The sequence below is a fragment of the Natronoarchaeum mannanilyticum genome, assembly GCF_039522665.1.
In the GTDB taxonomy this organism is placed as follows: domain Archaea; phylum Halobacteriota; class Halobacteria; order Halobacteriales; family Natronoarchaeaceae; genus Natronoarchaeum; species Natronoarchaeum mannanilyticum.
The window spans coordinates 490,479-600,518 of record NZ_BAAADV010000001.1; the positions used below are offsets into that span (position 1 = coordinate 490,479).

The 110,040-nt window shown below is 68.6% G+C and carries 110 protein-coding genes and 1 tRNA gene (2 of these 111 running past the window's edge); 65 read left to right on the forward strand and 46 right to left on the reverse strand.

Annotation, left to right across the window (positions count from 1 at the left end; genetic code table 11):
- The 7 genes in view from ABDZ81_RS02630 to ABDZ81_RS02660 are tightly spaced (at most 46 nt apart) and all read left to right on the forward strand, a layout consistent with a single transcriptional unit that may run on beyond the window.
- On the forward strand, positions 1-156 hold the 3' end of the coding sequence (locus ABDZ81_RS02630) for a precorrin-3B C(17)-methyltransferase (protein ID WP_377074985.1). It extends 678 nt beyond the left edge of the window; 156 of the gene's 834 nt are visible here — the last part of the coding sequence; the start codon falls outside the window, past its left edge; its stop codon occupies positions 154-156.
- A gap of 3 nt (positions 157-159) precedes the next feature.
- Positions 160-1,152, forward strand: coding sequence for a precorrin-3B C(17)-methyltransferase (gene cobJ / locus ABDZ81_RS02635; protein ID WP_343772288.1), 993 nt, complete (start codon positions 160-162; stop codon positions 1,150-1,152).
- Positions 1,142-1,399 carry a ferredoxin gene (locus tag ABDZ81_RS02640; protein ID WP_343772289.1) on the forward strand — a complete coding sequence of 86 codons (258 nt, stop codon included), beginning with the start codon at positions 1,142-1,144 and terminating at the stop codon, positions 1,397-1,399. Before cobJ ends, ABDZ81_RS02640 begins: the two co-directional genes overlap by 11 nt.
- The gene (locus ABDZ81_RS02645; RefSeq protein WP_425541895.1) at positions 1,396-2,124 is read left to right on the forward strand and encodes a cobalamin biosynthesis protein; all 729 of its coding nucleotides are present in this window, start codon (positions 1,396-1,398) and stop codon (positions 2,122-2,124) included. The genes ABDZ81_RS02640 and ABDZ81_RS02645 overlap by 4 nt, the downstream gene beginning before the upstream one ends.
- A gap of 46 nt (positions 2,125-2,170) precedes the next feature.
- Positions 2,171-3,397, forward strand: a complete 1,227-nt coding sequence (locus ABDZ81_RS02650) for a CbiX/SirB N-terminal domain-containing protein (RefSeq protein ID WP_343772290.1) — start codon at positions 2,171-2,173, stop codon at positions 3,395-3,397.
- Between the two features lie 39 nt (positions 3,398-3,436).
- Positions 3,437-3,808 carry a DUF3209 family protein gene (locus ABDZ81_RS02655; protein ID WP_343772291.1) on the forward strand — a complete coding sequence of 124 codons (372 nt, stop codon included), beginning with the start codon at positions 3,437-3,439 and terminating at the stop codon, positions 3,806-3,808.
- Positions 3,801-5,084 (forward strand): outer membrane protein assembly factor BamB family protein, encoded by a 1,284-nt coding sequence (locus ABDZ81_RS02660; RefSeq protein ID WP_343772293.1) that lies wholly within the window; start codon positions 3,801-3,803, stop codon positions 5,082-5,084. Before ABDZ81_RS02655 ends, ABDZ81_RS02660 begins: the two co-directional genes overlap by 8 nt.
- A 33-nt stretch (positions 5,085-5,117) precedes the next feature.
- Here the strand turns inward: ABDZ81_RS02660 and ABDZ81_RS02665 are convergent, their stop codons facing one another.
- The 4 genes from ABDZ81_RS02665 to ABDZ81_RS02680 all read right to left on the reverse strand — a co-directional run bounded on the left by ABDZ81_RS02665 (position 5,118) and on the right by ABDZ81_RS02680 (position 8,718).
- Positions 5,118-5,432: a (2Fe-2S) ferredoxin domain-containing protein gene (locus ABDZ81_RS02665; RefSeq protein ID WP_343772294.1), complete on the reverse strand. Its 315-nt coding sequence runs from the start codon at positions 5,430-5,432 to the stop codon at positions 5,118-5,120.
- A 3-nt stretch (positions 5,433-5,435) separates the two neighbouring features.
- Entirely contained in the window at positions 5,436-6,167 is a 732-nt protein-coding gene (locus ABDZ81_RS02670; protein WP_343772295.1) for a CbtA family protein, read from the reverse strand.
- Entirely contained in the window at positions 6,167-6,352 is a 186-nt protein-coding gene (locus tag ABDZ81_RS02675; RefSeq protein WP_343772297.1) for a CbtB domain-containing protein, read from the reverse strand. Before ABDZ81_RS02675 ends, ABDZ81_RS02670 begins: the two co-directional genes overlap by 1 nt.
- Before the next feature lie 98 nt (positions 6,353-6,450).
- Entirely contained in the window at positions 6,451-8,718 is a 2,268-nt protein-coding gene (locus ABDZ81_RS02680; protein ID WP_343772298.1) for an ATP-binding protein, read from the reverse strand.
- Positions 8,719-8,753: 35 nt separating this feature from the next.
- Between ABDZ81_RS02680 and ABDZ81_RS02685 the strand changes: the two genes are divergently transcribed.
- The 5 genes from ABDZ81_RS02685 (at position 8,754) to ABDZ81_RS02705 (ending at position 16,533) form a co-directional block, all read left to right on the forward strand.
- Positions 8,754-12,743, forward strand: coding sequence for a cobaltochelatase subunit CobN (locus ABDZ81_RS02685; RefSeq protein WP_343772299.1), 3,990 nt, complete (start codon positions 8,754-8,756; stop codon positions 12,741-12,743).
- A complete protein-coding gene (locus ABDZ81_RS02690) occupies positions 12,733-13,461 on the forward strand; it encodes a precorrin-8X methylmutase (RefSeq protein WP_343772300.1) in 729 nt (242 codons plus the stop codon). Before ABDZ81_RS02685 ends, ABDZ81_RS02690 begins: the two co-directional genes overlap by 11 nt.
- Complete coding sequence (locus ABDZ81_RS02695) at positions 13,461-14,234, forward strand: cobalt-precorrin-7 (C(5))-methyltransferase (protein ID WP_343772301.1); 774 nt, start codon at positions 13,461-13,463, stop codon at positions 14,232-14,234. Before ABDZ81_RS02690 ends, ABDZ81_RS02695 begins: the two co-directional genes overlap by 1 nt.
- 111 nt (positions 14,235-14,345) lie before the next feature.
- Entirely contained in the window at positions 14,346-15,131 is a 786-nt protein-coding gene (locus tag ABDZ81_RS02700) for a CbiX/SirB N-terminal domain-containing protein (protein WP_343772302.1), read from the forward strand.
- 79 nt (positions 15,132-15,210) lie between these two features.
- A complete protein-coding gene (locus ABDZ81_RS02705; protein ID WP_343772303.1) occupies positions 15,211-16,533 on the forward strand; it encodes a cobyrinic acid a,c-diamide synthase in 1,323 nt (440 codons plus the stop codon).
- Positions 16,534-16,721: 188 nt separating this feature from the next.
- On the opposite strand, the gene ABDZ81_RS02710 is transcribed toward ABDZ81_RS02705, so the two are convergent.
- Complete coding sequence (locus ABDZ81_RS02710) at positions 16,722-18,062, reverse strand: sulfatase family protein (RefSeq protein WP_343772304.1); 1,341 nt, start codon at positions 18,060-18,062, stop codon at positions 16,722-16,724.
- A 92-nt stretch (positions 18,063-18,154) separates the two neighbouring features.
- Between ABDZ81_RS02710 and ABDZ81_RS02715 the strand changes: the two genes are divergently transcribed.
- Together ABDZ81_RS02715 and ABDZ81_RS02720 are read left to right on the forward strand one after the other, a co-directional pair.
- Positions 18,155-19,066, forward strand: coding sequence for a serine/threonine-protein kinase RIO2 (locus ABDZ81_RS02715; RefSeq protein ID WP_343772306.1), 912 nt, complete (start codon positions 18,155-18,157; stop codon positions 19,064-19,066).
- A gap of 343 nt (positions 19,067-19,409) precedes the next feature.
- Positions 19,410-19,763 carry a DUF7344 domain-containing protein gene (locus ABDZ81_RS02720; protein ID WP_343772307.1) on the forward strand — a complete coding sequence of 118 codons (354 nt, stop codon included), beginning with the start codon at positions 19,410-19,412 and terminating at the stop codon, positions 19,761-19,763.
- 13 nt (positions 19,764-19,776) lie between these two features.
- On the opposite strand, the gene ABDZ81_RS02725 is transcribed toward ABDZ81_RS02720, so the two are convergent.
- The 6 genes from ABDZ81_RS02725 to ABDZ81_RS02750 all read right to left on the reverse strand — a co-directional run bounded on the left by ABDZ81_RS02725 (position 19,777) and on the right by ABDZ81_RS02750 (position 24,824).
- Positions 19,777-20,565: a class I fructose-bisphosphate aldolase gene (locus tag ABDZ81_RS02725; protein WP_343772308.1), complete on the reverse strand. Its 789-nt coding sequence runs from the start codon at positions 20,563-20,565 to the stop codon at positions 19,777-19,779.
- Between the two features lie 131 nt (positions 20,566-20,696).
- The gene (locus ABDZ81_RS02730) at positions 20,697-21,206 is read right to left on the reverse strand and encodes a PTS fructose transporter subunit IIB (protein ID WP_343772309.1); all 510 of its coding nucleotides are present in this window, start codon (positions 21,204-21,206) and stop codon (positions 20,697-20,699) included.
- On the reverse strand, positions 21,203-22,891 hold the full coding sequence (ptsP, locus tag ABDZ81_RS02735; protein ID WP_343772310.1) for a phosphoenolpyruvate--protein phosphotransferase: 1,689 nt from the start codon (positions 22,889-22,891) through the stop codon (positions 21,203-21,205). Before ptsP ends, ABDZ81_RS02730 begins: the two co-directional genes overlap by 4 nt.
- Entirely contained in the window at positions 22,884-23,153 is a 270-nt protein-coding gene (gene ptsH1, locus ABDZ81_RS02740; RefSeq protein WP_343773359.1) for a phosphocarrier protein HPr, read from the reverse strand. The genes ptsP and ptsH1 overlap by 8 nt, the downstream gene beginning before the upstream one ends.
- On the reverse strand, positions 23,153-23,620 hold the full coding sequence (locus ABDZ81_RS02745) for a PTS sugar transporter subunit IIA (protein ID WP_343772311.1): 468 nt from the start codon (positions 23,618-23,620) through the stop codon (positions 23,153-23,155). The genes ptsH1 and ABDZ81_RS02745 overlap by 1 nt, the downstream gene beginning before the upstream one ends.
- A 55-nt stretch (positions 23,621-23,675) precedes the next feature.
- Complete coding sequence (locus ABDZ81_RS02750; RefSeq protein ID WP_343772313.1) at positions 23,676-24,824, reverse strand: PTS fructose transporter subunit IIC; 1,149 nt, start codon at positions 24,822-24,824, stop codon at positions 23,676-23,678.
- A 364-nt stretch (positions 24,825-25,188) separates the two neighbouring features.
- On the opposite strand from ABDZ81_RS02750, the gene glpR reads away from it, so the two are divergent.
- Positions 25,189-25,950 carry an HTH-type transcriptional regulator GlpR gene (gene glpR / locus ABDZ81_RS02755; RefSeq protein WP_343772314.1) on the forward strand — a complete coding sequence of 254 codons (762 nt, stop codon included), beginning with the start codon at positions 25,189-25,191 and terminating at the stop codon, positions 25,948-25,950.
- The gene (gene pfkB, locus ABDZ81_RS02760; RefSeq protein WP_343772315.1) at positions 25,947-26,870 is read left to right on the forward strand and encodes a 1-phosphofructokinase; all 924 of its coding nucleotides are present in this window, start codon (positions 25,947-25,949) and stop codon (positions 26,868-26,870) included. Before glpR ends, pfkB begins: the two co-directional genes overlap by 4 nt.
- A 103-nt stretch (positions 26,871-26,973) precedes the next feature.
- Here the strand turns inward: pfkB and ABDZ81_RS02765 are convergent, their stop codons facing one another.
- Positions 26,974-27,816: a class 1 fructose-bisphosphatase gene (locus tag ABDZ81_RS02765; RefSeq protein ID WP_343772316.1), complete on the reverse strand. Its 843-nt coding sequence runs from the start codon at positions 27,814-27,816 to the stop codon at positions 26,974-26,976.
- A gap of 176 nt (positions 27,817-27,992) precedes the next feature.
- Complete coding sequence (locus ABDZ81_RS02770; protein ID WP_343772317.1) at positions 27,993-28,190, reverse strand: DUF1328 family protein; 198 nt, start codon at positions 28,188-28,190, stop codon at positions 27,993-27,995.
- 362 nt (positions 28,191-28,552) lie between these two features.
- Between ABDZ81_RS02770 and ABDZ81_RS02775 the strand changes: the two genes are divergently transcribed.
- The 3 genes from ABDZ81_RS02775 (at position 28,553) to ABDZ81_RS02785 (ending at position 30,941) form a co-directional block, all read left to right on the forward strand.
- Positions 28,553-29,143 carry a 50S ribosomal protein L15e gene (locus ABDZ81_RS02775; RefSeq protein ID WP_343772318.1) on the forward strand — a complete coding sequence of 197 codons (591 nt, stop codon included), beginning with the start codon at positions 28,553-28,555 and terminating at the stop codon, positions 29,141-29,143.
- Positions 29,144-29,322: 179 nt separating this feature from the next.
- Complete coding sequence (locus tag ABDZ81_RS02780) at positions 29,323-30,162, forward strand: VOC family protein (RefSeq protein WP_343772319.1); 840 nt, start codon at positions 29,323-29,325, stop codon at positions 30,160-30,162.
- Positions 30,163-30,308: 146 nt separating this feature from the next.
- Positions 30,309-30,941 carry a DsbA family oxidoreductase gene (locus ABDZ81_RS02785; RefSeq protein ID WP_343772321.1) on the forward strand — a complete coding sequence of 211 codons (633 nt, stop codon included), beginning with the start codon at positions 30,309-30,311 and terminating at the stop codon, positions 30,939-30,941.
- A 27-nt stretch (positions 30,942-30,968) separates the two neighbouring features.
- On the opposite strand, the gene ABDZ81_RS02790 is transcribed toward ABDZ81_RS02785, so the two are convergent.
- A complete protein-coding gene (locus ABDZ81_RS02790) occupies positions 30,969-32,003 on the reverse strand; it encodes a TSUP family transporter (RefSeq protein WP_343773360.1) in 1,035 nt (344 codons plus the stop codon).
- Positions 32,004-32,173: 170 nt separating this feature from the next.
- Complete coding sequence (locus ABDZ81_RS02795; protein ID WP_343772322.1) at positions 32,174-33,337, reverse strand: site-2 protease family protein; 1,164 nt, start codon at positions 33,335-33,337, stop codon at positions 32,174-32,176.
- A gap of 183 nt (positions 33,338-33,520) precedes the next feature.
- On the opposite strand from ABDZ81_RS02795, the gene ABDZ81_RS02800 reads away from it, so the two are divergent.
- Positions 33,521-34,549: an AIR synthase family protein gene (locus tag ABDZ81_RS02800; RefSeq protein WP_343772323.1), complete on the forward strand. Its 1,029-nt coding sequence runs from the start codon at positions 33,521-33,523 to the stop codon at positions 34,547-34,549.
- A gap of 59 nt (positions 34,550-34,608) precedes the next feature.
- Positions 34,609-35,964 (forward strand): bifunctional hydroxymethylpyrimidine kinase/phosphomethylpyrimidine kinase, encoded by a 1,356-nt coding sequence (gene thiD / locus ABDZ81_RS02805; protein WP_343772324.1) that lies wholly within the window; start codon positions 34,609-34,611, stop codon positions 35,962-35,964.
- A 53-nt stretch (positions 35,965-36,017) separates the two neighbouring features.
- Here the strand turns inward: thiD and ABDZ81_RS02810 are convergent, their stop codons facing one another.
- Entirely contained in the window at positions 36,018-39,416 is a 3,399-nt protein-coding gene (locus ABDZ81_RS02810) for a methyl-accepting chemotaxis protein (protein WP_343772325.1), read from the reverse strand.
- 344 nt (positions 39,417-39,760) lie between these two features.
- On the opposite strand from ABDZ81_RS02810, the gene mutS reads away from it, so the two are divergent.
- Both mutS and ABDZ81_RS02820 read left to right on the forward strand, forming a co-directional pair.
- Positions 39,761-42,508, forward strand: a complete 2,748-nt coding sequence (mutS, locus tag ABDZ81_RS02815) for a DNA mismatch repair protein MutS (protein ID WP_343772326.1) — start codon at positions 39,761-39,763, stop codon at positions 42,506-42,508.
- Positions 42,509-42,631: 123 nt separating this feature from the next.
- Positions 42,632-43,456, forward strand: coding sequence for a hypothetical protein (locus tag ABDZ81_RS02820; RefSeq protein WP_343772327.1), 825 nt, complete (start codon positions 42,632-42,634; stop codon positions 43,454-43,456).
- Positions 43,457-43,477: 21 nt separating this feature from the next.
- Here ABDZ81_RS02820 and ABDZ81_RS02825 read toward each other — a convergent pair whose 3' ends face one another.
- Complete coding sequence (locus tag ABDZ81_RS02825) at positions 43,478-44,098, reverse strand: hypothetical protein (RefSeq protein ID WP_343772328.1); 621 nt, start codon at positions 44,096-44,098, stop codon at positions 43,478-43,480.
- Positions 44,091-44,546: a winged helix-turn-helix domain-containing protein gene (locus ABDZ81_RS02830; protein WP_343772329.1), complete on the reverse strand. Its 456-nt coding sequence runs from the start codon at positions 44,544-44,546 to the stop codon at positions 44,091-44,093. The genes ABDZ81_RS02825 and ABDZ81_RS02830 overlap by 8 nt, the downstream gene beginning before the upstream one ends.
- A gap of 104 nt (positions 44,547-44,650) precedes the next feature.
- On the opposite strand from ABDZ81_RS02830, the gene ABDZ81_RS02835 reads away from it, so the two are divergent.
- Complete coding sequence (locus ABDZ81_RS02835) at positions 44,651-44,959, forward strand: glycoside hydrolase family protein (RefSeq protein WP_343772330.1); 309 nt, start codon at positions 44,651-44,653, stop codon at positions 44,957-44,959.
- 76 nt (positions 44,960-45,035) lie between these two features.
- Here ABDZ81_RS02835 and ABDZ81_RS02840 read toward each other — a convergent pair whose 3' ends face one another.
- Entirely contained in the window at positions 45,036-45,704 is a 669-nt protein-coding gene (locus tag ABDZ81_RS02840; protein WP_343772332.1) for a nitroreductase family protein, read from the reverse strand.
- Between the two features lie 283 nt (positions 45,705-45,987).
- On the opposite strand from ABDZ81_RS02840, the gene mutL reads away from it, so the two are divergent.
- The 5 genes from mutL to ABDZ81_RS02865 all read left to right on the forward strand — a co-directional run bounded on the left by mutL (position 45,988) and on the right by ABDZ81_RS02865 (position 51,701).
- Positions 45,988-48,216, forward strand: coding sequence for a DNA mismatch repair endonuclease MutL (gene mutL, locus ABDZ81_RS02845; protein ID WP_343773361.1), 2,229 nt, complete (start codon positions 45,988-45,990; stop codon positions 48,214-48,216).
- A gap of 154 nt (positions 48,217-48,370) precedes the next feature.
- Entirely contained in the window at positions 48,371-49,327 is a 957-nt protein-coding gene (kdgK1, locus tag ABDZ81_RS02850) for a bifunctional 2-dehydro-3-deoxygluconokinase/2-dehydro-3-deoxygalactonokinase (RefSeq protein WP_343772334.1), read from the forward strand.
- Positions 49,328-49,552: 225 nt separating this feature from the next.
- A complete protein-coding gene (locus tag ABDZ81_RS02855) occupies positions 49,553-50,692 on the forward strand; it encodes a PGF-CTERM sorting domain-containing protein (RefSeq protein ID WP_343772335.1) in 1,140 nt (379 codons plus the stop codon).
- Between the two features lie 87 nt (positions 50,693-50,779).
- Entirely contained in the window at positions 50,780-51,307 is a 528-nt protein-coding gene (locus ABDZ81_RS02860) for a hypothetical protein (protein ID WP_343772336.1), read from the forward strand.
- Between the two features lie 133 nt (positions 51,308-51,440).
- On the forward strand, positions 51,441-51,701 hold the full coding sequence (locus ABDZ81_RS02865; RefSeq protein ID WP_343772337.1) for a helix-turn-helix transcriptional regulator: 261 nt from the start codon (positions 51,441-51,443) through the stop codon (positions 51,699-51,701).
- A gap of 49 nt (positions 51,702-51,750) precedes the next feature.
- Here ABDZ81_RS02865 and ABDZ81_RS18130 read toward each other — a convergent pair whose 3' ends face one another.
- A complete protein-coding gene (locus ABDZ81_RS18130; RefSeq protein WP_425541896.1) occupies positions 51,751-51,858 on the reverse strand; it encodes a C2H2-type zinc finger protein in 108 nt (35 codons plus the stop codon).
- Between the two features lie 84 nt (positions 51,859-51,942).
- On the opposite strand from ABDZ81_RS18130, the gene ABDZ81_RS02870 reads away from it, so the two are divergent.
- On the forward strand, positions 51,943-52,866 hold the full coding sequence (locus ABDZ81_RS02870; protein ID WP_343772338.1) for a transporter substrate-binding domain-containing protein: 924 nt from the start codon (positions 51,943-51,945) through the stop codon (positions 52,864-52,866).
- A gap of 132 nt (positions 52,867-52,998) precedes the next feature.
- Here the strand turns inward: ABDZ81_RS02870 and ABDZ81_RS02875 are convergent, their stop codons facing one another.
- Together ABDZ81_RS02875 and ABDZ81_RS02880 are read right to left on the reverse strand one after the other, a co-directional pair.
- Complete coding sequence (locus ABDZ81_RS02875) at positions 52,999-53,193, reverse strand: cold-shock protein (protein WP_097008697.1); 195 nt, start codon at positions 53,191-53,193, stop codon at positions 52,999-53,001.
- Positions 53,194-53,295: 102 nt separating this feature from the next.
- Positions 53,296-55,113, reverse strand: coding sequence for a MutS-related protein (locus ABDZ81_RS02880; protein WP_343772339.1), 1,818 nt, complete (start codon positions 55,111-55,113; stop codon positions 53,296-53,298).
- A gap of 137 nt (positions 55,114-55,250) precedes the next feature.
- Here ABDZ81_RS02880 and ABDZ81_RS02885 point away from each other — a divergent pair, with 137 nt between their 5' ends.
- Positions 55,251-56,390 (forward strand): DUF7972 family membrane protein, encoded by a 1,140-nt coding sequence (locus ABDZ81_RS02885; protein ID WP_343772340.1) that lies wholly within the window; start codon positions 55,251-55,253, stop codon positions 56,388-56,390.
- A gap of 28 nt (positions 56,391-56,418) precedes the next feature.
- Here ABDZ81_RS02885 and ABDZ81_RS02890 read toward each other — a convergent pair whose 3' ends face one another.
- Positions 56,419-56,667 carry a glutaredoxin family protein gene (locus ABDZ81_RS02890; RefSeq protein WP_343772341.1) on the reverse strand — a complete coding sequence of 83 codons (249 nt, stop codon included), beginning with the start codon at positions 56,665-56,667 and terminating at the stop codon, positions 56,419-56,421.
- Positions 56,668-56,775: 108 nt separating this feature from the next.
- Positions 56,776-58,425, reverse strand: a complete 1,650-nt coding sequence (locus ABDZ81_RS02895; protein ID WP_343772343.1) for a hypothetical protein — start codon at positions 58,423-58,425, stop codon at positions 56,776-56,778.
- Between the two features lie 200 nt (positions 58,426-58,625).
- Between ABDZ81_RS02895 and ABDZ81_RS02900 the strand changes: the two genes are divergently transcribed.
- The 4 genes from ABDZ81_RS02900 to ABDZ81_RS02915 all read left to right on the forward strand — a co-directional run bounded on the left by ABDZ81_RS02900 (position 58,626) and on the right by ABDZ81_RS02915 (position 62,013).
- The gene (locus ABDZ81_RS02900) at positions 58,626-59,711 is read left to right on the forward strand and encodes a hypothetical protein (protein WP_343772344.1); all 1,086 of its coding nucleotides are present in this window, start codon (positions 58,626-58,628) and stop codon (positions 59,709-59,711) included.
- A gap of 49 nt (positions 59,712-59,760) precedes the next feature.
- Positions 59,761-60,219 (forward strand): CopD family protein, encoded by a 459-nt coding sequence (locus tag ABDZ81_RS02905; protein WP_343772346.1) that lies wholly within the window; start codon positions 59,761-59,763, stop codon positions 60,217-60,219.
- A gap of 73 nt (positions 60,220-60,292) precedes the next feature.
- Positions 60,293-60,532 (forward strand): DUF6684 family protein, encoded by a 240-nt coding sequence (locus tag ABDZ81_RS02910; RefSeq protein ID WP_343772347.1) that lies wholly within the window; start codon positions 60,293-60,295, stop codon positions 60,530-60,532.
- 131 nt (positions 60,533-60,663) lie between these two features.
- Positions 60,664-62,013, forward strand: a complete 1,350-nt coding sequence (locus ABDZ81_RS02915; RefSeq protein WP_343772348.1) for a glycoside hydrolase family 68 protein — start codon at positions 60,664-60,666, stop codon at positions 62,011-62,013.
- 90 nt (positions 62,014-62,103) lie between these two features.
- Here the strand turns inward: ABDZ81_RS02915 and ABDZ81_RS02920 are convergent, their stop codons facing one another.
- Positions 62,104-64,281 carry a GH32 C-terminal domain-containing protein gene (locus ABDZ81_RS02920; RefSeq protein WP_343772349.1) on the reverse strand — a complete coding sequence of 726 codons (2,178 nt, stop codon included), beginning with the start codon at positions 64,279-64,281 and terminating at the stop codon, positions 62,104-62,106.
- A gap of 235 nt (positions 64,282-64,516) precedes the next feature.
- Between ABDZ81_RS02920 and ABDZ81_RS02925 the strand changes: the two genes are divergently transcribed.
- From ABDZ81_RS02925 to ABDZ81_RS02935, 3 genes are all read left to right on the forward strand, one after another.
- Positions 64,517-65,086 carry a YIP1 family protein gene (locus ABDZ81_RS02925; RefSeq protein ID WP_343772350.1) on the forward strand — a complete coding sequence of 190 codons (570 nt, stop codon included), beginning with the start codon at positions 64,517-64,519 and terminating at the stop codon, positions 65,084-65,086.
- A 55-nt stretch (positions 65,087-65,141) separates the two neighbouring features.
- On the forward strand, positions 65,142-65,423 hold the full coding sequence (locus ABDZ81_RS02930) for a hypothetical protein (protein ID WP_343772351.1): 282 nt from the start codon (positions 65,142-65,144) through the stop codon (positions 65,421-65,423).
- 93 nt (positions 65,424-65,516) lie between these two features.
- Positions 65,517-66,083, forward strand: a complete 567-nt coding sequence (locus tag ABDZ81_RS02935; protein ID WP_343772353.1) for an HVO_2922 family protein — start codon at positions 65,517-65,519, stop codon at positions 66,081-66,083.
- A 20-nt stretch (positions 66,084-66,103) separates the two neighbouring features.
- Here the strand turns inward: ABDZ81_RS02935 and arcS are convergent, their stop codons facing one another.
- The 3 genes from arcS to ABDZ81_RS02950 all read right to left on the reverse strand — a co-directional run bounded on the left by arcS (position 66,104) and on the right by ABDZ81_RS02950 (position 70,213).
- A complete protein-coding gene (gene arcS, locus ABDZ81_RS02940) occupies positions 66,104-67,855 on the reverse strand; it encodes an archaeosine synthase subunit alpha (protein ID WP_343772354.1) in 1,752 nt (583 codons plus the stop codon).
- A 288-nt stretch (positions 67,856-68,143) separates the two neighbouring features.
- A complete protein-coding gene (gene tgtA, locus ABDZ81_RS02945) occupies positions 68,144-69,619 on the reverse strand; it encodes a tRNA guanosine(15) transglycosylase TgtA (protein ID WP_343772356.1) in 1,476 nt (491 codons plus the stop codon).
- A gap of 45 nt (positions 69,620-69,664) precedes the next feature.
- Positions 69,665-70,213 carry an NUDIX hydrolase gene (locus ABDZ81_RS02950; protein ID WP_343772357.1) on the reverse strand — a complete coding sequence of 183 codons (549 nt, stop codon included), beginning with the start codon at positions 70,211-70,213 and terminating at the stop codon, positions 69,665-69,667.
- A gap of 204 nt (positions 70,214-70,417) precedes the next feature.
- On the opposite strand from ABDZ81_RS02950, the gene ABDZ81_RS02955 reads away from it, so the two are divergent.
- The 4 genes from ABDZ81_RS02955 to ABDZ81_RS02970 all read left to right on the forward strand — a co-directional run bounded on the left by ABDZ81_RS02955 (position 70,418) and on the right by ABDZ81_RS02970 (position 74,039).
- Positions 70,418-70,762, forward strand: coding sequence for a HalOD1 output domain-containing protein (locus ABDZ81_RS02955; protein ID WP_343772358.1), 345 nt, complete (start codon positions 70,418-70,420; stop codon positions 70,760-70,762).
- Between the two features lie 262 nt (positions 70,763-71,024).
- Positions 71,025-72,134, forward strand: coding sequence for a hypothetical protein (locus ABDZ81_RS02960; protein ID WP_343772359.1), 1,110 nt, complete (start codon positions 71,025-71,027; stop codon positions 72,132-72,134).
- Position 72,135: 1 nt separating this feature from the next.
- Positions 72,136-72,366: a PRC-barrel domain containing protein gene (locus ABDZ81_RS02965; RefSeq protein WP_343772360.1), complete on the forward strand. Its 231-nt coding sequence runs from the start codon at positions 72,136-72,138 to the stop codon at positions 72,364-72,366.
- Positions 72,367-72,632: 266 nt separating this feature from the next.
- Positions 72,633-74,039 (forward strand): hypothetical protein, encoded by a 1,407-nt coding sequence (locus ABDZ81_RS02970; protein WP_343772361.1) that lies wholly within the window; start codon positions 72,633-72,635, stop codon positions 74,037-74,039.
- 228 nt (positions 74,040-74,267) lie between these two features.
- Here ABDZ81_RS02970 and ABDZ81_RS02975 read toward each other — a convergent pair.
- Positions 74,268-74,340: transfer RNA gene (locus tag ABDZ81_RS02975), tRNA-Pro, on the reverse strand.
- A gap of 51 nt (positions 74,341-74,391) precedes the next feature.
- Positions 74,392-74,982, reverse strand: a complete 591-nt coding sequence (trmY, locus tag ABDZ81_RS02980; protein ID WP_343772362.1) for a tRNA (pseudouridine(54)-N(1))-methyltransferase TrmY — start codon at positions 74,980-74,982, stop codon at positions 74,392-74,394.
- Between the two features lie 355 nt (positions 74,983-75,337).
- Here trmY and ABDZ81_RS02985 point away from each other — a divergent pair, with 355 nt between their 5' ends.
- Positions 75,338-76,648: a tRNA pseudouridine(54/55) synthase Pus10 gene (locus ABDZ81_RS02985; RefSeq protein WP_343772364.1), complete on the forward strand. Its 1,311-nt coding sequence runs from the start codon at positions 75,338-75,340 to the stop codon at positions 76,646-76,648.
- 81 nt (positions 76,649-76,729) lie between these two features.
- On the opposite strand, the gene ABDZ81_RS02990 is transcribed toward ABDZ81_RS02985, so the two are convergent.
- Positions 76,730-78,046, reverse strand: coding sequence for an RNB domain-containing ribonuclease (locus ABDZ81_RS02990; RefSeq protein ID WP_343772365.1), 1,317 nt, complete (start codon positions 78,044-78,046; stop codon positions 76,730-76,732).
- A gap of 153 nt (positions 78,047-78,199) precedes the next feature.
- Positions 78,200-78,490 (reverse strand): DUF7562 family protein, encoded by a 291-nt coding sequence (locus tag ABDZ81_RS02995; RefSeq protein ID WP_343772366.1) that lies wholly within the window; start codon positions 78,488-78,490, stop codon positions 78,200-78,202.
- A gap of 156 nt (positions 78,491-78,646) precedes the next feature.
- Here ABDZ81_RS02995 and ABDZ81_RS03000 point away from each other — a divergent pair, with 156 nt between their 5' ends.
- Together ABDZ81_RS03000 and ABDZ81_RS03005 are read left to right on the forward strand one after the other, a co-directional pair.
- On the forward strand, positions 78,647-79,444 hold the full coding sequence (locus ABDZ81_RS03000) for a DUF7537 family lipoprotein (RefSeq protein ID WP_343772368.1): 798 nt from the start codon (positions 78,647-78,649) through the stop codon (positions 79,442-79,444).
- Between the two features lie 51 nt (positions 79,445-79,495).
- Entirely contained in the window at positions 79,496-79,975 is a 480-nt protein-coding gene (locus tag ABDZ81_RS03005; RefSeq protein ID WP_343772369.1) for an RNA-binding protein, read from the forward strand.
- 9 nt (positions 79,976-79,984) lie between these two features.
- Here the strand turns inward: ABDZ81_RS03005 and ABDZ81_RS03010 are convergent, their stop codons facing one another.
- Positions 79,985-80,707 (reverse strand): DUF1028 domain-containing protein, encoded by a 723-nt coding sequence (locus tag ABDZ81_RS03010; protein ID WP_343772370.1) that lies wholly within the window; start codon positions 80,705-80,707, stop codon positions 79,985-79,987.
- 186 nt (positions 80,708-80,893) lie between these two features.
- Between ABDZ81_RS03010 and ABDZ81_RS03015 the strand changes: the two genes are divergently transcribed.
- Both ABDZ81_RS03015 and ABDZ81_RS03020 read left to right on the forward strand, forming a co-directional pair.
- Positions 80,894-82,003 (forward strand): PGF-CTERM sorting domain-containing protein, encoded by a 1,110-nt coding sequence (locus ABDZ81_RS03015; RefSeq protein ID WP_343772372.1) that lies wholly within the window; start codon positions 80,894-80,896, stop codon positions 82,001-82,003.
- 149 nt (positions 82,004-82,152) lie between these two features.
- Entirely contained in the window at positions 82,153-82,515 is a 363-nt protein-coding gene (locus ABDZ81_RS03020; RefSeq protein WP_256393604.1) for a cell division protein SepF, read from the forward strand.
- 27 nt (positions 82,516-82,542) lie between these two features.
- On the opposite strand, the gene ABDZ81_RS03025 is transcribed toward ABDZ81_RS03020, so the two are convergent.
- The 4 genes from ABDZ81_RS03025 to ABDZ81_RS03040 all read right to left on the reverse strand — a co-directional run bounded on the left by ABDZ81_RS03025 (position 82,543) and on the right by ABDZ81_RS03040 (position 86,302).
- Entirely contained in the window at positions 82,543-82,917 is a 375-nt protein-coding gene (locus ABDZ81_RS03025; RefSeq protein ID WP_256393603.1) for a NifU family protein, read from the reverse strand.
- A 104-nt stretch (positions 82,918-83,021) separates the two neighbouring features.
- A complete protein-coding gene (locus ABDZ81_RS03030) occupies positions 83,022-84,437 on the reverse strand; it encodes an LVIVD repeat-containing protein (RefSeq protein ID WP_343772374.1) in 1,416 nt (471 codons plus the stop codon).
- Positions 84,438-84,709: 272 nt separating this feature from the next.
- Entirely contained in the window at positions 84,710-85,681 is a 972-nt protein-coding gene (locus ABDZ81_RS03035) for an ROK family protein (RefSeq protein WP_343772375.1), read from the reverse strand.
- Positions 85,682-85,849: 168 nt separating this feature from the next.
- Positions 85,850-86,302, reverse strand: a complete 453-nt coding sequence (locus ABDZ81_RS03040; RefSeq protein ID WP_343772376.1) for a universal stress protein — start codon at positions 86,300-86,302, stop codon at positions 85,850-85,852.
- A 109-nt stretch (positions 86,303-86,411) separates the two neighbouring features.
- On the opposite strand from ABDZ81_RS03040, the gene ABDZ81_RS03045 reads away from it, so the two are divergent.
- The 3 genes from ABDZ81_RS03045 to ABDZ81_RS03055 all read left to right on the forward strand — a co-directional run bounded on the left by ABDZ81_RS03045 (position 86,412) and on the right by ABDZ81_RS03055 (position 89,360).
- Entirely contained in the window at positions 86,412-87,152 is a 741-nt protein-coding gene (locus ABDZ81_RS03045; protein WP_343772377.1) for an SDR family NAD(P)-dependent oxidoreductase, read from the forward strand.
- 82 nt (positions 87,153-87,234) lie between these two features.
- Positions 87,235-87,891 carry a TetR/AcrR family transcriptional regulator gene (locus ABDZ81_RS03050; RefSeq protein WP_343772378.1) on the forward strand — a complete coding sequence of 219 codons (657 nt, stop codon included), beginning with the start codon at positions 87,235-87,237 and terminating at the stop codon, positions 87,889-87,891.
- Complete coding sequence (locus ABDZ81_RS03055; protein ID WP_343772379.1) at positions 87,888-89,360, forward strand: MATE family efflux transporter; 1,473 nt, start codon at positions 87,888-87,890, stop codon at positions 89,358-89,360. Before ABDZ81_RS03050 ends, ABDZ81_RS03055 begins: the two co-directional genes overlap by 4 nt.
- Before the next feature lie 38 nt (positions 89,361-89,398).
- Here ABDZ81_RS03055 and ABDZ81_RS03060 read toward each other — a convergent pair whose 3' ends face one another.
- On the reverse strand, positions 89,399-89,827 hold the full coding sequence (locus tag ABDZ81_RS03060) for a dCTP deaminase/dUTPase family protein (RefSeq protein WP_343772380.1): 429 nt from the start codon (positions 89,825-89,827) through the stop codon (positions 89,399-89,401).
- A 75-nt stretch (positions 89,828-89,902) separates the two neighbouring features.
- On the opposite strand from ABDZ81_RS03060, the gene ABDZ81_RS03065 reads away from it, so the two are divergent.
- The 3 genes from ABDZ81_RS03065 (at position 89,903) to ABDZ81_RS03075 (ending at position 92,127) form a co-directional block, all read left to right on the forward strand.
- Positions 89,903-90,811, forward strand: a complete 909-nt coding sequence (locus ABDZ81_RS03065) for a nucleoside hydrolase (RefSeq protein ID WP_343772381.1) — start codon at positions 89,903-89,905, stop codon at positions 90,809-90,811.
- 70 nt (positions 90,812-90,881) lie between these two features.
- Positions 90,882-91,823, forward strand: coding sequence for a D-2-hydroxyacid dehydrogenase (ddh, locus tag ABDZ81_RS03070; RefSeq protein ID WP_343772382.1), 942 nt, complete (start codon positions 90,882-90,884; stop codon positions 91,821-91,823).
- A 79-nt stretch (positions 91,824-91,902) separates the two neighbouring features.
- The gene (locus ABDZ81_RS03075) at positions 91,903-92,127 is read left to right on the forward strand and encodes a hypothetical protein (protein WP_343772383.1); all 225 of its coding nucleotides are present in this window, start codon (positions 91,903-91,905) and stop codon (positions 92,125-92,127) included.
- A gap of 191 nt (positions 92,128-92,318) precedes the next feature.
- Here ABDZ81_RS03075 and ABDZ81_RS03080 read toward each other — a convergent pair whose 3' ends face one another.
- A complete protein-coding gene (locus tag ABDZ81_RS03080; protein ID WP_343772384.1) occupies positions 92,319-93,686 on the reverse strand; it encodes an eIF2B alpha/beta/delta subunit family protein in 1,368 nt (455 codons plus the stop codon).
- 60 nt (positions 93,687-93,746) lie between these two features.
- Between ABDZ81_RS03080 and ABDZ81_RS03085 the strand changes: the two genes are divergently transcribed.
- The 4 genes from ABDZ81_RS03085 (at position 93,747) to ABDZ81_RS03100 (ending at position 96,720) form a co-directional block, all read left to right on the forward strand.
- Positions 93,747-94,250 carry a metallophosphoesterase family protein gene (locus ABDZ81_RS03085; protein ID WP_343772385.1) on the forward strand — a complete coding sequence of 168 codons (504 nt, stop codon included), beginning with the start codon at positions 93,747-93,749 and terminating at the stop codon, positions 94,248-94,250.
- A 75-nt stretch (positions 94,251-94,325) separates the two neighbouring features.
- On the forward strand, positions 94,326-94,853 hold the full coding sequence (locus tag ABDZ81_RS03090) for a GNAT family N-acetyltransferase (protein WP_343772386.1): 528 nt from the start codon (positions 94,326-94,328) through the stop codon (positions 94,851-94,853).
- Positions 94,854-94,940: 87 nt separating this feature from the next.
- Complete coding sequence (locus tag ABDZ81_RS03095) at positions 94,941-95,699, forward strand: coenzyme F420-0:L-glutamate ligase (RefSeq protein WP_343772387.1); 759 nt, start codon at positions 94,941-94,943, stop codon at positions 95,697-95,699.
- A 37-nt stretch (positions 95,700-95,736) separates the two neighbouring features.
- On the forward strand, positions 95,737-96,720 hold the full coding sequence (locus ABDZ81_RS03100) for a 5,10-methylenetetrahydromethanopterin reductase (protein WP_343772388.1): 984 nt from the start codon (positions 95,737-95,739) through the stop codon (positions 96,718-96,720).
- On the opposite strand, the gene ABDZ81_RS03105 is transcribed toward ABDZ81_RS03100, so the two are convergent.
- From ABDZ81_RS03105 to ABDZ81_RS03120, 4 genes are all read right to left on the reverse strand, one after another.
- Positions 96,677-96,910, reverse strand: a complete 234-nt coding sequence (locus ABDZ81_RS03105; protein ID WP_343772389.1) for a DUF8024 family protein — start codon at positions 96,908-96,910, stop codon at positions 96,677-96,679. The two genes, ABDZ81_RS03100 and ABDZ81_RS03105, sit on opposite strands and share 44 nt — an antisense overlap.
- Positions 96,911-96,994: 84 nt before the next feature.
- Positions 96,995-97,531 carry a GNAT family N-acetyltransferase gene (locus ABDZ81_RS03110; protein ID WP_343772390.1) on the reverse strand — a complete coding sequence of 179 codons (537 nt, stop codon included), beginning with the start codon at positions 97,529-97,531 and terminating at the stop codon, positions 96,995-96,997.
- Positions 97,532-98,233: 702 nt separating this feature from the next.
- Positions 98,234-100,210: an aconitate hydratase gene (locus ABDZ81_RS03115; RefSeq protein WP_343772391.1), complete on the reverse strand. Its 1,977-nt coding sequence runs from the start codon at positions 100,208-100,210 to the stop codon at positions 98,234-98,236.
- A 134-nt stretch (positions 100,211-100,344) separates the two neighbouring features.
- Positions 100,345-102,075, reverse strand: coding sequence for a histidine kinase N-terminal 7TM domain-containing protein (locus tag ABDZ81_RS03120; protein ID WP_343772392.1), 1,731 nt, complete (start codon positions 102,073-102,075; stop codon positions 100,345-100,347).
- Positions 102,076-102,260: 185 nt separating this feature from the next.
- On the opposite strand from ABDZ81_RS03120, the gene ABDZ81_RS03125 reads away from it, so the two are divergent.
- Positions 102,261-102,758, forward strand: coding sequence for a deoxyuridine 5'-triphosphate nucleotidohydrolase (locus ABDZ81_RS03125; protein WP_343772393.1), 498 nt, complete (start codon positions 102,261-102,263; stop codon positions 102,756-102,758).
- A gap of 217 nt (positions 102,759-102,975) precedes the next feature.
- Positions 102,976-103,251, forward strand: a complete 276-nt coding sequence (locus ABDZ81_RS03130) for a hypothetical protein (protein WP_343772394.1) — start codon at positions 102,976-102,978, stop codon at positions 103,249-103,251.
- 137 nt (positions 103,252-103,388) lie between these two features.
- Here ABDZ81_RS03130 and ABDZ81_RS03135 read toward each other — a convergent pair whose 3' ends face one another.
- A complete protein-coding gene (locus ABDZ81_RS03135) occupies positions 103,389-104,135 on the reverse strand; it encodes a queuosine precursor transporter (protein WP_343772395.1) in 747 nt (248 codons plus the stop codon).
- A gap of 149 nt (positions 104,136-104,284) precedes the next feature.
- Here ABDZ81_RS03135 and ABDZ81_RS03140 point away from each other — a divergent pair, with 149 nt between their 5' ends.
- The 4 genes from ABDZ81_RS03140 (at position 104,285) to ABDZ81_RS03155 (ending at position 107,390) form a co-directional block, all read left to right on the forward strand.
- Positions 104,285-104,788, forward strand: a complete 504-nt coding sequence (locus ABDZ81_RS03140; protein WP_343772396.1) for a metallophosphoesterase — start codon at positions 104,285-104,287, stop codon at positions 104,786-104,788.
- Positions 104,789-104,848: 60 nt separating this feature from the next.
- Positions 104,849-105,553, forward strand: coding sequence for a 5-formyltetrahydrofolate cyclo-ligase (locus tag ABDZ81_RS03145; protein WP_343772397.1), 705 nt, complete (start codon positions 104,849-104,851; stop codon positions 105,551-105,553).
- 102 nt (positions 105,554-105,655) lie between these two features.
- On the forward strand, positions 105,656-106,300 hold the full coding sequence (thiE, locus tag ABDZ81_RS03150) for a thiamine phosphate synthase (RefSeq protein WP_343772398.1): 645 nt from the start codon (positions 105,656-105,658) through the stop codon (positions 106,298-106,300).
- 172 nt (positions 106,301-106,472) lie between these two features.
- The gene (locus ABDZ81_RS03155) at positions 106,473-107,390 is read left to right on the forward strand and encodes an NAD+ synthase (RefSeq protein WP_343772399.1); all 918 of its coding nucleotides are present in this window, start codon (positions 106,473-106,475) and stop codon (positions 107,388-107,390) included.
- A 23-nt stretch (positions 107,391-107,413) separates the two neighbouring features.
- Here the strand turns inward: ABDZ81_RS03155 and ABDZ81_RS03160 are convergent, their stop codons facing one another.
- Entirely contained in the window at positions 107,414-108,106 is a 693-nt protein-coding gene (locus ABDZ81_RS03160) for an SOS response-associated peptidase (protein ID WP_343772400.1), read from the reverse strand.
- A 164-nt stretch (positions 108,107-108,270) separates the two neighbouring features.
- Between ABDZ81_RS03160 and ABDZ81_RS03165 the strand changes: the two genes are divergently transcribed.
- Positions 108,271-108,720, forward strand: coding sequence for a hypothetical protein (locus ABDZ81_RS03165; protein ID WP_343772401.1), 450 nt, complete (start codon positions 108,271-108,273; stop codon positions 108,718-108,720).
- Here ABDZ81_RS03165 and ABDZ81_RS03170 read toward each other — a convergent pair.
- On the reverse strand, positions 108,717-109,502 hold the full coding sequence (locus tag ABDZ81_RS03170; RefSeq protein ID WP_343772403.1) for a phytanoyl-CoA dioxygenase family protein: 786 nt from the start codon (positions 109,500-109,502) through the stop codon (positions 108,717-108,719). The two genes, ABDZ81_RS03165 and ABDZ81_RS03170, sit on opposite strands and share 4 nt — an antisense overlap.
- Positions 109,503-109,610: 108 nt before the next feature.
- Here ABDZ81_RS03170 and ABDZ81_RS03175 point away from each other — a divergent pair, with 108 nt between their 5' ends.
- Positions 109,611-110,040, forward strand: the beginning of a protein-coding gene (locus tag ABDZ81_RS03175) for an NRAMP family divalent metal transporter (protein ID WP_343772404.1). Its footprint extends 938 nt past the window's final position; only the first 430 of its 1,368 coding nucleotides appear in the window; it begins with the start codon at positions 109,611-109,613; its stop codon lies off the right edge, out of view.

The window sequence follows — 110,040 nt, forward strand, 5'->3', positions numbered from 1 at the left end:
ATCACGACGCTGGGCGCGGCGACCGAGCACGACGAGAAGGTCGGCGGGATGGGCACCTCCATCCTCGTCGGCACGGCCGAGACCCACGTCTGGGAGAACGACCACGGAAAACACCTCGTCACCCCGCGCGGCGGGCGTGACGTCGACGACTTCTAACCTATGAGCACGGACGACACCACCGACGAGAGCACAGCGAACGAGAACGCAGAAGGCGAGAGTAAGTGCGGCGCCGCGGACGCCGAGGCGACCGCTGGGACCGAGAGCAAGTGCGGCGGGGCGTCTTCGGCGTCGACCGACGAGTCCAGTTCGTCCTGTGGCGCCACCACGGACGATTCGACCGACGAGAAGGTCGGTTCGACGGTCGAGGACTTCGACGCGGATCCCGGCAGCCTCACCGCCGTCGGACTCGGTCCCGGCCAGCCCGAGGGGATGACCGCCCGCGCCCGCGAGGCGCTGCTCGACGCCGAGCACGTCGTCGGCTACACGACCTACACCGAGCTGCTGCCCGACGAGATCACCGAGTCGGCCGACGAGGTGTACGACACGCCGATGTGCGGCGAAGTCTCGCGCACCGAGGAAGCCATCGACCGCGCGCTGGCGGGCAACGACGTCGCGATCATCGGCAGCGGCGACCCGAACGTCTACGCGCTGGCGGGGCTCGCCCTCGAGATCGCCGAGTCGAAGGGGGCGACGGCATCGATGCTCGACTTCGACGTCGTTCCGGGCGTCCCAGCCGCCCAGTCGTGCGCCGCGCGACTCGGCGCGCCACTCGTGAACGACACCGTCTCGATCTCGCTGTCGGACCACCTCACCGACATGCCGACGATCGAGTCGCGGCTCCACGCCGCCGCCAAGGAGGGCTTCACGATCGCGATCTACAACCCCTGGTCGCGCAAGCGCCGCGACAACTACGAGAAGTGCTGCGAGATCCTCCTCGAACATCGGGCGCCGGAGACGCCGGTCGGCGTCGTCCGCGGCGCCGGCCGCGAGGACGAGCGCGTCGAGATCGTCGAGCTCCGGGAGCTGCCCGAGCTCGGCGAGACCGAGCTGGTCGACATGACGACGACGCTGCTCGTCGGCAACGAGGACACGTACGTCTGGGACGACCGGATGGTGACGCCGCGGGGCTACGAGTCCAAGTATGACTACTGAGTACCGCGTCAGCCTCGACCGGGACGCCTGCGAGGGAATCTTCGCCTGTCTCGTCCGCGACGCGCGGTTCGTCGAAGCCGCGGACGGGCTGGCGTCGATCGAGGGCGGCGACGCGGAGGCCGGAGGGGACGCCGCTGACGCCGCCGACCAGCCCCTCGTCGCATCCTTCGACGACGATCGAATCGACGACGCGCGCCGGGCGGCGGCCGCCTGTCCGGTCGACGCCATCGAGGTGACCGAGCTGTGAGCGACGCGGACGAGAACGCGGCGGCTCGCGAGGACGCCGACCCGACGCCGGACGCACCGGCGGATCTGCTCGACGCGACGCGCGAGACGGCGTACTTCTGGGGGCGCGTCGCCGGCGACGGCGATCTGGAGAGCGACTGCGTGACGGTCCGGGTCGGCGACGAGACCGCCGCCGACGCCCTGGCGGCGATCGCCGGCGTCGACGAGCGCGACCGCAACGTCGAAGCCCGCGAGTCGGCCCACGACGCGTCGATCGTCCGCTTCGAGGAGGAGTACGAGCTGCAGGTGTTCGGCGCGCCGGCCGATCGGGCCGGCGCCGCACTCGGACTACCCCTGGACGGCCAGCCCGGCGGCTACCGCTTCGACGCGCTGGCCGGTCACCGAGCCGACCTCCTCCGGGGACTGCTGGAGGCCTGCGGAACGATCTGCTTCCGGGAGTCCTCGAACTCGGTGGGGATCTCGTTCGTCCACGACGACGAGCGCCTGCTGGAGACGATCCGCTCCCTGCTCGCCGACGCCGACCCCGACGTTCGAGGCGACGAACTCTCGGAGACCTCCTCGGGCGGCTACTGGTTCGGTCTGTCCGACGACTCCGACGCCGAGGCGTTCGCCCGGTGGCTCTACGCCGGGACGGACGAGACCGGGCTGTATTCGGCCGAGCGACGGACGAAGCTCCGCCGCAGCGTCGAGCGAGCGACCGGCGGTGACGTGGGGGAGCTGTCGTGACGATGGTGGAGCGAGCCGGCCCGACGCGGAGCGGAGGTGACCCGTCGTGACGGCCGACGCCGCGAGCGCGCCGGCCGCGCTCGACGACGAGGCGGTGCTGCTGGTCGGGCACGGCTCCCGGCGCGAGAAGTCCAACGAGCAGGTCCGCGACCTGGCGGCCGACCTCGAAAACCGGCTCGGCGTCCCGGTCGACGCCGGTTTCCTCGAACTGGCCGAGCCCTCGATCGCCGACGCTGTCGACGCGCTCGCGCCGACGGTCGGTCGGATCACGGTCGTCCAGCTGTCGCTGTTCGCCGCGAGTCACGTGAAGAACGACGTGCCGCTCGCCGTCCAGCAAGCCCGGTCGACTCACGAGGACGTCACGATCCACAGCGGCGCCCACCTCGGCGTCCATCCCGCGATCGTCGATCTTCTGGACGACCGCGCCGCGGCGGTCGAGGCCGAAATGGGCGTCGACCGCGAGGTCGACGACGTCGCAGTCGTGCTCTGCGCACGCGGCTCAAGCGACCCAGACGCCAACGCCGACGCGCACAAGCTCGCCCGGCTGCTGTACGAGGGCCGCGCGTTCTCGGGGGTCGACACCGCGTTCATCGGCGTCACGGAGCCCCGCCTCTCGGACGCGCTCCACGGCGTCGCGAAGCGCCGCCCCGACGCCGTCGTCGTCCTGCCCTACATGCTCGGCGACGGCGTCCTCACCCAGCGCGTCCGGGATCGAACCGCCGAGTTCGACGACGAGTACCCCTACGTCGACGCGCTGGCGGGCGACCCGCTGGGCACCGACCCGCGCCTGCTCGACGTGCTCGGCGACCGCTGGCAGGCGGCCCGCACCGACAGCGTCGAGATGTCCTGCGACACCTGCAAGTACAAGGTCGAACTCGACGGGTACGAGGAGGATGTCGGCGGCGCGCGGGCGATGCTGCGCGCGCTGAACCACCAGGCCGCCCACGAGGACCGCGAAGACGTCGACGACGACCCACACGTCCACGACGCGCCCGAGAAGCGCGTCTCGGTCTGCACGAACCAGACCTGCGCGGCAGACGGCGCGCCGGCCGTCCTCGAACGCCTGCGCCAGGCGGCCCGCGACTCCGACCAGTGCGACGTGCGCATCACGCGCTCGTCGTGTCTCGGGCGCTGCGGCGAAGGGCCGATGGTGACGGTGTCGCCCGACGGCGTCTGGTACGGCGACGTCGACGCCGACGACGCCGAGCGCATCGTCTCGGACCACCTGGACCGGGATCGGATCGTCTCCGAACTGGTCGATCAGACGCTCTGAATCGCAACCTCAAACACGCTCGAAATCCCTACTGATACCATGACCTGTCACGAACTCGAAGCGCTGCGACTCGGACTGATGAACGTCCTCGGCACCGAGGACCGAAGCGCCCGCGACCACGCGGAGCAAGAACTGGAGGGCGAGCTCTCGGGCCCGATCGAGGGACTGGCGAACGCAGAGACGCTCTCAGCCGTCCAGAGCCATCTCGACGCCGCGCTCGTCGACCTCGAAGAGGAGGTCGCGAACGCGGACGAGGACTCGGCGGAGTACGACTACCTGCGCGGCCGCCTCGTCGCGGTGCGGGACGCCGAGCGCGCGGTCCGCAGACTGACCGAGCAGGGCGAGGACGTCCTCGCGGGGCTGGGCGAGGCCCACGACGTCCTCCACGAGACGTTCCCCGCAGATGAGTAGCGACGGCCGAGTCGGCGGAAGACGGGACGGTGGCGAGGAACTGACCGTCCAGCTGGGCGATATCTCCCCGGCGGGAACCCGCCACATGTGGCAGCGCTCCGCCGTCGCGCTCGCGGACGAGCTGGCGGTCGTCGGCGCGGCCGGACGCCTGCGCGGAGTCGACGTAAACAGCGGCGCCGAGCGCTGGTCGACCGACCTCGACACCGAGTACGTCGTCTCGCTGGCGACCGATCCTGCCGGTGAAGCGATCTTCGCGGGCTGTCGCGGAGAGAACGGCGCCGTCGCCGCGGTCGACGCGGCGTCGGGCGACGTGCTATGGACCTACCGCACCGCCGCCGACCTCGGATCGCCTCAGAAGGAGAGCCTGTTTTTCCTGCCGTACGTCGTCGACGTCGCGGGGGACGGCGAGCGGTTCTACGCGGCCGCACGGCGGTACGAGCGCGGCGGGGCGGACGCCGCGGCGTCCGGCGACGACGGCGTTCGCACGTTCCGCAGCGCGGTGTACGCGTTCGATCCCGACGGCTCGGTCGCGTGGACGTACCGCGCGGACGCCTCCACGATCGCGCTCGACCTGCGCGAAGGCCGGGTCGCCGCGGCGTACAACCGCTGTCCGGGCGATCACCAGTGCGGGATGGTCGTGCTCGACGCGGCGACGGGCGACGCGCGGCTCACCTGGGACCCCGGAACCGAGGGCCAGCGCCGGGTCGGCGACGCCGCGCTGCTCGACGACGGCGGCGTCGCGGTCGCCAGCCACGGCGACTACCGGGGCTACCGCCTCGACGAGCGCGGCGGCATCGAGTGGTCGGTCGACCTCGCGAGACCGACCCGTATCGGCGGGGAGACGCTGTACGCGTATCCGAACCACGTCCGCGCGACCGACGATACGATCGCGTTCGTCACCGGAAATACGTACCCCGAAGAAGGTCGCGAGGCCGAGGGGCGCCACCCGGACGAGCACTCGATCGCGGTGTTCGACGCCGACGGCATCCCGCGCTGGCGCGCGTCGGTCGGCGGCTGGGTGTCGGAGCTCGCCGCGGCGGGCGATCGGATCGCGACGCCGTGCGCCCAGCACTTCCGCGACCGCGATCCCGGCGCGCACGGGCTCCAGCTGTTCGGCCTGCGCGAGGGATCGGTCGACGAGGTCGGCCTCGACGGCGTCGGAACGGCCTGCGCGCTCGACGAGGAGCGCGTCGCGGTGATCGAAGAGCCGGTCGAGTACCACGACGGCGACGCCGTGCGCGGCTCACACCGGGTGCGCGTTCTGCCGCGGCAGTAAGCGGTCGGAAGGAAATCGTCGACGGGAATTCGGTCAGTCGGCGTCGGACGCCAGTTCTTCTGCGAGCAGAGTCGGAACGTCGGCCGGGCGCACGTTCTCGTACCACTCGTCGCGCGGCTGGAACCCCACGGCGGCGCCGTCTTCGCTACAGAGCCCGAGGCAGGACGTCTCGACGACCGCCGCCTCGGTCCAGAACAGCCCCTCGTCGCGAAGCCAGTCTGTCGCCGCCTCGACGACCGCCTCGCCGCCGACCTCGGCGCAGGAGGCGTACTCGCCGTCGCGGGCGTTCGTGCAGACCAGGATCCACGTCAGCTCCCGGTCGCGCTGGGCGTCCGTACAGCGCCGCACCGCTCAGGCCCCCGCGGTCGATCGATTGTCCTCGAACTCGTCGAGCGTCGCGCCCGCATCCGGATCGGCACGACGCCGGAGAGCGGTGAACGTTCCCGCGAGCAGCGCCCAGAGGCCGACCTGTCCGAACACAACCAGCCAGCGGAACGCCGTCGCGAGCGCCGCGGGCGGGCCGGCGGTGCCGGTGGGGACCGCGAGCGACGCCAGCGCGATCGGCGCGAACGGCGCGGCGGCGGCGGTTGCGGCGACGATCCTGCTCCGATCCGCCCGGGCGCGTCGGTACGCGAGAAGCGAGAGTGCGCACGCGGTGGCGCCGATCGCCATCGCACCCGCGTAGACGGCCAGCCGCGTTCCGGCGTCGAGCGCGTGCTCCGCGCCCGGCGCGACCGGCGGGAGCGCGAGCCACGGGATCCCGGAAATCGTCAGGAACCCCGCCGCGGCGAGCACGGACGCCGTCGCGGCGTCTCCGCCGGGGAGCGCCGGCTCCAGCAGGTAGTAGGCGACGCCGAACCCGGCGCCCAGCAGCAGCCCCCAGAGGACGCCGCCGCCGACGCTCGCGACTGCTGTCGTCGCGGCCGAGACGGCCGGTTCTGCGGCGTGAGCGTGACCGTGGTCGTGTCCGGCGTGCTCAGCGTGGCGCACGAGCGGATTGAGCGCGAGCGCGAGCAGCGCGCCGTAGGCGACTCCGGCGACCGCGCCCGCGCCGACGCCGCGGCGCAGCGAGTCCAGCAGCATCAGTGGCAGGTGATGCCCGCGGCGTGGCGGAAGTTGTGCAGCGAGTCGTGCGCGAGCGGTTCCTGCAGGAACAGGAGGGTGAACCCGAGCGCGAGCGTCAGTCCGAGCGCCAGCGCGGCGGCCGTCGGCGTCACGTCGGTCCGGGCGCGTGCGATCCGGGAGCGAACGGTGTCGGTCTGCGTCATTGAAACTCTGTTTGCAATAACAAAAAGTAAGATTGTAAAGCTTGCGTCGTCGAGCCGCGGGCGGTCGCGGCACCGCCGCGCGTCCGCCGCCCCGACGCTCAATCCCGGTCGTGCGCCCGCGCGACGGCATCCTCGACGCGCTCGGGCGTCAGGTCGTCCAGCGGGACGCGGTCGCCGCCGCAGATCCGGGCGACGTCGGCGGTCAGCGCCGACCGATCGGTGGAATCTCCGGCGTCGACGACGACGGCGCTGTCGCCGCGGTCGGCAAGGCGTCGCGCGGCCTCGCGGGTCGCCGCGGTCGGGCTCTCGCCGCCGGCGTTCGCGCGTCCGTCCGTGACCAGCACGACGACACCGACCGCGGGGTCGGCCCGGTCCAGTACCTCCGCGGCGGCGGCGAGCCCGGCCGGCAGCGGCGTCCGATCGGCGGTCGGCAGCTCCTTGAGGTGCCGGGCGGCCGCGCTCACGCTGTCGGTCGGCGGCAGCAACACGTCGGCGTCCTCGCCGGCGAACGCCACGACTGCGACCTCGTCGCGCTGCTCGTAGGCGTCCCGCAGCAATTCCATCACGACGCCCTTGGCCGCCCGCATCGGCCCGCGCATCGACGCGCTGGCGTCCAGCGCGAACACGACCAGCGCCGACTCGTTCGCGCTTCGCACCGATCGGCGCAGGTCCCGCGAGTCGACGGCGTCCGCGCCGCGGGCCGCCGCCGCGCGCACCGACGCCGCGGCGTCGACGGCGTCCTCGACCGCCGCGCGTTCGGTTCTGATCCGGGCGCCCTCGCCGTTCGTCGACGGGACGCCGCGGCGCGATCCGGCGCCAGCGCTTGCGCCCGATCGTTCGTCTGCAACCTCGCTTTCGGCGTCGACCGACGGCGCTCGCGCGTCGCCGATCCCGGCGCGGTCCTGTCCGGGAAGTAGCGGGGTGGCGGTCTCGTCGGCGTCGTCAGCGTCGTCGTCAGGCTCGTCGCCGTCGCTCTCGCCCGAACCGCCGTCATTGCGGTCACCGCCGCCGCTCGATTCGTTTCGGTCGCTGTCACCGCCACTGCTCGACGAAGCGCCGGTCTCGCTGCCGCCGCGATCGCGGTTATCGGAACCTGCGCCGTCCGGGCCGGACTCGACGTCACCGTTTCCGCCGGAATCCGTCGAATCGACGCCCCCGTCCGGCGATCCGTCCGCGCTCCCGGAATCGGCCGTCTCGTCGTCCGCACCATCGCCTCGATCGGACTCGTCGCGTCCCTCATCGCTGGCTTCGGCGTCTTCGCCCTCTGCGTCCCCGCCGTCTCCCTCGTCCTCGAAGTGGTCGTCCAGCACGTCCTCGGGGTCCGGCGCGTCCTCGAACGGCCGGGACTGGAGGCGGTGGGGCAGGGAGAGTTCGGCGGCGCGGCGCACGTCGGACTCCAGGACGCGCGGCCGGTCGTCGAGCGCCGCCAGCGCGCGGGCCGCTCGCGCGGTCGCGACGTCGGCGCGGTGGCCCTCGACGCCGGCGTCTCGGCAGAGTTCGGCGATTCGGCGCTTGAACTCCGCGGGCAGCGCGACGTCGGGAAGCCGGTCGCGGGCGTCGAGCAAGCGGTTGCGGTGGCGCGCTGTCGCGTCTCGGGAGCGATCGGCTTTTGCTTTGGGTTTCGAAGTCACTTCGAAATCCGAACTATCGGCGTCGTCGCCCAGCGCCCGGTCGATGATCGCGACACGCTCGTCTAAGTCCTCGCTGCCGGTGACGGTCGCCTGCAGCGCGAACCGGTCGCGCAGCTGCGGCCGCAGATCGCCCTCCTCGGGGTTCATCGTGCCGATCAGCGTGAACGCGGCGGGGTGAGTGAGACTAACGCCGTCGCGCTCGACGCGGTTGACGCCGCTCGCGGCGGCGTCGAGCAGCACGTCGACGAGGTGGTCGTCGAGCAGGTTCACCTCGTCGACGTAGAGGATCCCGCGGTGGGCCCGCGCTATCAGGCCGGGGTCGAACTCGGGGTCGCCCTCCAGCGCGTCGGCGACCGAGAGCGTCCCGACGACGCGCTCGCGGGTCGCGCCCAGCGGGAGCGTCACCAGCGGCACGGGACGAGTTTCGACGGGCGGGTCGTCGCGCTCCCGGCAATCTGCGCACTGCGCGCCGGGCGCCGCCGGATCGTCGTCCGGCGGACAGCCGAAGGGGCAGTCCGCGACGGCGCGCTGGTCGGGCAGCAGGTCGACCAGCCCCCGGACCGCGGTGGACTTGGCGGTCCCCTTCTCGCCGCGGATCAAGAGTCCGTCGAGCCCGTCGGCCGCCGCGACCGCCAGCAGCGCCTCCTTGAGCCCGTCCTGTCCGACGATCTCGCCGAACCGGAGCCGGTCGGGGCCGCCCGGCGACAGCTTTTTGCCGCGCGGTAAATCAACCATAGTTGTACTAACCACAACGGAGGTTTAACAACGTTATGCCACAGGTAGCCGTCTACACCGCGACCGAGAACGAACTGGGGGCCATCCAGCGCGCCGCGGGCGAGGTCGAGGCGGACCTCGCGGTGCGCTCGGAGGGCGACCTCGACGATCTCGCTGACGTCGACGCGTTCGCCGACGAGATCGTCGGGCGGGGAGAACAGGGCGACGGGAGCGGAGCGGACGGCGAGCGGGCCGACGCCGCCGTGTTCTGGCTCCACGGCGCCGAGGACAGCATGCCGGGGTACGAGCACGCCGTCGAGCGCGTGCGCGAGGCGGGCGTCCCGCTGGTCGTCAAGGCGACCGGCGACGCGTTCGCCGTCGAGGACACCAGCGTCGACGCCGACGCCCGGGGGACCGCCTGCGAGTATCTGGAGCGGGGCGGCGCGGCCAACGTGGCGAACCTCGTTCGCTATCTCGTCGACGAGTTCGGCGACGAAGAGCGGGCGTACGACGAGCCCGTCGCGCTGCCGACCGAGGGCGTCTACCATCCCGACCATCCGGGCGCCAGCTACGAGGAGTTGCGGGCGACGATCGACGACGATAGCCCGACTGTCGGCGTCTGGTTCTACGAGTCCCACTGGACCCACGAGAACGTCCGGTACGTCGACGCGCTTGTACGGGCGATCGAGGCCCAGGGCGCCGACGCCCTGCCGATCTTCTGTAACCCGGCCACGGATACGGACGAGCAGGAGGACGCCGAGTGGGTCACCGACGAGTGGTTGCTCGACGGCGAGAGCGAGGACGCGGAGCCGGTCGTCGACGCCGTGCTCTCCTCGTTCATGTTCTCGCTGTCGATGGACGAGCGCGGCAGGAGCGCGAGCGACGAAGGGGATTCGGCCGAGGACGTGTTCCTCGACCGGCTGGGCGTCCCGGTGCTCCAGACGATCACGACGATGCGCTCGCGGTCGCGCTACGAGACCTCGGATACCGGCGTGATGGGCTTCGAGCTCGCGCTCTCGGTCGCGCTGCCGGAGTTCGACGGCAACGTGATCACCCACCCGATCTCGGGCAAGGAGCGCATGGACGACCGGGGGGAGATCGGCACCGTTCCGAAGCAGCACTTCCCGATCGACGACCGCATCGACCACGCCGTCCGGCTCGCGGTGAACTGGGCGGAGCTGCGCCACACGCCCAACGAGGACAAGCGGGTCGCCGTCGTCCTGCACAACTACCCGCCGAGCGACGACGGCATCGGGACGGCGTTCGGGCTCGACAGTCCGGAAAGCACCGTCAACCTGCTGGACGAGCTAGCGAATCGCGGTTACGATCTGAACGGTAAAACTCCTGAGAGCGGCCAACAGCTCGTCGAGACGCTCACCGCGCAGCTCACGCTGGACGACCGGTGGGTCGCGCCCGAGGACGTCCGCGACCGGTCGGTCGACGTCGTCTCGCCCGATCAGTACGCGGAATGGTTCCAGGATGCCGACGACCGCTTTTGCGAGAACGTCGTCGAGGAGTGGGGTGAGGCGCCCGACCGCCCGTTCGCCATCCCGGGCGTCGAGTTCGGCAACGTGCTCGTGACGGTCCAGCCCCCGCGCGGGTTCGGGATGGACCCCTCGAAGGTGTACCACGACTCGGACCTCCAGCCGCCCCACGACTACGTCGCGTTCTACGCGTGGCTGCGCAACGAGTTCGGCGCGGACGGCGTCGTCCACCTGGGCACGCACGGTTCGCTGGAGTGGCTGCCGGGCAAGACGGTCGGCCTGAACGGCGAGAGCGCCCCCGATCAGCTGATCGACGACCTGCCGAACGTCTACCCCTACATCGTCAACAACCCCGGCGAGGGGACCCAGGCCAAGCGCCGGTCGTACGCCGCGGTCGTCGACTACCTGACGCCCGTGATGTCCAACGCCGGGACGTACGAGGAGATCGCCGAGCTGGAAGAACTCGCGAGCCAGTATCGCGAGGCCGGAATGGAAGACGCCCGCGCGGACGACGGCGAGCACCTCGAAGCGCTCATTCGAACGAAGGTCGACGAGCTGGACCTCGCCGTCGAGCTCGGCATCGAGGGCGAGATTTCGGAGAAGGCGGACGTACGCGGGCCCGACGAAGCCGGCTCGACGCTCGCCGAGGGCGAGGTCGAGGGTGACGCCGTCGGCGACGATATCGCTATCGAGGAACTCGTCGAGCGCATCCACGAGTACGTCACCGACGTGAAGACGACCCAGATCAGGCTTGGGCTCCACACGATGAGCGAGCCGCCCGAGAGCGACAGGCTCGTCGAGTATCTCGTCGCGCTGACGCGGCTGGAGAATCCGGGCGCGCCGAGCCTCCGCGAGAGCGTCGCGGGCGTGCTCGGCGTCGATTACGAGCGGATGCTCGATTCGCCCGGCGAGTACGACGATGCTCTCGGGATGACCTACGCCGAGGCCGCCGACGAGGTCCACGAGACGAGCAAAGCGCTCGTCGAGACGCTCGCGGAGTACGACTTCGACCTCCCGGCGTCGGAAGCCGAGGCCGGCCCCGACGACGAGGTCAACATGAACCTGCTCGTCGTCGACGTCGACACGGTCGGCGACGGTCGCGCCAAGTCGGGTGCCCACGACGACCTGCGCGACGTCCTCGCATTCATCTGCGAGGAGGCCGCGCCGCGCGTGCGGGGCGCCGAAGACGAGATTCCGAGAACGGCGGACGCGCTGGCCGGCGAGTACGTCCCGCCGGGCGGGTCGGGCGCGCCGACGCGGGGCGGCGTCGACCTGCTTCCCACCGGCCGCAACTTCTACACGCTCGACCCCCGGAAGGTGCCCGCGAAAAACGCCTGGACGGTGGGGCAAGAGGTCGCCGAGGGCGTCGCGGAGCGCCACCGGGACGCCGAGGGCGAGTACCCCGAGGAGATCGGCGTCGTCGCCTGGGGGACCCCCACCGTTCGGACGCGCGGCGAGACGATCGCGCAGGTGCTCGCCCTGATGGGCGTCGAACCGCAGTGGACCGACGCCGGGCGGGTCGACGGCGTCGAGCCGATCCCCCTCGACGAACTCGGCAGACCCCGGATCGACGTCACGACGCGCGTCTCCGGGCTATTCAGAGACGCGTTCCCCGCCGCGGCGGGCGTGATCCACGACGCCGTCGACGCCGTGGCGGATCTCGACGAACCCCACGAGATGAACTACGTGAAAAAGCACGTCGAGGAGGACGCCGAGCAGCTGCTCGCGGACGCCGATGGCGAGGCGGACGACACCGGCGACGCCGACGAGACGCTCGACGCCGAAGCTGCGCGGAGCGCGGCGAAGCGGCGCGTGTTCACGACCCGGCCGGGCGGCTACGGCGCCGGGACGAACAAAGCGGTGGACGAGGGCAACTGGGACGACCGCTCGGACCTCGCGGAGGTGTACGTCCAGTGGGGCGGCTACGCGATGGGCTCGCGCGGGAAAGTTTCAGAAGCGCACGACGCCTTCGAGCGCCGCCTCGGCAACGTCGACGCCACCGTGAAGATCGAAGACACGATGGAGCAAGACGAGTTCGACTCCTCGGACTGGTACGCGTTCCACGGCGGCTTTATCACCGCGGTCTCGGAGGTCTCGGGCGAGGAGCCGGCGTCGTACGTCGGCGACTCCTCGGACCCGGACAACGTCGACGTGTACACCAACGAGGAGAAAGTTCGCAAGGCGATGCGCGCCCGCGTGCTGAACCCCGAGTGGCTCGACTCGATGGAGGAACACGGCTACAAAGGCGCCGGCGACCTGTCTCAAACTGTGGACGTCGCGCTCGGCTGGGACGCCACGACGGGTGTCGTCTCCGATCGGCTGTGGGAGGAGGTCGCCGAGAAGTTCGCGTTCGACGACGATAGACAGGAGTGGATGCGCGAGGTCAACCCCTGGGCGCTGGACTCGATCACCGACACGCTGCTGGAGGCGATCGATCGCGGCCTCTGGGACGCCGACGCCGAAACCAGGGATCGGCTGCGCGACCTGAACCTGGATGTGGACGGCGATCTGGAGGCGCGCGCGTCCGCCGACGCTCCGGAGGTGACGAGCGATGACGACTGACGCCGACGCGGAGGCGTCGGCCGAAGACGGTCAGGACCAGTACGCCGACCTGGGCGCCACGACGCGGGACGCCATGGAGATCGCCGAGACGAGCATGGAGATCGTGCGCCAGTTCGTCCCCGACGAGACGCTCGCCGACCGAGTTCGCCAGAAGTCGGTCCACTCGATGGGCGATATCGAGTTCCAGCACCTGCTCCGGTTCACAGGTGAAAACGAGGACGAACCGGTCCGGGCGGGTGCCCGCGCGGTGCTCGACGAGGCGACGATCGTCACCGACATCACGATGGCGAAGGCGGGCGTCACGTCGCGCGGGCACGACTGCGACCGGCGCAAGGCGATCGGATCGGGCGCCGAACTGGCCGCAGAGACCGGGATGACCCGCACCGCGGCGGCGATGCTCGAACTCGACCGAGAGGGCGCGTTCGAGGACGCGATCGTCACGATCGGAAATGCCCCGACCGCGGCGCTGGCGCTGGCCGACTGCATCGAGCAGGGCACCAGGCCCGCCGTCGTCGTCGCGACGCCGGTCGGCTTCGTCAAGGCCGAGGAGAGCCGCAAGCGCATCCGCGAGGTCTGCGCCGAGCGCGGCGTCCCCGCGATCACCAACGTCGGGAAGCGCGGCGGCAGCGGCCTCGCCGCGGCGCTGACCAACGAGTTGATCCACGTCGCGAGCGACGCCAGGGAGGGCGAGCTCTCGATCGAAGCCGGGGCGGACTGATGGGCGAGGACTACGACCTCGACGCGGGACCCGATCCCGCCGGGTTCGCCGCGGCGGCGCCCGAGCGAGACGCCGCCGGGCAGGCTGCCGATCCGGTCTACGCCGTCGGCATCGGTCCCGGCAACCCGGAGTACCTCACGCCGCGGGGCGAGCGAGCGATCCGCGAGGCCGACGTCGTCGTCGGCTTCGAGACGGTCGTCGAGTTCGTGGCCGACCGGACGGACGCCGACCTGCTGACGTGTGGCTACCGCGACGAAGCCGAGACCCTGGAGCGGTTCGCCGAGCGCGTCGCGGCCGGCGAGGCGGGGACGGCCGCGCTGATGGGCGATCCGAACCACTCGGGCTACCAGTTCGTCGGCAAGGTCGAGCAGGCGGTCGGCGCGGAGCGGCCAGTCAGGGTCCTTCCCGGCATCTCGTCGCTGCAGGTCGCCGCCAGCAGGGCGCGAACGCCGATGGAACGGACGACGTTCGTCACGCTGCATCGGAGCGGCGATCTGTCGGACGATCTCGAACGGCTCCGCCGCGACGCCGGCGACCGCCACCTGCTCGTGCTCCCGCGCCCCTACGACTGGATGCCCGGCGATATCGCCGCCCACCTCCTCGACGCGGGCGCCTCGGCGTCGCTCGACGTGCTCGTGCTCGAACGGCTGACCCACGACGACGAGGCGGTCACTCGGACCACGCTGGGCGAGCTATCGGCCCACGCGAACGGTTCAGGACCCGGGGAGACGCCGTTCTCCGATCTTAGTGTGCTGGTCGTCCGGGCGGACTGAGGGCGGGCGACCCCCACCGACCAAAACATATTTTGTGACCGGCGCCGAGTCGTTTAGCAAAGGAACTTGGGTTAGTTAAACTGAACTTGACTAACCTGCCGGATACCACTCATGACATCGGAAACACTGCTGCTCGTCGGCCGCGATACGGGATACAGCCGCGACGTCTTCGAGACGCACGCCGAACGACTCGCCGGGCGTATAGCAGTCGACGAGGTCGAGGTGGCGACCTACGAGAGCGAACCGGTCCGCGAGCTCCGTGATCGGCTGCGGACGGTGCCGGGCGACCGGGTGTACGCCGTCCCGCTCTGTGCCGCCCACTCCCACGAGACCCTCGACGGCGTCCCGGCCGCGCTGTCGTACGTCCCGGGCGAGGTTCGCTACTGCGAACCGCTCGGTCGGAGCCCCGCGGTCACTGACGTTCTCCGGGATCGGGGCAACGACCTCGTGACCGCCGACGAGGACGCCACGCTCGTCCTGGTGGGCTTCGGCAGCAGCTCGAAGCCGTACCACCGCCAGACCGCCGAGTACCACGCCAGCCGCCTCCGCGAGCGGTCGGCGTACGGCGAGGTGCTGACCTGCTATCTGCTGCAGAATCCTGCCGTCGAGTGCGTCCGGTACAACGTCTCGAACCCCCGGGCCGTCGCGGTGCCGCTGTTCGCCGCGCGCAGCGAGGCGACCGAGCGCCGCGTCCCCGAGGAGCTCGAGCTCGACCGCGGCGGCATCGAGTACGCCGAGCCGCTCGGCGAGCACCCACGGATCACCGACGCGCTCCACGCCGAGATCGCGAAGCAGCGCGCGCTGGCGACCGACGTCGACGCGGCGGAGCAGTCCTTCGAATCGGAGCTGCTGCAGACGCGGCGTCCGGTCGCGACCGACGGGGAAGGGCCGACGTGAGCCGACCGATGCGTTCCGCCCGGAGCGATACGGACGCGGATCGCGACAGATTCGTGCCCCCGCGGCGCCGAGGTGACGCATGAACGGCTTCGTTCTCGGCGGCACGCGATCGGGCGTCGGCAAGACCGTCGCGACGCTCGCGGTCCTCCGCGCGCTCGAAGCGTCGGAAAGAACTGTCCAGCCGGCGAAGGTCGGCCCGGACTTCATCGACCCGAGCCACCACGAGGCGGTCGCCGGCCGCCCGTCCCGGACGCTCGACCTGTGGCTGCAGGGCGAAGACGGGCTCCGACGCAACTACCGCCGCGGCGAGGGCGACGTCTGCGTCGTCGAGGGCGTGATGGGGCTGTACGACGGCGACGCCTCCAGCACGGCGATGGTCGCCGCGGCGCTCGACCTGCCGGTCGTCCTCGTCGTCGACGCGAAGGCCGGCATGGAGAGCGTCGCCGCGACGGCGCTGGGGTTCCGGCAGTACGCCGAGCGGGCCGGCCGCGACGTCGACGTCGCGGGCGTGATCGCCCAGCGCGCCCACGGCGGTCGCCACGAGGCGGGGATCCGCGACGCCCTGCCCGAGGAGCTGACGTACCTCGGCCGGATCCCGCCGACCGACGAACTGGAGATCCCCGATCGCCACCTCGGGCTCCACATGGGCGAGGAGTCCCCGATCGACGCCGACGCGCTGGACGCCGCCGCCGAACACCTCCGGGTCGAGCGACTACTCGAACTCGCGCGGGCGCCGACGGCGCCCGACGCCGGGGGCGCATCCGCCGCTTCGTCGGGAACGGGACGCGAGCGGACCGAAAAGCGCGTCGCGGTCGCTCGCGACGAGGCCTTCTGCTTCTACTACCCGGCGACGATCGAACGGCTCCGCGAGCGCGCCGAGATCGTCACGTTCGCGCCGACCGACGGCGACGACCTCCCCGACTGCGACGGCGTCTACCTCCCCGGCGGCTATCCGGAACTGCACGCGCCGACGCTGGCCGAGAGTCCGGCGCTCGATCGGCTCGCCGAGCGCAGCGCCGACGGGCTGCCGATCCTCGGCGAGTGCGGCGGCCTGATAGCGCTCTCGGAGTCGCTGACGACGACCGACGGCGAGCGCCACGCGATGGCCGGCGCGCTGCCGGCCGACGTGCAGATGCACGACCGGTACCGGGCGCTGGACCACGTCGAGCTGGAGGCCAAATCGAATACGCTCACCGCCGTGAGCGGGGCGACGCTCCGGGGCCACGAGTTCCACTACTCCAGCGCCGACGTCGACGCCGACGCCCGGTTCGCCTTCGACGTCGTCCGCGGCGACGGCATCGACGAGGGCCGGGACGGGCTCACCGAGCACCGGACGCTGGGGACGTACTGTCACGTCCACCCCGAGAGCGGCGCGTTCGACGCGTTCGTCGACTCGCTCTGAGCGACGCCGATCGCCGGTCCGGTTTTCACGGATACACCCCTCGAACCGCCCACGGAGCGGTCGTTGCCGTCCGATCCTAATCGTCGGTACGTTCGGGGACTCGACGCAATTCTATATCGCGGTATGTGATTTATACCGGTCCGACCCCGGTCTCCAAAATCTGCGTAAAGATAGTAAGATCCCTGTCGTCAGGCCCACTCCAGCCCGGCGGGACCGATCCGCGCCGTCTCCTTCAGGGCGTCTTCCTCGCGGCCGACGTGTTCCTCGGCCCAGACCGCCATCGTCTCGGCGAGTTCGTCGACCACGTCGGGATGCTCGTCGGAGATGTCGTCTTGCTCCCACGGATCGTCGATCACGTCGTAGAGCGCGACCTCCGGGAGCCGATCGGCCCACTGGCCGGGGTGATACGTCCGGACGAGCTTCCAGCGCTCGGTCCGCACCGCGCGCTGGGCGGTGTACAGCCCGTGGTCGACGACGACGAACTCCCGGCTCTCCGCTCCCGCGTCTGCGACCGCCGGCCGCAGCGACCGACCCTGCCACCGCGCCGGGCGTTCGACGCCGAGGTAGTCGGCGACGGTCGGCGCGAGATCGACGTTCGTCACCAGGTGATCGCGGGCGCCCGGCGAGACGTCGGCGTCGGCGGGCGGTTTGACGAGCAGAGGGATCCGCTGGGTGCCGTCGTGCGTGCTCCAGTGCTCGCGGTAGAGCCCGTGCTCGCCGAACTCCTCGCCGTGATCGGCGGTGACGATCACGAGCGAGTCCTCGTAGAGCCCCCGATCCTTCAGGAACGCGGCCAACCGACCGATCTGTCGGTCGACGTGGCGGATCTCCGCGTCGTACTCGGCGAGCAGCGCCGCGAGGTCGTCGCGGTCCGATATCCCCTGCTCGGACGCCGACCGCCACCGGTCCCACTCGCGGTGTTCGGCAATCTGCGCCTCCGTCGGGTGGGGCGGCATCGGCGGATCGGCGAACGCGGCGACCTCCTCGTCGGTCCTGTTGTACGGCGCGTGAGGGTCCCAGTACTGGACGTACAGGTAGAACTCCTCGCCGGCGTGATCGTCGAGAAAGTCGAGGGCGAGATCGGTGACGTCCGCGCCGCGGGGCGTCTGGAAGTACTCGCCGTCGCCCGGCGGCTCCTGGGGCTGGTAGAACTCGTGCCAGAGCTGGTAGAACCACGGCGCCGGATGGCGGGGGAACGAGGAGACCGCGCCCGTCGCGATCCGCTCGTGGAACAGCGACTCTGGCAGCGTCCGCCAGTCGGGGTGGTACGCGCCGTCCGACCGGTGGTGCGGGGAGTTGATCGCCCGGGCCTGCGGACCGTGCGAGGCGACCCCGTTGTGGATGCCGTAGCGACCGGTGAGCGTTCCCGCCCTGGAGGGCATACACGGGGAGTTCGCGGCGTAGGCGTTCTCGAATTGAACGGCGTCCGCGGCGATTTCGTCGACGTTCGGCGTCGTGTCGCCCTCGTACCCGTACGCTCCGACGTGGTCCGGCCGGAGCGAGTCGACGTCGATGTGGATGACCGGCATCGTCCGTGCGTCGACGGATCGGCAAAAAAGGATTACGACGGACGCGACCGCACGCGCGGGGCTTTTACCGCCGCGCGCGCTACGGTGACGATATGGTGCAGAACGTCGCCGGGGTGTTGCCCGAGCTCGAGCCCGAGGACTTCCACCTCCTGTCGGGGATCGAGCAGGGGATGCGCTTCTCGGAGTGGGTCGCCAAGGAGAAGATCCCGAAGTTCTCCCGGCTGACGGCCGAGGAGGTCGACTACCGGATCGACCGGTGTCTCGACCGGGACCTGATCGAGCGCAAGACCATCCAGTACGAGGGCTACACCCTCAAGTTCGAGGGGTACGACGCGCTGGCGCTGCACAGCTTCGCCGAGCGCGACACGATTTCGGGCTTCGGCGCGTCGCTCGGCGTCGGCAAGGAAAGCGACGTCTACGAGGTCCAGTCCTACGAACCGATGGCGCTGAAGTACCACCGCGAGGGGTACACCAACTTCCGCGAGGTGATGAAAGAGCGCGATTACACGTCCGACCGCGACCACGTTTCGTGGCTCTACACCGCGCGGAAGGCCGCCGAGCGCGAGTTCGAGTCGCTGGAGGCGCTGTACCCCCAGGTCTCGGTGCCCCGTCCGATCGGCCAGAACCGTCACGCCATCGTGATGGAGAAGATCGACGGCGTCGAGCTCTCGCGGACCAAACTCGAAGACGACCAAGTCCGGCCGGTGCTGGGGCTGATCCTCCGGGAGATGCGCGACGCGTACGACGAGGGGCGGGTTCACGCCGACATGAGCGAGTACAACGTGTTCGTCTCCGAGGACGGGATCACGATCTTCGACTGGCCCCAGGCGATCCCGACCGACCACGAAAATGCGGAAGAGTTCCTGGAGCGAGACGTCGAGAACATCGTGGGCTACTTCCGTCGGAAGTATCCCCAGCTCGTCGGCGACGCGGACGTCGAGGCGCTGGGGGCGGCGCTGGCCGACGGGTCGTACGACTCCGTCGGGGAGTTCGTCGACGAGTAGCCTATTTTTTGCGATAGCAGCCATCTCCGGGGCGAATCTGTGGACCTGCCGAGAGACGCCCGTTCAGGGAATAAACCATATATCGCGATAGCAAATCGTCGGGGCGGTGCCGATCCGCGGGGGGAACTGGAGGGCTGGTCTGTACGAGGAATCGGTTGTGAGCGGCTATAGACGGCCGAAACAGCGGGATCCGCCGAGGTCGTCAACTTATCGTCCGGAAGACATATACCAGACGCGCCGGAGCATCTCGATATGTTCCTCCCCGCATACCGAGCGAACGACGGTGCACTAACCGCCAGCTCCACGACGAATCCCACCGCGAGCTACGGGGGTGCGTGATTCGATGCGTTCGAACGCCGGTTCCGAGTCCGAAGCCGTCTTCGAGTGCCTCGCCGAGAAACGGCGACGTGACGTCGTCGCGGCGCTTCGAGGCCGCGGTGCGGCGTCGCTGCGCGAACTCGCGGATTCGATCGCCGACCCGAACGACAGAACGGAGCGCGTCGAACTCGAACTCCACCACCGCCACTTGCCGAAGCTGGCCGACGCGGGGCTCGCGGAGTACGATCCGGACGATCGTACGATCGAACCGTCCGAGGGGACCGCTGCGGCGGACGTCGTCGCACGGACCGTAGAACAGTGCGGGGCGCTGTGTCCGGACGCCGAGCCGACGCGGAGCGACCGCGCGCGACTCGAGTGAAGAGAGTCGCTCGTTACTCTTCGAGAGCGTCCTCGGCGGACTGACCCTCGTAGACGACCTTCTCGAGGGCGTCGAGGATCGCGGTGGGGTCGTCGCGCTGCCAGACGTTGCGGCCGACCGCGAGGCCGCTCGCGCCGGCGTCCATCGCCGTCTCCACGGTCGAAAGGAACTCGTAGTCGCTGGTCTTCGAGCCGCCGCTGAGGACGACGTTGGTGTTACCCGCCGCGTCGACGGCCCACTCCATGGCCTCGCCGCTGCGAGGGTACTTCACCTTGACCAGGTCGGCGCCGAGTTCGAGGCCGATCCGCGTCGCGTACGCGATCGTCTCGGGCTTGCGGTGCTCCTTGATCGCCTGCCCGCGGGGGTACGACCACATCGCGACCGGAAGCCCCTCCTCGCGGGCCTCTTCCTGGACTTCCTGGAAGTCCTCGAACATCTGGGGCTCGGTGTTCGTGCCGGGGTACACCGTGTAGCCGATGGCGTCGGCGCCCATCTCCGCGGCGTACTCGACGGACCACGTCTGGGGCGAGTAGGGTTCGCCCATCCAGAGGCTGCTGGAGCCGTTACATTTCGCGAGGAGGTTCACCTGGTCGTCGTAGGAGGGGTAGTACTGCTCGGCCAACCCCTTCTGGACCGCGAACGCCGTCACGGCGTCGTGGGTCGCCATGTCGAACACCGTCGACGGATCGAGACGGTCCTCGACGCCGGCGAACGCGCCGGGGCCGTGTTCCAGGCCGTGGTCGTGTGCGAGGATGATCGATTTGCCGTCGCGGGCGATCGGGGAGTCTGCGGGCACAGTCATGTACAATCATAACTAACGATTCTCGATCACTAAATACTACTGAACGTGATTGTTTCGTACAGTTATCGAGAGGGAATATCGGAGTTCGTTCGAAATCGTGCGGGCGCCGGCCGGATCGGCGCTGCCGGCGGTCAGGAGAACAGCTTCTTCAGCCGGGCGACCAGGCCGCCGTCCGACGAGCGGTCGGCGGATCGGGAGCCGGCGTCCGCGGTCGGCTCGTCGGCGCTCGACGCCGCTGCGGCGTCGTCCGACGTAGCCGACCCGTCCGCGGCGTCGTCCGCGTCGGCCTCGTCGCCGGCCGCTCCGGCGTCCTCGGCGGACGCCGCGTCGGCGTCGCCCTCGACGCGCTCGATCGCCTCGTCGATCAGGCCGCCGGCGTCGTTGACGCCGTCCTTGACCGAGCCCTTCACGACGACCTTGCCGTCGAAGCGGTCGGTCTGGACCGACGTGTCGGCCGCGATGAGCACGGCGTCGGCCTCGGCGATCGCGTCGGACGGGATCTCGTTTTCGGTTCCCATGGCGCCCTGGACCTCGACGTGGATCTCGTGGCCGCGTTCCTCGGCGGTGGTCTCTAAGTTCTCGGCGGCCATCTGGCTGTGCGCGATGCCGGTCGGACACGCTGTGACGGCTACGAATTTCATGATTCTTGATCTAGGATACGGCGTACGTCCCCTTTAGTGCTTGCCGCGAGCGCCCGGTCCGCGACGTCGCGGGCGTCGGCAGTGTCTATTTCCTCTACCTGCGCCTTCACGTCCGGGATCGTCACGGCGCTCATGCTCAGCTCGTCGAGACCGAGCCCGACGAGCAACTCCGTCAGCTCCGGGTCGCCGGCCATCTCGCCGCACATCCCGATCCAAGCGTCGTTGTCGTGAGCGGCCTCGACGGCCCGGTCGATCGCCCGCAGCACCGGCGGGTGGCGCGGGTCGTGGAGGTGCGCGACGGCGTCGTTCTCGCGCGCGGCGGCCATCACGTACTGGGCGAGGTCGTTCGTCCCGATGCTGAGGAAATCCACGCGCGCGGCGAACTCGTCGGCCATCAGCGCGGCCGCGGGCGTCTCGACCATGACGCCGAGCTCGGGCACCGCGTAGTCGACGCCCGCCTCGTCGAGATCGCTCGCGATCTCGTCGACCCGTTCGAGCGCGGCGTCGAGCTCCTCGACGGTCGCCACGAGCGGGAACATCACCGACAGCGTCCCCGCGCCCTCGGCGGCGGCCCGAAGCAGCGCGCGCAGTTGCGTCTCGAACAGGTCGCCGTCGTCGCCCAGCGACCGCCGGATGCCGCGGTTGCCCAGGAACGGGTTCTCCTCTTCGGGCAGATCGAGGTACGGGACGGGCTTGTCGCCGCCCACGTCCAGCGTGCGGACGACGACCCGCCCCTCGGGGAACGCGTCGAGCGCCTCGGCGTACGTCTCGACCTGCTCGTCCTCGTCCGGCGGCGACTCGCGATCGAGGAAGAGGAACTCGGTGCGGTAGAGGCCGACGCCGTCGGCGCCCTGCGCGTCGGCGCCCTCGAGTTCGGCGGAGGTGCCGAGGTTCGCGGCGACCTCGACTTCGCGGCCGTCGGCGGTCTCGACGCGCTCGGCCCTGACGTCGACCTCGCGCTCGGTCGCGACGCGCTCGCGGGTCTCCTCGTCGGGATCGACGATCACGGCGTCGTTCTCGGCGTCGACGGCGACGTCGGCGCCCTCCTCGATCTCCGCGAGGGCGTCGCCGACGCCGACGACCGCCGGGATGCCCAGCGACCGCGCGAAGATGGCGGCGTGGGAGGTGCGCCCGCCGGTCATCGTCGCGAAGCCGGCGACCCGTTCGGGGTCGAGCTGTGCCGTGTCGCTGGGCGTGAGCCGCTCGGCCAGCAACACGGTGCCCTCGGGGAGCTCGGCGAGGTCGATGCGCTCGCCGCCCGAGAGGATCCGGAGGAGCCGGTCGCGGATGTCGCGCATGTCGTCGGCGCGCTCGGCCATCATCCCCTCCATCCCCTCGAACTGCTCGATGGCGGCGTCGAACGAGCGGGCGACGCCGGCCTCCGCGGCGGCGCCGTCGTCGATCGCGTCCTCGACGCCGTCGGTGATCTGGGGGTCGTCGAGGAACTGCAGGTGCGCGTCGAACACGGCGGCCTCCTCCTCGCCGACGCGCTCGGCGGTGCGCTCGCGCTCGGTCTCGAGTTCCTCGCGGGCGGTCGCGCGCGCCTCGTCGAACCGCTCGCGCTCGGTCTCCGGGTCGGCGGCAGTCACGTCCTCCGGGTCCGGGTGCTCGCCGGGGCGGTACCAGCGCGCGTTCCCGAGCCCCGACAGCGGCGTCACGCCGACGCCGTCGAGCGTCTCACTCATACTCGTCTTCCGGCGTCGTGAGGACGTCTTCGAGCGCGTCGATCGCCGCCTCCTCGTCGGGACCGTCGGCCGCGAGCACGACGTCCTCGCCGGACTTGACGCCCAGTCCCGTGACAGCGAGCATGCTCGCGGCGTTGACCGGCTCGTCGCCGTTGGCGGCGACGGTGATCTCGCTGTCGTACTCGTTTGCCGTCTCGACGAACTTCGAGGCCGGGCGGGCGTGCAGACCGTCCTCCGGGACGACCGTGACGGTGCGCTCGATCATTGTTCGACCGCCTCCAGCACGATCTCCTGGACGCGCTCTTTCGATTCGGCCTCGTGGAGATCGTCGCGCGTCTCCTCGTGCATCAGCGAGCGAGAGAGCGAGCTGAGCATCTGGAGGTGCTCCTCGCCGCCCTCCTCGGGGACCAGCAGCATGAAGATCAGCGTCGCCGGCTCGTCGTCCATGGCGTCGAAGTCGATCCCGTCGGGGACGCGCGTGAACGCGATCGTCGGCGAGCGGACAGCCGCGCTTTTCGCGTGGGGGATGCCGATCCCCATGCCGACGCCGGTCGTCGCTTCCTCCTCACGTTCGAGGAGATCTTCGAGAGCCTGCTCGCGGTCGGAGACGCGGTCGGCGTCGACCGCGAGGTCGAGCAGGAACTCGATGACGCCGCGCTTGTCGGCGGGCGCGCCTTCGAGAGCGATCAGATCTGTCGTCAGCGGGGTGTGTTCCGAGTCGGAGTTCATACGTGTATAGTGGGTTTGATGTTGTAAATAGGACCGTGGTAAGCGGTCGAGTCGATCAGGCCGCGGCGCCGGCCTCCGGTTCGTCGGCGGTCGCTTCTTCGTGGTCGGGCTTGAGCATCGCGACCAGGCCGGCGGTCACGAGCGTACCCAGCGCGATGCACGCGAGGAAGCCGATGATGTTCTCGGCGACGAAGATCACGAAGATGCCGCCGTGGGGCGCGGGCATCCCGACGCCGAGGCCCATCGCGGAACCGGCGGCGACCGCGCTCCCGACCATGATGCTCGGGATGACACGGAGCGGGTCAGCGGCGGCGTAGGGGATCGCGCCCTCGGTGATGAAGGAAAGTCCCATCGGCACGGCCGCGATGGCGTTTTCCTTCATCTCGGGAGCGAACTTGTGGGGCGCGACGAAGTTCGCCAGCGCGAGGCCCAGCGGCGGCGTCATGCCGGCGATCATCACGGCGGCCATCGGCCCGTAGATGCCGTCGGCGACCAGCACGGTGCCGAAGACGTACGCGACCTTGTTGACGGGGCCGCCCATGTCGAAGGCCATCATCGCGCCGAGGATCAGGCCGAGGATGACGGCGTTCGAGCCCTGCATGCCTTCGAGCGTGTTGGTCAGCGCGGTGTCGGCCAGCGCGATCGGGACGCCGAGCACGAGGATGACCAGCGGCGCGAGCAGCGCTGTCGTGAACACCGGGATCACGAGGATCGGCATCATCGGCTGGACCGACGACGGCACGTTCCATCCCTTCATCCACTTGGCGACGTAGCCCGCGAGGAGACCGGCCACGATCGCGCCGAGGAAGCCGGCGCTGGCCCCCTCCGAGGAGATGCCGACCAGCTCGCCCGCCTGGACGATGATCGTCGTCTGTTGGATCGCGTACGCGAGGATGAACCCCGGTGCGAGCCCGGGTTTGTCCGCGATTGCGTACGCGATGTATCCCCCGAGGACCGGAATCATGATCGTCAGCCCGAGACCGCCGACCTGACCCAGGAACCATCCGAGCGATCCGGGGTGCTGGAAGACCGTTTCCGTGTCGCCGACCGTCCACGGTAGTTCCGCCACGAGGAACGCCAGCGCGGTGAAGATCCCGCCGATCGTGACGAACGGAATCATGAAGGAGACCCCCGTCATGAGGTCTTCTTTCACCGAAGTGACGTGCGAGCGCAGCCTGTTTTCTGCCTGGTCTTTGGTTGCCATTGTCGCTCTGGAAGCTAGTACTTCCACATATGCAAAAGTATTTTCGGACGTGATTGTTTACTACTGTTCTGTCCCCGGCAGGGGTCGATATCGTTCACGATAGGGGAGACGCCATCGCAGAATCGCCGCCTAAGTCGCTCTCTCGGCATCGAGTAGCAATATTTGCGAGACTGCGTATCGTCATCACGTACCAATACCTGCAGAATCAATCACCCGAACGCCACACACCGGCAGTTTACTTCCGATACGTCCCGATTCGAGCGCCGATATGCCGCATATCGATATATTCCGATCACGTACGATCGAAAGAGGTGATAAACAGTTATAGCGGTGGGTCCCAACGTGTCGAACGAACGGACGACTCATGCTACCGGAAGCACGCCAGCGAAAGATCGTCGAACTCGTCTCCGAGCGGGACGGCTGTTCGGTCGAGGAACTCTCCGAGAAGATGGACTGCTCGAAGGCGACGATCCGCCGGGATCTGAACGAGCTCGCGGATCGCCAGCTGATCGAGCGCTCACACGGCGGCGCCGTCCCCGCGACGTCGGTCGGCCAGGAGCAGACGTACCGCCAGAAGGAGGTTCAAAATCTCGACGGCAAGGTCGCGATCGCCGAGCGGGCGGTCGAGGAGGTCCACGACAACCAGGTCGTGTTCTTCGACGCCGGCTCGACGACGATGCAGGTCGCAAAGCAACTGCCCGCCAACGACACCGTGCTGGCGGTCACGAACTCCCCGCTGCAGGCGATGGAACTCGACGACGACGGCACCGAGGTCAAACTCACCGGCGGGTCGCTGCGCCGCCCGACCCGGGCGCTCGTGGGGCCGAGCGCCGAGCGGTTCATGGAGCGGATGACGTTCGACGTGCTATTTCTGGGAACGAACGCCATCGCCGCCGACGGCGGGCTGATGACGCCCAACGAGGACGAGGCGCGGATCAAGGAGCTGATGATCGAGAAGTCCCACCGGGTCGTGCTGGTCGCCGACGGGTCGAAGATCGGCGAGCAGAGCTTCATCAGCTTCGCCGACATCGCCGACATCGACGTGTTCGTCACCGACGCCGACGTGCCGAGTGACCTCGCCGAACAGTTCGAGACCGACGACGTCACGCTCGCGGAGGTACGATGATCGTCACCGTGACGTTCAACCCGGCGGTCGACCACACCATCCAGGTCGACGCCATGCCGGCGCCGGGCGCCGTCGCGCGCACCGACCGGGCGCAGTTCGACGCCGGCGGCAAGGGGATCAACGTCTCGCAGTACCTGACCGGGCTGGGCGCCGACACCGTCGCGACGGGGCTGGTCGGGGACTTCCTCGGCGAGTACATCCGGAGCGAGCTCGACGACGCGGAAATCCCGGCCGATCTCGTCGAGATCGACGGCAAAACCAGACTTAACACGACGATCCTCTCCGACGACGGCGAGTTCAAGATCAACCACGACGGGCCGACCGTCGGCGCCGCGGTCGTCGACGACGCGATCGACGCGATCGAGCGCCACGACCCCGAAATGTGTCTGGTCGCCGGGAGCCTCCCGCCGGGGCTCGGACCCGGAGCCATCGATCGGATCGCCCGCGCGGGCGAGTGGGACGCCGTCGTCGACGTCGGCGGCGCGACGCTCCAGGAACTCGACGCCGACTACGCGCTGTGCAAGCCCAACTGGGAGGAACTCGCCGCCGCCGTCGACCGGCCGGTCGAGACAGTCGAGGACTGTCTCCTCGCCGCGGACGCGCTCCGCGAACGGGGATTCGAGCGCGTCGTCGCCTCGCTGGGCGCCGACGGCGCCCTGCTGGCGAGCCCCGACGCACTTGTTCACGCCGCCGCGTTAGACGTCGAGGTCGCCGACACGGTCGGCGCCGGCGACGCGATGCTGGCGGGCGTGCTCTCGGAACTCGTCGACGAGGGAGACGAGCGGGCGGCGCTGCGCCGCGGCGTCGCCGTCGCCTCGCGAGTCGTCGCGAACACCGGGACGACGGTCCCCTCGTTCGCGGAGCTGGACGCCGCGGCCGACCGCGTCGAACTCACCGACTACTCCTCGCTGCGCGAGTGAGCGGCACGTCCGTTCTCATCGAGTCGTCCACTACGTCGCCGCGCCGTCCACGACGCCGCCGCGCCGTCCGAGTCGTCTACCGCACTGTCAGTTCTACGGCCGCTCACCCGCCGAGCCGCTCCTCCAGCTCATCGATCATCTCGGGCGACCCGAAGAAGGTCGGGAGCCGCTGGTGGAGCCCCTCGGGTTCGACGTCGAGGATACGCTCGTGGCCGGTCGAGGCCGCCCCGCCGGCCGATTCGACGACGTAGGCCACCGGGTTCGACTCGTACTGCAGCCGGAGCACGCCGTCGGGCCGCGAGCGCTGGGCCGGATAGCCGACGATGCCGCCCTTCGCGAGCAGGTGCTGGACGTCGGCGACCATCGCGCCGGTGTACCGGAGCTTCGTGCGGTGGTACAGATCGTCGGCGAACTCGGCGACGGGGTCGAACCACGTGTCGGGCCCGCCCGCGAACCCCCAGATGGCGTTTTCCTCGGCCAGCGAGACCGGCGTCGAGTCGACGATCTCGCCGTCCGAAAGGACGTACTCGGTCGCCTCGCCGTCGACCGCGACGGTCAGCGTCGTCGTCGGGCCGAACACCAGTACCATCCCCGCGATCAGGTCGTCGCCCGTCGCGGGGAGCTCGCCGTCGTACACCGCCAGGATCGTTCCGACGGTCGTGTTCGACGCCAGGTTCGAGGAGCCGTCGAGCGGGTCGGTCGCGACGGCGAGCCCGCCGCCGACGTCCGCGATTTCCTCGCGCTCCTCGCTGGCGAACGCGCCGACGCCGTCGATCGGCGCCAGCACCTCGTAGAGCAGTTCGTCGAGTTTGCGGTCGGCGAGCGACTGCTCGTCGCCGCTGGGGTTCGTCCCGCTTTTCGCCCCTCGGTGGTCGCCCAGGGCCGCCCGCAGTTCGGGCGCGACCTCGACCACCGCGTCGACGACCTCGTCGACGACGCCGCTCATCGCGCCTCCGTGCCGGCTCGTCCGTCCGCGGATCGCTGTTCGGTCATGCGAGAGTCCACTCCGTGCGCCCACTAACCGTTTGCGGACGCGCTCGTTTTCGTTCGGTCGACGCGGGAACGCCGGACGATCGGTCAGATCGGACGGTGCAGCTCCGGGCACCTGTCGCGTCGGCCGTACTACAACAGCAGCGAGATGATCGCCAACACGAGGAAGATCAGCACGAACACGCGGGCGATGTCCATCGAGACGCCGGCGACGCCCCGGGCGCCGACGGCCGCCGCGATGATCGCCAGCACGAAAAACAGGATCGCCCACTGCAGGAACTCTCCCGTGAGCTGAACCGGGAGCGCCTGCGCGGCGACGGAGAGGCTCACGCGCGATCACCTCGATGCACGGGACGCTGTGGTGTCCGCGAGTCGAACCCCCGCCGTGACGGACTGCGTGCCATCGACATACTGGCAGGTTCGCCGAGATCGGACTTTGTAACGGCCCGGTTATCGCCGGAAATCCGCGATTACTCGGCGTGACGCCCCCGCGGAGCGGGCGGGACGACCGGTGCCGTGAGAGAACACGCGGCCCCCGACGGGGCGGGTTTCGAAGCCCTTATGCGCCGAACCGGACAAGAATCTCCCACTCGCTGGACGACACGGGCACCAGCGGGCACCTGCCGCACGCGCGACAGGACGGGATGTGGCCGGACTGCCGGCTGAACCACGCAACGCCCGTGGTGATAACCATGGCACGAAGCTTCTACTCGCACATCAAGGACGCCTGGAAGGATCCGGGCGACGGACAGCTCGCGGAACTGCAGTGGCAGCGCAAGCAGGAGTGGCGCGATCAGGGCGCAATCGAGCGCGTCGAGCGCCCCACCCGCCTTGACAAGGCCCGTGAACTGGGCTACAAGGCGAAGCAGGGCGTCGTCGTCGCGCGCGTCAGCGTCCGCAAGGGCTCTGCGCGCAAGGTCCGACACAAGGCCGGCCGCCGAACGAAGCGCCAGGGGGTCAACCGCATCACGCGGCGCAAGAACCTCCAGCGCATCGCCGAGGAGCGCGCCAGCCGCAAGTTCCGCAACCTGCGCGTCCTGAATAGCTACTGGGTCGGCGAGGACGGCAGCCAGAAGTGGCACGAAGTCATCCTCATCGATCCGAACCACCCCGCGATCGAGAACGACGACGAGCTCAACTGGATCTGCGACGACACCCACCAGGGTCGCGCGTTCCGCGGCAAGACCAGCGCCGGCCAGCGCGGCCGGGGTCAGCAGAACCGCGGCAAGGGTACCGAGCACACCAAGCCCTCGATCAGCGGCGACCGCAACCGCGGCAAGTAGACGCCGCCTTCGATTTTCCGTATTTTTCGGCCCCGTAGCCGCGGCGCCGCGCACCGCGCTGATAACGGGGTCTCACCGTCGCGCCCGCTACGCGGCCGCCCGCAGCGCTCGCTACGGCACCGCCGCCAGACCGTTCGATCGGCAAACAAGTTCAAGCGTGATGACGACAAACGCTCGCCATGGGCACGGACGAACTACCGTCGGGGACGCGGATGGGACGGGTGCGGCTCCGGGTGAACGACGTCGACGAGCAAGTCGAGTTCTACCGCCGGGTCGTCGGCGTCCCGACGGTCGACCGCGGGGACGGTCGAGCGACGCTACGAGCGGGCGAGGAGACGCTACTGGAACTGATCGAGGACCCCGAGGCGCCCGACCGACCGCGATCCGCCGCGGGGCTGTTCCACGTCGCGATCAGGGTGCCGGACCGGGACGCGCTCGCGGACGCGCTGGCACGGGTTCGCGCGGAGTGGACGCTGAGCGGCGCCGCGGACCACGACGCCAGCGAGGCGCTCTACCTGACCGACCCCGAGGGCAACGGGATCGAACTGTACTGCGACCGACCGCGCGAGGAGTGGCCCCGCGTCGAGGACGGCCGGGTCGACATCGGCACCGCACCGCTGGATATGGACTCGCTGGCGGGCGGCGACGCCGACGCCGCGCTCCCGCGGGGGACCGACGTGGGGCACGTCCACCTGGAGGTGTCGACGCTCGCGCCCTCGCGGTCGTTCTACGTCGACGCGCTGGGCTTTGACGTCTCGGGGACGTTCGACGACGGCGCCGCCTTCCTCGCGGCCGGCGACTACCACCACCACCTGGCGCTCAACACCTGGAACGGCCGGACCGAGCCCGTCAGCGAGCACCGGGGGCTGGTCGGGTTCGACGTCGTCGTTCCGGACGCCGAGGCGATGGCGGCGACGCGGCGGCGCCTGGAGGGTCACAGCGTCGCCGTCGAACGTCGGGGCGATCACCTCCGCATCGAGGACCCCGACGGGATCGGCGTTCGGGTGACCACGGGGTAGCGTTCGCGGCGAGACGCCGCTGTCCATCGAGCGCGGCGAGATGCCACGCGGGTGCGGCGTCCGGACGCCGCGCTCGCACGAGCGCCTGGGCGTAACGCGCTCACGAGCGCGTCCCCCTTTTCCGACTGGCGCCGCAACGTGGTGGTATGAGTCAACAGGCCGCCGAGCGGATCACGGTGTACGCCGACTACGTTTGCCCGTTCTGCTATCTGGGACGGCAGTCGCTCGATCAGTACCAGGACGAGCGCGACGAGGAACTGGAGATCGACTGGCACCCCTTCGACCTGCGGTCGGGCAAGCGCGGGCCCGACGGCGAGATCGACCACTCCGTCGACGACGGGAAGGACGAGGAGTACTTCGAGCAGGCCAAGGAGAACGTCCGGCGGCTCCAGGAGAAGTACGACGCCGAGATGGAACTGGAGCTCTCCCGCGACATCGACTCGCTGAACGCGCAGGTGGCATCCTACCACGTCAAAGGGAACTACGACTACGATCAGTGGCTCGAGTTCGACGAGGCCATCTACGCCGCGCTGTGGCAGGACGGCCGCGACATCGGCGAGCCGGACGTGCTGGCCGACATCGCGGAGGACGTCGGCCTCGACTCCGAGGAGATCAGGGACGCGATCGACGACGACGGGCTGCGCGATGAGCTCACCCAGCAGTTCTCCGTCGCCCAGCAGCAGGGCGTCACGGGCGTCCCGACGTTCGCCTACGAGGGGTACGCCGCGCGCGGCGCCGTCCCGCCCGAGCAGCTCCGGCGGCTGGTCGAAGGCGAGTAGCGGCGTCGAAACGAGGGCGCCGCCGAGTCAGAGGAACGCCTGCCCGCCGAGAACGAACAGCGCGGTCGAGATCAGCGCGAACAGTCCGGCGACGAACAGCTTGAGCGTGGTCGTGTCGAGCGCGTCGGCGACGTACGGGGCGATCTGGCCGCCGGTAGCGGCCGCCGGAGCGGTGAACACGACCATGTTCCACGGCGTCGTCGCCAGATTGATCCCGCCGTGACCGACGAGTCCGCCGCCGAACACGTGCGTGAGCGACGCGATGATCGCGGTGGTGGCGACGACGATGTGGTTCGTCCCGATGGCGACCCGCACCGGGATCGACGAGGTGAGCATCGAGACGATGCCGATCTCGCCGATGCCGAAGCCGGCGACGCCCTGGAACACGCCGCCGAAGCCGTAGGTCCCGAATCGCCGCAGATACCCCGACCGATCGTAGCGGTACTCGTTGCCGTTCTTATCGACGCGCGTCACGTTCCCGTCGTCAACCGCGACGCCCGCGACGCCGAGCTTGTCGGCGTCGTCGGGGAGCACGCCCTCGGTTCCGCCGTCGGCAGCGGTCGCGGGGGCGTCGCCGCCGTCCGGTTCTGGATTCTCGTGATCGAGATCGAGCCGGAACAGCAGGACGGCCGAGAGCACGAGTACGCCGCCGAGCAGCAGCTGAAACACCGGTTCAGGCAGGAAAAACGACATGAGCGCGCCGCCGATCACCAGCGGCAGCGCGCCGGCGACGATCGCCACCGACAGCCTGCGATCGACCAGCCCGTAGGAGATGAAGGCGATCGAGGAACTCGAGAGCCCGAACGATTCGCTGATCAGGCCGATCTTTACGATCGTCTGGGAGGAAAGCGGCTCGGCGAACAGCGGGAACACGAAGATCAGGAACGGGACGAACAGCGCCGCGCCGCTGATCCCGACCGTGTTCACGATTGTCGCGCCCAGCAGGAAAAACGGGAACAGCCACCAGTACTCGAGCCAGTAGTCGACGCCGGCGTTCGCCGGCGTGGGGGCCGCGAAGTACACGAGTCCGATGAACACCACGGGCGCAGCGAACACCAGCATGTGCTGATACCGCAGGAACGCGGCGACGATTCGATCGAACGACGGCGACGATGGGAGTGTCACGGACAGTAGCCGACCTTGAGCGGATCGACCCGAAAAAAGGCGGCGCTCTTCCCCGATTGTAATCATTTTCGAGGCGATAATGGCCCAACCGGGCGAAACGCTCAGTGTCAGGCGTAGCCGTCCGGCGCGAGCTCCGGCTTCGAGATGTCGCCCAGCCCCTGGACGACCTCCATCGCGGTGACCAGGTCGGCCTGCGAGATCGTCCCGACGATATTCTCGCCGTCAACCACGACGACCCGATCGGTGCGCGACTCGGCGAACAGCTGTAAGGCGTCGAACGCGTCGGCGTCGATGCCGACCGTCGGCGGGTCGGCGCGCATCACGTCGGCGACGCGGCTGGCGTCGCGCTCGGCCGGCGGGACCGACCGAACGTCGTCGAACGTCACCAGCCCGACCAGGCGCCCGCCGTCGACGACGGGGTAGCCCGTCGAGCGCTCGGCGACGAGCCGTTCGAGCAGCGCCTGGACCGACTCGTCGGCGTCGACCGCCTCGCCGCGGTCCGAGAGCAGGTCGCAGACGGTGATCCCGCGGAACAGGTCACGGAGCGCCGTGGTGCGGGACTCGGCCGTCGCGGCGACGTAGACGAACATCGCGATCAGCACGAGCATCGGCGCGAAGCTGAGGATGCCGAGGATCGCCATCACGACGGCGAAGCCCCGGCCGACCGCCGCGGCGGTCTGAGTCGCCGAGACGTACGGCCGCGAGCGGGCGAGCAGCGCGCGGAGGATCCGGCCGCCGTCCATCGGGAATGCGGGCACCATGTTGAAGATCGCCAGCGAGAGGTTGGCGACCGCGAGCCAGCCGACGACGAAGATCGCCAGCGGCGCCGACGCGGGGACGATCTGGAGAACGGCGCCGAAGCCGACGGCCAGGAGCAAACTGGTGATCGGTCCGGCGACGGCGATCCAGAACTCCACGTTCCAGTCCTCGGGGAGCTCGTCCATGTGGGCCATCCCGCCGAAGATCCACAGCGTGATCGACGCGATGCCGACCTCGAAGCGGCGAGCGGTCCACGAGTGGCCGAGCTCGTGGAGCAGGACGCTGGCGAACAGTCCGACGGCGCCCGCGCTTCCCAGGAGCAGCGGCGTCTGCCCGGCTTCGATCGCGGCCTCGTCGATGCCGTGTGGCGACAGCGACTCGATCACGCCGGCGTAGACGCCAATCTGGTCGGGACGGCTGAGCAGCCACGCCAGCGCCGGCAGAAAGACCAGCAGGGTGACGTTGATCCGGATCGGGATCCCCGTCACCGATCCGATCGTGTAGTTGCGCATGCTGCCGTGGTTGGCGCGGCCGGCGGTTATAGCTGGTCATCGCGCCGGAATCTCGCCGGCCGATCGGCCGCCACGATCGTCGGCGGGCTGCCGACACGCGACCGTCCAGATCACGCTCAATCGCGGCTGACATGTGCGATTTGCGTCACCACGACTAAATACCGAGCGAGAATACCCTACTACATGAGTGATCTCGGCAAGATCGATCGCGAGTTCTTCGACGAGTACGTGTACCCGAACCTCGGCGCCGAGCGCGACGACGTGACGCTCGGCCCGCAACACGGCGTCGACTTCGGGGTGGTCGACGTGGGCGAGAAAGTCGCCGCGATGGCGACCGATCCGGTGTTCGTGATGCCGTCGCTCGGCTTCGAGCGGGCGGCGTGGTTCGCCGTTCACATCCTGCTTTCCGACGTCGCCGTCTCCGGACTCGCCCCGACGCACCTCAGCGTCGACCTGAACATGCCCGCCGAGATCACCGACGAGCAGTTCGCGACGCTCTGGGAGACGTTCGACCGCGAGGCCACGGAGTTCGGCGTCAGCATCGTCACGGGCCACACCGGCCGGTACGCCGGCTGCAACTATCCGATGATCGGCGGCGGGACGGCGATATCGGTCGGCGATCCCGACGACCTGGTACGCCCCGACGGGGCGCGGCCGGGCGACAAAATCGTCGTCACGAAGGGGCCCGCCATCGAGGCGACCGGCCTGATGTCGATCCAGTTCGAGTCGCTGATGCGGGGCGACCTCGACGACGGGACGATCGCGGACGCGAAGGACCGCTTCTACGACATGAGCCCGATCAGGGACGCGCTGACCGCCGCGGCGGCCGGCCCGGTCAGCGCGATGCACGACGCGACCGAGGGCGGCGTCCACGGCGGCCTCTACGAGATGGCCCGCGCCGCGGGCGTCGGCATCGAGATCGAGCGCGACCGCATCCCGATCCAGCCCGGCGTGCTGGACGCCTGCGAGTACTTCGGCATCGATCCGTGGGTCTCGATCAGCGAGGGGACGCTGCTGGCTGCGGTCGCCCCCGCCGGCGTCGACGACGTGCTCGACGCGCTGGAGTCCGAAGGGATCCCCGCCGCCGAGGTCGGCGAGGTCGCCGACGGATCGGGTCTCACGGTCGACGGCGAGCGCGTCGACCACCCCGGTCAGGATCCGTTCTGGGGCGCCTTCGAGGAACACATGGAGAAGCTACAGGCCGAGGAGTGACCGAACGTCCGGATCGAGATTCCATCACCGATTTGTATTCTCCGATAATACTAACGAGTATGAGACGACCTGCACCCGACGATCGGCCCGTCGCGCTGACGATCGCGGGCAGCGATTCGGGCGGCGGCGCGGGGATCCAGGCCGACCTGAAGACGATGGAGGCCCACGGCGTCTTCGGCACGAGCGCGATCACCGCCGCGACCGCACAGAACACGACCGGCGTGTACGGCTCGCACGTCTTGCCCGTCGAGGAGATCGAGGGCCAGATCGACGCCGTCGTCGAGGACTTCGACGTCGGCGGAATCAAGACCGGGATGCTGGCGACGGCGCCGGTCATCGAACTGGTCGCGGAGAAAGTCGCCGCGAGCGACGCCCCCGCGGCGGTCGATCCGGTGATGGTCGCGACCTCCGGCGATCGGCTGCTCGATCCCGACGCCGAGGACGCCTACGAGGACCTGATCGCCGAGAGCGCCGTCGTGACGCCCAACGCCGACGAGGCCGAGGTGCTGACCGGCGAAGAACTCGAAACGACCGCGGACGCCCGGGCGGCCGGCGAGACGCTCGTGAAACTGGGCGCCGACGCCGCGCTCGTCAAGGGCGGTCACCTCGACGCCGAGGGGGAGGCTCGTGACGCCGTCGTCGACGTGCTGGTCACCGACGACGGCGCCGAGCGCTTCGAGCACCCGCGGATCGACACCGACGCCACGCACGGCTCGGGCTGTACGCTCTCCAGCGCGATCGCCGCCCGGCTCGCCCGCGGTGAGCCGCTCCGCGACGCCGTCGCCGGCGGCGTTCGGTTCATGGAACGAGCGGTCCGCTACCACTACGACGTCGGCGAGGGACCGGGCGCGGTCAACCACGGCGCCGTCCGAACCGAACTCGCCGAGCGCGCCGGGACCGTCGAGGCGGTCGAAGCCGTCCTCGACCGGATCGCGGACGCCGACGCTCGAATGCTGGCGGGCGACGGCGGGCTCCAGCTCGTCGGCGCGACGCCGTACGCCGAACGCCCCGCGGAGGTCGCAGCGGTGGAAGGCGGCGTCGGCGCGACGCGGACGGGACTGCGGGCGAACCGCGGCGTCCGCTTCGGCGTCGCGCCGCGGGCGGCCGAGGTGGTGCTCGGCGCCCGCGAGGTCGATCCCGCCGTCCAGTTCGGGGCGACGATCCGGGCGACGGATGCGGTCGACGCGGTCGAATCCCTCGGCTGGCGGTCGGTCGTGTACGGGCCCCCGGCGGCGAGGGCGACGGGCGAGAACCAACTGCGCGACGCGGTCGAGGACGTGATCGCCGGAGTTGACGAGACGCCGCGCGTGCTCGTCGGCGAGCGCGAGCACTCGGTCGCCGTGCTGGCGACGGAGCACGATCGACTGGCAGAACGCCTCCTCGCGCTGGCCGACGCGATCGAGAGCGGCGACTGACGGCGGTCGGCAGTCAAACGTCTCCTACCCGGGTCGAAAAAAGCGCCGCGCCGTCAGTTCTCGTCGTCGCGATTCTCGGGGTCCGACTGGACGAACGAGAACATGTCGTCCGAATCGTCCTCGTCGGCGTCGTCTTCGTCAGCGTCGGCTCCCTCGTCCGCCTCGGCGTCGTCCGCGTCTGCGTCGTCGCCGGCGTCGTCGGGCGCGCCGAGCGTTATCGAGTCCGACTGGTCGTCGCCGGAGCCCTGATCGGCAAGCGGGTCGGTCGTTCCGTCGTCGCCGTCCTCGGCGGTGACGTCACCGGAGAGCGGATCCGGCGTCGAATCGCCCGCATCGTCAGCGAGCGGGTCCGCCGTCTCGTCCTCTCCGCCCCCGACGGTTCCGTCGTCGGCGAGCGGATCGGACGCACCGTCGTCGGCGAACGCGTCCTCGGCCTGTTCGTCCGAAGTCGCACCGTCGTCCGCGGAGCTGCCGAGCGGCCCCTCGTCGTCGAACATGTCGTCGGGATCGACTCTGTCGGCGGCCGCGGCCGAGTCGGTCGCGGCGTCGTCAGCGTCCGCAGCCGGATCGGAGTCGTTCGACGACTCGGCGTCGCTCGCGGCGGATCCGCCGAGCGGAGTGGCGTCGGGCTGCTCCTCCTCGGAGGCATCCGCCGCCGTCTGTTCGACCTGCTCGTCGGCAGTCTCGGTGCGCTCGCCGAAGCCGCCGGTCGCCGACTCGGTTCCGGCGTCCGTCGACTGCTCGGTGCGGTTGAGCGTCGCCGGGTCGGAGTCGCCGGCGTCGACCGGGGTGGCGTCCGGCACGTCACCGGCGTCCGCATCGTCGGCGTCTGTCCGGAGCGCGTCGGCGCCGAGCGTGTCCGAATCGGCGGACTCGGCGTCCCCGAGCGGTTCCGGCTCCTCGGTCGGTGCGCCCCCGGCTGCGTCGTGCCGCGGCGACGCCGCGTCGGGAGCGCTCGAGGTGTCGTCGTCCGCATCCTCAGCGAGCGGGTCGTCGAAGCCGTTCCCGTGGTCAGCCGGCTCGTCGGCGGCGTCGTTCGTCACGCCATCGTCTGCCGCCGGTGCGGCGGTCTCGTCGGTCTGCTCGCGCACGTCCGCGGCGAGTTCCTCGGCGGAGGGCAGCGCACTGTCCTCGCCGTCGGGGAGCTCGGAGGGACCGGGGTCGCGGTCGGCGTCGGTGTCGAAGCGGTCGAGCGCCTCGGAGAGCTGGGACGCCTGGTTGGCCAGGTCGGAGGCCGACCGGGAGACCTCGGTGAGCGCCGTGGTCTGTTCCTCGGCGGCGGCGGCGACGTTCTCGGCCTCGGCGGTCGTCTCCTCGCTGATCGTCGCGGCCTCGTCGACCATCGCGACGACCTGCTGGGTCGAGGCGGCCTGCTCTTCGGTCGCTGCAGAGATTTCCTGAACGCCAGTGTTGGTCTCCTGAGCGTAGCCGGCGATCTCCTCGAGCGCGTCCGCGGCCTGGCGCACGGAGTCGGTGTGCTGGGAGACCTCGTTGGAGGTCTTGCGGACCTCCTCGGCGGTGGTGTCGGTCTGGGCCTTGATCTGCTCGAGCCGATCCTCGATGTCCTCGGCGGCGTCTTTGGTGTCGGCGGCGAGTTCCTTGACCTCCTCGGCGACGACGGCGAACCCTTCGCCGGATTCGCCGGAGCGGGAGGCCTCGATGTTGGCGTTGAGCGCGAGCATGTTGGTCTGCTCGGCGACCTCGGTGATGAACTCCAGGAGCTCGTCGATCTGGGCGACCTCCTCCTGCAGTTGCTCGATCTCCGCGACCGCTTCCTCGCTCTCGGCTTCGATCGAGTTCATCCCCTCGATCGCCTGCTGGGCCGCCTCGCGGCCCTCGCGGCCGGTGTTCGCGGTCTGCTCGGCGATGTCCGCGACCTCGTTCGACGAGGAGGCGATCTCCTCGATCGTAGTCGAGAGGCCTGACATCTCCTGGCTGACCGACTGGAGCGAGTCGTTCTGGCGCTCGGCGCCGTCCGAAATCTCCTGGATCGACTCGGTCACCTGCTCGCTGGCCGAGCGCACCTCCTCGCTGGAGGCGGTCACCTGTTCGCTGGCGGTCGCGACCTCGGCGGCGAAGTTCTTGAGCTGCTCGGTGGTGGCCTCGATCTCGCCGAGCATGTCGTTGAACGTGCGGCCGATCTGGGCCATCGACTCGTTGTCGCTCTCGGGGTCCATCCGAGCGGTCAGGTCGCCCTCGGCGGCCGACTCCATGACCGTCTGGTAGTCGTCGGCCTTGGTCTCGAGATGCTCGTTCATCTGTTCGGTCTCGGCCCGGGCCTGTTCGGCCTCCTCGCGGGCCTGCTGGGCCTCGCGGATCTGCTCGCGCAGCGCGTCGCGCATGTTCGCGAACCCGTCGTACAGCCGACCGATGTTGTCGATGCGCTGGGTCTCGAAGTCGACGTCGAGGTTCCCGGACTCCATCTCCTCGGTCTTGGAGGTGAGCCGGTCGATCGCGACCGACGTGTTCCGACCGAGCAGGGCGCCGAGTAGCCCGATCAGGAGCACGCCGCCGATCGTCGCGCCGACCCCGTACTGTCGCACCGACGAGACGAAGCCGAACGCCTCGCTGGTCGGCGTGTGGACCATCACGTACCAGTCCTCTTCGGAGGTTCGGGTGTCACTCGATGTCGGGGAAATACCGACGATGTGGTCCTCCTCGAGGAGGTCGGTCGACTGCGACTGGATGGAGATCGGATTGCCGTACTGGGCATCCTGCGCGGTCCGGAACGCGTCGGAGTCCGTCGGGTACGACTCGCCGATCAGCTCACCGCTGTCGTGCATGATGATGTTTCCGTCACCGTCGACGACCGTAGTGAAACTCCTATCGTAGGACGTGCCCGAGAGAATCGTCTCGCCGACGTTCTGGGTGTTGTACGTCATCACGACGGCAAGATCTTCCTGATCCTGAACCGGTTTGACGAACGCGATGAGCTTATAATCGGCGCTCCCGCGCTCTGTTTCGTACGGGTCGGTGATGTGAGTATCGCCGGTGCTCAACTCGGTGTCCTCGATCCACGGGTGGTTATCGGTGGAGAGCGTCTGCCCCCGGAACACCGGATTCGAGGAGTTGCGGACGTACCCCGTGTCCTGTTCGACGAGGTGTATCGAAGAGATATACGACGTCTGGTCGTTCCGCTGTCCGGTGTACCCGCTCAGATAGTCGTTGACGTTACTGCCGCTGGTGCTTTCGGTGAGAATATCCTGCCGTGAGAGGACGCTCAAACTGTTGACCTTGTCAGATTGCCACTTATACGCGCTCTCTGCGTCGCCGAGCGCCGTCGCTTCGTGGTCGCTGTTGACGTTCTGTTCGATATCGTCGGTAATGAGGGCGGTCGCCGCCCCGCCGATGAGACCGATCGAGAGTCCGATTATGATCACGACGATGGCGAATTTCGCCGCGTAACTCCGGCGGATCCTGTTAGGGACCAGCCGTTTTAGAGGATCGAGCATACAGCAACAGCAATCCCTGAAGTAATATAAATTCATCCATTGGTAACTAATCGGACAGTATCTATAACAGAAAGTATGTAATTTATATTATATAAGACAACCCTCCGATAGCCGAAATAATGAGGAGTGGGCCTGATATCGCGACTCCATCCCGCAATCCGCCGATCGGTTCGGTCGACGTCGAGATGAATCGGACGCGTCGGCGCCACGGTTCACGACCCGAGCATGCGAACCCGGAATCGGGTGCCGACGGTGGCTGAGGAGTCATCCCTCGGCGGCTGGCGGCGAGCCGCGCGGCGCCGGCGATCAGCAGGATTTTATTCGGACGGCGACGTGGACCGACCATGACCGAGGCCGAGGGGATCGTCGGCGAGTTCAAGTCGCTCAAGCGATCGAGCGACGCGGACCTACTGGCGATGCAGGTCGGGGACTTCTACGAATTTTTCGACGAGGACGCCGAGATCGTCGGCGAGGAGCTGGATCTGAAGACCTCCAAGAAGTCCTCCGGCGGAACGAAGTATCCGATGGCGGGCGTGCCGGTCGCCGAGCTGACGCCGTATCTCAAGGCGCTGGTCGAGCGGGGCTACCGCGTCGCCGTGGCGAACCAGCGCGAGACCGAGTCGGGCCACGTCCGCGAGATCGAGCGGGTCGCCACGCCCGGCACGCTCTTAGAAACGAGCGACGCCGACGCGCGGTACGTCGCCGCCATCGTCGACGACGGGGGAGCGGCGTCACGCGGCGACGACACCTACGGCCTGGCGTTCGCCGACGTGACGACCGGGCGGTTCTACGTCACCGGCGTCGACGGCGACGACCCGCGCGAGTCCGCGCTGACCGAACTGTACCGGTTCGACCCCGTCGAGGTGCTTCCCGGACCGTCCGTTCGGGAGGACGACGAGCTGGTGGGGACGATCCGCGACCGGACCGGCGCGACGCCGACGCTGTTCGACGCCGAGGCGTTCGCGCCGGGCGCCGCCGAGCGGGCGCTCACGGAGCAGTTCGGCGCCGAGACCGTCGACAGCGTCGGCGTCGAGACCGACGCCGCGATCCGGGCGGCCGGCGCCGTCGTCGCGTACGTCGAGGAAACCGGAACCGGCGTGCTGGCGTCGATGACGCGGCTCCAGCGCTACCGCGACGCCGACCACGCCGAGCTCGACGCGACGACCCAGCGCAACCTCGAGCTGACAGAGACGATGCAGGGCGACCGGTCGGGATCGCTGTACGACACGATCGACCACACCGTCACGAGCCCGGGCGGGCGCCTGCTCAAGGAGTGGCTCCAGCGCCCCCGACGTTCACGGGACATGCTGGAGCGTCGGCAGTCGAGCGTCGAGGCGCTGGCGGCCGCGGCGCTCGCCCGGGAGGAGCTCCGCGAGACGCTGGGCGAGGCCTACGACCTCGAACGGCTGGCGAGCAAGGCGACCCACGGCAGCGCCGACGCCCGGGACCTGCTCGCGGTGCGTGACACGCTCGGCCTGCTGCCCGAACTGGAGGCCGTGATCGACGCCGCGCCCCAACTGGACGACTCGCCGCTGGCCGAGATCGTCGACGCGCCCGACCGGGACGCCGCCGCGGAGCTGCGGGAGACGCTGGACGCGGCGCTCGCCGAGGACCCGCCCTCGACCGTCCGCGAGGGCGGGATGCTCACTCGCGGGTTCGACGAGGAGCTCGACGAGATCATCGAGCGCCACGAGGAGTTAGAGGAGTGGTTCGACACGCTGGCCGAGCGCGAGCGCCGCCAGCACGGGCTCGCCCACGTCAGCGTCGGCCGGAACAAGACCGACGGCTACTACATCCAGGTCGGCAAGTCCGCCGCCGACGACGCGCCCGACCACTACGAGAACGTCAAGACGCTCAAGAACTCCGAGCGGTTCGTCACCGACGAGCTGGAAGAGAAGGAACGGGAGATAATGCGCCTGGAGGAACGGCGCGGCGACCTGGAGTACGAGCTGTTCTGCGAACTGCGCGAGGCCGTCGCCGACGCCGCCGAGACGCTCCAGGACGTCGGGCGCGCGATAGCCGAACTCGACGCGCTGGCGAGCCTGGCGGTCCACGCCGTCGGCAACGACTGGACTCGCCCGGAGCTCGCCGAGCCGGGCGCCGACGTCGAGATCGAGCAGGGGCGGCACCCCGTCGTCGAGCAGACGACCGACTTCGTACCCAACGACGCGAGCCTGACCGACGACCGCCGGTTCCTGATCGTCACCGGCCCGAACATGGCGGGGAAGTCGACGTACATGCGCCAGACCGCGCTGATCGTGCTACTCGCTCAGATCGGCAGCTTCGTGCCCGCCCGAAAGGCCACGATCGGGCTGGTCGACGGCATTTACACGCGCGTGGGCGCGCTTGACGAACTCGCGCAGGGCCGCTCGACGTTCATGGTCGAGATGCAGGAGCTCTCGAAGATCCTCCACTCGGCGACCGACGAGTCGCTGGTGATCTTAGACGAGGTGGGCCGCGGGACGGCGACGTACGACGGCATCTCGATCGCCTGGGCAGCCACCGAGTACCTCGTCAACGAGATCGGCGCCCGAACCCTCTTTGCGACCCACTACCACGAGCTCACCGCGCTGGGTGATCACTTCGACAGCGTCGCAAACGTCCACGTCGCGGCCGACGAGACAGACGGCAACGTCACCTTCCTCAGAACCGTGCGCGAGGGACCGACCGATCGGTCCTACGGCATCCACGTCGCCGACCTCGCCGGCGTTCCCGACCCGGTCGTCGACCGATCGCAGGACGTGCTCGGCCGGCTTCGGGACGACAAGGCGATCGACATCCGAGGGAGCGGCGGGAGCGGCGGGAGCGGCGGTGAGACGAAGCAGGTCGTCTTCGACGTCCAGAGCGGGCAGATGAAGACGGCGAGCGCTGACGGCGGGGAGGCGTCGCAGCGAGACGAACGCTCCCCCGGTCGAACGGACGCCGAAAACGAAGGACGTGCGACCGATGCATCCGATTCATCCGCCGCGCTGCCAGTTGACGAAGACGCCGAAGCCGTCTTGGATCACCTGCAGGACCTGGACGTCAACGAGACTCCGCCGGTTGAACTGATGGCGAAGGTTCAGGAGTGGCAAAATAAGTTAAATGATTAACAGATATGTACTCATCTGGAATTCATACCCAATATAAGTTTCATATAAATTAATGAGGAATTCTTGCTGGTTCCTGATCAGGGATTTCATAATGACTGAAATACTATTCTATGATAGCCAGATATGAATAATGATAGCCATTGGATCTGGTCTCTTTCAATAATTGATATTATATATAAATTACTAATACCCATACTCATATTATCAATATCAATATCATATTCATTTATGTTTTTTCATTATTACTTCCAGTATATACTGGCCGCCTCTATCCCGGAAGAAAATGCTGTGGAGCTTGCTTTAACTGGGGTTAGCATCCTTACAAGTAGTCTTTTATCTTTAGCACTTGTTGGGCTCTATAATTCCCAGCGAAATATACTTTCATCTCAGAAGGACCTAGCAAAAGCCGAACATACACCAATTCTACGGGTTGATTCCATCAATGCTGCCGAGTTTAAGCCGACAGGCGCGCAAGACCAAGGAGATTGGTTGGAGATCACCCTCTCTAATGTTGGTAATGAGGTGGCAACTGAGATTGAGGTGGAGTTTCTTATCTCATACGAAGACAAGGAAAATTCTGGATATGAGGTGAACTCAAGCCGTTATCCACTTAACAGGATAGATCAACCGCAGCAATTCAATGCACGAACTGGAGAAGCCCTTCCCGCAGGAGAACAAGACGTTGACTATTATTCTATAGTCCAATTTGAGGTGAGTGGCTGGGGAGAAAACCCAGAAGACGAACAGAATCGTGCTTTTATTAATGCATTAGATGGCCTCGAGGAAGTGGACACCGTCAATTTCGGGGTCAAACTTCATTATCAGAGCCCTGCTGGCGAAGATTATGATATAGTTCTCGATCCAGCTTATGAAATCTCTTGGACTGATACACCACCGTCGTTTAAAAATGCATTAGAGTCAGCTGACAAGCAAGAGATGACATTCTGAGAGGGGAAACCAATAATAGGGTCACCTACCCGGATAATTTGGTTCACTAGGGATTTCATCAGTAGGTTCAATATCTTGTTCAATTCCTAAATTAAAGGAGTAGTTGAGGAAAGTCTCAGTTAAAGATCCAGCATTAAGCACAGTCATCACATCTCTATTGAATGTAGTAAGGGTGAAATCAGGTTCATAGGGGAAGAGATTCGCGTACACTAAGAACGCCTTAAATACGTCTTCCTCAGTATCTGCAGTCTGTATCCCAACAGGATGCTGCTGAACCAACTCTGATATTTGATAGAGGATATCCCTCTCATGTTCTCTCTCAATTGAGTTCACCAAATCAAGTGCCTCTTCAATAGATTCTTGGAATGAATCGTCATCTTCTTGCTCCTTATCGGGGTTGTGTATCTTATTAGCGATACTCGTCACTAAATCGTAGTGGTAGCAAATTGAGAAGCTCTGTTCGTCAGGATGGCATGAAATATAGAAATCACCATTCCATCCGCTAAGAGGTACATCAAGAACTATACGCTCATTAGATTCCTCCCCAAGATTATCTATTCTATCTGGTTCATGACCAAGAATTTCCTCTACATAGGAAGAGATAGTACGAATGACCTCCTCAAAATTATTCTTATCAGACATTGGCATCCTCAATTGCAGCACCAACATCTGAATTTCGAACACGGTCGGCTATATCCTTGCTTGAAGCCTCAGGTGGCTGATATTCACCAACTGTGTTTAGGCCAGAATCATCGCTAGTCCTATGTGCGCTATTGAAAAGCGCATCTTGAGCTTGAGCGAGGGCTTGGACCGCCTGATTATCAAGGTTGATTTGATATCGCTGGCCTTTTTGTCCAGTTCTAGTTTTTTGAACAAGACCATAATCAAGCAGAGTCTCCATATTTCGACTTACTGTACTCTGATCAATTCCAGTTAATTTCTCTAATTCCCTCGAACGGAGATCATGATGGGATTCACGAAGGAACGCATCCAGCATCTTGACCCGGCTCCGCGTCTTGAGTAGCCGTACAAAGGGCGATGCATCGGAATATTCGGCAGCACCCACTAATTGCTCATGCTCCGATGGCATGCCTTGACCATATATGCATAGATGCATAAATCCACCGTCCGTTTCCTGCTCTAACCTCTACGGTATGCAAAAGCTAATCACTGCGGATACCAAGTAGCCTACCAATGGGAGGCGGAGAGGATGAGTATGTGCTCAGAGGCCAGAAGATCTCAATCCTTCAAATGCTTCAAGGCCGGAGTGTGTATGAATCTGAGGACGCAGACCCTTGTCCTGTAGAAAGCATCATACAATGTTATAGTTGGAAGGACGAATATAATGAAGAAAACATGCGTGAAATGATTGAATCACTACACCAGGACCCATCTTCTCCTTTGAACTATTGTAATGAGGAAGAAACCCATATTATTTTAAACAATCCAAGAGTGACCAAGACGTTTATAAATACACTAAAAGAGAAGCAAAGAACTAGATAATATAGAACATCATTATCATTGAGGATATCATCGGTACATTATTCCGAACGTCTCCACTGAAGTCACGAGAAATTCTCTACCGCGATTCGCGGTGGAGCACTTCGTCCACCGAACGGCGCGGGAGCCGGTCGGGCTCCTCGCCGGCGCTCGGGCCGATCGAGATCAGCATGACCGGGATCTCGTCGTCGGGCAGTTCGAGAAACTCCGAGATCCCTTCCTGGTCGAAGCCGATCATCGGCGTCGCCTTCAGCCCGCGAGCGTGGGCCGACAGCAGGAGGTTCTGCGCCGCGAGGCTGGCGTTTCGGACGGCGTAATCCCGGCCCATCCGCTCGTCCTCGTACATCTCGACCGACTGGGCCTTCGTCTGCTCGGCGGAGGCCTCGTCCATCCGACCGGCTTCCTCCCACTCGTTGAACACTCGATCGGCCGTCTTGGCGTCGGTGTGGCCGACGACGAGAATCGCGGTTCCGGCCTCTCGGATGTGCTCCTGTCCGTAGGCCAGCTCGACGACCTCGTCGAGCCGGTCCGCGTCCTGCACGGCGACGAACTCCCACGGCTGGAGGTTGTACGACGACGGCGCCAGCGTGGCGTCGCGGATCACCGCCTCCAGCGTCTCGTCGTCGAGTTTCGCGTCGGGATCGAAGTTGTGTCCCGACCGGCGGGTTCGGATCGCCTCGATGGCTTCGCCGAACGATTCGTCGTGCGCTACGGCTCGCTCTTCGGGGGCGGCTGATTCGGAGGACATCGACGGGACCTAGTCGGTTGCGGGGGATACGCTCGGGCCCAAACCATCGAGGTGACACCGGCGTAACTGGGTCGCTCGGCTGCCGGGCGGCGGGCGGACCGCGAACGACCACATCCGCTCCGAACCGCGCGTTTTAGTGGGACGCCCGCCCACCGTGGACTATGAATCGATCGACGCCGCAGCGACCGACTCCGGAGGTGACCGCGCCGTGACCGACGCGCCCGAGTCCGGCGGAACGGACGCCGAGAACGACGCCGAGGCGGTCGAGGGAGACGCGACGGAGATCCGAAAACTCGACGACCGAACGGTCCAGCGCATCGCCGCCGGCGAGGTCGTCGAACGGCCCGCATCCGCGGTGAAGGAACTGGTCGAGAACAGCCTTGACGCCGACGCCTCGCGGATCGAGGTGGCCGTCGAGCGCGGCGGCGTCGAGTCGATCCGCGTGCGCGACGACGGCGTCGGGATGAGCGAGGCCGACGTCCGCGCGGCGGTACAGGAGCACACTACCAGCAAGATCGAAGACGTCGACGACCTCGAATCCGGCGTCGCGACGCTGGGGTTCCGGGGCGAGGCGCTGCACACCATCGGCGCCGTGTCGCGGACGGAGATCACGACGAAGCCCAGGAGCGCCGACGACGCCGGCACGAAGCTGACGTACGTCGGCGGCGAGGTCGAGTCCGTCGAACCGGCCGGCTGTCCCGAAGGCACCACGGTCGAGGTCACTGAACTGTTCTTCAACACGCCCGCGCGCAAGAAGTACCTCAAGACCGAAGCCACCGAGTTCGCCCACGTCAACCGGGTGGTGACCCAGTACGCGCTGGCCAACCCCGACGTCGCCGTCTCGCTGGAACACGACGGCCGCGAGGTGTTCGCCACCACCGGGCAGGGCGACCTGCAGTCGACGCTGCTCGCGGTCTATGGGAAAGACGTCGCCGCGTCGATGATCGGCGTCGACGCCGCGCCCGAGGTCGGGAGCGAGTTCCCCGAAGGCCCCCTGGAGGGGATCTCGGGCTACGTCAGCCACCCCGAGACGACCCGGTCGAGCCGCGAGTACGTCTCGACGTTCGTCAACGGCCGGTACGTCCGCTCGCCCGCGGTTCGAGAGGCGATCCTCGAAGCCTACGGCGGCCAACTCGCCAGCGACCGGTATCCCTTCGTCGTCCTCTTTCTGGAGGTGCCCGCGGAGACGGTCGACGTCAACGTCCATCCCCGCAAAATGGAGATACGGTGGGGGGACGAGGCGGGCGTGCGCCGACAAGTCAGGGCGGCCGTCGAGGACGCGCTGCTCGACCACGGGCTGGTGCGCTCGTCGGCGCCCCGCGGTAAGTCCGCGCCCGAGGAGGCGTCGATCGCGCCGGAGGCCGAGGACGAATCGGTCGACGATGACGACGAGCCGACCGGGGGTGACGAGTTCGACAACCCCGATAGCGAGGGGAGCGCCGCGACCGAAGCGCGCGCGAAGCCAGAGACGAGCGACTCGCTGACGGGAGGCGGAGACCCCGCTTCGGCGTCCGATGCGGGTGCGGAGTCGGTCGACGCCGATACGGGGCCCGCGAGCGCTGCCGGAGAGACCACCGATTCGGGGAGCGCCGGATCGGCGTCCAGCACGGCGGACGAGTCGGCGTCTAGGCCCGACGGCGTCGCGGCCAACGACGCCGACGCGGCGTCCACCGAGCACGGCGGGACGCCCGAATCCACCACCGAAACGCCGGACGCCGACGGTGCCGCGGCGTTCGACGGCGACGCCGCTACATCCGGAGGCCTGGACGCCGCGTCCGACGCGTCCGAGTCCGTCGATGGCGATGCCAAGTGGACCGTAGACGACGAGAAGTTCACCGGCCCCCACGACCAGCGGACGCTGGGCGGCGACGTCGTCGACGACGAGCGCCGGTTCGACAGCCTGCCGCGGCTGCGCGTGCTCGGCCAGCTCCAGGACACCTACGTCGTCGCCGAGACCGGCGAGGGACTGGCGCTGATCGACCAGCACGCCGCCGACGAGCGGGTCAACTACGAGCGCCTGAAAGCCGAGTTCGAGGGCGACACGACCGCCCAGGCGCTGGCCAATCCCGTGGAGCTGGAGCTCACCGCGGGGGAAGCGGCGCTGTTCGACGAGTACCGCGAGGCGCTGGCGAAGCTCGGCTTCTACGCCGAGCGCGACGGTCGGCGGGCCTCGGTCTCGACGGTGCCCGCGGTGCTCGACGAGACGCTGGCGCCCGAGCGCCTGCGGGACGTGCTGACCTCCTTCATCGAGGGCGAGGCCGACGACGGCGGGGAAGCCGCCGTCGAGTCGCTGGCCGACGAGTTCATCGCCGACCTGGCGTGTTACCCGTCGATCACGGGCAACACGTCGCTGCGCGAGGGCTCCGTGGTGGAGCTGCTGGACGAACTCGACGACTGCGAGAACCCGTGGGCCTGCCCGCACGGCCGCCCGGTCGTCATCGAGATCGACGGCGAGGAGCTGGACGACCGGTTCGAGCGCGACTACCCCGGCCACGGCGGGCGGCGGGACTGAGCGGCTGTCCGCCGCTTCGTTCCGATGTCGAACCGCTCGTCGGAGACCCCGAAACGATGGAACTTATATCGGGCCCGTCCGATTGCCGAACCATGATTCCGAGTAGCTCGCGAGCGGGCGCCGCGACGGCGTCCGGCGGCCGGGAGGGGAACCGATGAGCGACGACCTCGTCACCTTCGGCGAGACGATGCTGCGCCTGTCGCCGCCGAAGGGCGAGCGGCTCGAAACCGCCACCGACCTGGAGTTCCGGGCGGCCGGCGCCGAGAGCAACGTCGCGACCGCCGCCCAGCGGCTGGGCGCGAGTTCGACGTGGCTCTCGAAGCTCCCGAAATCGGAGCTCGGGCGAAAGGTCGTCTCGGACCTCCGCAAGCACGGCATCGGCGTCGACGTCGCCTGGTCGGACGAGGGGCGACAGGGCACCTACTACCTGGAGTACGGCGACAAGCCCCGCGGGACGAACGTGATCTACGACCGCGACGACGCCGCCGTCCAGTCGGCCCGCGCCGAGGAGCTGAACCTCCAGCGCATCCGGGACGCCGGCGCGTTCCACACGACGGGGATCACGCCGGCGCTGTCGAACCAGCTCGCCGAGACGACGGCGAAGCTGTTGAAGGTCGCCAAGGACGCCGGGACGACGACGTCGTTCGACGTCAACTACCGCTCGAAGCTGTGGTCGCCCGAGGAAGCCAAGCAGACCCTCTGGCGACTGTTCCCGGCGGTCGACGTGCTGGTGTTCGCCTACAAGGACGCCGAGCGGATCCTCGACTGGGACGGGGAGGCCCGTCAGCTGGCCCACCACCTCGGCTCCGAGTTCGACCTGCAGACCGCCATCGTCACGCACGGCGAGCGCGGCTCGCTGGCCTGGCACGACAACACGGTCCACGAGCAGGGCATCTACGAGGCCGACACGTTCGACGCCATCGGCACCGGCGACGCCTTCGTCGGCGCGTTCCTCGCCCGCCGGCTCGCCGGCGACGGCGTCCCCCGGGCGATGGACTACGCGGCGGCCACGGCGTCGCTCAAGCGCACGATCGCCGGCGACGTCGCCACGGTCACGCGCCGGGAGGTCGAGTCGGTGATGGACGAGGAGTTCGACGACGTTTCGCGGTAGGATCGGATCGCCGCCAGGGGATTTCTCACTTTCTTTCAGGTCACTTGTCGCGCGACCGATCGCCCCGCCGAATCACCCCCAGAATGGCGGGGGTGGGATCACCTGGCACTGATCAAATCCGGTCGTCGGTGCCCAGTTTTGTACGCCATTTTCGCCGGAACGTCTAGAGCGCCGTATACGAAGCCAGAAAATATATCCGGTACTCCCGGCCACCGAACGGACGGCATGAAACGCATAGTCGCAGCTACGATGGCGGTGTTGTTGATGAGCGCGGCGGTGGCGCCCGCCGCGACGGGGTCGACCGGGGCGACCTCGGCCGACGCGTCGACACAGAGCGCCGAGGCGTTCGCCGGCGCGCACGTGTCGTTCCAGACTGAAGGGAACGGCGTGACGAACTACACGGTCGACGGACAGATGATCGCCGAGAACGTCTCCGTCGAGTCCGCGAGCGCCTACGAGGGCCGCCTCGGGCTCGGCGCCGACGTACAGCTCTCGGCCGTGACGAACCTGGCCGGCGCCTCCACGTCGCTGGCCGCCCAGACGAAGACGAGCGCCACCGTCGAGACCGGCGGCTCGGCCGAGCTCCGCGCCCACGACAGCGACCACGGGCAGCTCGTCGTCGACGCCGGCGGCGAGAGCCAGTACGTCCGGGCGAACCTCTCCGAGGACGCCGAGACCGAACAGAACGGCGAGTCGCGCCTGACGGTCGAGACCGCCGACGGCGGCGAGGCGACGTACCTCGTCGTCGGCGACGGCGAAGTGACGACCAACGAGGAGGGCGACGTCGCCGCGTCGCTCTCGAGTGACGCCCAGCTCGTCGTGCGAACGTACGACGAGTCCAAGAGCGAGAGCGACGAGCGGATCGAGCAGTACGTCGCCAACGGCACCGCGACCGCCGAGGCGTACGTGACCGAGCGGAGCGGCGAGATCGTCAACTCGACGGTCGCGTACGGCCAGGAGACGACGGTCGAGGCGAGCCAGACCGCCGAGAGCGAGGTCACCGTGACCGTCGACCGCGCCGAGAGCGAGGGCAAGATCCTCGTGACGAGCGTGAGCGAAGCGGCCGTCGGGAGCGTCGACGACCTGAACGTCACGGTCGACGGCGAGGCCGCCGCCGAGGTCGAGAGCTACTCCGAGCTGGAGGGCGCGATCGGCAACGAGCCGCGCTACATGGTCGTCAGCGAGGGGAGCGCCGACGCCGACGCGACGGTGCTCGTCGGGATCGACCACTTCTCGGAGCGCCAGGTGACGATGAGCGGCGACGAATCGGGCGACGGTAGTTCGGACGACGGGCTGCCCGGCTTCGGCGTCCTCGCGGGGCTGACCGCGCTGCTGAGCGCGGCCGGTCTCGCGCGGCGCCGATAACCCGAGCGACGACCGCGACGGATCGACGACGCGGTTTCTTTTCGCGGCGGGCGACGAACGTAACCGACCGCGCGGCGTACGCCCGACGTGGTCAACGCGTTCTGGCTCGACCGGGACACAGAGCGGGCGGTCCGGTGGCTCGTCGATCGGCACGTCACGAGCAGCGTGTTCGAGTGCGCGATGGTGCTGACGACGGCCGTCCAACTGAACGGCTATCCGGAAGACGACGAGCTGTATTTCACCCACCCGGACCACCCGCTCACGCGCTGGGCCGCGGCGTCGCGATCGAACTGGGAGCGGCTCCGCGAATACACCCGGCTGGCCCACGAGGAGTGGCGCTACCGCTGGGACCACGGCCCGGAGCGCGTGCACAAGTCCTGGGAGACGGTGCTGTCGCTGGACGGCGATGCCGTCGACGCGCTGGCGTGGCCCGAGGAGGGCCGCAGCGACCCGCCGCAGGTCACCGGCGAGTGGCGAGCGGAGGACTACGTCGACGCCTACCGGCTGTACTACGCCAACGAGAAGCGATCGCTGTTCGAGTGGTCCGGCCGGGAGCGGCCGCCGTGGCTCGATGAGTACGCGTTCCCCGAAGGACCGGAGAGTCACCCCTTCTGAGGTCCGCCCGGCGCCGCGGCGGCGGCCCGTCGCGACGCCGAGCGGCCCCTTCGATCAGTAACCGTCGCGCTAGTGCGCCCCCGGGGCACGACCGCGGGGGCCTTTTGATGTAGCCGCCCATATAAAGGAGCGCATGACTGATCGAGAGGTTCTGTCGGAGTGTCCGCCGAGCGCCAAGCTGGTGTACAAGGTGCTGGAACACGACGGGGAGCTGACCCAGCAGGAACTCGCCGAGGCGACGATGCTCTCGCCCCGAACCGTCCGGCACGCACTGTCGGACCTCGACGAGGAGGGGCTGATCGACCAGCGCGTCTACCTCGCCGACGCCCGCCAGAAGATCTACTCGCTGCAGGACGCCGAGGCCGAGGCCGACGTCGACGCCGCCGCGGTGTGACGCGAAGCGTTTCTACGCTTCGAGTCCCGACGCGCCAGTCGCCCCGACGCTACCCGCCGAGCTGTTCTCCCGTGTGCTCCTCTTGAGCGTGCTCTCTGAGCGTATCCTTCGTGTCGAACGTGTCGCCACAGAGGTCGCACTCGTACTCGTCGGACATGCGGGTCCGACTACCACGAGCGAGAACAAAAACGGCGGGCGGCGGCGCACCAAAGCCTAAGCGCCCGCTCGCGGACAGCTACGTATGGGAAGCGGGGACCGGAGCGCCGTGGGACGCCGCGACGCCCTGCGACTGGCGGCGACGAGCGGCGCCGTGCCGCTGCTCGCGGGCTGTTTCGGCGAGAACGGCGGGAGCGGCGGGGACGGCGGGGACGGGGGAGGCGGCGGAACAAGCGGCGCGGGCGATCCCGCCGATCCCGACGGCCCCCGGGAACTCGTCGTCGGCACCGCCGCCGAGTTCCCGCCGTTCGAGTCGACCGAGGCGTCCTCGCCGGTCGGCTTCGACGTCGACCTCGCGACGGCCGCGATCGAGGCCGTCGAAGGCTACGAGCTCGCCGAGTGGCGCTACGACCGGCTGTTCTCGTCGCTGCCCGGCGCGCTCGCGGACGGCGACGTCGACGTGCTGGCGGCGGCGCTGTCGATCACCGAGCCGCGACAGGGGGATTTCGCGTTCACCGAGCCGTACTTCGACACGCGCCAGGCCGCGCTCGTCGCGGACGACGACTGGACGCCCGCGTCGCTCGACGAGCTGGCCGGCCGGACGCTCGGCGCCCAGACCGCCACCACCGGGGAAGCGCTGATCCAGACGGAGCTGATCGAGCCGGAGCTGGTCGAGCCCAACGAGTACGCCTCGTGGGACACCTACCCCGCGGCCGTCGCGGCGCTGGAGCAGGGGACGGTCGACGCGGTCGTCGTCGACGCGCCCGCCGCCTGGTCGTTCGCGGCGGACGGACCGGCGTCGATCGCTTTTCTCGTCGGCGACCGCGTCGAGCGCTACGGCTTCGGCGTCCGCGGCGACGAGGCCGAGCTCCGCGACGCGCTGGACGAGGGGCTACTCGCCGTCCGCGAGAGCGGCCGGTACGACGAGATCGCCGCCGAGTGGCTGTCGGCTGACGAGGACGTCGTCGAGGAAGGCGGTGCGAGCGGCGCGAACGAGTCCGGCGACTGAGAATCCGGTTCGCGCCGCTCGACGCCGACGCGGAGACGGCTCTCGGCGGCGTCGATCGGATCGCGAGAGCGGCGCCGCTCGGTAGTTGCGCTAAAATGCTGAAAGTAGGAAGCGAACCCGCGTCAGACCGCCTTAGAGGCGCTCGACGTTGGTCGCCCGGGGGCCCTTGGGGGCCTGTTCGATGTCGAACTCGATCTCGGTGCCTTCCTCGAGGTCCGGGCCGCCAACGTCTTCCATGTGGAAGAACACGTCGTCGTCCGCGTCGTCCGTCGAGATGAAACCGTAACCGCCAGTGTCGTTGAAGAAGTCAACTTCGCCTTTCGCCATTGCAACCTATCGGAGGCACACCACAGGGATAAGGCCTTCGTAACAGTTTTTGCCGGGAGACGCGCTGGCACGGGACTCGAAGTGACGGGCAGAGCGACTCGCTCAGTCCGTGGGACTCCATCGCGCGTCCGCGAGCGTGCGCTGGACGACGTCCTGCCCGACGGCCTCCGCGAGCGTCTCGAAGGCCGCCTGCTCCGAGCGGTCGTCGGCGCCGGCGACCAGCCGCGAGACGATGAACTCCGGCGTCGACCGGCCGACCGTGCCGAAGCGCGGCTGGTAGTCCACCAGCAGATCGAGCTCCGGCGAGAGCCCCTCGGCGAAGATGCCGTCGACGCGCGCGGTCTCTGGCAGCGGTTCGAGGTCGTCGGCGAGGTGCGTGACAAAGGCGCCCAGCGCGGCGCGCTCGACGGTCAGCGTGACGAGCCCGTGGAGCAGATCGGCGGCGCTGCCGGGCTCGGTGATCGCCTCGAACTCGTCGACGAGCATCAGGGTGCGCTCGCCCGCCGAAACCGGCGGAACGATCGAGCGCAGCGTCGATTCGAGGACGCCGGCGTTGAAGCTGGCGTGCCGGCGGTGGAACACGACGGCGTCGAAAACGGAGACTTCGGCGCGCTCGGCCGGCACGGGCAGGCCCATCTGGGCCAGCAGCACGATCTGGCAGAGCGTCTCCAGCAGCGTCGTCTTCCCGCCGCTGTTCGCGCCGGTGACGACCGCGACCCGGTCGTCGTCGGGCGGCGTCGGGTTCTCGCGCGCGCCCGGCCCGGCGGTCGGGTCGACCTCGCCGAGGTCGTGCGAGCCGACGGCGTACGTGACGGGCTGGACGCGTTCGTCGTCCGCGGCGAGCAGGGAGAGATTACGAGCCGCGACCGCCGCGACAACGTCCCGCTCGCCCTCGACGTACGTCGGCCGAACGAGGTCGTAGGCGTCGGCGAAGCGAGCCAACGAGAGGTAGAAGGCGACGTCGTCGACCGCGGCGACGGCGGCGTCGACGTCCTCGCGAGCCTCGGCGACCGTCCCGCGGAGGTCGCTGGCGACCAGCTCTTCTCGGGTGGAGACGGCCTCGCGCAGGTCGTTCGAGAGCTCGCGCAGCGTCGTCCCGGCGAAGTCGGTCGCGTCGACGGCGTCGCCCGGCATGGCGTCCCGGACGCGGTCGACGGTGACGCCGGCCTCCGAGCGGACGTGTTCGAGGAAGGCGTCGCGGAACCCGTCGCCGTCGCGGACGCCGTCCTCGCGCAGCTGCTCGATGACGTCCAGCGCGTTGGCTTCCAGCCGGTCGGCCGCCGCCAGCGATTCGCGCAGGTCGTCGAGCTCCTCGTCGACGCCCTCGGCGACGCGGCCGTCCTCCAGTCCGCCGAGCGCCTCGGCCGCCTCGGCGATGGCGTCCCGATCGAGTTCGGCGAGCGGGGCGAAGGGCGAATCGGCACCGCTATCTGCGGACTCCACGACGCCGGCGTCCAGCAGCGCGAGCGCGGCCTCGACGGCCGGGCGCTCGCCGGCGCCGGCCTCGTCGTAGCGCTCGAAGGCGTCGAGCACGCGCTCGCGCTCGGCATCGTCGAGCGCCGTCCAGACCGCGCGGACCGCCTCGACGTCGTCGAGGCGCTCGTTCATCGGGTCGGTGTCGAGCAGCGGCGTCAGCACGCGGATCCGGTCGGCGGCCTGCCGGGTGACCGCGTACGCCTGGATCAGGTCCAGCAGCTCGCGGTAGACGTCGCGAGCGTCGCCGGTCGCGAGCACGTCCATCCCCTCGCCGCCGTTGGCTCGCCGCAGGATCCGAGTCGCGCGGCCACGCGAGAGCCCGGCCTCGGTCAGCGCGCGGACGTCGCCGCTCTCGATCGCCGCCACGGCGTCCTCGACGCCGATCGACGCCGTCAGCCGCTCGCGGGTCTTCGGGCCGACGCCCCAGTACTCCTCCAGTCGCATACCGTGTGAGTCCCACCCGCGGGCTATCAGTGCTGTGGTCCGGTCGCGGTCGCGTCGACGTCCTGCCGAGCCGCGATCGGAATCCCGGAGCGCGCCGGGCCCCGCGTTTACGGAGTCCGCTGTGGTACTCGGGCGCGATGGCGGAGGGGACCGAGGCCGGAACGGACGTCACCGACTGGCTCACGCTGTACGGCAGCCGGTACGCCGTCGCGGCGCTGGTGCTGGTCGTCGTCGCGGCCGTCGTCGCGACGCTCGTCGTCGCGGGCGTCGTTCCGCCGACGAACGCCGACGCGATGCTCTACCTGTTCAGCGCGTTCGTCGGCGGCAACTTCACGCTGATCACGGTCGTGCTCTCGATCAACCAGCTGGTGCTGTCCCAGCAGCTGCAGGCGCCCGACGAGATCCGCTCGGAGATCGAGGCGACGATCGAGTACCGGCGGGACGTCGAGGACGTGACCGGGGTCGACGTCCTGCCGGTCGTTCCCAGAGCCTTTCTCCGCCAGCTCCTCGAGAGCACGCGCCAGCACGCCCAGGCGCTGGGCGGACTGGTCGCGAGGACCGGGCGGCCGGACCTCGAACGCGACGTCGACGACGTGGTCGAGGCGGTCACCGCGAGCGCGGACCGTGCGGACGAACTGCTTCGGGGAGAATCGGGAGACAAGGAGATCGAGAGCGGCCGGCGCGGCGCCGACGATCCATCGGGAATGGGCATCTTCGCGGTGCTTGCGGTGCTTCTGAGCACGAACTACGCGGGCCAGCTTCGGGACGCCGCGCGCATCCGCGCCGAGCACGGCGAGGCGCTGCGGGAGCCGGAGTCGGTCGCGATCGACGAGCTGACCGACGCGCTCCGCGGGCTCGACGTCGCGCGCCAGTACTTCCGGACGATCTACGTTCAGGAGGAGCTCGCCCGACTTTCGAGGATACTGCTGTACGTCGGCATCCCCGCGATCGTCGCCGCCGGGCTGTTGCTTCCCGTCTACCGGCCACCCGGGGGTCCGACCGTCCCGCGCTGGGCGATCGGTCCGCTGTTCACGCTCGGCGTCGTCGTCTCGCTCGCGCCGATCGCGATGCTGTTCGCCTTCGTCCTCCGGCTCACGGTGGTCTCCCAGCGGACCGTCGCCGTGACGCCGTTCACGACGCCGCGCCAGGAACATCCCGGCGAGGCCGCTCAGGGCGAGTCCGACGCCGACGAGCAGGACGCGAGCGGCGAGAGCGAGGACGGAACCGAGAGCTCGTCCGACTCCCGGGACCGATCCGAAGTGCCGGGCGAGGAGTGACCGCCGCGGCGGCGCGACGTCGCTCGGCCTACGCCTCGGCGGCGTACGTCCGGTCGACGAACTCGACGATGTTGTCGGACTCGGACATCGTGACGCCACGGTCCTCGTCGACCAGCACCGGGACGCCCCGCTGGCCCGACACGCGCTTTACCTCGTTGCGGTCGGAGTGCATCGCGTCGACCCAGATCGTCTCGTAGTCGACGCCGACCTCGTCGAGGCGGTCGGCGACTTTCTCGCAGAACGGACAGCCGTCGAGCTGGTACAGCGTGACGCTCATGCCCACGAGTTGGGGCCACCGTCACTAATCGTTCACGGACGGGCAGCGGCGTCGGGACGCCGATGCGAAGGCGGCGTCGGGACGCCGACGCGAAAGCGGCGCCGCCGATCAGTCGAGCGTGAAGTTCCCGACTCGATCCAGCGCGTACCGGAACGACCACGCCGCGACGCCGAGCCAGCCCAGCAGGGCGACCCCGGCACCGGCGCGGACCGCAACGCCCGAGACGCCGACCGCGCCGGCGACCCACCCGGATCCGCCCGCGGAGATCAGCAGCCAGGCCAGCAGCGAGAACGGGAGCACCAGCAGCGAGTAGACGGCGAAGGCGGACTTGCTGGGGGCGGTCGCCTCGCGGTTGTTCATCACCTGCACCGTGCCGAAGCGCGGGAACGCGACGCCGATCCCCGTCGCGAGCAGGGTCGCACCGAGGACGCCGAGCGCGGTGACGACCGCGAGTCCCGCCGCCTCGACGATCCCGAGCGGGCCGAGAACGCCGACGAGCGCCGCCAGCACCGCGCCGGGAACCAGCGCGCAGAGCGCGCCCGCGGCGGCGTGACCGACGACGACGTGGCGGCCGCCGCGCGGGGCGCTCAGCGCGACCGGCATCGTCGCGCCCTGGTCGCCCAGCACGTTGAGGGTGAACGCCGAGCCGGCCGCCCAGACGACGAAGCCGGCGACGAGCCAGGGGACGTGGGCCGGGATCGCCCCCGAAACGTAGATCTCCTGGGCGAGCGGGAACGCGCCGAACAGCGGATAGGCGACGTACGCGAGCTGGATCGGCGCGCGGCGCGCCCGGAGCACGACGGTCCGCACGACCGAGCGGGTCGGCCGGCCGACGCCCGAGGGCAGCAGGTCGGCGACGCGATCGCTTGTCGAGGCGCCGGCGTCGGCGTCCGCGCTCGATTCGTCGTCGCCCTCGATCACGCCGTCGGCCAGCCAGTGGGCCTCGGCGACGCGTGCGCTCACGACGACCAGCGCGGGGACGACGCCGACGGTGAGCGCCGCGGCCGCCAGGATCCGCAGCGGCGCGACGCCGAGCGTCGGCACGTCGACGAGCAGGAGATCCGCGAACCAGCCGACCGGCACCGCGGCCATCAGCGGGAACGCGGCGGCCATGACGGCGCCGAGCGCGTCCGACATCAGCAGCCCGAAGTACGCGATCGCGGCGACGATCGTGATCGCGGTCTTGTTTCGGGCGATCGGCTCGACGGTCAGCAGCGCGTGGCGGAGCACGATCCCGACCAGAAAGCCCAGCGGGACCGCCCACGCGAGCACGGCCGCGACGACGACCGGGAGCGCGAGGACGGGCGCGACGGCGTGAGCGCCGACCGCGAACGCGCCCGCGAACAGAGCCAGCGGGATGCCGATCCACGTCCCGACCACGGCGGCCTCGGCGAGCAAAATCCCGACGACGGCGTCGAAGATCGGAACGGTGGTGAACAGTCCCGCGGGAGCGTCCGGATCGCCCCGGTAGTTGATCGTCCGGATCGCGACGAACGACGCCGCGCCGAGCCAGCCCATCGCGACGAGGCTGCGGACCCGCTCGGTCGCGACGAACTCGGCGACGTCGCCGCCCGTCCGGAGGTCGGCGCCCAGCCCGTGCAACAGCCCCACGAACAGCAGTATCGGGAACGCCATCATCAGCCCGACGAACCCCAGCACCGCGAGCTGGGTCCTCCGTTCGCTCATCTTGCGCCAGCCCCGTCGGAGCTCGGTCCGGGCGATCAGCCGGTGACGTCGGAACGCGGCCCCGTCGATCACGAAGGATCACCGTCCGCGCGTCGAACGTGTAATATCACGAACGTCTCTCGGGCGTGTGTTCGACGAGTCGGCCCTTGAAGTATGTGGTTTCGCCGCGGAACGCCGCGCCCGGTGGGGGATTCTATGCGACACCTGCGGTTAGGAAAGTAAATTCACGCGTACGGGAATTTATTTGTACGTGGGGTGCAGTACGGTACGATATGGAGCGGGACGAGCCATCGGGTGCCGACGAGTACGTCGAGGCCGAGATCCCGGGGGCGCTGTACGAGCGACTCGAGGCGCTGTTCCGGGAGTATCGGGGGTACGATCCGTCGTCGGTCCAGGAGTGTCTGAGCGTCGTCGCCGATCTCGCCGAGCGGCCCGACCGAGAGGCGACTCCGGCGGCTGCCGGCGAACGGCGGACGGGCTCGGACGCGACGCGGAACGCCGGCAGGACGCCGAACGCCGAGTCCGCGAAGCCCAACGAGCACGCCGAAAGTTCGACATCCTCGAAGTCCGCGACGACAAGCGAGCAGCCGAGCGACGAGCCGCCCGCGGAGATCGTCGACGCGATCGACGCCGTGTTCCCGACGAAATGGTCGGCCACCGACGACGCCGAGCGGTTGCTCCCGCTGGTCGTGCGGCGGTACGTCGCCGCGTCCGACGCCGATACGCGCGTCGAGCGCGAGAACGCCGCCCTGTCGGCGGTCGCGGCCCGCGAGGGCACGACGGCCGAGGACCTCAGGGAGACGCTCGTCGACGACGTCTACGGCGGGCCCGCGCTACCGGGCGACCTCGCGTCGGAGTTCCTCAGCGAGGGGCTCGAAAAAGTCGAGCGCCGCCTCGACGACGCCGAGCGCGAGACGCTCTCGCCGGTCGACCTCGTGGAGGGTGACGCCGAATCGGGAACCGCAGCCGACGAGGTCGGTCGGGACGACACCAGCACCGAACGTGCGACCGACCCCGACACCAGCATCGAACCCGCCGTCGACGCCGACGCGGCGTCGAACGACGGGGACGACGTCTCGATTGGACTCGACCTCGGACCCGGGAGCGGGGATCTCCCGCAGGAGCTGGCCGACGAGATGGCCAGCGACGGCGGGTCGGTCCAGGGCGTCGACGAGCGCGTCGACAACCTGTTCACGGGGCCGAACGGACTGACCGAGATCGGACTGGACTCGATGATCTCGGGCGCGCGGGCGGACTGCGAGATCTGCGGCGCCACCCGATCGGTCCAGTCGCTGGAGACGACGACCGACGCGAGCGACGACCGGCGGGTCGATCTCGTCTGCCCGGACTGCCTGTAGCGGTTTGCAAAAGCAAACCTCAAATCCCCCCGGCACACACATCTCCCGCATGGCTATCGTCGAAGCGGCGGCTGTCGTGATCCACACGATATTCGCCGCCGTCTGGGTGGGTAGCGTCGTTTTCATGACTGTCTCCGTGCTCCCGATGGCGAAAGACGGGCTGCTCGACCCCGAAGCCGTCGAGCGCGCCTCGGGCACGCTGACGAGGATCACGCGCTGGAGCGCGCTGTTGCTGCTGGCGACGGGAAGCTACATGGCATCGGAGTTCTACACGGCTGAAGGGCTGTTCGGCTCCGGCAGCGGCCACCTCGTGCTGACGATGGTCGCGCTCTGGCTGGTGCTGACCGGGCTGCTCGAGATGACGACGCGCCGCCTCGAAGACGGTCTGCAGGCCAAGCGCGTCCGCGCGCCGGCCGCCGAAACCGAGACGTGGTTCCGCGCGGCGTCGGTCGTCGGCCTCGCGCTGCTGACCGTCGCCGGGCTGCTGTCCTCGCCCGGCCTCATCTGAGCGGACATCCTTCCTCGCGATCCCAAAGCATCTTCCCCCCGCGTCTTTTGCCTGAAGCGTCGTACCCGCCCGTATGGCCGAGCAACCATTCGATCGAGAGACGCTGCTCGATATCACGGTCAACGCCGTCCCGTTCGCGATACTGGTGATCTTCATTCTCCTGTTCACGTTCGTCACGCCGTGGGGACCGCGCTTCGGCGGCCAGAACACGCTACCGTCGCTGGTCATGTACGGGCACATGCTCTTTACGACGTTCATGCTCGTCGTCGTGACCTACGTCAGCGCGAAGTACATCTCGCGCGACGAACCCTGAACGGGCGCCTGCGAGCGTTCGGCGTCCGGACGGGCGTCGGGAGCGACGAGCCAGGAGGCGGACGCCGATTCGGGTACAACAGGTGATGTAAATCCGCAACGGTTTTTCCGACGACGCGCGCACGGGGAGGCATGGCAGATTACGGACCCGAGTCGGACGACGACGGGACGCCGCGGTGGACCCGCGCGCAGGCGTCGGGGATCGAGCGCAGTCCCGACGCCGTCGCGCCGATCGTCTACCCGCCCGACGAGCAGGACGCCCCGGAGATCCACGTCTGGGACACCTGGTTCCTGCGGAACCGCGACGGGTCGATCGCGGAGATCGACGGCTACCGCGTGACGTTCTCGCTGACGGCGCCGGCCGACCTGCTGCCGGGCAAGCGCCACGACGTCGCGACGATTCGGTACTTCTACTCCCGCGACGGACGAACCTGGCACTGCGGCGGCCCGGTGTTCGAGGACACCGACGAGCAAAGCTCGGCGAGCCCTCGCTCGACTTCGTCTCGCGAGGACGGAGCCGCGCTGGGCTCGCGCCAGTGGGCCGGATCGGCGCTGTACGACGAGGACGGCGCCGTCTACGTCTACTACACCGCCGCCGGCGAGCGCGGCGAGGACGAGCTGACGTACACCCAGCGGATCGCCGTCGGCGCCGGGGGACGCGTCGAGACGACCGACGAGAGGCTCTCAATCGAGGGGCCGTTCGACCACGAGGTGCTGCTCGAACCCGACGGCGATCGCTACGAGCGGGAGGACCAGTCCCGCGGGATGATCTACACGTTCCGCGACCCGTGGTTCTTCGAGGACCCCGAGACCGGCGAGACGTGCCTGCTGTTCGAGGCCAACACCCCGACCCAAGAGGGCAGCGACGCCGGCGACGGGGATCCCCATCACCAGGAGTTCAACGGCAGCGTCGGCATCGCCGTCTCCGAGAGCGGGGATCCGACCGAGTGGGAGCTCGACGACCCGCTGCTGGAGGGCGTCTCCACCAACCAGGAGCTCGAACGGCCCCACGTCGTCGTGCGCGACGACCGGTACTACCTGTTCCTCTCGAGCCACGAGCACACGTTCGCGCCGGGGATCGAGGGGTACGACGCGCTGTACGGCTTCGTCGCCGACTCGCTTCGGGGCGACTACGAGCCGCTCAACGGGAGCGGGCTGGTCGTGACGAACCCGGCGAACGCGCCGTTCCAGACGTACTCGTGGGTCGCGTACCCCCACCGCGAGGAGTTGCTGGTGAGTAGCTTCTTCAACTACTACGATCTCCGCGGGCTGTCGCTGGACGACGTCGCGGAGCTACCGCCCGAGGAACAGCAGCGCCGGTTCGGCGGGACGCTCGCGCCGACGCTCCGGCTCGCCCTCGACGGGACGGAGACGCGCGTGCTCGGCGCGCTGGATCACGGCCACCTGCCGCTTCCGGACGAGGAGCTGCCACCGCTACTCTCGGAGTACCGGAGCGAGGATCCGGAGCAGAGCGAGTACTGAGCATCCGAGAAGTAGCGTTCGACGCCGCGGCGTCCGGACGCCGAAGCGTCCGCGGCGTCCAGTCGTCGAGGCGTCCGGACGCCCCGACGCCTACTCTTCCGCCGGCTCGACGGCCGACGCCGCGCGCTCGTCGTGCTCCCACGCCGAGCCGAGCTCCCAGACGTCCAGTGACTCGACGGTTGCGGTACCGCCGGTCGCGGCCACCGACAGCCGGTCGGCGTCGGCCGCGGTCGGGTAGATCCGCGTCGTCAGGCAGTGGCGCTCGTTGACGAACAGCTCCAGCACGGAGCCGTCGAGGTAGGCGGTCAGCTCCAGCGGCCCGTCGACGGGCGAGACGGACATCCGCTCGGGCGCTTTCGTGGATCGAGGGTCGGCGCTCGATTCGGTGCGGTCGACCTCGACGTGACTGTCCCGCGTGTACCGGATCGGCGTCCGCTCGTCGCCGTCGGCCGACTCGCAGACGGTGATCGAAAACTCGTCGGCGTCCTCCAGTCGGATTTCGGCGCGGAGTTCGATCGACCGGCCGCGGCCGAGTTCGCGTCGCTCGTCGGTCAGCTCGACGCCGCCCTCGTGCAGCCGGCGCTCGCGCAGCTCGGCGAGTTCGGCCGCGGGACGCTGGCGGAGCCGACCGTCGTCGTCGAGCTCGACGCGTCGCGGGAGCGAGAGCGTCCCGGACCAGCCGGCGTCCCACTGGGCGCTCTCGTCTCTGGCCTCCCAGCACCAGCCCCAGGTGAGCCAGCGCCCGTCGTCGGTCCGCATCGACTGGGGCGCGTAGAAGTCGCCGTGATCGAGCAGCCCGGTCGTCTCGACGTCGAACTCTCCGTCGGCGTACTCGCCGAGGTAGTAGCGGACCTCCTCGTAGTTCGAGATGTGCAACAGTCGCTTCTCGCCGAGATCGAGCAGTTCGGGGCACTCCCACATCGCGCCGTCGCGCTCGGGATCGCCGGTCAGGATCGGCCCCTCGTACCGCCAGTCGGTCAAGTCGTCGCCGGCGGTGTACAGCAGCGCCGTGCCGCCCCCGCTCTCGACGCCGGAGCCGATCAGCTGGTGCCAGCGCCCGTTTTCGTACCAGACGTTGTGGTCGCGGAACTCCGCGACCCAGTCGTCGGTCGAGCGCAGCGGCGGCGCCTCGGGAAGGTCGGAGATGACGGGGGTGGCGGACGACTTCTCCCAGCCCCGCAGGGACTGGTCCGCGGCGGTCGCCAGGCAGGGGAGCTGCTCGTCGCCCCGCCCGCCGGTGTAGAGGATCGTCGCCTCGCCGTCGTTATCGAACGCGCAGCCCGACCAGCAGCCGTCGCGGTCCGGTCCGTCCGGCGACGGCGTCAGCGCGACCGGCTCGTCGCGCCAGTGAACCAGATCGTCGCTGACGGCGTGCCCCCAGTGGATCGTGTCGTGGTACGGCCCGCCGGGGTTGTACTGGTAGAACACGTGGAACTGCCCGTCCCAGTGGATCAGTCCGTTCGGATCGTTGAGCCAGTTCGCCGGCGGGGAGACGTGGTACTGCGGGCGGTTAGGATCGTCCGACAACCGCGATCGCATCGCCGAGAGCGCGTCGGCGTCCTTCGGTCGACCGTCGACGAACGCCCCGGCGTCGGCGGCCAGCGTCGACAGCAGGTTCTCCAGTAGGCGCGTCCGATTGCGCTCGCACGTCTCGGTCGTGTCGCCGGCGAAAGTGAGTGCGGTGCCCAGCCCGGCGACGCCGCCGTCGCCGACCGACCAGCCGATCAGCGCCGGCTGGTGTGGAACATCGTCGGCATCCCGGATCGTGCTCGCGAGCACATCGCCGCGCTCGGGCAACACGTCGTCGTACCGGGCGTACGGCTGCGGGCCGTCGACCGACCGCGTCGGGACGCGCAGGTCGTCGAACCCCTCGAACGCGGAGTAGTCGTCGTACAGAGACTTGCAGAGCAGTCCGATCGTGGTCTCCGGGTGATCGACGCCGGTCGCGTCCGGCGCGACGGGATCGATCCCGAGCGCGGAGACGGCCTCCTGTGCGCGCAGCGATAGCAACAGGCCGCCGCCGGCATCGACGTAGTCTCCGATCGGATCGGCCGCGCGTTCGAGCGCCGGCTCGTCCGCGACCGACTCGTCTGCGTGCCACCAGAGGACGTCGCAGTCGGCGAGATCTACCTCGCCGGACGCGACGCCGGAAAGCGAGAGCGCCTCGACGGTCGCGCCGGTCTCCGCGCACCACTCGATCGCGGCGCGCTGCTCCGGAGTCGGATCGCCCGAAGTGACGAAGCCGACGCGACTCGCGGGATCGGTCATATACACTCAATCGTTCGCCAGACGCTATTAGGCGTGCCGACACGGGATCGGTGGCGGGAATCGACACAGGCCCCGTCAGTCATCCGAAGTAGGGCTCCGACAGGCGAGAGCGATCGGGACCGACCAGCGCGGGCGCTGGCGGAAGATCGACTGAAAGAGATCGTACAAGCATCGACTGTTGAAGGTAGTTTTCTCTATCGAAATCCTTTTATTATATTGCTGAATTTTAGATCGTATGAGTTTGATCGAACAGTGGACGGGCGTAACGAAGTTCATGGTAACTGAACCGGACGCGTTCATCGACCAGTACGACGAGGATCACGGGATCGGGTATCCGATCAAGTTCGTGGCGCTGTCGGTGATCGCCATGGCGCTGCCGATCACGCTGCTGATGGTACTCGCGAACCTCTCGTCGCCGGCCGATCTCAGGGCGGCCGCGATCATCGGCGCCGCGATCGTGCTCATCGGGTTTGTCGCGTCGATCATCGAGATGCTCCTCGTTCACGGCGTCGTCTACGCGCTCGGCGGGCGCGAGGGGTCGGTGTCGACGTTCGAGGCGTACGCGTTTCCCTCGGCCGTCAGGCTCGGTCTGGCCTGGATTCCCCTGGTCAACCTTGCCGTCGGTTTCTACGGACTCTACTTGCAGATCAAGACGCTGGCGTCCTTTCAGGGCGTCTCGTCGGGACGGTCCGCCGTCGCGTTGGTCTTCGCCTCGCTCCTCGTGCTGCCGACGATGGTGATCGCGATCGCCGTGATCGCCGCGTTCTTCCTCGAGCTCGGCGGGGGTGGCGGGGCGCCAGTTTGATCCATTTTTGAGTGGCATAACGATCTTGTCGAAGAGTGTCCGTGCTACGACCGTGATGTACGCGGGACTGGTCGACGGCACGGGGCGGATCGAATCGTCAACGACCGAAGGCGAGGGCCATCGCCTACGGATCGACGCGAACGAGCTCGTCGATCCCGCGGTCGGTGACAGCGTGAGCGTCGCCGGCGTCTGCCTCACCGCGGATCGGTTCGCCGTGGCGGTGCTCCCCGAGACGTACGACCTGACGACCCTCTCCGAAAAGGATCCGGGCGATCCGGTCCACCTCGAACCCGATCCCGTAGCGACGTACGTCGAGCGCCAGCTCTCGACGGCCTGAGCGAGTCGACGGAACGGCGCGCGACGGAACAGCCACAGGAGTGCTCCCGAAGACCCCCTGAGGACTATTGCCTTCGGCATCCACAGGGACCGTATGGGAGATACCGTTCTGCAGATCGACGGCGATCGATCACGGACAGAAGTCGCGTCGACGCTTCGCGCACTCGCCGAGCAGCTCGACCGCGGCGAGGAGGTCCGGCTCGTCGGTGACGGCGAGACGATCGGGGTCCGGCCGGCCGACGAGCTGGCCTTCGAGCTGGAGGTCGAGCAGGGGTCGAACGGCGACCGCGAGATCGAGGTCGAGATCGAACTGGAGTGGACCGAACCGTCCGAGTCGCCGAGCGACGCCGAAGCGGCGTCCGACGCCGAAGTGGCATCGGAAGCCGCCGACGAGCTTTCGGACGCCGAGGCGTCACCGGCCGCGCCCGAGGAGACGGACGTCGATAAGGCGGTGCCGGACGACGCCGGCACGATCGCGAGCCTCGCGCGGTTCGAGGTGTACCGCGACCGCGCCGACGAGTGGCGCTGGCGGCTAGTCCACCGCAACGGGAACATCATCGCCGCGAGCGGCGAGGGGTACACGACCCGACAGAACGCCGAAAAAGGGATGCGCAGCGTGATGCGGAACGCGCCCGGCGCGAGCATCCTGCGCGGCGAGTAAGCTAACCGGCGAGCGGTGAGCTACTTCTCCTCGACGTGGCGAACCGAGGAGGCGACGCCGCGGGTGCTCTCGGCCATCTCCGGGCCGGACATCGTCGCGCGGCCGACGCCGAAGGCCTTCCGCCCCTCGATGACGATCTCGTCGCCGACGCGGATCTCGTCGTCGGCGTCGACGATGCCCGGCGCCAGCACGTCGCCGTGGGGCACGAAGGCGTCGATCTCGACGCGCTTGGTCGGGGCTGGGCTCTCGACCCACCGGCGAGCGCCTTCCAAGGTGAACGCGAGGACGCCGTAGTTGGGCACCATCGCGGCGAGCTGCTCGCCGTCGGCGTCGTGGACGCGCAGCTTGGGGTAGCGGCTCTCCATCGAGATGTCGTCGAACAGCTCGTCGCCCGCACCGGGACCGAACTGGTAGTCGGCGATCGCGCGAACGGTGTTGTGCTCGCGCTCGCGCTTCGAGAACTTGAGCTCGCCCTGCATCGTGCTGGCGAGGTTCGCGAGCGACTCGTCGTCGGTGGGGTGGTCCGCGACGGTGTACTCGAAGTCGAGGCCGAGCTCGGCTTCGACGCGCTCGCAGATGTCGCGGTACCCCTCCTCGGGGACGTGCGCGACGACCCGCGGATACTCGTTGCGCCGGAGGTACGCCTCTAACACGTCAGCGACGAATCGCTTCTCGTCCTCGGACCAGCGCCCGGTCACCACGGAGTCGTAGTGCTGAGCGGGATAGGTGGTCTCCAGCTCCTGGGGGACGACGCCGATCGGGCTGGTCATCGAGACGGTGTGGCCGCGGAACTGGACGGCGTCGTGGAACTGCCCGTGGCTCTGGGACTCGCTGTAGGGTTTCTCGGCCGAGCACGGCACCAGCACGAGCGGGTTGTCGAACCGATTCTCGTAGCGCGTCGTGACGCGCTCGGCGAACCGCTGGATCTCGACGCGCCGGATCGTGTCTTCGGTCGCGGAAACGAGTTCCGACCCGCGCAGGACGGGCGTGCGCTGTTCGAGATAGGACCACTGCTGGTCGAACTGGCGGAACGCGGCGGTGCACCACTGCTCGTGGCGAGCCTGTCCCTCGATGTAGTCCCGGAGGCGCCCGGCGCGGATGCGCTCGCGGACGGTCCCGAGTTCGGCTCGCAGCGCGTTGACGTTGTGCTCGACGCAGTCCTCGCGGTCGAACTCCTCGACCGACTGCTGGCAGGCCGGGCAGGCGCAGGGGAGTTCTTGTAGGTCCGAGAGGAAGTGCTCGCCCTCACTGGTGAGATACTTGCCCTGGGTGCCTTTCACCACGGCGCGGTCGGCGTCGAGTAGGTCGACGCCGGCGTAGACGAGCGTGGCGACGTTGGCCGGCGTCGCGACGCCCGAGAGGTACAGCCCGCTGTCGGCCGGGATCGCCTCGCGCGTCTCGACGACGGCGTCGCGGAACGCGCTGCCGTGGCCGACGACATTTTGAGTGCCCGAGAGGACGTACGCGTCTGCGCCGAAGTCGTCGGCCGTGTCGGGATCCACGACGACCGCGCTGGGGTAGTCGACGTCGGGGTAGTCGACCGCGAACGACTCTTTGACTTCGTCGGCCGTTCCGGAGGGAAAGCCGCGGTGGGGCAGGATCGTGAGCTGGCTCTCCGATCCTTCGGGAAGCTCGCGGTCCTCGGGCCACAGGCTGCCGGCGTCCTCCGCGACGTCGTCGACGAGCGCCGGCGTCGTCAGCGGCTCGTCGAGGCGGAGCTGGGCGATCCGCGCGGCGGCGTCCCGCTCCAGCACCTCGAAGTAGTCGGTCATACCTCACAGGTGCCGCGGCGACCGAATGAGGCTGTCGGTCCCCGTCGGCGGGCGCTCTCCGGACGAAACGGCCGTGGGATCGACGTCGACGCCGAAGCGGCGTCGAGCCGAAGCGAGGAAGTAGCGAACAGGCGGCACTCGGCCGGGAGTCTACGCTCCCGGATCGAATTCCGCGAGGCGACGTGCCGCGCAGTCGCGAACGCCCCGCGGCGTCGGTCAGATCACGGCGATGCTGGCCGCTCGATCAGGTATAAAGCTGTGGCGGCGCCGAGGGGAGCGAGGGACAGCTTAACGGGATTGCTCCGAGAGATTCCACAGCGTCACTCGCTCGGGGATCCGCTCCAGAGCGGACGCGTGCCAGTCACGGTGACCGACGGTGAACTCGACGTCGGGGTTCAACTCCGTCAGCCGGGCGATGCCGTCGGCGGCGCGTTCGAGCGCGCGCCGATCGCAGCGGTCGGGCACCTCCGCGGTGAGCGGGTACGTTTCGGACAGTTCTCTGGGGAACGGACCGAACGGCGGAACGACGCGCCAGGATTCGTCGAAGCTGTCGGACTTGTTGCCCTCGGTGAGCAGCACTTCTCCCTCGGGATCGAGCCGGTCGAGGCGCTTGTGGTGACGAACGACTTCGGGGCGGTCCGCGCTCTCGGCGGAGAGGTAGAAGAAGGCGTTCTTGGAGGCGGGATCCGATCGTTCGAGCTGCTCGGCGTGATCGCACAGCGCGCGATAGCCGTCGAGCATCGCGGGATGGGCGCGGGCGCGGGCCTCGACGAGTTCCAGCAGGTCGCCGTCGCGGATCGCCTGCTTGATCCGGCGGATCTCCTGGAACGTGACGTGGAGGTTGTGGGCGGCGAGTTCCTCCTCCTGAGCGCGGTCGTCGAGCGCGCGCAGTTCGTCCGGCGAGAACTCGGTGCAGACCGGACACGAGCAGGGCAGGTAGTCGAGTTCGTCGAGGTGCTCGGTGCCGTCGACGGTGAGATACCGGCCGTCTCGGGCGTACAGGGCGTAGGCGGCCGAGTCGAACAGATCGCAGCCCATCGCGACCGCGAGCGCGAACATCATGGGGTGGCCGGCGCCGAACAGGTGGACCGGCGCGTCCTCGCCCAGCCCGCGCTTGGCGGCGGCGACGGCGTCGACCATGTCGCCGTACCGGTAGTCGTTCATCAGCGGGACGACCGCGCCGACCGGGAAGACGTCGAGGTCGGTCGCGTCGGCGTGCTCGGCGGCGTCCTCCCGGAGGTCGGTGTACGTCGACCCCTGGACCGGCGCGTTGACGAGCATCTCGCCCGTGTCGATCCCCTCGGCTTCCTCGAGGCGCTCTTTCGTCGTCGCGAGCTCGTCTTCCGCGCGCTCGCGGTCGACGTCCGGCGGCGTCGGGATGTCGACGGGCGTCCCGATGTCCGAGCCGATCTTTCGCTGGAAGCGCAGGATCTCGTCGGTCGTCACGTCGATCTCGCCGTACTCCGAGAGTTGAAACGACCCGGAGTCGGTCATGATCGCGCCGGGGAACTCCAGCATCTCGTGGAGCCCGCGATCGAGGGCGTCCTCGCGAAGCTCGTCGTTGCCGTGGATGATGTAGGAGTTGGTGATGAGGATCTCGGCGCCGAACTCCTCGTGGAGCCGCTTCGGGGAGATCGTCTGGAGGTTCGGGTTGACGACCGGCAGCAGCACCGGCGTCTCGACGGTGACGTCGGCGCGGGGGACCGTCAGCCGGCCGATCCGGCCGGCCGCGTCGGCGTCCCGGAGCTCGAAGTGCTCTCGCATTACCGGAGCGTGGCCCGGCGCGAGGGTAAGGATTCCGTTCCGGGATCAGTTCTCGACGAGTTCGTAGTAGAGCACGCCCAGCGCGGTCCGGCCGTCCCGGACGTCGTCCGCCGCGACGGCCGCGCGGAGCTCCTCGAACGAGGTGGTGTCGGTCCGGATGCTCTCGTTGTGGTCGAGATTCTGCTCGGCCGTAGGCCGACAGTCGCGGGCGACAAAAAAGTGCAACACCGAGTCGGCGATGCCGTTGGCCGGCTCGACCGTCGTCATGTGGCTCACCGACTCGGTCTCGTAGCCGGTCTCCTCGCGCAGCTCGCGGCGCGCGGCCGCCGCCAGCGACTCGTCGTCGGGCTCGACGCCGCCGACGGGCAGCCCGCGGTTGATCCGGTCGACCGCCTGGCGCCACTCCTCGATGACGACGACGTCGCCGTCCGACGTGAACGGCAAGACCACGACCGCGGGCGGCTCCGACAGGTAGTCGTACTCCCCCTCGGTGCCGTCGGGGAAGCGGACGTCGTCGGTCACGACGTCGAAGCCGGGACAGGAGTAGGCGGTCTGCGAGTCGAGCGTCTCCCAGCGGAGGTCGTCTTCGGCCATCGACGGGGGGTTTCGGCGCCACCTCGAAAAGCCTCACGACGGCCAATTCCGCTCGCCCCCGAATAAATGAATGAAATCAGACTAGTTAGATGTGGGAGTATTACTGTCCCTGAACGGTTTAGCACCGTATAGTCGATGAGATGATAATAGTAGATATGCTTTTCCGGCTCGCCGCCAACAGTAAGGCGTAGTTACTTTCGAACCATGCAACGCAAAGCACCCGAACAGAGAACGCGGGCCGGCACCGAGGAGAGGGACGTGTTCTGGGCGTACCACGACGAAGACAGTCCGGCGAAGCTGAGCACGACGGTCGTGCACGCTCTGGCCGACGTGCTCGGGGCGGACGCCTCGGTGATGCGAGAGGAGCTCCACGACTGCGTCGATCTGCGGGGACTGGATCTGCTCTTCCGTGATCGGACTGCCGGGACGCCGCGCGCCGGCGGCTACCTCAGTTTCCGGCTGTACGACCACCAGGTGACGGTGTACGCCAGCGGCGACATCGCCGTCGAGCCGCCGGCGCCGACTCGGGGATCACCGCCCGCGGTCTAACTCCGGCGATCCCCGTAACCTCTCCTTACCCGCCGTTCGTCCAGTCTGCGAGCGTTCGCTATCGACGGTGACGCTCGCGCGTGGCCAGCGACGGCCGATCCATCCGCGTCCCGCCCAAGAATCACTTTCGCGGCCGGAAGCAACAGCTACGGCCGCTGAACCGTCTGAACGGTCGCTTCCGACTATACTCGTGGCTCCCGGCGACTAACGAGCCGGACGGTCGCCGGGCGGCGCCAGCCGTCGGCGGCCGCCGAACTAACCCATGACGGATTCAAACCGACAGCCACGAACCGACCAGAATCGACGGCGAGACGAGCGTAGCGGTCAGGACGATCCGGGCGACTACCGGACCGCGATGGACGTCCAGGAGGCGACGATGGACCAGGGCCAGCAGGCGATACGCCAGACGGCGGAGTTACAGCGGTCGTTCGCGCGGGCGGCGCTCCGCGGAATCGAGAGCCAGCAGGCCGCCCAGCGGCAGGCCTTCGAGTTCACGAAGGCGGCGATCGGCAGCTATGTCGACACGATGAACTCGATGCTGCCGGCCATCGAGGACGCCCAGCAGCAGTTCGCACGGGAGGCCGAGAGTGCGGGCGCCGAGCTGACCGATCAGTTCCAGGAGACGACCCGGGAGACGGGCCAGCGGTCCGAGCAGTTCGGCCGGCAGATGGCCCGACAGGGTCAGCAGACGGGCCAGCAGATGGACCAGCAAGCTCGGCAAAACGTCGACGAGAGTAGCCATCAGATGTCCGGAGCGGCCCAGCAGACCGGACAGCGACCGGGCCAGCAGGTCGAACAGCGAACTGCCGACCAGTCGAACGGGACCGGGCAGCCCGAAAGCGACGGGTTCCGGCGCGCGGACGCCCCGCACGAGCGCGGCATCCAGCCGCCGTCGAGCGATCAGCGCGGCGGCGGGTACCAGCCGTCACAGCAGTCCGGTGTCCGATCGCAGGCGCCACAGCAGCCCTCGCGAGAATCCCCGTCGCAGCCGGGATCGTCCGGGAGAACGCGTGACGAGCCTCATTCCCGGCCACCCGGAACGACTGGGCGATCCGGTGAACCGACGGAGTACCAGCGGTCACCGGGGTCGGGAGACCGACCCCATACGGGACGAGGACAGTCCGAGCTCCGGGGTTCGAGCGGCCGCGACGAGCCCTCCGACCGTTCCGGCGGCCGGTCCCCGACGCATCAGGAGCGCCGGGAGCCGCCCCAGACCACACAACCGGGCGAGGAGACGCCCCAACGCGAGATTCCGATCAGTTCGTCACCCGAGCGGACGCACAGCCCCTCGCAGAGACCGAGCACCGAGTACGGCACTCGGAGCGACACCGGCAGCGAGTCGAACGAAGAGCGCGAGGAACCGCCCGAGTGATATGAGTTCCCTCAGCGACGCCGTCGGATCGATCGTCGTCGACGCCGCGGGCGACCGCGTCGGCGTCGTCACCGACAGCGACGGCGACCGGCTGTTCGTCCGGCCGGAGCCGGGCGCCCTCGACGCCGTGGCGAGCAAGTTCGGCTGGATGGAAGCCCGACGAGACGCGTACCCGCTGGCGCCCGAACACGTCGCCACCGCCGGCGGCGGAACGGTGCGGCTTCGAGAGTGACGGGCGGACCGAAATCCGCACGGCTCCGTCCGACCGAGGCGCCGATCGCTCGGAAGCCGAAACTACCCCGTCGATGGACGACCGTACCGCGACGGGCGCCGACGTTCCGCCGAAGAAACTCGCGATGAACTTCCGGGCCGAACGTCGGTAGCGACGCCTACGTTTCCGTTTCTCAACCCCTCACGAGGGCGGCGTTTCGAAGCGACGCCCTATCCGGTCCAACGGTCACGTCGCTTTTCCGGGCCAGCGGTCAACCGCGAAACGCTATGTCTGAGGACCACAGCGGCGGAAACCGGCGTATCTCGACGGATCGCGAGACGATCAGAGGGTGGGCCGACGAGCACGAGGCGGTCCCGGCCCGACACACCGGAGCGGGAGAGACGCGATACCACGTGGTCCGGGAGACCGATCTCGGAAGCGACCACGAGCGGATGGAGTGGGACGAGTTCTTCTCGGAGATCGACGACGCCGAACACGTCGTCGTCTACGAGGAATCGGCCGAGAGCGAGCCGTTCGACGTACTCGCCCGCGACGAAGCGCTCGTCGAGAACGACATGGAGCGCGAGGAGATCGAGCGCGCGCTGACGGAAGGCGAGGTCGTCACGAGCGAGGTCAAAGAGACGACCGTCGTCGAGAGCGTCATCGTCGAGGAGGCGACGATCGAGAGCGAGCTCGTCGACACCGAACTCGTCGAGGAGCGCCTGGTCGACGCCGAGCTCATCGAGCGGGAGTGTACCGGCTGCGAGATCGTCGCCGACCGGGAGGGCGAGGACGACGCGCTGTTCGACGAGGAGCGGTACTTCGACGCCGTCCAGTCCGGCGAGCGGTCGGACCACGAGGGGATGGGCGTGTTCGGCGCCGGCGGCGGGAAGGACCTGCCCTACTACGCCGAACTCGACGTCCGGGAGACGTGGAGCGCCACGCGCGAACTGCTCGAACGGTTCACCGTCGAGAGCGAGATCGTCGACACCGACATCGCAGAGAGCGACAGCATCGAGGACGTCGACATCGACGTCGAGGGCGTCCAGCGCGACATCCTGCGGAGCGACCTGTTCGACGAGGACGCCGACGAGGAGATCGTCACGCAGTACGACATCGAGAGCGAGTTCGGCGAGGGCGACGCGATCCACACGTTCTTCAACCGGCGCCGGACCGTCGAGGACGAGGTTGTCGACGAGAAGCGCCTCCGCGCGGACGTGACGGGCGGCGAAATCCTCGGGATGGAGCGGATGGAGACGATCGACATCGAGTCGGAGTTCACCGACGACGAGGGGCTCGCCCCGCTGGAAACGCGCGACGCGGAAGGGTCCGCGGCGGAACCGGCGCTCGACGACGAATCGGCCGCGACGGGCGATTCGACGCCCGGAGCTGGAGCGACCGCGGAGGGCGAGATGGCCGGGACGCCCGATCTCACCGAGGACGACGTCGGCAAGGAGGTCGTCGACGCCACCGGCGAGAAAGTCGGCATGGTCGCGACCGTCGACGCCGGCGAGAACGTGATGTACGTCGACGCCGATCCGAGCATCACCGAACGGGTCAAGGCCGCGCTCGACTGGGGCGAGGTCGGGAAAGAGGACTACCCCGTCGACGCGGGACACGTCCAACGCGTCGACGACAATCAGGTCGAGCTGAAACCGGAAGAGGACCTCTCAGCCGAGGGCCAGTCGCGTTGACGGACGCCGCTGTCGCACGATTTCTGCGTTCCTCGCACACACACTACGCGGTGCTCGGGAGGATAGAATGCGGGAAAGGTAGTGGGCCGGCGCGAATTCGAACTGGGCAAGACGGTCGCGCTCACTTCGTTCGCGCGCTGCGACTTGCTGGCTCGAATTCGCGCGTCGTGATTTACACACCCACTACGGACTCCTCGCTACGCTCGTCGTTGCGAAGTGGGGTGAAAATGGGCCGGCGCGAATTCGAATCGCGGTTACGGCCACCCGAAGGCCGAAGGATACCAAGCTACCCCACCGGCCCGCATTCGAATCCATGCCGCGGCGACTTTTAACCGTTCCGAAACGGGGGCGGTCAGTACCGGGTGAACCCGTCCGTGTCCAGGTGATTGTGCGCGACCGTGATGGCGTGGTCGGCGTGCAACCGCTCGGGGCCCAGCCGCACGCGCCGGTCGGCGGCGTCGTCGAGTAGGGCCGCCTCGTCGTCGGTGAAGTCGTTGTGATCCGAGAGCACGAAGATCGGATCCTCCGGCGGGGCGACCTCGACGACCGGGTCGCCGTCCTCGTGGAGCTGAACGACGGTCCCCTCGACCGACTCCAGCAGCGGCTCGAAGCCGCGCCGGGTCAGCGAGACGCCGGGCGAGGTCTCGACCGGAATGTGCCCGATCGCCTCCTCGCGCTCTTCGAGGGCGTTGCGGACGAGCGCGGCCGTCGAGCGCTCGTCGGGATTCAGGCGCCGGAGATCGGCTCCCTCGAACGTGATCGTGAACTCGTCCCGGAGAACGAGGTGCGTCCGGACGTCCTCCCGAATCGCGTGCGAGAGGAAAAAGGCGGAGTTGACGCAGCGACAGAGCACGTCGAGACGGCCGGCGCCGCCCGCGATGTCGTCGAGCGAGAAGTCGGGCTCCGTGGGGACGTCGTGCCCGAGCACGATGAACTGGCGCATGCGACCGACTCGGACGCCGGCGGGCATAGTGGCGTCGGATCGGGGCGGCGCTCCCGGAGCAGTCGCAGAAGACGGGCGTGCGCCGCCGCGGCGGCCGGGAGTGCGTGCCCGCGCAGAAGCGCGGGCCGCACGACTCGGGGGAGGGCAGGCCGCGGTGCGGTCGCGGTCAGCGGTGCGGTCGCGGTCAGCGGTGCGGTCGCGGTCAGCGGTGCGGTCGCGGTCCTGGCGTCCTGTCGAGCGAAGCGAGACAGGGCTCGGGAGAGCTCTGCTCTCCCGGCGAGGGAGCGAACGTAGTGAGCGACCGAGGACTTTGCACACCGCAAGGCAATTGACCCCGCCGCGACTGGTTTCGGCCATGACTCTCACCGAGCGGGCCCGGGCGCTGCTTTCGTCCGGCCCGATCTGCGACGCCTGTCTCGGCCGGCCGTTCGCCGACCGGAGCTTCGGGCTGACCAACGCCGAGCGCGGGCGAGCCCTGCGGACGACCGTCGCGCTGGAGGACGACGAGCCCTACGAGTCGACCGAACCCGCCGAGTGCTGGGTCTGCGAGGGCCACTGCGGCGACTACGACGAGTGGGCCGAGCGCGTCGTCGAGGCCGCCGAGGGCGTCGAGTTTTCGACCTACCAGGTCGGGACGCGCGTGCCGCCGCTGATCGAGGAAAACGACGTGTTGCTGCGCGAGGAGGCCGGCATGGACGAGGAGGCCGGCGAACTGTTCAAGTCGGCGTTCAACCGCGAGGTCGGCAAGCGCGTCGGCCGGCTCACCGGCGCCGAAGTCGACTTCGACCGGCCGGACGTGCTCTCGCTCCTCAATCTCGAACGCGAGGGCGACGTCGAGTTCCAGGTCAACCCCGCGTTCGTCTACGGGCGCTACCGCAAGTTAGAGCGCGATATTCCCCAGACCGAGTGGCCGTGCCGGGAATGTGGCGGCAGCGGGAAGCAACTGGCCCCCGACGGCGAGGAGGCCTGCGACCACTGCGGCGGCAGCGGCTACCTCTACGACGACAGCGTCGAGGGGTACGTCGCCCCGCACGTGAAGGACGCCATGGACGGCGACGAGGCCGTGTTCCACGGCGCCGGCCGCGAGGACGTCGACGCGCTGATGCTCGGGACGGGCCGGCCGTTCGTCGTCGAAGTGAAGGAGCCCCGGCGCCGCGATCCCAATACGAAGGAACTCGAAGCCGCGATCAACGACGCCGCCGACGGCGCCGCGGAGGTCGAGGGGCTGCGACTCGCCACCCACGAGATGGTCGAGCGCGTCAAGGAACACGACGCGAGTAAGACCTACCGGATGGACGTCGAGTTCGGCGAGCCGGTCACCGAGGCCGCGCTCGTCGAGGCGCTCGACGAACTCGAGGGGACGACGGTCGACCAGCACACGCCCCAGCGCGTCGACCACCGGCGGGCGAGCCTCACGCGGACGCGCGACGTCTACGAGATCGAGGGCGAACTCGACGACGACCGCCGCGGGACGCTCGAACTCCACGGCGAGGGCGGCCTGTACGTCAAGGAACTCGTCAGCGGCGACGAGGGGCGCACGGAGCCGAGTCTCGCGGGCCTGCTCGGCGTCGACGCCGAGGTGACGGCGCTGGACGTGATCGCCGTCGAGGGCGAGTCCGAGCCGTTCGAGGTCGAGGAGTACTTCCGGGACGGCGAGGAGAACTGACGCCAGGCGAGAACGAGAACCGATCGGCGACGTCCGTGGCGCCAGATGAGAAAACGGCCGGTAGCGCTCTGAGGTCCGGTTTTACTCGTCGTCTTCGTCGACCACTTCGATCCCGCGGTTGTTCACCGCGCTGGGATTCAGGCCGACCTCCTGGAGGAAGTCCTTGTACTCGCGCTCGCACTGCTCGGCGTCTTTCTGCTGGTCGGAGGCGTGGTCGCACAGCGCCGCCAGATCCTCCGGCACGTCGTTCGTGTAGACGATCCAGTGGTTGATCAGGTCCGAGAGGCGGCGGATCGGGCTGGTGAAATGACCGTAGATCTCGAAGTTCAGCGCGTGGTGGCCGCCGAACGGGTCGTTCATGTACTTCGCGCGGGGCATCACCTTCATCACGGCCCACTGGATCTTGTCCAGCTGGCGGCCGGGCGCTTCCTCGAGGGTGGCGTTGACAGCCTTTCGCGGGTCGTCCCACGAGTCCGCGGGGATCGACACGCCGTCGAGCTCCTGGATCTCGCGGAGCGCCTCGTCCCACTCGTCGGGGCTGGGCTGGGGGTGGACGCGGTACATCGCCTCGACGCCGCGGTCCCACATGAGCTTGTGCGTGACGGCCTTGTTGGCCTTGAGCATGCACTCCTCGATGATCGTGTGAGCGCGGTCCCGTGCGGGGTTCAGGACGAGCGACCCCTCCTCCTTGCGCTGCTCGTGCATCCGGTCGGCGACCTCCCAGACGAGCTCGCACTTCTCGGCGAGGTCGACGTCCTGATCTTCGAGCAGGTCCGCCGCGGAGTCGGGCTCGTCGAGCAGATTCTCGGCTTCGGAGTAGGTGAGCCGCGCGTCGCTGCGGATCACCGACTTGTAGATCTCGATCCCGTCGTAGCCCAGCGTCTCCTTGTCGAGGTGCATCTCGACGGTGTGGGCGAGCCGGTCCTCGTTGGGGACGAGCGAGCAGACCGTCTCGGCCAGAATCGGCGGCAGCATGTGGATCGTGTAGCCCGGCAGGTAGACGGTGTTGCCCCGCTCGACGGCCTCGTCCCACATCGCGGTGTCGGGGTTGACGTAGTGGGTGACGTCGGCGATGTGGACCCACAGCACGTACTCGTCCGATCGCTCCTCGATCGAGATGGCGTCGTCGAAGTCCTGGGCGTCGATCGGATCGACGGTCCAGGTCGTCATCTCCCGCAGGTCGTCGCGCTCGTCGACCTCGTCGGCGATCTCCTGCTGAATTCCTTCGGTCCGGGCCTCGGCTTCGTCGAGGACCTCCTGGGGGAAGCCGTCGCGGATGCCGAGCTTCTCGAACAGTTCCTCGCGCTTGTTCTCCAGGTGCCGGGCCATCTCCTCGTCGATCTCGACCGGCCCCTGGCTCTCGGCCGTGCCCGCCTCGGCCTGCGACTCGCTGGTCATGCCCGCTGATACGAGGGTGGGACGGATAGACGTATCGCAACGGCGGCGCCCGCCGGCCAGCGGCGCGTAGCTGCCCGCGGCGACGGGCGTCGCCGCCGGACAGCGCACCCTACCCGGCCGTCCGCCGGGCGGGTCGAGAGCGCTCCGGCGTCACTACTCCTCGATCGGCCCGTACCGTTCCTCGACGAGCGCGCTGTACCACGAGAGAAACTCGTCGCGCGAGTGCTCGCCGGCGTCGACCTCCACGAGCAGCCCCTCGAGTTCGTCGCGGGGCTGGTGGCACAGCTCGCGGTCGCAGGCCTTGCAGAGGTACTCGAACTCCTTGCCGTCGCGATCCCAGCGGTCGCCGTACTTGTCGTACTCGCGGGCGTGATCGCGGCGGAGCGAGGTCCCACAGGCGATGCAGGTGACCGACTCGGTGTCGCGGGACCGGGATCCCCACATACGCTACCACACGACTCGCGGGCACTTAGCGTTTTGTCGCGTTCGACCGAGAAGTCGGCCGACCGCTGCGGTGCACCGACCGATCCGCGAGTCCGGTACTGGCGTTCGTCGAACGTATCGAAAATAGAATACGGCGTGAGCGGCACACCGTGGCGTATGCCCACGAACGCGCTAACGAGGCGTTCCGCGATCTCGGCGATCGGCGGCTCGATGGTCGGCCTGGCCGGTTGCTCGACCACCGACGGCGATGGAGGCGATAGCGGGGACGGTAACGCCACCGACGGGTCGGACGGAGCGACGCTGTCCGAGGAATATCCACCGGGCGTGACCGACGACGGACTCGACGACACCCAGGCCATCGTCGACGCGACCAAGACCGCGCTGGTCGAGAACGGGTACGACGTCACCTCGACGCTCGTCTCCGGGTCGGCCGAGAACGCGATCGAACAGCGGTACAGGAGCAGTCTCGACCAGAAGCGACACTTCTTCCGGTTCGATAGTTCGTCAAGCACGATCGTCAGCTACGCCGAGAGCGACAGGACCTACCGGAAGACGTCGCAAGGCGGCGAGACCGACTACGCGAGTCGGGCGACCGAGCAGTCGATCGCGGACCTGCACACGTCGGCCGACATCGTCGCGATGCTGGGCAGTCCGGAATCGCTGGGCGGCATTCTGGATCGCGGACGCTTCGTGCCGGACGCGATGGCCGAGTACAACGGCCGAGACGTCGTTGCATTCGAGTTCGACGGCGTCGTCGCCGACCAGATTCAAGGGACGATCGAGGACCCGAGCGGAAAACTCCTGGTATCGCCGGAGGGAGTCGTCTTCGACGCCGCGCTCAGCATGACCGTGTCGTCGGACGGGAACGCACAGGCCTACGAGACAACGTTCACCATCAACGCGCTGGGATCGGTCGACGTTCAGCGGCCGTCGTGGGTCGGCGAGCAGTTCTGACGAACCGACCGGAGCGCGGCGTTTATGCTGTCGCGCCTGTTCGATCCGCACATGGACGTCAAATCGCGCCATCACCTCCGGAGCGACGACGTTTCGGAGCTCGAATCGGCGATCGAAGGGCAGCTCGGCGTCGACGTCGGCGGCGACTCCTACGAGCTGGTCGAGCTGGAGGGCTCGGAGTTCGATCTCGTGCTGGTCGACGGCGAGCCGCTCGTGCTGTACTACGAAGACGAACCGTTCCTGACCGTGCAGGGCGCCAACGAGCGGTCACCCGAAAGCCACGTCGTCACGGTCGACGCCGGCGCCGTGTCCTTCGTCAGCGACGGCGCGGACGTGATGCGGCCCGGCATCGTCGAGGCCGACGACGACGTCGAGGCGGGCGACCTGGTCGCGATCGCCGAGGAATCACACGGGAAAGTGCTCGGGATCGGCCGCGCCAGGGTCGACGGCTCGGAGATGGTCGGCGACGAGGGCAAGGTCGTCGACTCGGTCCACCACGTCGGCGACGACCTGTACGACTTCGTCGTCTGAGTCGCGGTCCTACGCTCCGGCGTCGTCCTCCTGCCGAGCGATCGCGCTCCGGAACCCCTCGACCGCGAGCTCGTAGGTCTCCCGCAAGTCCGCGACCGGTGCCTCGGTGGCGTCGACGCGCAGATCGTCGTAGAAGCTCGTCACCTCGCGGTCTTCGGTCCGGGCGACGCGGACGGCCGCGCTCTGGACGGTCTGGTCCTCGCGACGGTCGCCGCCGACCTCGTGGCCCGCCGCGAGCGCGTCGATCAGGCGCTCGGCGAGCGGCTCCGGACCTTCGGGGTCGTCGATCACGTCGGCGCGCTCGTCGTGGGCCGACGACTCGTAGGCCGCCGCGGTCGCCTCGATCACCTCGGGGCCGGTCAGCAGATTCCCGGCGACCGTGTAGCCGTCCCCGCTCGCGTGGCCGAACCAGTCCTTGCACTCCTCGCCGGAGAAGGTGAACGTGCCGTCCGCGCCGACGCCGTGGAGTTGGCGCTCGGGCGCGCTGTCGTCGGCGTTGACCAGCGCGTCCAGGGCGTCCTCGATCGCGAGGCCGTCCGCGAGATACTCCGCGCCTTTTCGCCCGAGGTCGACGTTCACGAGGCTCTGGGTCGCGACGGCGCCGTGCTCGTTGACGAACGGACAGAGGCGCCCGACGCCGGGCAGCCGCGTCGTGACGGCGACGCCGAAGCGCATCCGGTCAGTCCCGCTCTCGTCGGTGTAGGACTCCCGCGCGCAGATGCTGAACGTCACGCCGGGCAGTGGCGTCGCCAGCGACAAAAACCCGCGCTCCCCGGCAGCCCCGGTTAGCTCGCCCGCCCGGAAACCACCGAAGTTGCCGTATACCGGTGTGAAAGCTGCATCTACCGTTCGCGTACCACAACCTTACCTCGGTAACCGGGACGATTACTTCAAACGATTGTCTCGACGGCTCGGTCGATGCCAGAACGAAGCTTCCCGACGCGGTCGCTCGCGGTCGCCGCCCTCGCGGTCCTCGCGCTGGGCGCGATCGTCGCGACCGCCGCGGCGACGCCGATCGCACAGCCGGCGGCCGATCAGAGCGCGCAGATCGCGGACGACCCGCGCGCGCAGACGCTCGCCCAGGAGAACGCCACTGACGCCGAACCGATCGAGGACGAGTTCGTCGTCCCCGCCCCCGAGGAGGGCGACGAGTACTTCGAGGCGGTCGCCGACGACCGCAGGTGGATCAGCTACGTCAACCCGCGCGACGAGTACCGGGATCCGTACCGCGGCGAGGGGTCGGGCAAGATCTGCGTCACGCTGCTCAACGAGGACGGCGAGGTCGTCGCCGGCGAGTCGGTACCGAACACCCGCGTCGAGATCCCCACCGGCGAGACGCTCTCGTGGCACTCCGAGGCCGACCCGATCGAAGTCGAGTTCCCCCTGACCGAGCACTACGAACGCCCGCTCGACTCCGATCAGTTCGGCACCAGCCCGGACCTCCCGCAGGGCGACGGCTACATGGACAGCCACTGCATCGAGTTCCACGGACCCGAGGCGACCGCGACGATCAGCTACGGCGAGGCCGAGGTCGAGGGCGAGCACGCCGACCGGATCGACGTCGTCGGATACGTCCAGAAGACCAACACCTGGGACTCCGGCGTCGATCCGATCGCCGCGGCCGAGCCCTACGAGGACGCCGGCGGCTGGACGTACGAGCCCGACAACTCGCACGGGCAAGCCGTCGTGGTCCTCCAGCTCGATCCGCCCGAGGACGGAACCAACGGGAACACCGACGACGAAGATGAATCGAACACCGGCGACGAAGACGAGTCTGGGAGTGAAGACGAGTCCGACAGCACCGGCGAAGACGGAACGAACGGTGAGAACCAGACCGGCGGAAATCAGACGGACGGTGGAAACGAGACGGACGGCGACGGTGGCGAGAGCGACGGCGAAGACGCCCCCGACTCTACCGACGGCGGGGACGCCGATTCGCAGGACGACGCCGACTCGCTCCCGGGCTTCGGCGTCGAACTCGCGCTCGCTGCCCTGTCGATCGCGGCGCTCGCGCGGACGCGGCGCTGAGCCCCGATCGCCGATCGATCGCTCGACGGCGCTCGACCGATCGCTCGGGGGCGGCGTCAGACCTGCGTCCGACGGACGGCGTCTCGGCGCCGGGGTCGCCCGCCGCGCGAGGGCAAGAACTATACTCGCTCCGCCGGTCGGGTTCCCACATGGGTCTCATGAGCACGATCCTCGGGGGCCGGGGTTCCCGGAGCACCGAGGACTACGTCGAACTCGACCTCGACGACTTCGAGTCGGTCGCGACCGAGGCCGCGATGCAGGTCCACGTCGCGGAGATCGCGGGACAGGCCGACGCAATCGACATCAAAGACGCCATCTACGACGGCGACATGGTGGTCGCGGACATCACGCGCCTGCGCACGAGCGACAGCACGACCGAACACGTGATCGACGAGCTGCGACAGGTCGCCAGCGAGGTCGACGGCGACATCGTCCAGAAGGGCGACGACCAGCTGATCGTGACGCCGACCGGCGTGAAGATCAGCCGCGAGAAGCTCGGCGACGGCGTCTGAGGCCGGAGGCGAGAAGAAGTCCCTTTTCTACCAGCGGCCGTCCTTGAAGTCGCCGCGGCCGCCCTCCGTGCGGTCGACCCCCATGATGCTTTCCTCCTGATCGACGCCGAAACTTCCGCCCGACTCGGGGACGCGGACGGTCACCTCCTCGACCTCGGGGTACTTCTTGATGAGGTCGGCCTCGATGTTGCCCGCGGTGATGTCCGCGACGTCGCAGCCCGCACAGCCCCCGCCGAGTTCGACGACGACCTCGCCGGTCTCGGGGTCGGCCTTGCGGACGTTGCTCGTCCCGCCGTGCATCTTGATGATCGGCATCTGCTTTACGAGCCAGGTCTCGATCTCCTCGGCGAGCGTCTCCTCGCCCGCGTCGTCGGCGGCGTCCTCGGAGGCGTCTGTGCTCATTGCACGTACCTAGGGGTTCGAGGGATGGAAAGCGTTCGGGTTTCGGGAACTATGATGGCAGATTCGGATCGACGCGGGGCAAACAGCTCACGCTCGCGCCCGGCTCACTCCTCGTCCCCGTCGTCGGAGCGCGCCCGGGCCAGCGCGCCGGCGCCGAGTCCGAGCGCCGCGGCGCCGACGCCGAAGCCCGATAACGGCGAATCGCCGCTTCCGGACTCGTTCGAACCGCCGCTGTCCGAGTTCCCGTCAGTGCCGTCGACGCCGTCGGGAAGTTCGTCGTCGTCGACCGGCCCGTCGGGAAACGTGTAGAGACGCCCTTGCTCGGCCAGCTGGGGGCTCGTCTCCTCCGCGCTGCTGGCGACGACGCAGTCGCCGGCCCGGGCGAGCTGGGCCGTCCAGAAGCTGGCTTCCTCGGCGTCGCGCCACCAGGCGATCCGCATCGGCGTCGACGGGTCGCTCAGGTCGTGGATCTGCACGCCGCCGAAGTACCACGACGAGTAGAGGCGTCCGTTCGCGATGTCGAAGTTGTGCGAGGTGGTGAACTGCCCCTCGCGAGTGTTGTTCTCGGCCCGCGGCGCCTCGACGTGCGCGAGGTGCTCCGGAGCGGCGGGGTCGGAGACGTCGTACAGGTCGATCCCGCCCGGGCCGCCGACAGCGTCGTCCCCCGTACCGATAGCCCAGGCCTCCTTGCCGACGCCGAGCAGCGTCCCCTCGTCGCCGAACTCGCAGTAGTGGGCGTTCCCGGGCGGGATCGTCCGCTCGGTCCCGGCCTGCGCGGAGTCGAGCTGCGTCAGCTCGCCGAGTTCGTAGTCGCCGACCCGCGCGACGTAGGATGGGGTCGCGGGATCGGAGACGTCGACGAGCCACGTCCCGATGTCCCAGTAGGCCAGCGCGGCCAGCCCGTCGCGGACCTGCACGTCGTGGAGCGGTCGCAGGCCCGGATCGATGTCCGCTACCGTCGCATCGTGGTCCAGCGGCGACCACCGGCCGACCTGCGATAGCTCGTCGCCGACAACCTCGAGGATGACGAGCGATTTCGAGCGCAGAGTGTTGCCCGTGAGAAAGACGTTCCCGTCGACGAACTCGGCGTTGTGGATCGGAAACTCCGTCGGCGTGAAGGAGAGAAATTCGGGCTCGGCCGGATCGCTCACGTCGTACAGCAGGACGCCGTTCGTCGCCTGGACGCTAGGGTTGGCCGGCCCGACGACGATCAGCCGATCGCCGTCGAGGCGGCAGTCCCAGAGCTGCCCGACGGACTGGTCCGATCGGTCCGCGAGCGGCTCCCGAACCTCGGCGAGAAGCTGCGGATCGGCGGTGTCCGAGACGTCGACGGTCGCGAACCCGTCGCCGGCGGCCACGTACGCCACTTCTCCGTCCGGGCCGACGACGGCTTCCTTCGCGTCGTCGATATCGACGCTCCCGAACGGCAGGAAGTGGCTCTCGGGGTGGGCGGCCGCGCCGCCGACAGTCGTGAGCGCGAACGCGCCGGCGCCCGCTCGCAGAACGTCGCGTCGTCGCATGCCCGGTGCTCCGGGTGTCAGAGAGTTAAGCCGTCCGGTCTCCGCGACGCGGCATGCTCGCGCTGCGGCGTCAAGACGCCGGAGGACGCGAGGCGTCCTCCGAGTCCTCACTCGCTAGCGCTCGTGAGGACGCCGCGGAGCACAGCTCCGCGAGCCCCGCTTCGGCTTCGCCTCAGCAGGACGCCGAAGCGCGTTGCGCTTCGAGCCCCGACTCGCTTTGCTCGTCGAGACACCGCTACGGAGAGGCCATTTGGCTTCTCGTAGTCCTTCGACTACCGTACTCGCGACCGGTCGCCGGTACCATCAGTCATCGCGCTCGCGAGCGCCCCCTTCACCACGACGTCGTCGCCGAGATTGGTGAGCTGGACGTCCGGCAGGTTGGTAAAGACCATCTCGGGGAGCTTCTCGCGGATCGGCTCCAGGACGAGCTCCTCGTTGTTGAGCGCGACCGCGCCGCCGACGTAGACGACGATCGGCGCGTACGAGTGGATGATGTTCGCGATCCCCATCGCGTTCCAGTGGGCGGTCTGGTCGATCACGTGGTCGGCCAGCGCGTCCTCGCCGGCGTGCTCGAACACGTCGACCGCCGAGAAGTCGGGATCCTCGATCGGCATCGCGGTGTCGACGGGGTCGTCCTCGTAGATCATCTGGGCGTACCGCGGGATGTTGTTGCCCGAGCAGTACGCCTCCCAGTGGCCGTCCTTGCCGCAGCCGCAGGTGAGCCGGCCGTGGGGATCCAGCATCATGTGGCCGACCTCGCCGGCGTTGCCGTCCCACCCCGAGAGGACGTTCCCGTCGGTGCAGACGCCGGCCCCGATGCCGCTGGAGATCGTCAGGTAGACCATGTCGTCGGGGTTGCGGTCGCTGTGGAACCGCTCGCCGATGACGCCCGCGATCGTGTCGTTGTGGAGGTGGACGTCGTCGCTGTCGATCAGCTTCGAGATCGGCCCGGTCAGGGGAATCCGGTCGATCGTGTCCGGCAGATTCGCTGGATCCATCACGGCGCCCTCGGCGAGATCAAGCGGCCCGATCGAGCCGACGCCCGCCGCGACGATCGAGGTGGGGTCGATCCCCGCGTCGTCACAGGCGATCCGCAGCGACTCCAGGACGGCCTCGGTGACCGCGATCCCCGTCGGGCCGCGAGGCGTCCCCCGCTTGTGCGCGCCGATGATCGTCCCAGCATCGTCGGCGACGACCGCCCTGACGTTGGTCGCGCCGAGGTCGACCCCCGCGTAGTTCACCATGTACGTGGGAAACGAGCGCGGCCGCACTTAATTGCATAGTTTTCCGCGGGCGCCGTGCCGTCGGGTGATTGCTGGCGACGCCGGTCGACCACCGGACAGCGGCGTCCGTCGACGATCGGGACGGCGGCGCCGCTGTGTGGTGCAAAGAGATGGAAAAGCGGAACTGCGTTACTCTTCGCGGACGAACGTGACCGGGCACGGCGCCGACAGCATGACCTTCTGGGCGGTGCTGCCGAAGACGGCCTTGCCGGTCGGCGAGCGCTTGCGCCCGCCGACGATCACGCGATCGACGCCGATCTCCTCGGCGAGGTCGACGATCGTCTCGCCGTGCTCGCCGACGGAGCCCCGCACCTCGTACTCGACGTCGTAGCCGTCCAGCGAGTTCGAGAGCGTCCGGATCGTCGCGTGGCGCTGGGCGACCTCGTCGGGGGATACCTCGGTGCGCTCGGTGTCGAACTCCAGCCGGTCGAGTACGTCGTCGTACTCCTCCTCGGTGAACACGTGGGCCAGCACTACTTTCGCGTTCGCGGGCGCCGCGACCTCGACGGCGGCTTCGGCGATCTCTTCTGCGCGGTCGGCGTCGCCGGGACCGACGGCGACGAGAATTTTTGTGAGCGTCATATCACGGTTTTCTCAACCGACCTTCTTAAGGATACTGACCGGCCTACGCCGCGACGAGCCCCGACTCCGGATCGCGGACGTTGATAACGCCGCGGGCCGACGTACCGATATGATCGACACGGACCTCTCGGATCGCGTCGTGCTCGTCACGGGCAGCTCTCGCGGCGTCGGCCGCGAGCTGCTGCTGGCGGCCGCCGAGCGCGGCGCCAGCGTCGCGGTGCACTACCACACCAGCGACGACGCCGCCCGCGAGGTCGCCGCCGAAGCCGCCGAGCGCGGGGGACCGGAAACCACGGTCGTCCGCGGCGACGTCACCGATCCCGACGCCGTCGACGGGCTGTTCGACGCCGTAGAGGAGGATATCGGCCCAGTCGACGTGCTCGTGAACAACGTCGGCGACTTCGCGCCGGTCCACTGGGAGGAACTGGACGCCGAGACGTGGCACCGCGTGTTCGCGACGAACGTCCACGCGACGTATCTCTGCTCGCGCCGGGCGCTGCCCGCGATGCGCGAGCGGGAGTGGGGCCGGATCGTCAACATCGGCTACGCCTCCAGCGAGAAGGGGTTGATCAGCCCGAAGAACGCGCCGTATTTCATGGCCAAGGCCGGCGTGCTGATGTTCACGCGGATGCTCGCCGCGGACACGCAGGACGACGGGATCACGGTCAACGCCGTCTCGCCGTACGTCGTCGAGAACTCCGACGAGTTCCCCGAGGACCTCCCGCGCGGGCGCCCGGCGTCGTTCGACGATATCGTCCAGGCCGTGATGTTCTTCCTCGACGACGACAGCGGCTACGTCAGCGGCGAAAATATCGAAGTGGACGGAGGGTGGCTGCCGGAGTCAGTATAACGCGGTCGGATGCCATTGTCTATCAGCGTGACCCCACCTTCGAAACCCCTTTCACGCCCACTGACTGACTAGTCAGTCAGGAATGAGCGACGCCCCCAGCGACGAGTCGAGCGAGGACGCCGATCCGCGCGAGGAGATCATGAACGCGACCTACAGCGCGCTCGGCGAGCACGGCTACGCCGACCTGACGATGCAGGACATCGCGGACGAGCTGGGCAAGAGCACGTCGCTGCTGCACTACCACTTCGACACGAAAGAGGAGCTGCTGGTCGCGTTCATCGACCACATCATGGCGGAGTTCCGCGAGGAGCACGCGCCGCCGGAGGACCTGCCGCCCGAGGAGCGGCTCCGCGAGTTCCTCGATCTATGGGTGTTCGAGCCCGACGAGGACGAGCGGGCCGCCCTCCACCTCGCGCTGCTGGAGTTTCGTTCTCGCGGACCGTTCAACGAGGCCTACCGCGAGCAGCTGGTTCGGAGCGACGAGCTGCTGCGGGGCACCGTCGCCGAGATTCTGCGGGACGGCGTCGAGTCGGGCGCGTTCGAGCCGGTCGATCCCGAGTCGACCGCGCGGATGATCGTCGCGACGCTGGACGGCGCGCGGACGCGCCAGATCACGCTCGACGATCCCGAGTACACGCCGACGATCCGGGACGAGCTGGTCGAGACGGTCGTCGACCCGCTGCTGGCCGACTCGGACGACGAACAGGATGGAACAAACGAGGAGGCCGACCGACCGTGAGCGGGCGCGAGGACCGATCGGTCGACGTCGTCGACGGCGAGCTATTCAAGCCGCTGGTGGTGCTGTCGGCGCCGATCGTCATGACGATGCTGTTGCAGGTCGGCTACAACCTCGCGGACACCTACTGGGTCGGCCGCCTCGGCTCCGACGCCGTCGCCGCGCTGTCGTACTCGTGGTCGATCGTGTTCCTGATGGTCAGCGTCGGCGGCGGGTTCACCGTCGCGGGGACGGTGCTGGTCGCCCAGAACAAGGGCGCCGGGCAGTCGAACCGCTCGCACCACGTCGCCGGCCAGACGATCGCGTTCGTCACGCTGCTGTCGCTGGCGTTCTCGGTCCTGGGGATCGCCATGACGCCGACGCTGCTGCGCTGGATCGGTGCGGATCCCAGCGGCGACGCCTTCCGGTACGCCGTCGACTACACGCGCGTCGTGTTCGCCGGGCTGCAGTTCATGTTCTGGTTTTTCATCTTCAACGCGCTGATGCGCGGCTGGGGCGACACCAGGACGCCGCTGTACCTGATGTTCGGCAGCGTCGTGCTGAACGTCATCATCGACCCGATCTTCATCCTCGGGTTCGACGGCAACCCGCTGTTCGCCATGCTCGGGCTGGAGGGCCTGGAGGCGACGCTGTACGCCGCGACGGGATTCGAGGGGTGGTCGGTGATGGGCGCCGGCGTCGCGACCGTACTGTCGCGGGGGCTGGCGGCGGTCGTCGGCCTCTACATCCTGTTTAGCGGCTGGGCCGGCCTCCAGCCGACGCTCGCGGACCTGCGGCTCAAGCGCGACACCGTCCGGAAGATCGTCGACATCGGGCTGCCGACCGCCGGCGAGCAGAGCTTTCGCTCGCTGGGGATCACGGCGCTGACTGCCATCGTCGCGATCGCCGGCACGGACGCCGTGGCGGCCTACGGCATCGTCCAGCGGCTCGCCTCGCTCGTCTTTCTCCCGGCGATCGGGCTGGCGCGGGGAACCGAGACGGTCGTCGGCCAGAACCTCGGCGCCCAGCAGGTCGAGCGCGCCAAGCGCGCCGTGATGATGAGCGCGGCGATGGTCACGGTCGTGTTCCTCGGCGTCGGCGCCGTCGCGTACACCTTCGCCGAGCCGATCACCGGCGTGTTCGTCACCGGCGAGGGGGCGGGCGACGTGATCGACGTCGGGTCGGCCTACCTGGTGATCTGCGCGCCCGCGTTCGCCTTCCTCGGGGTGTTTCAGGTCGTCCTCGGCGGGTTCCGGGGCAGCGGCAGCACGCGCACCGCGATGCTGCTGTCGATGCAGGAGATCTGGATCTACCGCATCCCGCTGGCGTACGTCCTGCTTGTGTACACCGACCTGGGCGTCGTCGGCGTCTGGTACGCGATGGCCTTTTCCTACGTCGCCAGCGCGCTCACCACCGGCGGCTGGTTCCTCCGGGGCACCTGGACCGACAGCGAAGTCGACGAGGAGCGCGTCGCCGCGGCGACCGCGGACTGAGCGGCGGCGCCTCCAACGTCTCGACGCCGCGGAGCGATTTACTCCTCCGCGAGCAGCGTCGACACGCGGGCGTTCTCCTTGATCTTGAGTCCGGCGCCGCCGACCGACAGCGGCACGCGCGGTAGCTCCGCGACGTGCAGCGTCGGATGGCTGGCGCCGCGCTCGCGGACGGCGTCGCGGATCTGCAGCGGAATCCGGCCCTCGCCCGTCAGCGACTCGTTGTACTCCAGCATGTACTGGCCGGCGTCGAGATGCCACCACTGGTAGTCGTCGTCCTCGTTCCGCCACGTGCGTTCGTGAGGGTCGAGATCAGCGTCCGCCAGCTCGCCCCCGCCGAAGTCGACGCGGCCGGGCGCCGCGACCTCGTAGATCTCGGCGACCGTCAGGTCGAGGCCGGCGTCGGTGCGCTGGGTCTCCTCGTGAACGATCCCCTCCGCGCGCGTCGCGAGCTCGTCGAGCGTCGGCATCGGGCGGGAGGTCGGCCGCGGGCGGCAAAAGCCTGTGGTCGGGGCATTAAGTGGCCGACCGCCGAACGTCCGCAGGTGAGGAAGGTTCTGATCGACGCCGACCCGGGCACCGACGACGCGGTCGCGATGGCGACGCTGCTGGCCGCCGACAACGTCGACGTGGTCGGCGTGACGACCGTCGCAGGCAACTCGACGCTGGAAAATACGACGGCCAACGCCCGCTCGATCCTGGAGCTGTTCGACCGGGGCGACGTGCCGGTCGCGAGCGGCTGCGAGCGCCCGCTGGCCCACTCGCTGTCGACCGGCGAGTCGATCCACGGCCCCGGCGGGCTGCGCGGCGACGTCCCGGCGCCGACCGGCACCGCGCTCGACGCCCACGCGACGGAGTTCATCCGCGAGCAGGTCGACGAGCACGGCACCGACCTGACGATCGCGGCGCTGGGCCCGCTGACCAACGTCGCGGTAGCGATGGCGGTCGATCCCAATCTGGCCGACCGCGTCGGAAGCCTGATCGCGATGGGCGGCGCGGTCCACGCGGGGGGTAACGTCACGCCCGCGGCGGAGTACAACGCGTACGCCGACCCCGCCGCGGCGAGCCGGGTCGTCCAGGACGGCGGACCGAACCTGGTACCGCTCGACGTCACCGATCGGGCGACGCTCCCGGAGTCGACAGTGGCCGAGCTGCGGGGCGGCGGCGGGCCGCTCTCGACGGTCGCGGAGTGGTGCGACTACCCCGAGCGGCTCCGCGAGGCCGACGGCCACGCGATCCACGACGCCGCCGTGGCGGCTCACATTGCCGGCGACGTGCTAACCTTCGAGCCGCGGGCGCTGTCGGTCGTCGACGGCCGCGGCCCCTGCAGAGGGGCGACGATCGCGGACACCCGCGCCGACTCGAACGCCGAGCCGACCGCCAGCGTCGCGACCGAGATCGACGTCGAAGCGTATCGCGAGACGGTCGTCGACGCGTTGCTGTCGCTGGCCTGATCGTGGCATCGAGGCGTTCCTGGAGGGACGATTAGCGGCATTTTTGTCCGATCGCGAGGAACGCTCACGCATGACGATCGACGACGTCCAGCGACTCGGTGTCCACGAATCGGTCTCGGCCGTGTTTCCGCCGGACCGCCTCGAAGCTGCGCTCTCGGAGCTCGACGCCGAGGTCGAACTGGTCGGCGATGATCCCGATCGAGCGGCGGCTTGCGACGGGCTGGTCACGTTCGCCCACCGCGATTACTTCGTCGGCGCGGTCGAGTGGATTCACACGATCCAGGCGGGCTACGACCGGTTCCCGCTCGACACGTTCGAGCGCGAGGGAGTCTCGCTCACCAACAGCACCGGCATCCACGGCGACAGCGTCGGCGAGACGGTGACGGGCTACATGCTCGCGCTGGCGCGGCGCCTGCACACCTTCATCGAGAACCAGCACGAGCGCGCCTGGGACCGCCCCGAGTGGGACGAGCCGTTCACCATCGCCGGCGAATCGCTGTGCGTCGTCGGGCTCGGCACGCTCGGTCGCGGCATCGCAGAGCGGGCCGACGCGCTCGGAATGAACGTCTCGGGCGTCAAGCGCACGCCCGAACCGGTGCCGGGCGTCGAGCACGTCTACGCGAACGACGACCTCCACGATGCGATCGCGGGAGCGAAGTTCGTCGCGCTGACGGTCCCCCTGACCGAGGAAACCCGCGATCTCGTCGGCGAGCCCGAACTCGCGGCGATGGCCGACGACGCGTACCTGATCAACGTCGCGCGTGGCGGCGTGGTCGATCAGGACGCGCTCGTCGACGCGCTGGAGCGCGACGAGATCGCCGGCGCCGCGCTCGACGTGTTCGAGCAAGAACCCCTGCCCGACGAGTCGCCGCTGTGGGACATGGACGAGGTGATCGTCACGCCCCACGCCGCCGCGGCCACCCGTGACTACTTCCGCGAGATCGCCGAGCTGGTGCGCGAGAACGTCGGCCGGATCGAGCGCGGCGAGGCGCTGCACAACCGGGTCGTCTGATCGCGGGACGCCGAAGCCGAGCGTCCGCGGGTCAGCGACGTCCACAGTTTTTAACAGATCGGATCGGCAACCGTCGCGTATGGACGAAGCGCTCGAAGTGGTCGACGTCGTGGCCGACTCGGGCTTCGAGGGACTGATCGCCTGGGCGCTCCGGATCGCCGGGCTGCTCGCGATCCTGGCGGGCCTGGGCCTGTGGCTCGGGACCGAGATGGGGCTGCTGGTGATCCCGGCGCTGCTGATCCTCGGCGGGCTGGTGTTGCTCGTCGCGCCGAGCGTGCTGCTCGCGCTGGCGGAGTTCGCGTAACGCCGTAGACTTTTCACGAGAATCGCGTGGAGAGCCGCCGCTCGGGAGTTAGTAGCGGGCGGCTCGGGTGAAGGCGTCGTCACAAGGGGCTCGGTGGGGGTAACCTTCGTCACTGCCGCCCGTCGGCGATTGGCGGCGGTGCGGTTTCACTGTTGCGTCTGCGCGTTCCGCTCCGCTTCGCGGCTCGCTCGTCACTCCCGCCAGCTGGTCAGCGCGGCGTGCTCCTCGGCCACCGCCGCGACGTCCTCGCCGTCCAGACGCCCGCGCTCGGTGACCACAGCCTCGATCAGTTCGCCCGGCGTCACGTCGAACGTCGGATTCAGCACGTCGATCCCGACGTCCCCGTCGTAGATTGCCGTCGCGTCGCCGGTTTCGAGGTTGACCGTCTCGCGGCGGGTGACCTTGTCGCTCGCGGCGACGACGTAGACGGGGATCCCCTCGCGAGCGGCCGCCAGCGCCGCGGCGCGCGTCCCGGTCTTGTTGACGACCCTGCCGTCGGGCAGCACCGCGTCGGCGCCGACGACGACCGCGTCGACGTCCTCGGTCGCGAGCGCGTGGGCGACCGCGGCGTCGGCCAGCACGGTCACGGGCGCGTCGAGGGCGGCCGCGAGCTCCTCGGCGACGCCGATCCCCTCGCGAGCCGGCCGGGACTCGGCGACGTGAACGGATCGGGGCGACGCCGATTCGAGGGCGTCGAGGACCGTCCCCGAGCGCGAGAGCGTGAGCACGCTCATCCCGTCGAGCAGCTCGGCGGCCGCTGCTGCCGCGTCGGCGTCCGCCCGGAGCGCGCGGTCGATCCCCGCGTCGGCCGCGGCTTCGACGGCGAACGCGACGCCCTCGGCAGTGGCGTCGCCGTCCATCGCTGCGGCGTCGCCGTCCATCGCTGCGGCGTCGCCGTCCATCGCTGCGGCGTCGCTTTCCGCGACGTCGTCACCGCCCGCGGCGGCCGCCAGCACCCTGTTCACCCGGTTCTCCAGCACGGCCATGCTCGGTCGGGCGCTCAGCAGCCGATCGCCCAGGTCGGTGAGCTCGTCGAGATCCGGGTCGCCCTCCGAGACCTGCAGCGCCGCGCGGTCGCGCAGCACCTCCAGGGCGCGCACGGAGAGGTAGGCGGCCCCGTGCTCGCCGTCGGCCGTGATCGATCGGACGGTCGGCGCGACGCGCTGGTAGCGGTACCACTCGCTCGGCGACGCCGATTCGTGGAGTAGCGCGGTCGGGGCGACCCACTCGGCGTCGTCAGCCGTCGCCGCGCCGTCGGTTGTCGCCGCGCCGTCGCCGGCGACGTCGAACAGCACCGGCGCGTACGACTCCTCGCCGTCCCGGATCGGAGAGCCCGTTCGGACGTGTTCCAGGGTATTGGGATCGAGTCCGAGCGCCGACGCGGCGCGTCGAGCCGCAGCGATCGGTTCGGAGTCGGTAGCGTCCGATTCGGCTTCGGCGTCCGGCCGTTCGTCTGCGGCGTCCTCCAGCGGTGCGGACGGGAGGCGAGGAGCGCCGTCGTCGCACCGGACGAGCACCGCGCTCCCCCGGCGGAGGACGGCTGCGGCGTAGTCAGTCATGCGTTCGAGGACGAACGCCTCCGGGGAACCTCTTTCGGGATCCGTCACGAACGGACGCCCATGACGACGGTAGCCATCGTCAGCGACACGCACGTTCCCTCGCGAGCGAGCGCGGTGCCCGAGTGGGTGCGCGAGGCGGTCGCGAGCGCCGACCGAGTGATCCACGCCGGCGACTTCGACTCGCGGGACGCCTACGAGGAGTTCCGCGATATCGCGGGCGCGGAACTGGTCGCGGTGCGGGGCAACATGGATCCGAGAGGGATCGACGTCCCCGAGAGGGCCGGGCTGACAGTCGAGGGCGTCGAATTCGTCGTCACCCACGGCGACGGTCACACCGGCAGCTACCGGGACAGAGTGCTGGAGACCGTCCGTCGGGAGGCCGACGATCCCGATTCGGTGGTCGGGGTGTCGGGGCACACCCACGAACTGCTGGACGAGGTCGTCGACGGGATTCGACTGCTGAACCCCGGCAGCGCGACCGGCGCCGCGCCGGCGTCCTCGGCGTCGATGCTCGTCGTCGAGGTCGCGGACGGCGAGCTCTCCGTCGACGTGCGCGAGGGGTGACGATCGGCGAGAGCCGGAGAGGCTTCGACGCGCTCAAGCGCGAATTAAAGTGAGTGCCGCGACTACGTCGCCGGTATGCCCGGCCCAACGTTCGCGAGGGGAGAGACGGTCGAACTGCGCACGATCGAACCCGAGGACGCCGAGTTCCTCCAGCGGACGGTGAACGATCCGCGGGTCCGCACCAGCCTCGCCGCCTACGAGCCGACGAACGGGCCGGCAGAGAGCGAGTGGATCGAATCGCTCGACGAAGGCGACGGCGCCGACTTCCTGATCTGCGTCGACGGTGAGCCCGTCGGAACGATCGGGCTCAAACCACCGAACGAGGTCTGGGGTGCCGCTGAGATCGGCTACATGATCTCGCCCGACGAGTGGGGCGAGGGGTACGCCACCGACGCCGTCGAGACGATCTGTCGTTACGCCTTCGAGGAGCGCCGGCTCAACAAGGCGTACGCCACGGTCTACGAGACGAATCCGGCGTCGCGGCGAGTCCTCGAAAAGGCCGGCTTCACGGAGGAGGGCGTCCACCGCAACGAGGGATTCACCGAGGGCGAGCACGTCGACATCCACCGGTACGGTCTCCTGGTCGACGAGTGGGATCGGTGAGGACCATACCGAGGGTCGCGATCCGCGACGCCGGATGCACTTTCCACCATCCGCGCGCTTTTTACCGGCCACCACCGAGGGAGAGCCATGGAAGCGTTCGCGGTCCCGGACGTGCCCGAGATCCGGGCGGGCGACGACCTCGCGGCGATCGTCGAGGAGCGCGTCGACCTGCGCCCCGACGACGTCGTGGTCGTCGCCAGCACGGTCGTCTCGAAGGCCGAGGGCCGGACCGCAGATCTGGACGCGTTCCCGGCCGGCCCGCGCGCCGTCGAGATCGCCGACCGGCTGGAGTCGGCCACGGGCGACGAGAAGGACCCGCGGTTCGCTCAGGCCGTCTTAGAGGAGAGCACCGAACTACTGATGGACGAGCCGTTTCTCCTGACCGAGACGCGCTTCGGCCACGTTAACGTCAACGCGGGCATCGACCGCTCGAACGTGCCCGGCGCAGATCTGCTCCTGCTACCGAAGCGCCCGAGCGAGAGCGCCGCGCGGATACGCGAGGGCCTCGCATCCGAGGCGCCCATCGTCGTCACCGACACCTGCGGCCGACCGTTCCGCCACGGCCAGCGCGGCGTCGCGATCGGCTGGGCGGGGATGCCCGCGAGCCGCGACTGGCGCGGCGAGGCCGACCGCGACGGCCACGAGCTGGAGGTCACGGTCCAGAGCGTCGTCGACGAACTCGCCGCCGCGGCGAACCTCATCGCCGGCGAAGGCGACGGCGGGACGCCGATCGTCGTGATCCGGGACTGGTCGTTCGGCGACCACGAGGGCAGCGACGAGCTATTCCGATCGGTCGAGAGCGACTTCGTCCGGCAGGCGCTGCGGAAATGGGACTACGAGGACTGAGGGCGGCGGACGAGAAATGAGAGATTCTACGAAACCTATGCACGGCATCGAACTCACCCCCGAGCACCCGGTCGCAGAGATCGTCGAGCACGCAGAGCGCGCCGAAGCCGAGGGGTTCGACGCGATCTTCGCGGCGAGCCACTACTTCAACCGCGACCCGTTCGTGACGCTCGATCGGATCGCCGCCGCCACCGAGGAGATCGCGGTCGGCCCCGCGGCGGCCAACCCCTACGACACCCACCCGGTGACGCTGGCCTCGCGGATGGCCACCCTGCAGGAGGTCAGCGACGGGCGAGCGGTCTTCGGCGTCGGACCGGGTGACAAGTCTACCCTGTCGAGCCTCGGCGTCGAGCAGGAGCGGCCGCTCCGCCGAGTTCTGGAGTCGTTCAAAGTCGCGCAGGACCTCTGGGCGGGCGAGCGCGTCTCGATCGACGGCACGTTTGAAACAACTGACGCCGGCCTGGAGTACGACGTCGAGGGGGAGATCCCGGTGTACGTCGGCGCGCAGGGGCCCCACATGCTCCGGATGAGCGCCAAGCACGCCGACGGCGTCCTCGTGAACGCGTCGCATCCCGACGACTTCGCGTGGGCGTCGGATCGGATCGCGGAAGGACTGGAAGAGCGGCCGGACGACCGGGGCGAGTTCGACGTGGCGGCTTACGCCAGCGTCAGCGTCGCCGAGGACGCCGAGGCGGCCCGCGAGATCGCGCGCCAGCCGGTCGCCTTCATCGCGGCGGGCGCGGCGCCGCCGGTGCTGGACCGGCACGGACTGGACGCCGACGCCGCCGCGGAGATCGGCGCCGCCATCGAGCGGGGCGAGTTCGGCGCCGCGTTCGAGGCGGTCACGCCGGAAATGATCGACGCGCTCGCGGTCGCCGGGACGCCCGACGACGTCGCCGAGCGGATCGAGGAGATCCTGGCGTACGCCGACAGCTTCGTCGCCGGGACGCCGCTCGGCCCCGATCTGGAGGAGGCGATTACTCTCGTCGCGGCGGCGCTCGACCGGGCGACTCGGGGATGAGCAGGTCGACGAGCGAGCCCAGCACGAGGTAGCCGAAAAAGAGGAACGTCGCGGCGAAGAACAGATTGCCCAGCGCGACGAGAATCGCCGAGAGCGGGTCGACCGTCGCGGCGTCGACGAAGTACGTGACCGCGTCGAGCACGTCGCCGATCGGATTCACCTGTGCGATCAGTCCGGTGGCAGTTACCATGCTCCGGCTTTGGGGGTTGTGGTACTTGTTTGCTTCCGTCCGAGACGACCCGCGGTGCGGCGCCCGGCGGACGGCTGCTCGCGCTCAGTCGCCGAGCTGGCGCACCATGATGATCGCGTCCTCGCCGTCGTCGTAGTAGCGAGGCACCCGCCGCAGCGGCTCGAACTCGAACCGGTCGTACAGCGACCGGGCGCCCTCGTTGCCGACGCGCACTTCCAGTTTCACGGAGTTGGCCGACTCGCCTCGAAGCGTGGCCAGCGCCCGCCCGAGCAGCGTCGAGCCGACGCCTTCGCCCCGCCGATCGGGGTGGACCGCCAGATCCTTGACGTGGCCCAGCGGCCGCCCGTGATTCGGCACGAGGTCGGCGACGACGAAGCCGAGTACGGACGCCGCGTCGATCGTCTCGCTGGCGGATCGGTCGGCGTTCTGCGGGTCGTCGGGAGCGGCCGTCTCGTCGACGGCGACCAGGAACGCCGGCGAGGTCAGGTGGCGCTCGAACGCCGCCATCGGCCACGGGCTCGGGAACGATGCCCGCTCGATGCGGTGGACCGCCAGCAGGTCCGCGCGCTCGGCGTCGCGCACCCGGACGTCGTCGGTCGACTCCTCGGGCGTGACTGTCACGGGGGGCAGTACGGGTCGCGGGACTAATAGGTGCTCGGCTAGGCGAGGGCATCGCTGTGAGGGACAACGTCCGGGCTCCGCGCGGTCGTAGTCGAGCAACTGTAGTTACCAGTGGAGAGCACATCACCACGAAATCCCTCGCCCCGCCGACCGCGCCTCGCCCTTTCAGTCTGCCGGAAGACTCGCTGCGCTCGTCTTCCGAGCCCTGCCTCGCTTCGCTCGGCAGGACGCCAGGACAGCACCGCATTGCGCGGGTCGCCTGACGGCGACCACGCGCTCTCCGGCCCTTCCCCGTGGGCGCGCCATGAAGGCGCGCCGGGCCGCGCGGGTAGTGGCGCGCGCTGTCGAGCCCTTGTGGTGAGACAGCAGCGCGCGAGGGAGGCGCCGAAGGCGCCGAGGCTGGGGAGGTGTGAGGCTGCGGTCTGCAGAGGGTGGGAATGAAAGGGGCCGCCGCGCTCGACCCGGTGAGGTCGTTCGAAAGGCGGCGCTCCGCGCCGCCTTTCGTGATGACGAGAGACGCCTTTGGCGTCTCTCGGACCACGACGCAAGCACCGCAGCGACCGACGGGAGCGAGGAGCGCAGCGAGTCGCAACCGGTCGAGCGCGGCGGGGGCTTTCACCGCGTCAGCTATCAATACGACTGCGTAGACCCGTCGATACTCCTCGAAGACCGCAAAAAATACAGAGAGAACGAGGTAGCCGATCAGTCGTCCGCGGGAGCGGGACTGTCGCCGGACTCCTCGGCCTGCTTTTTGGTGTGAGCGAGCTTGCCGCCGGCCGCGAGGATGTCGCGCTCGCGTTCGGAGGCGTCGAGCTGCGCGGTCGCCTCCCAGTCGTCGTTCACGCGGATCGTGAACTCCTCCTGGCCGGACTGGACCGCCTCGGCGACGTCGTCGACGATCTCGACGTCGTCGCCCTGCTCGATCCGCTCGTAGGTGTCCTCGTCGATGGTCAGCGGGATCAGGCCGAAGTTGAAGAGGTTCGCCTTGTGGATGCGGGCGAAGCTCTGGGCCAGCACGCCCTCGACGCCGAGGTACATCGGACAGAGGGCGGCGTGCTCGCGGGAGCTACCCTGACCGTAGTTCTCGCCGGCGACGAGGAAGCCGCCGTCGGCCTCAAGCGCGCGGTCGGCGAACGTCTCGTCGATGCGCGAGAGGGTGAACTCCGAGAGCTTCGGGACGTTCGACCGGTACATCAGGATGTCCTGGGTCGCGGGGATGATGTGGTCGGTCGTGATGTTGTCGTCCATCTTCAGCAGGGTCGGGCCCTGGAGCTTGGAGTCGAGCGGGTCCTTCAGCGGCACGTCGCCGATGTTGGGGCCCTTGACGAGCTCGTCGTCGACGGCCTCGTCGGGGCTGATGAGGTCCGTCTTGGAGGCGTCGTACTGCTCGGGGAGCTCGATGCCGGGCGCCTCGAGGTCGTCGAGCTCGTCGGACAGGTCGCGGGGATCGACGATCTCGCCTTTGAGCGCCGCGGCGGTCGCGACCTCGGGCGAACAGAGGTAGACGTTGTCGTCCTCGATGCCCGAGCGGCCCTCGAAGTTGCGGTTGAAGGTTCGCAGCGACACCGAATCGGAGGCGGGCACGTGGCCGATGCCGATACAGGCGCCGCAGGTCGCTTCCGAGAAGTTGACGCCGGCCGCCATCATCTCGGCGACCCAGCCCTGGCGGGCCAGGATCTCGGAGGCCTGCTTCGAGCCGGGGGCGACGATCATGTCGGTCTTCTTGTCGACCTCGCGGCCCTCCAGCATCTTCGCGCCGGGGAGGATGTCCTCGTAGCCGCCGTTCGTACAGGAGCCGATGATGACCTGGTCGACGTCCTGGCCCGCGACCTCGCGGACCGGCACGACGTTGTCGGGCATCGACGGCTGGGCGATCAGCGGTTCCAGATCCGAGAGGTCGACGACGATCTCGTCGTCGTACTCGGCGTCGTCGTCGGGCTGGAGCTCGACGTACTCCTCGCCGCGGCCGACGCGCTCGAGGTAGTCCTGGGTCTGCTCGTCGGTCGGGAAGATCGACGTCGTGGCGCCCAGCTCGGTACCCATGTTGGTGATCGTCATCCGCTCGGGCGCGGTCAGCGTCTCGACGCCCGGGCCGGTGTACTCGAGGATCTTGCCGACGCCGCCCTTGACGCTCAGGCGTCGCAGCAGCTCGAGGATGACGTCCTTCGCGGTGGCCCAGTCGGGCAGCTCGCCTTCGAGGCGAACGTTGACGACTTCGGGCATCTCGATGTAGTAGGGCGCGCCGCCCATCGCGACGGTGATGTCGATCCCGCCGGCGCCGATCGCGAGCTCGCCGAGCCCGCCGGGAGTCGGCGTGTGGGAGTCGCTCCCCAGCAGCGTCTTGCCGGGCGCGGCGAAGTTCTCCCGGTGGACGTTGTGGCAGATGCCGTTGCCGGGGCGCGAGAAGTGCGCGCCGTAGGTGCCGGCCGCAGAGCGGAGGAAGCGGTGGTCGTCCGTGTTCTTAAAGTCGAACTGATAGGTCTGGTGGTCGCAGTACTGGGCGGCGAGTTCCGTCTGGACGTTGTCCAGTCCCATCGCCTCGAACTGCAGCCAGACCATCGTCCCCGTGGTGTCCTGCGTGAGGACCTGGTCGATCTCGATGCCGATCTCCTCGCCGGTTTCCAGCTCGCCTTCGACGAGGTGGTCATCGAGAATTTTCTCTGTCAGAGTTTGTCCCATAGCGGCCGGATATCGTCTTTCCTCGGATATAAATCCCGCGAGTCCCTCCTGTACGACCGTTCACAATCCGCCCCGCCACAGCGGTCTTTAACTTAAATAGCCGAGAGGAATACGTACGTTCGTACGTATCGAGGTTAGTTCCGGAATTGTTCACCGATGGCGACGTTCGATCCGTCGTCGCGCACGGTCTCGACGGCCGAACGGTCCGCGCCGGCGGGGCGTTCCGCCGGAACCCGGAGTATCACCGCGGTTCCGTCGGCCTCGTCGCACTCGAAGGACAGCGTGGCGTCGAGCCGCCGGGCGCCCCACTTGACGAGCCAGAGCCCGACGCCGCTGGTGTGTCTGAGTGCGGTCTCCGTCCCCTCGAGGACGGCCTGCCGGTCCTGTTCGGGGATGCCGCAGCCGTCGTCGCGGATCGTGATCTCGACGCGGTCGCCGCGATCGGCGACGCCGACACGAACCACGTCGCCGCCGTGTTCGACGGCGTTCCCGATCAACTCGACCACGACGTCTTCGAGCACGTCCGGCTCCGTGCGGACCTGCGCGTCCCCGCGGACCGTCAGCGAAATGTCAGCTCCGGGATTGTCTACCCGGGCGGTCTCGACGACCGCTTCCAGTACGGCCTCGAGATCCGCCTCTACCGGGTCGGGGTCCGTCCCCGGGGCGAGTTCCTCGATGCGTCGCATCTTGTCGGCGATCGACAGCAGATCGCGCGCGCTCTCCCGGATCGGCGAAATCCGGCGCTCCGTGACGTCGGCGACCTCCCGTTCGAGCAGCTGGGCCTGCCCGTCGACGACGTTCAGCTCGTTGCGGATGTTGTGCCGGAGCAGCCGCTGGAGCACCTGCAGTCGCTGGCGGTGCTGTTCGACGGTGGTGACGTCCCGGCACAGCAGCGTCCGGCCGATCGGACGGCCGAAGTCGTCGGTGACCGGGGACGAGGAGACGTCGATCCGCCGCCGGTCGCCGGTCGAGTACGACGCCGGCAGCTCCGCGAGTTCGGGGAACGCCTCGCCGACGACGTCGCGGAGCGGAACCCCGCGGACCTCGCGGTCGGCGCAGTCGAACACGGCCTCGGCGGCGGGGTTGATCCGAACGATCTCGTCGGCGGCGTTGAGCACGACGACGCCGTCGTCCAGATCGTCGAGCGCGGACCGCTCGCCGATGCGCCTGGTCGCCGGAGCGACCGATAGCAGCTCGTGAGAGAACAGCGCCCGGCCGAACGCCAGCGCCGTGATCGGGAACGCGAACGGCGTCGGATTGACGGGAATCTTCGAGAGAACGCCGAGGCCGACGAGCAGTCCCGTACCGATACACGCGCTCGCGCCGACCAGCAGCGCGAGCGTCTGGCCCATCTCGACGCCCGACGACAGGAAATGCCAGGCCAGCACGACCAGCCCGGCCAGCAACAGCGCGAAGATGAACGCCAGGGTGGCGTACCCCCAGGGCCCCATCGTCAACTCGGCGACGGCGAGCCCGTGGTCCGTGTAGGCCGTCGCGTCGCGCACGGCGACGCCGCCGGGGTTCACACCCAGCACGGGGAGCGAAGCCGCCGGGAACGCGAGCAGGCCCGCGACTCGGGCACGCGACAGCGTTCCCAGGCCCGTGTACGCGAGAATGAACCCGAGCCAGGCGACGGCCACCACCGACCCCAGCCAGAGCAGCCCCGTCTCGATCGTCGCGGCGTACTCGACCGGAAGCACCGCGCCGACGACGACGAGCAGCGTCCAGGCCGACTGCAGCGCCATCAGCGCGATGAACCAGTCGCCGCCGGCTTCGCGGCGGTGGGCCGCGGCGTACACCGCGAACGCTCCCGCGATCCCCGCCGAGCACAGCAATGCGAGCACGTAGCCCCAGGCGGGAATCATATTTACGCAACGAACCAGTGTATAAAACGCGCCGACTTTACTCTTGTGTCTATTGTTGGCGAAATATACTGTCGGGAAGCGGGTACGCAGAGCGCACCACGTCGCGCGGCGCCGATCCGAACGGTCGCGAACGCGGATCGCGACGGTCCGAAACTGACTTGCCGGGCGGGCGACCTCGTGGGCGCATGTTCCGATCCGGCGCGTTCGTCGCCGACCACGTGTCGCCAGTCGCCGGCGAACAGGTCCAACCCAACGGCGTCGACCTCACGGTTGAAGCCGTCTTCGAGCAGGTCGAACCGGGACGCATCGGCCGCGACGGCAAGCGAATCGGCGAGCGCGAGGAGATCGAGCCCTCGGTCGCTAGCGCTCCCGAGGACACCGATGCTGGGGTACCGACGTTCCGCCTCTCGCCCGGCGGCTACGTCGCCCGCTACGGCGAGACGATCTCGATCCCCGAGGGTCACGTCGGGTACGTCCTCCCGCGGTCGTCGCTGATGCGTAACTCCGCGATGCTTCACACCGCGGTCTGGGACGCCGGCTACACAGGTAGAGGCGAGGGGCTGCTGGAGGTCAACCACGACCTCGAACTGGAGCGGGGCGCTCGCATCGCCCAGCTGGTGTTTGCGCGGGCGGACCACGAGGAGACCTACGACGGATCGTACCAGGGCGAAAATATCGAGTAAGCCGGCCCCACTGTGGTGCGGTAGCAAAACGGAAGCGGCCACGGGCCGGTCGCAACGGACCACGTAGGGCGAGGTAACCCCACGTTACCGTCGCGTAAGACGCATTCAAAGCGCCTGTAGCGCCCTCCAAACGCTCGTGAAAGCCGTGAACGGTTCTCGGTGTTCAAGACGGGTCCTCGCTAGTGGATCGAACGCAGGTCACTCTATGAGCCAAAAAATGCGAGGACAAGAGAGAGACGTAGCGTCGGAGGCCGGAACGGACTTCGCGCTGTTCGCGTCGGTCGTCTCGGTCGCGATGTCGTTGTACGCCTTCTTCGGGCGAGGCGACCGGGAGCTGGGGATCTTCGTCGGGCTGTGGGCGCCGACGATCCTCACGCTCGCGAACCACTTCAAGCAGCGCCAGTTCGAACAGCGCCTCAAGATGATCCCGATCGCGCCCTCGGCGTCGAACGTCCGGGAGACGATCGAGGACCTGCTGCGATCGAGCCAGTAGACGAGTCGTCGCGGCAGCCATTTTTCGGACGGTAGCGATCGAGAAGCGGCGGGTGCGGCGTCCGGACGAGCGCAGCGAGTCCGGGCTCGAAGCGAGTACGCTTCGGCGTCCGACCGCGAGTCAGCCCAGTCGCTCGCTCAGTCGCCGACTCGGCCGGCGGGATCGAGCGCCGCGGCGTCGAGATCGTACTGGCGGATCGCGCCGACGATCGCGTAGACGACGGGCGTGTCGAGAACGGCGATCGCCAGCTTGAGCAGGTACTGGCCGACGATCAGCGACGCGAGGAAGCCGGCGCCGGGAACGTCGCCGTTGCCCAGGAGCGCCGGCGCGATCGCGAACCCGACGGTGACGAAGATCACGGTGTCGATCGCCTGACTGCTGGCGGTCGAACCGACGTTCCGCAGCCAGAGGTGGTCGCCGTCGGTGTACTCCCGGAGCCGGTGGAAGACGAGCACGTCCCAGTTCTGGCTGACGACGTACGCCAGCAGGCTCGCGACGACGATGTTCGTGCTCGCGCCCAGCACCGTCGCGAACGTGTCGGCCGCGACCTGCGAGGTCGGAGCGACCGGCGCCGCGATCGTCGACCAGACCAGCGCCAGCAGCACGAAGTTCATCGCGAAGCCGACGTTGACCATCACCTGCGCGGCCCGCCGACCGTACAGCTCGGCGTAGCAGTCGCTCGCCAGGAACGTGACGGCGTAGGCCAGTGCGGCGCCGGGCAGCGCGAGCTGGGCGCCGACGATCGGCAGTTCGAAGGGCAGCGAAAAGCCCAGGATCTTCGAGGCGGTCAGCTGTGCGGTCACCAGCGCGGTGACGAACAGGCCGATCAGCGTCACCTGCCCGACCGTCGGCGTCGCCGCGGCGCGGGGGCTGTCGCGTGGCATCTCTGTGCCCGACCAGTCGGGCCGGGGGCAAGATGGTTTCTACTCGCGGTTGCCAGTTCGCGTCGCCGGCGACCCACCCGGTACAGTTCACCGCGGCGAGGGCCCGACGGTCGGAAACACTGTAAGGAATCGGCCCGTCACCGTCGAGTATGCTGATCGGCGTCATCTCCGACACCCACGACAACGTCGCGGCGGTCGACCGAGCGGTCGAGATCTTCGAGGATGCGGACGTCGACGCGGTGATCCACTGCGGCGACGTGATCGCCCCGCCCGTGGTGCCCCACTTCGAGGGGCTGGAGGTCCACGCCGTGCTGGGCAACAACGACGGCGAGCTCGACGGGCTGGAGTCGGCGTTCCGCGCCCTGGGCAACGGCAGCGAACTCCACGGCCGCTTCGCGGATCTGGAGTTCGACGGAACTCGCTTCGCGGTGCTGCACAGCGAGGACACCGACGACGTCGAGGCACGCGCCCGATCCGGCGAGTACGACTACGTCTGCTACGGCCACCACCACGTCGCAGAGGAGCGCGACGTGGAGGGAACGACGGTGCTCAACCCCGGCGCGCACTTCCCGGACGTCCCCGAAGAGCAACACAGCGTCGCGCTGGTCGACACCGCGAGCGACGAGGTGGAGTTCCACGACGTCGCAGTCTGAGCACCGCCGTCGGCGAAGAAACGCAAAGGCTCAACTCGCCGGCGCGCGAGCGATTCGCGCATGGACAAGCAGGCACTCCGCGAGCGCGTCTGGAACGATCTGGAGGACAGCGGCGAGGCACGGTTTCCCTACCCGCCCCACGGGAGAATTCCCAACTTCGCGGGCGCGGACGACGCCGCCGATCGGCTCGCCGAGACGGACGCCTGGCGAGCGGCGGACGCGATCAAGTCCAACCCCGACGCTCCACAGCTCCCGGTCCGGCGTGCGGCGCTGCGGGCGGGGAAGACGGTGTACATGGCCGTCCCGCGGCTGCGCGACGAGGAGTGTTTCCTCCGGCTCGATCCCGCGGAGATCGACGACGTCGACCACGCGACGACGATCGGCGGCTCCGCGGAGGTCGGCGTGCAGGTCCACCCCGAGTCGATGCCGTCGATCGACCTGATCGTCGCCGGCAGCGTCGCGGTGTCTGAGAGGGGCGCCCGCGTCGGCAAGGGCGAGGGGTACAGCGATCTGGAGTACGGCGTCCTGCAGGCGTTCGACCTCGTCGCCGAGTCGACGACCGTCGCGACGACCGTCCACGAACGCCAGATCGTCGACGAGGACGTTCCGGTCGACGCCCACGACGTGCCCCTCGATCTGGTGGTGACGCCCGAGCGGACGATCGAGACAGAGACGCCCCACGATCGGCCGGACGGGTTGGACTGGGAAGCGCTGTCCGACGAGCGGATCGAGGAGATTCCCGTTCTCGGGTCGCTGCGGTCGTAGCCGGGACGCGTCGATGCGTCGCGGCGAGACGCCGAGTCACAACTTGCTCCGGACAGCGAGCCGAAACCGGTTTGCCGGACGCCTGCAGAGGATCGCGTACGAATGGCCCCGCAAGACTGGCGAACGTACCTCGTCACTCAGGAGAGCCTCTCGGCCGGTCGGAGCACCGTCGAGATCGCCCGTGCGGCGATCGAGGGCGGCGTCGACGCGATCCAGCTCCGGGACAAGGAACGGAGCGCGAAGCGCAGATACGAGACCGGGCGCGAGTTGCGCGAGTTCACCGCCGAGGCCGACGTCGATCTGATCGTCAACGACCGGGTCGATCTCGCGCGGGCGATCGACGCCGACGGCGTCCACCTCGGACAGGACGATCTGCCGGTGCCCGCGGCGCGCGAGCTGCTCGGCAACGATGCGATAATCGGCAAGTCGACCTCCTTCGTCGAGGAAGCGATCGAGGCCGAGCGCGAGGGCGCGGACTACCTCGGCGTCGGCGCGGTGTACGGCACGAGTTCGAAGGACGTCCCCGACGACGAGGCCGACTTCGGCCCCGAGCGCGTGGCCGAGATCGTCGAGGCGGTCGAGATTCCCGTGGTGGGAATCGGGGGCATCGACGCAGCGAACGCCGCCGCAGTCGCCGAGGCGGGCGCGGTCGGCGTCGCGGTCATCTCGGCGATCACGCGGGCCGACGATCCTGCGGCGGCGACGCGAGCGCTTCGCGAGGCCGTCGAGCGCGGGCGCGACGCGTAGATCGACCACGCACCCGCCTTGCTCTCGGCGTCGCGTGACGTGCGTCGATATCTGACGGCCCGACCGATTCGGGTCTGCCGTCGAGAGAGGAACCAAATGGTCTATATTCGAGAAATAGCCCTAAGTGCCACCCATTCATTTTGCTAGAACGTTAATAGATGAGTGATCGCCCATGTTAACTGGGGAAGATGGCAAAATCGAACAGCCCATCGGTGGGTCGTCGGAGCACGAGTTCCTCGCCGGCGAGCGCGCGCTCGACGAGGTACGGTCGGACGTCGTCTCGTTCATCAGGCGCCGGGTGGCCGAAGCCGGGGCGAACGGGGCGGTCGTCGCGATGAGCGGCGGCGTCGACTCGACGCTCACCGCCGCGCTCGCGGCCGAGGCGGTCGGCAGCGACCGCGTGCTCGGGCTGGGACTACCGTGTAACAAGCTCGACAGCCACCACATGGCGGACGCCCGAACGGTCGCCGAGGGGCTGGGGATCGAGTTTCGCGAGATCCAGTTGCAACCGCTGCTCGACGCGTTCGAGGACGCCGTCGCCGGGATCGACTCCCGGGAGAGGGCGACCGAAAACGCGATCGCGCGGCTGCGGATGGCCTGCGCGTACTACGCCGCAAACGCCCGGTCGCGGCTCGTGGTCGGGACCGCCAACCGCTCGGAGCGGCTGCTGGGGTACTTCACGAAGTACGGCGACGGCGCGGCCGACCTGTATCCGATCGGAGACCTCTACAAGACGGAAGTTCGGGCGCTCGCGCACCACGTCGGCGTCCCCCGGCGCATCGTCCGCAAGGCGCCGACCGCCGGGTTGCGGGTCGGACAGACCGACGAGAAGGATCTCGGCGCGACCTACCCGGTGATCGATCGGTTGCTCCGCGGGATGATCGACCGGCGCGAGGACGTCGAAACGGCCGCCGACGGCGCCGGCGCCGATCAGGCCACCGCCGAACGGATCGCCGACCGGTACCGCGACACGGTCCACAAGCGGGCGGTTCCGCCGACGCCAGGACTCTCGGATCGCGGAACGGGGCGACCGGCACACCTCCTCCATCTCGAAGAGCGGGAGGCGTCGGGAGACGGCGATCGCGAGTGACGCGCGGCGGAGACGGACGCTGATCAGACGAACTCGTCGAGCCCGCTCTGGGGATCCGATTCGGGCGCATCGACCGGCTCGACGATCGCGGGCGAGTCGTTGCTCGGGTCGTTGACCGCCGTCGAGATCGGGTACTTTTCGAAGCCCTCGCCGGTGTGGGGTTCGAGCAGATCGTCTTTCTCCGGCGGCTCGTCGCCGAGCCAGTCGCGTTCGTCGTCGGCGTCGAAGATCACCGGCATCCGGTGGTGGAGCGGGTCCAGCAGCTCGTTGGGCTCGGTGGTGAGGATCGCCGTCGACTCGACGGTCCGGTCCTTGCGCTCCCAGCGCGACCAGACGCCGGCCATCGCGAACGGCTCGCCGTCCGCGCGCTCGACGCGGAACGGCTGAGTCCCGTCGGTGCGATCCTGCCACTCGTAGAAGCCGTCGGCGACGACGAGACAGCGTTTTTGCTCGTACGCTTCGCGGAACGCCGGCTTCTCGTCGATCGACTCCGCGCGGGCGTTGATCAGCCCGTTCCACTCGTCGGGGTCGTCGGCCCAGGCAGGGACGAACCCCCAGTGGAGGTGATCGAGCGTCTCGGGCGCGTCGTCGCGGATCGTCGCGATCGGCGTCTCCGGGGCGACGTTGTACCGCGGTTCGTACGCCTCGGAGACGCTCACGTCGAACCGCTCTTCGAGCGCCGACGGCGAGGCGAACAGCGAGGTGCGGCCGCACATATGGCCGGCTTCGGGCCGGAGGAGCCTAAATCGTCCGAAGGTCGGGGCTCGACGACGCCCGTCGGCGTCGCGCGACGCCGACGGTCAGCCAGCCGACAGACGCCGCCGACCGGCTACCCGTGCGGTGAGCAGATTCATATCCGAGGAGCGTGAAGTATGAGAACATGGACCGAGAAGAGAGCGACCGCGAGTTCGTCGTCGTGGACGACGATCCAGACACCGACTTCGTCATCGTGGAGGAGGAGTCTGCGGACGCGGAATCCCGACGTGACGACGAGCTCGTCGCGGTGCCCGACGCCGACGCGCGGTACCCCGGTCTGGTGCCCGTCGAGTCGCTCACCGAGACGGGCTTCGTCATCGTCGACGAACCGGTCGAGGAGACGGACTTCGTCATCGTCGAGGACGCTCGCGAGGATGGCGACGCCGCCCCGGAACCGGCTGGCGATACCGAACTCGCGCTCGCGGACGCTACCGATCTCGTGCTCGCGGAAGACGCCGATCCCGTGCTTGCGGACGAGGACGGTCTCGTCCCGGCGGACGACGAGACGCCGACGGGCGGCACGGTTCCGAACCCGTTCGTCCCGGACCTGTTCCGACCGGGTCGCGGGAGCTAAACGCAGCCGGGGAACTCCTCGCCCTGCACCGCGACCGAGTCGACCCAGTCGGGCCGTTCCTCGGCGGACTTCGTAAATCGCGATCGGGCGTCCATGTACGACATGATGAGCGCGCGCCGCCAGTCGTCGGTGTCGTTGGGCGACGTGTAGTGAGGCAAGAGACAGTGCGTGAACAGGGCGCTGCCGGCTTCCATCGGCACCGGCTCCGCATCGGCGGGCTCGTAGTCGCGCTCGCCGATGACGATGTCGGTGTCGTACTCGACGGACTCGTGGCTCAGCAGCCCGTCGGTGTGGGCGCCCGGTACGACCTGCATGCAGCCATTTTTAGGCGTGGCGTCGTCGAGGGCGATCCAGACCGTGACGTGCTCGAACGGTCGGATCGGGTAGTAGGCGGCGTCCTGGTGGAACCCCTTCTCGCTGCCGACCTGTGGGGGCTTGAACATCGCCGCGCTGCGCAGCAGTTTGAGATTCGGTCCGAGCAGATCCGCGGCGACCGCGGTGATCGTCTCGTCGGTCATCACGTCGCGGAACACGCCGTCGTCGCGGACCATCCCGAGCCCCTCGAACTTCCGGACGGCGTCGGCCTCCTCGGCGACGTCGACCTCGCCGCGCTCGACGGCCGGCTCGATCTGGGACTGGAAGGTGTCGGGCGCGCGGTCGCCGTGCGTGTACTCGCGGAGGCGCTCGCGCACCGTCTCGACCGTCTCGGGAGCGAGGGCGTCCTCGACCACGACGTAGCCGTCGGTCTGGTACTGCTCGAACTCGGCGTCGGACAGGTGCATATTCAACACTCGGTGGTATTCTGCAGTAATCGTTTTGGTTCCGCATCATATCGCGGTTGTACCACCGAGTAGAATAGTTTTTACCGCAGCGGCGGTTTCGATCGTTCGATGAGTAACGCGACGGGCGGATCGACGGACGGACTGCGCGCGAAACTATCCCGGCTGGGACCGACGTGGATCGCAGGCGCCATCGCCGCGGGCCCGGCCTCGATGGCGGCGGTGCTCGGCGCCGGCGCGACCTTCGGCTACGCGCTGCTGTGGGTCGTCGTGCTCTCGGCGCTTCTGGGCGCGACCGCGCAGTACCTCTCGATGCGGCTCGGGCTGCTGACCGAGCGAGGGATCGTCGGCGCCGTCGAGGAGCACCTCGGCGAGCTCTGGGCGTGGGTGCTGGTGATCGACACGGTGCTCGCGTCGGGGCTGGCCCAGATCGTGATCATGAAGACGGTCGCGGAGGTCAGCGGGACGATCACCGGGTTCGATCCCCGACTCTGGGGCGTCGCCTGGGCGCTGGCGCTGGCGGTCGGCCTCGCGGGCGGCG

Bases quoted from the DNA above. Each gene is read 5' to 3' on its own strand.
- ABDZ81_RS03045 (WP_343772377.1), top strand. From the start codon at position 86,412: ATGATCGACACGGACCTCTCGGATCGCGTCGTGCTCGTCACGGGCAGC.
- ABDZ81_RS02915 (WP_343772348.1), top strand. From the start codon at position 60,664: ATGGCAGATTACGGACCCGAGTCGGACGACGACGGGACGCCGCGGTGG.
- ABDZ81_RS02705 (WP_343772303.1), top strand. From the start codon at position 15,211: ATGAACGGCTTCGTTCTCGGCGGCACGCGATCGGGCGTCGGCAAGACC.
- ABDZ81_RS02745 (WP_343772311.1), bottom strand. From the start codon at position 23,620: ATGAACTCCGACTCGGAACACACCCCGCTGACGACAGATCTGATCGCT.
- ABDZ81_RS02715 (WP_343772306.1), top strand. From the start codon at position 18,155: ATGGTGCAGAACGTCGCCGGGGTGTTGCCCGAGCTCGAGCCCGAGGAC.
- ABDZ81_RS02930 (WP_343772351.1), top strand. From the start codon at position 65,142: ATGTACGCGGGACTGGTCGACGGCACGGGGCGGATCGAATCGTCAACG.
- ABDZ81_RS03005 (WP_343772369.1), top strand. From the start codon at position 79,496: ATGGACGTCAAATCGCGCCATCACCTCCGGAGCGACGACGTTTCGGAG.
- ABDZ81_RS02905 (WP_343772346.1), top strand. From the start codon at position 59,761: ATGGCTATCGTCGAAGCGGCGGCTGTCGTGATCCACACGATATTCGCC.
- glpR (WP_343772314.1), top strand. From the start codon at position 25,189: ATGCTACCGGAAGCACGCCAGCGAAAGATCGTCGAACTCGTCTCCGAG.
- ABDZ81_RS03025 (WP_256393603.1), bottom strand. From the start codon at position 82,917: ATGAGCACAGACGCCTCCGAGGACGCCGCCGACGACGCGGGCGAGGAG.
- ABDZ81_RS02875 (WP_097008697.1), bottom strand. From the start codon at position 53,193: ATGGCGAAAGGCGAAGTTGACTTCTTCAACGACACTGGCGGTTACGGT.
- cobJ (WP_343772288.1), top strand. From the start codon at position 160: ATGAGCACGGACGACACCACCGACGAGAGCACAGCGAACGAGAACGCA.
- ABDZ81_RS03015 (WP_343772372.1), top strand. From the start codon at position 80,894: ATGCCAGAACGAAGCTTCCCGACGCGGTCGCTCGCGGTCGCCGCCCTC.
- ABDZ81_RS03145 (WP_343772397.1), top strand. From the start codon at position 104,849: ATGGACAAGCAGGCACTCCGCGAGCGCGTCTGGAACGATCTGGAGGAC.
- ABDZ81_RS02920 (WP_343772349.1), bottom strand. From the start codon at position 64,281: ATGACCGATCCCGCGAGTCGCGTCGGCTTCGTCACTTCGGGCGATCCG.
- ABDZ81_RS02685 (WP_343772299.1), top strand. From the start codon at position 8,754: ATGCCACAGGTAGCCGTCTACACCGCGACCGAGAACGAACTGGGGGCC.
- ABDZ81_RS03035 (WP_343772375.1), bottom strand. From the start codon at position 85,681: ATGGTGAACTACGCGGGGGTCGACCTCGGCGCGACCAACGTCAGGGCG.
- thiD (WP_343772324.1), top strand. From the start codon at position 34,609: ATGAGACGACCTGCACCCGACGATCGGCCCGTCGCGCTGACGATCGCG.
- ABDZ81_RS02765 (WP_343772316.1), bottom strand. From the start codon at position 27,816: ATGAGCGGCGTCGTCGACGAGGTCGTCGACGCGGTGGTCGAGGTCGCG.
- ABDZ81_RS03140 (WP_343772396.1), top strand. From the start codon at position 104,285: ATGCTGATCGGCGTCATCTCCGACACCCACGACAACGTCGCGGCGGTC.
- ABDZ81_RS02855 (WP_343772335.1), top strand. From the start codon at position 49,553: ATGAAACGCATAGTCGCAGCTACGATGGCGGTGTTGTTGATGAGCGCG.
- ABDZ81_RS02785 (WP_343772321.1), top strand. From the start codon at position 30,309: ATGAGTCAACAGGCCGCCGAGCGGATCACGGTGTACGCCGACTACGTT.
- ABDZ81_RS02730 (WP_343772309.1), bottom strand. From the start codon at position 21,206: ATGAAATTCGTAGCCGTCACAGCGTGTCCGACCGGCATCGCGCACAGC.
- ABDZ81_RS02655 (WP_343772291.1), top strand. From the start codon at position 3,437: ATGACCTGTCACGAACTCGAAGCGCTGCGACTCGGACTGATGAACGTC.
- ABDZ81_RS02825 (WP_343772328.1), bottom strand. From the start codon at position 44,098: ATGTCTGATAAGAATAATTTTGAGGAGGTCATTCGTACTATCTCTTCC.
- ABDZ81_RS03165 (WP_343772401.1), top strand. From the start codon at position 108,271: ATGGACCGAGAAGAGAGCGACCGCGAGTTCGTCGTCGTGGACGACGAT.
- ABDZ81_RS03000 (WP_343772368.1), top strand. From the start codon at position 78,647: ATGCCCACGAACGCGCTAACGAGGCGTTCCGCGATCTCGGCGATCGGC.
- ABDZ81_RS03170 (WP_343772403.1), bottom strand. From the start codon at position 109,502: ATGCACCTGTCCGACGCCGAGTTCGAGCAGTACCAGACCGACGGCTAC.
- ABDZ81_RS02885 (WP_343772340.1), top strand. From the start codon at position 55,251: ATGGCGGAGGGGACCGAGGCCGGAACGGACGTCACCGACTGGCTCACG.
- ABDZ81_RS02680 (WP_343772298.1), bottom strand. From the start codon at position 8,718: ATGGTTGATTTACCGCGCGGCAAAAAGCTGTCGCCGGGCGGCCCCGAC.
- ABDZ81_RS02990 (WP_343772365.1), bottom strand. From the start codon at position 78,046: ATGACCAGCGAGTCGCAGGCCGAGGCGGGCACGGCCGAGAGCCAGGGG.
- ABDZ81_RS02640 (WP_343772289.1), top strand. From the start codon at position 1,142: ATGACTACTGAGTACCGCGTCAGCCTCGACCGGGACGCCTGCGAGGGA.
- ABDZ81_RS02660 (WP_343772293.1), top strand. From the start codon at position 3,801: ATGAGTAGCGACGGCCGAGTCGGCGGAAGACGGGACGGTGGCGAGGAA.
- ABDZ81_RS02865 (WP_343772337.1), top strand. From the start codon at position 51,441: ATGACTGATCGAGAGGTTCTGTCGGAGTGTCCGCCGAGCGCCAAGCTG.
- ABDZ81_RS02710 (WP_343772304.1), bottom strand. From the start codon at position 18,062: ATGCCGGTCATCCACATCGACGTCGACTCGCTCCGGCCGGACCACGTC.
- tgtA (WP_343772356.1), bottom strand. From the start codon at position 69,619: ATGCGAGAGCACTTCGAGCTCCGGGACGCCGACGCGGCCGGCCGGATC.
- ABDZ81_RS02750 (WP_343772313.1), bottom strand. From the start codon at position 24,824: ATGGCAACCAAAGACCAGGCAGAAAACAGGCTGCGCTCGCACGTCACT.
- ABDZ81_RS02970 (WP_343772361.1), top strand. From the start codon at position 72,633: ATGTCTGAGGACCACAGCGGCGGAAACCGGCGTATCTCGACGGATCGC.
- ABDZ81_RS02900 (WP_343772344.1), top strand. From the start codon at position 58,626: ATGGAGCGGGACGAGCCATCGGGTGCCGACGAGTACGTCGAGGCCGAG.
- ABDZ81_RS03155 (WP_343772399.1), top strand. From the start codon at position 106,473: ATGTTAACTGGGGAAGATGGCAAAATCGAACAGCCCATCGGTGGGTCG.
- ABDZ81_RS02910 (WP_343772347.1), top strand. From the start codon at position 60,293: ATGGCCGAGCAACCATTCGATCGAGAGACGCTGCTCGATATCACGGTC.
- ABDZ81_RS02810 (WP_343772325.1), bottom strand. From the start codon at position 39,416: ATGCTCGATCCTCTAAAACGGCTGGTCCCTAACAGGATCCGCCGGAGT.
- ABDZ81_RS02960 (WP_343772359.1), top strand. From the start codon at position 71,025: ATGACGGATTCAAACCGACAGCCACGAACCGACCAGAATCGACGGCGA.
- ABDZ81_RS03030 (WP_343772374.1), bottom strand. From the start codon at position 84,437: ATGCGACGACGCGACGTTCTGCGAGCGGGCGCCGGCGCGTTCGCGCTC.
- kdgK1 (WP_343772334.1), top strand. From the start codon at position 48,371: ATGAGCGACGACCTCGTCACCTTCGGCGAGACGATGCTGCGCCTGTCG.
- ABDZ81_RS03120 (WP_343772392.1), bottom strand. From the start codon at position 102,075: ATGATTCCCGCCTGGGGCTACGTGCTCGCATTGCTGTGCTCGGCGGGG.
- ABDZ81_RS02935 (WP_343772353.1), top strand. From the start codon at position 65,517: ATGGGAGATACCGTTCTGCAGATCGACGGCGATCGATCACGGACAGAA.
- ABDZ81_RS02870 (WP_343772338.1), top strand. From the start codon at position 51,943: ATGGGAAGCGGGGACCGGAGCGCCGTGGGACGCCGCGACGCCCTGCGA.
- ABDZ81_RS02965 (WP_343772360.1), top strand. From the start codon at position 72,136: ATGAGTTCCCTCAGCGACGCCGTCGGATCGATCGTCGTCGACGCCGCG.
- ABDZ81_RS03040 (WP_343772376.1), bottom strand. From the start codon at position 86,302: ATGACGCTCACAAAAATTCTCGTCGCCGTCGGTCCCGGCGACGCCGAC.
- ABDZ81_RS02720 (WP_343772307.1), top strand. From the start codon at position 19,410: ATGCGTTCGAACGCCGGTTCCGAGTCCGAAGCCGTCTTCGAGTGCCTC.
- ABDZ81_RS02840 (WP_343772332.1), bottom strand. From the start codon at position 45,704: ATGTCCTCCGAATCAGCCGCCCCCGAAGAGCGAGCCGTAGCGCACGAC.
- ABDZ81_RS03135 (WP_343772395.1), bottom strand. From the start codon at position 104,135: ATGCCACGCGACAGCCCCCGCGCCGCGGCGACGCCGACGGTCGGGCAG.
- ABDZ81_RS02790 (WP_343773360.1), bottom strand. From the start codon at position 32,003: ATGCTGGTGTTCGCTGCGCCCGTGGTGTTCATCGGACTCGTGTACTTC.
- pfkB (WP_343772315.1), top strand. From the start codon at position 25,947: ATGATCGTCACCGTGACGTTCAACCCGGCGGTCGACCACACCATCCAG.
- ABDZ81_RS02985 (WP_343772364.1), top strand. From the start codon at position 75,338: ATGACTCTCACCGAGCGGGCCCGGGCGCTGCTTTCGTCCGGCCCGATC.
- ABDZ81_RS02700 (WP_343772302.1), top strand. From the start codon at position 14,346: ATGACATCGGAAACACTGCTGCTCGTCGGCCGCGATACGGGATACAGC.
- ABDZ81_RS02955 (WP_343772358.1), top strand. From the start codon at position 70,418: ATGCAACGCAAAGCACCCGAACAGAGAACGCGGGCCGGCACCGAGGAG.
- thiE (WP_343772398.1), top strand. From the start codon at position 105,656: ATGGCCCCGCAAGACTGGCGAACGTACCTCGTCACTCAGGAGAGCCTC.
- ABDZ81_RS03090 (WP_343772386.1), top strand. From the start codon at position 94,326: ATGCCCGGCCCAACGTTCGCGAGGGGAGAGACGGTCGAACTGCGCACG.
- ABDZ81_RS03060 (WP_343772380.1), bottom strand. From the start codon at position 89,827: ATGCCGACGCTCGACGAGCTCGCGACGCGCGCGGAGGGGATCGTTCAC.
- ABDZ81_RS03020 (WP_256393604.1), top strand. From the start codon at position 82,153: ATGGGTCTCATGAGCACGATCCTCGGGGGCCGGGGTTCCCGGAGCACC.
- ABDZ81_RS03105 (WP_343772389.1), bottom strand. From the start codon at position 96,910: ATGGTAACTGCCACCGGACTGATCGCACAGGTGAATCCGATCGGCGAC.
- ABDZ81_RS02880 (WP_343772339.1), bottom strand. From the start codon at position 55,113: ATGCGACTGGAGGAGTACTGGGGCGTCGGCCCGAAGACCCGCGAGCGG.
- ABDZ81_RS02820 (WP_343772327.1), top strand. From the start codon at position 42,632: ATGAATAATGATAGCCATTGGATCTGGTCTCTTTCAATAATTGATATT.
- ABDZ81_RS02795 (WP_343772322.1), bottom strand. From the start codon at position 33,337: ATGCGCAACTACACGATCGGATCGGTGACGGGGATCCCGATCCGGATC.
- ptsP (WP_343772310.1), bottom strand. From the start codon at position 22,891: ATGAGTGAGACGCTCGACGGCGTCGGCGTGACGCCGCTGTCGGGGCTC.
- ABDZ81_RS02925 (WP_343772350.1), top strand. From the start codon at position 64,517: ATGAGTTTGATCGAACAGTGGACGGGCGTAACGAAGTTCATGGTAACT.
- ABDZ81_RS03050 (WP_343772378.1), top strand. From the start codon at position 87,235: ATGAGCGACGCCCCCAGCGACGAGTCGAGCGAGGACGCCGATCCGCGC.
- trmY (WP_343772362.1), bottom strand. From the start codon at position 74,982: ATGCGCCAGTTCATCGTGCTCGGGCACGACGTCCCCACGGAGCCCGAC.
- ddh (WP_343772382.1), top strand. From the start codon at position 90,882: ATGACGATCGACGACGTCCAGCGACTCGGTGTCCACGAATCGGTCTCG.
- ABDZ81_RS03075 (WP_343772383.1), top strand. From the start codon at position 91,903: ATGGACGAAGCGCTCGAAGTGGTCGACGTCGTGGCCGACTCGGGCTTC.
- ABDZ81_RS02835 (WP_343772330.1), top strand. From the start codon at position 44,651: ATGGGAGGCGGAGAGGATGAGTATGTGCTCAGAGGCCAGAAGATCTCA.
- ABDZ81_RS03160 (WP_343772400.1), bottom strand. From the start codon at position 108,106: ATGTGCGGCCGCACCTCGCTGTTCGCCTCGCCGTCGGCGCTCGAAGAG.
- ABDZ81_RS03080 (WP_343772384.1), bottom strand. From the start codon at position 93,686: ATGACTGACTACGCCGCAGCCGTCCTCCGCCGGGGGAGCGCGGTGCTC.
- ABDZ81_RS02675 (WP_343772297.1), bottom strand. From the start codon at position 6,352: ATGACGCAGACCGACACCGTTCGCTCCCGGATCGCACGCGCCCGGACC.
- ABDZ81_RS03095 (WP_343772387.1), top strand. From the start codon at position 94,941: ATGGAAGCGTTCGCGGTCCCGGACGTGCCCGAGATCCGGGCGGGCGAC.
- ABDZ81_RS02830 (WP_343772329.1), bottom strand. From the start codon at position 44,546: ATGCCATCGGAGCATGAGCAATTAGTGGGTGCTGCCGAATATTCCGAT.
- mutS (WP_343772326.1), top strand. From the start codon at position 39,761: ATGACCGAGGCCGAGGGGATCGTCGGCGAGTTCAAGTCGCTCAAGCGA.
- ABDZ81_RS03100 (WP_343772388.1), top strand. From the start codon at position 95,737: ATGCACGGCATCGAACTCACCCCCGAGCACCCGGTCGCAGAGATCGTC.
- ABDZ81_RS03085 (WP_343772385.1), top strand. From the start codon at position 93,747: ATGACGACGGTAGCCATCGTCAGCGACACGCACGTTCCCTCGCGAGCG.
- ABDZ81_RS02780 (WP_343772319.1), top strand. From the start codon at position 29,323: ATGGGCACGGACGAACTACCGTCGGGGACGCGGATGGGACGGGTGCGG.
- ABDZ81_RS02695 (WP_343772301.1), top strand. From the start codon at position 13,461: ATGGGCGAGGACTACGACCTCGACGCGGGACCCGATCCCGCCGGGTTC.
- ABDZ81_RS02775 (WP_343772318.1), top strand. From the start codon at position 28,553: ATGGCACGAAGCTTCTACTCGCACATCAAGGACGCCTGGAAGGATCCG.
- ABDZ81_RS02690 (WP_343772300.1), top strand. From the start codon at position 12,733: ATGACGACTGACGCCGACGCGGAGGCGTCGGCCGAAGACGGTCAGGAC.
- ABDZ81_RS02890 (WP_343772341.1), bottom strand. From the start codon at position 56,667: ATGAGCGTCACGCTGTACCAGCTCGACGGCTGTCCGTTCTGCGAGAAA.
- ABDZ81_RS03125 (WP_343772393.1), top strand. From the start codon at position 102,261: ATGTTCCGATCCGGCGCGTTCGTCGCCGACCACGTGTCGCCAGTCGCC.
- ABDZ81_RS03130 (WP_343772394.1), top strand. From the start codon at position 102,976: ATGCGAGGACAAGAGAGAGACGTAGCGTCGGAGGCCGGAACGGACTTC.
- ABDZ81_RS02995 (WP_343772366.1), bottom strand. From the start codon at position 78,490: ATGTGGGGATCCCGGTCCCGCGACACCGAGTCGGTCACCTGCATCGCC.
- arcS (WP_343772354.1), bottom strand. From the start codon at position 67,855: ATGACCGACTACTTCGAGGTGCTGGAGCGGGACGCCGCCGCGCGGATC.
- ABDZ81_RS02800 (WP_343772323.1), top strand. From the start codon at position 33,521: ATGAGTGATCTCGGCAAGATCGATCGCGAGTTCTTCGACGAGTACGTG.
- ABDZ81_RS03115 (WP_343772391.1), bottom strand. From the start codon at position 100,210: ATGGGACAAACTCTGACAGAGAAAATTCTCGATGACCACCTCGTCGAA.
- ABDZ81_RS02725 (WP_343772308.1), bottom strand. From the start codon at position 20,565: ATGACTGTGCCCGCAGACTCCCCGATCGCCCGCGACGGCAAATCGATC.
- ABDZ81_RS02950 (WP_343772357.1), bottom strand. From the start codon at position 70,213: ATGGCCGAAGACGACCTCCGCTGGGAGACGCTCGACTCGCAGACCGCC.
- ABDZ81_RS18130 (WP_425541896.1), bottom strand. From the start codon at position 51,858: ATGTCCGACGAGTACGAGTGCGACCTCTGTGGCGACACGTTCGACACG.
- ABDZ81_RS02670 (WP_343772295.1), bottom strand. From the start codon at position 6,167: ATGCTGCTGGACTCGCTGCGCCGCGGCGTCGGCGCGGGCGCGGTCGCC.